This is a genomic window from Amycolatopsis sp. NPDC114503, assembly GCF_055633655.1.
The window spans coordinates 222,123-332,733 of sequence record NZ_JBVKDT010000003.1 but is presented as its reverse complement, the minus strand read 5'-3'; the positions used below and the strand labels follow the sequence as shown (position 1 = coordinate 332,733).

The following is a 110,611-nucleotide window of genomic DNA, read 5'->3' as shown; positions in this document are numbered from 1 at the left end:
GATTCCGGCGCCGAGCCCGCCGAGCACCCACGGGTTGCCCCAGCCGGTCGCCGCGCCGCCGTAGGGCTGGATGCCGTAGGTGATCGAGGCGAGGACGACCGCGGTGCCGAGCGCGAAGGTGACGTTGCCGCCCCAGTCGATCCGCGACCGTTGCGGGCGGCTGATCTCGCGAAGGCTGCGGATCGACCAGACGGTGCCGAAAATGCCGAACGGCACGCTCACCCAGAACACCGCGCGCCAGTCGAGTTCGGCCAGCAGGCCGCCCGCGACGAGGCCGAGGAACTGCCCGGCCAGGGCGGTGATCTGGTTGACGCCCAAGGCCATTCCCCGCTGTTCGCGCGGGAAAGCGTCGGTGAGGATCGCCGCGGAGTTCGCGGTGAGCATCGCGCCGCCGACGGCCTGCACCACCCGCCAGCCGATCAGCCAGAGCGCCCCGCCGCCGGCGTGGAACGGGTCGAACGACAGCGCCACCGAGGCGACGCTGAAGATCACGAACCCGACGTTGTACATCCGGACCCGGCCGAACATGTCGCCGAGCCGCCCGAGCGTCACCACCAGGACCGCGGACACCAGCAGGTAGCCGAGGATCATCCACAGCAGATAGCCGATGTTGGCCGGGGCCAGCGGGTCCAGGCCGATGCCGCGGAAGATCGCGGGCAGCGAGATGATCACGATCGACCCGTCCAGCGCCGACATCAGCACGCCGAGGGTCGTGTTGGAAAGCGCGACCCACTTGTACCGTCCGCCGTGCCGTGTCTGGGTTTCGCTCGTCCGGTCCGCCACGATCGACAGCCTAAACTGATAAACCTAGCCTGTTCAACTGGTGCGAAACGGGTATCCCGGACGAACCATCCTGGTAGTCGCGCTTACCTGGTTGCCGTCCTTCTTTTCGTCGAGGATGGAGGAGAACGAAGGAGAAATCGGTGAAAGCTGCTGTGCTCAAGGAATTCGGGCTCCCGCTGTCGGTCGAGGAGGTCGCGGATCCGGTGCCGGGCACCGGGGAAGCGGTCGTCGACGTCGTCGTGGCTCCGGTGCTGCACTACACCGCCGAGGTGATCAGCGGCGAGCGGCAGTACCTGCTCGACCTGCCCGCGATTCTGGGGACCGGCGCGGTCGGCCGCGTGCGCTCGGTCGGTCCGGACGCGACGAAACTCCGGCCGGGCGACTGGGTTCGCTGCGACCCGACGGTCCGCTCCCGCGACGACGCGGTGACGCCCGACGTCGTCCTGCAGGGCTTGACGGCACGCGGCAACGGAGGATTGGCGTTGCAGCGCCATTTCCGGGACGGCGGATTCGCCGAGCAGATCATGGTCCCGACCGAGAACGCGGCCCCGCTCGGCGACATCGACGAGGCCGACGCCGGTCGATGGGCGGCTCTCGGGATCTGCCTGGTGCCCTACGGCGGTCTCCTCGACGGCGGGTTGCAGCCAGGGGAGACGGTGCTGATCAGCGGCGCGACCGGCACGTACGGCGGCGCGGCGGTCGCAGTGGCGATCGCGATGGGCGCGGGCAAGGTGATCGCACCGGGCCGGAATCGGGCGGCGCTCACGGATTTGGAGGAGCGCTTCGGCTCCCGGGTCCGGACGGTCGTGTTGTGCGGCGACGAAGACGAAGACCGCGCGGCGATGCAGTCAGCCGCGGCGGGACCGGTGGATCTGGTGCTGGACCTGTTGCCGCCGTCCGCTTCGGTCGGCGCGGTGCGCGCGGCCGCGATGACGGTCCGGGAGTTCGGCCGCGTGGTGCTGATGGGCGGGGTCGGGGACGACGTGGCGTTGCCGTACCCGTGGCTGATGCTGAACAGCGTGACGGTGCGCGGGCGGTGGATGTACCCGCGCGACGCGGTGCCGAAGCTGATCGCGCTGGCACGCTGCGGACTGCTGGACTTGACGCAGTTCGAGGTGGACGAGTTCGCGCTGTCCGCCGTGGGGGAGGCAGTGGAGCACGCGGCCGAGGCGGGCGGGCGGTTCCGGCTCACAGTGCTGCGGCCGTGAGCCGGAACTGTCCTTAGTGGACGTGGACCGGTTCCCACGCGGGGAACGGGTCCGCGGTCGCGGCGGTGTCGGACAGGCAGGTCTCGAGTGCGTCGAGCAATGCGGCGTGCTCGAGACCGACGCCGATGAACACCAGCTCCTGCCGTGGCTCGTCGACGACCCCCTGCGGCTCGAACCGTGCGACGCTGCCCGCTTGCGACCACAGGCCGAGCGTGCCCGGCCGGGTGCTGAGGCTGAAGAACCCCTTCGACCGCAGCACCGTGCCGAACTCGCCGGAGTCGAGCCGCGACGCGACGAACTCCCACAGCCGCGCCGGGTCGAACGCGCGCCCGGAGCGGAACACGACACTGGAGATGCCGTACTCCTCGGTCTCCGGCACGTGGTCTCCGTTGAGTTCCGCCACCCAGCCCGGTGCTTGCTGCGCGCGTTCGGCGTCGTAGCGCCCGGTGCCGAAGACCCGCGCCAGCGGCACCCGGCCGAACTCCGCCGCCACGACGTCGGCAGCCGGGTTGAGGCGGCGCAGCGAGGCGAGCAGCCGGTCCTTTTCGGACGTGGTGACCAGGTCGGTTTTGTTCAGCAGCAGGACATCCGCGAACTCGACCTGGTCCATCAGCAGGTCGCTGACCGTCCGTTCGTCGCCGTCGTACTGGTCCAGCCGACGCTCCACCAGGCTGTCGCCTCGGGCCAGTTCGCGGGCGAAGTTCGCCGCGTCCACGACGGTGACCATGGTGTCCAGCCGCGCCGACGACAGCACCGGAGCGCCGTCGTCGGCGGGGAAGGAGAAAGTCGCGGCCACCGGCATCGGCTCGGAGATCCCGCTGGACTCGATGAGCAGATGGTCGAACCGCCCGTCGTCGCACAGCCGGGCGACCTCCTCGAGCAGATCCTCCCGCAGGGTGCAGCAAATGCACCCGTTGGTCATCTCGACCAGCCGTTCGTCGGTCCGCGACACGCTGTCCCGCACGAGCGCGGCGTCGATGTTGACCTCGCTCATGTCGTTCACGATCACCGCGACGCGCAGGCCGTCCCGGTTGGCCAGGATCTCGTTGAGCAGCGTGGTTTTCCCGGCGCCGAGGAATCCGGAAAGGACAGTGACCGGGACGCTCACTTTTCGAGCCGCTGGAGGTGCTTGATCAGCTTGCGCGGCACCAGTTTCCGCTCGCCGTCCACGACGATCGGCACCAGGTCCGGCGCCGCCGCCTTCCACTGCGAGCGCCGGGAACGGGTGTTGCTGCGCGACATTTTCCGCTTCGGGACGGCCATCAGCGCGCACCCCCGCTGCGGCGCTGCCCGTAGCGGCGGCGGAACTTCTCGACCTGGCCCGCCGAATCGAGGATCCGCTGGGTGCCGGTCCAGAACGGATGCGACCACGCGCTGATGTCCACCACCACGAGCGGGTAAGTGTTCCCGTCGGACCAGTCGACGGTGCGGTCCGACGTCGCGGTGGAGCGGGTCAGGAACGCGTCGCCGGTCGACGAGTCCTTGAAGACCACCGGATGGTAGTCGGGGTGGATGCCGGGTTTCACAGGGTTTCGTCCTTCTGGTTGGCGGCGTTCGCGTGCCGGTCGGGTTCTTCGGTTTCTTCGCAGGGGTCCTCGTGCCAATCCCCGAACGGGTCGGGGTACCCGCGCCAGGCCGCTTCGCCCTCGGCCAGTTCGGCGTCGGTGAGCAGGGCTGCCCGCAACGCGCTCTCGATCTCCGCTGGCGCGGCTTGATCGGTGACGATCACCAGCTCCTGCGCGCGGTCGCCGTGCACCGGGTCCCAGCGCAGCGAGGCGAGCGTGCGGCGCTCGGGGGAGACGTCGGCCCAGTCCGGCCCGTCGGGCGAGGCGAGCCACGGCCCGGCGTGCCCGATGCCGAGACCGCCGCCCGCCGATTCGATCCAGAACGCGACGTCCGGCTGGCTCGCCACCCAGGCCCGGCCGCGGGTGCGGACCACGCCGTCGAGCAGGAGGTCGATCGCCTCGTGCAGCCGCTCCGGATGGAACGGGCGCTGCGCGGTGAACTGCAGCACTTCGATGCCGCAGTCCGGGTGCAGCGGAGGCGCGCCGCGCAGCAACGCGCCGTGCAGGTCGGTGACCTCGCCGCGGCGGGCGTCGGCGGGGATCGCGGCGAACAGCCCGGCGGCGTCGGCGCGGGCCAGTTCGACGCGCGGCACGGACGGCGCGACCCGGTCCAGCACCGCCGAGGATTTGGCCGCGGACCAAGCGTCCGTCGCCGCTCCGGCGAGCACCAGGACGTCGGCGGATTCCACTTGGGACAGCGCGACCTGCGCGACCGTCCGCTCGTCTTCCGGGCTGCCTTGCAGACCGCGCTCGGCGAGCAGGTCGTCGCCGGTGACGTCGCCGAGCCACGTCGCGCAGTCGAGCACGGCGAAGACCGCTTCGAGTTCGACGTCGTCGCTCACCGGGCGGTCGCCGACCAGGACGTTGCGGATCGCCCAGCTCACCGGTTCCGGCTCCATCGCCTCGTCCAGCCGCACCACGATGCGGTCGACCTGAGGCATCCGGGCCAGCCGGCGCAGCAGCGGCAGCAGGTCCTCGCGCAGCGTGCAGTTGACGCAGCCGTGCGCGAGTTCGAGCGGCGTCAGCTCGTCGCGGCCGCGCAGCAGGATCCGGCGGCGGACGACGCCGGATCCGATGTCGCGCAGGTCGTGGTGGACGACGGCGGTGCCGGGGCTCGCGCGGTGCAGGAGCGCGGCGAGCGCATCGTTCGGGGCCGGGGCGATCCCGCTGCAGAGCACGAGCGGGACACGCGGACGTGGGGGCACTGGATCTCCAGACGACGGTGCGGGGTACGGTGGCGAGCGTAGTTGAACATGAATGTCACTATCAACTTGGGAGGGTCCGTGTCAGCCGTGTGCCAGGTCACCGGCCGCAAGCCGGGCTACGGCAAGCAGGTCTCGCATTCGCATCGCCGCACCTCGCGGCGCTGGGAGCCGAACCTGCAGACGCGCCGCTACTACGTGCCGAGCCTTGGCCGCGCGGTGCGGCTGAAGGTGTCGGCGAAGGGCATGAAGACGATCGACAAACGCGGCATCGACGCCGTCGTCGCCGATCTCGTGGCGAGGGGAGTGAAGCTCTAGATGGCGAAAAGCACCGACATCCGGCCGATCATCAAACTGCGGTCGACCGCGGGCACCGGCTACACGTACGTGACGAAGAAGAACCGCCGCAACAATCCGGACCGGATGGTGCTGCGCAAATACGACCCGGTGGCGCGCAAGCACGTCGAATTCAAGGAAGAGCGCTGATGGCGAAGAAGTCGAAAATCGCGAAGAACGAGCAGCGGAAGGTGATCGCCGCGCGATATGTCGAGCGGCGGCGCGCGCTCAAGGCGGTGATCGCGTCGCCTTCGGCATCTTCGGAGGAGAAGGCCGACGCAGTCGTCGCGCTGCAACGCATGCCGCGCGACGCCAGCCGCACGCGAATTCGCAACCGCGACACCGCCGACGGCCGTCCGCGCGGATACCTGCGGAAGTTCGGGCTGTCCCGGGTGCGCATGCGGCAGATGGCGCACACCGGGGAACTGCCCGGCGTCTCGAAGTCGAGCTGGTGAGCGCCGTGCCGAAACCGGACCGGACGCCGCGCCGCCGCCCGAACCCCTTCCACGCGGCCGGAATCACCAGGGTGGACTGGAAAGACGTCGACCTGCTGCGGAAGTTCATCTCCGACCGCGGCAAGATCCGGGCCCGCCGGGTCACCGGATTGACGCCGCAGCAACAGAAACAGGTGGCCACCGCGATCAAGAACGCGCGGGAGATGGCACTGCTGCCCTACCCGACGGCGGCGCGGAGCTGAAAAACCGGATGCGGGCAGCTGGCCCGGCGCGCGACCATAACGGCACGAAACGGGCACCGCACGAGGATGTCCCGACACCGGAGAGGTCCGCGCTTTGCACGCCCAGATCGCTGTCACGCCTGCCCAGCTGCCCGACATCCTGCTCACGACCGCCGTCGTCCGGCCGGTCTTCCTCTGGGGCGCGCCCGGAATCGGGAAGTCGTCGCTGGTCCGGGAATTCGCGGCGGCGCTCGGCCTCGAGTGCGTTTCGCTGCTCGGCACCCAGCTCGCGCCCGAGGACCTGATCGGCGTGCCGCAGATCGCCGACGGCCGGAGCCGGTTCTGCCCGCCCGAGCAGATCGCCCGCGACGAGCCGTACTGCCTGTTCCTGGACGAGCTGAACGCAGCGTCGCCGGACGTGCAGAAGGCGTTCTACTCGCTGATCCTCGACCGCCGGATCGGCTCCTACGAGCTGCCGCCCGGTTCGGTGGTGATCGGCGCCGGAAACCGCGCCACCGACCAGGCGCTCGCCCGGCCGATGGCGTCGGCGCTGGTGAACCGGCTGGTCCACCTCCACCTGCGCGCGTCGGCGGGCGACTGGCTCGCCTGGGCGGCGGGCAACGGCATCCACCCGGCGGTGGTCGACTACCTGGCCCAGCGCCCGGACCACCTGTGGAGCCAGCCGCCGAAGACCGAGGAGCCGTTCTCCACGCCGCGGTCCTGGCACATGCTGTCCGACCTGCTGCACTCGGCGGGCGATCTGCTCGACGACGAGACCGTCGCGCTGCTCGCGTACGCCACGCTCACCCCGCAGCACGCCGGCGCGTTCCGGTCCTATCTCAAGGTCGCCCGGCACGCCTTCGACCTGGAAGCCATCCTCAAGGGCGACGCGCGCTGGCCCGCCGAGCCGGGCGAGCGCGACCTGCTCTACTTCCTCGCCGAGACGTTCCGCGTCCGGCTGGCCCGCGACCTGCCCGCGGACAAGCGGCACGCGTCGGCGGCGGTGCGGCAGTTCGCGTTCCGCGCGAAGAGCCTGCTGGTCGAACTGGCGGAGATCTCGCTGGAGATGGCGCAGCTGGTGATCGCGGACGACGAGGCGGGCAACCCGCGCCTGCCGTCGTGGTTCCTGGTCGAAGCCGCGCGAGACCTGCCGCGCCTGGTTGCGGCCCGGGCATGAGCGCAGCTTGCAAGCGAATCATGGTTATTCATGCTGGCGCCTCTTTGTCGGCCGGCGTGCAACTCGTCATTGAGGTGCCAGCATGAGCGCAGCTTGCAAGCGAATCATGGTTGTTCATGCTGGCGCCTCTTTATCGGCCAGCGTGCAACTCGTCATTGAGGTGCCAGCATGAGCGCAGTCCGCTCCGACGCGCGCCTTCGCGAACGCCGGAACAAGGCCATCGACGCGGGCTGGGCGCTGGTCCGCGCGAACACCGTCCTCAACCAGCTCGCCGGCCGCGCGAGCCTGGACCGCACCAGCCTGACCGGCGCCGAGGCCTGGGCGGTCGTCGCCGACAACGGCCTGATCACCGCGAACCGCGCCCGCGACGCCGAGCCCGCCGAATGGGCGTGGGTGTTCGCGCATCTGCTGTTGCACCTCGGTCTCGGCCATCTGGACGAGGAGCAGCTCTCCGAGGCGGACGCGATCACCGCCGACCGGGGCGTGGAGGCGAGCTACAGCGCGGCGTGTTGCGTTGCGGTGCACCGGTTCTCGGAGGCGGTGCGGGTCGGGACGCCGCTGACGCTCGTGCCGGAACTCCCGGGCGCCGACGAGCTTTCCCTTGCCCGCGCTTGGCGCGAGACCGGCGTTCCGGAGGTCTTCCGTTCGCTGGGCACCGGCGGCGACCGGCCGTGCCTGGCGCTCGCCGAGCCGCCGAGCCGGTGGCACGTGCAGTACCACGGGAAATCCGAGCCCTGGACCGAGCGGTTCGCGCGGGGCCTGATCGCCTCGGCCACCGAGGCGATGGAGCAGGCCGCCGACGCGCGCGGCCAGACCCGGCACCGGCGGAGCCTGGGGGAATGGGACCGTGCGCTGGGCTGGTTCGCGTCGTCGTTCCCGCTGCTCGGCGCGGTGGCCGCCGGGTTCACCCTGGTCGTCGACCCCGAGGTCGTGCGCGCCTGGGACATCTCGGTCGCGGCGGTCGACGCCGAGCACGGCGAGATCTACGTCAACCCGCACGCCGCGCTGACCGCGGAGGAATGGCGGTTCGTGCTCGCCCACGAGATGCTGCACGCCGCGCTCCGGCACGACCGCCGCGCGCTCGGCCGCGACCCGTATCTGTGGAACGTCGCGTGCGACTACGTGATCAACGGCTGGCTGGTCGCCCTCGGCGTCGGCGAGCTGCCCAGCGACGGCCTCCACGATCCGCAGCTCGCCGAGCTGTCCGCGGAATCGGTGTACGACACGCTGACGACCGATCTTCGCCGCGCCCGCAAACTGCGCACGTTGGGCGGCCGCGAGGCCGGCGACGTCCTGGGCGACTGGCTGTCCGAGCCGGAGGCCGCCGCCCGCCGCTCCTCGCGCCGGGCGGAACCGAAGCCGCTCCCGTGGCGTGACGGCGACCGGACCGGCGGCGTCGACCTGGACGAGTTCTACCGCCGCGCGCTCAGCCAGGGTCTCGTTTATCACCAAGCGCAAGGCCGCGGCCTGCTGCCGCTCGGGCTGGAACAGGAGATCCGCGCACTGGACCATCCGCCGCTCCCGTGGGACGCGCAGCTCGCCCGGTGGTTCGACGAGCACGTCCAGGTGGAGCAGCCGGTGCGCAGTTACGTGCGGGCGTCGCGCCGTCAGTCGGCGACGCCGGACATCCCGCGCCCGGGCCGGGTCTTCCCGGAGCGGCTCGAACGCCGCGCGACGTTCGGCGTCGTGCTGGACACGTCCGGCTCGATGAACGCGGAACTGCTCGGGAAAGCGCTCGGCGCGATCGCGTCGTACGCCCTGGCCCGCGACGTCCCGGCCGCCCGGGTGGTCTTCTGCGACGCGGCCGCCTACGACGCCGGATACCTCGCGGTGGAAGACATCGCGGGCCGGGTGAAGGTCCGCGGCCGCGGCGGCACGCGGCTGCAGCCCGGCGTCGACCTGCTGCGCCGCGCCCCGGACTTCCCGGCGGACGGCCCGGTCCTGATCATCACCGACGCGCAGTGCGACCACGTGCGACCGTTGCGGGAACACGCGTTTCTGGTGCCTCGCGGTGCCCGGCTGCCGTTCGTGCCGCGCGGTCCGGTTTTCCGGGTGGAGTGAGTCCGGTGCCAGATCGCAGGATTGCCGCCGTAGCAACAGAAACAGGCAACGCGGAGCTATGCCCGCCCGCGCGGCTGGACGGGCGCGAGGCTCGCCCAGCCGCCTCCGGCGCTACCCGAGTTTCCAAGCCACCGCGTGCGTCTTGTACCCGGTGACGTCCGCACTCCCGACCACATACCCGCTGTCGGTGATCCACTCGCCCTTGCTGTAACTGCCGCCCGGCAGAATTCCGAACCGCACGGTGTTCCCGTTGCCGTACCAAACAGTCGCGCGGTTCTGCGAGGCCCCGACCGCGTTCCCGTTCGAGTCGACCCCGGCGACGTCTCCGTCGATCAGATACACGTTCCCGTCCGGATCCCACAGCACCGAATCCCGGTCCGGCGGGTACAGATAGCCGCTGCCGGTCACGTACCCGGTGGGGCTGACCTGATTGAGCCAGACCGGATGCGGGCTCTCCCATTGCAGGCGCCGCAGGACCCCGTCGCGGTCCCAGGTCACCGGAACGGAGTTCCCGTGCTCGACGTCAGTCAGGTGCCCGGCGATCGTCCCGTTCCGGTTCATGACGTTGTTCGCACTGGCCCAAGCGGTCGGGGCCAGGTCGGTGACCGGACCGCCGTTCACCCATCTCACGGAGTGCGCCTTCGCGGGGCTGGAATCCTGACCCGAGACGACGGCGCCGTCGGCCGAGATGCCGGTCGCGACGGCCCACGTGTCGCCGGGCAGCGTGCCGAGGTCGGCGACCCGGCCGTCCGGGTCCCAGCGGAACGGGTGCTGCAGGCCGTCCGGCGTCTGCCATTCCCCGACGACCACGCCGGTGTCGCTGATCTTCTCGCCCATCGCGTTGTGGTAACCGGGCGGAAGCGACATCAAGGTCACCCGGCCCGCGGCGTCCCAGCGCGCGGGGACGGCGACGGTCGGCGTCAGCACATACCCGGCGGCGACGCCGTGGCTGTTGACGGCGCGCGCTTGCCCCTGGCCGGCACCCGGTGTCGGCAGTGCGGTCGGGTGCCCGGCGGTGTCCCAGCGGACCGGATGGTCGAGGCGCGGGTCGCGGCCCGCCGACGACGTGCCGACCGCCGTCCCCGCCTCGTTGACCGCCAGCGCCAGGCTCTGGTCGTCCCCGGGCAGCGGAGCGAGATCCGTCGGCGCGAGCGGATCGGCCTGCGCGGTCCCGGTCGTCGCGCCCGCGAACACGAGCAGAGCTGCGGCGAGCGAGCACGCGCGTCTTCGTCTGGTCGCACTGTTCCTGGTCATCAAGACTCCCCATCTGATCCGGCAGTGTGCGACCAGCAGTCGTTTCCCGATGCGGCAGCGGTACGGCCCGCGCGCGGAATTACTCCCGTGGCGCCGGATTTGCCTGCGGACAGCCGACGTATTTTTGCCGTCGTGTTAACCCTGGCGGCGTAAGCGACGTCCCCGGCGTGGCATGACCCACGCTCGGCGTGCGGGACCGCGCCACGCCCATATGCTTCCGCGCATGGACGACCCGCACTACCTTTCCGGCCTGAACCTGACCGGCCGCCGCGTCGTGGTGTTCGGCGGCGGTTCCGTCGCCCAACGACGGCTGCCCCGGCTGATCAGCGCGGGCGCCCGCGTCGAGCTGGTGTCGCCGCACACGACGCCTTCGGTGCAGGGGATGGCGGACGCGGGGGAGCTGGTCTGGCATCAGCGCCGCTACGCCGAGGGCGACCTGCGGGCCGCCTGGTACGCGCTGGCCTGCACCAACAGCCCGGAGACCAACGCCGAAATCTGTGCCGAGGCGGAGCGGGAGCGCGTCTTCTGCGTCCGCGCCGACGAGGGCGAGTCCGGTTCGGCGGTGACCCCGGCGACCGGGCGGCACGGCGGACTCCTGTTCGGCGTCCTGTCCGGCGGCGAGCCGCTCCGTTCGGCCTCGGTCCGCGATTCGATGCTGGACGGCCTGCACGCGGGCACGATCGAGGACGGCCGCCAGCCGCATCCCGAGGGCGCGCTGCCCGGAGTCGCGCTGGTCGGCGGCGGGCCGGGCGACCCGGACCTGATCACCGTCCGCGCCCGGCGGCTGCTCTCGCGCGCCGACGTCGTGGTGGTCGACCGGCTCGGCCCGCGCGACCTGCTGGACGAGCTCGCGCCGGAGGTCGAGGTCATCGACGCGGCGAAGATCCCGTACGGCCGCGCGGCGAGCCAGGACGTGATCAACCGGACGCTCATCGAGAAAGCCAAGGAAGGCAAGTTCGTCGTCCGGCTCAAGGGCGGCGACCCGTATCTGTTCGGCCGCGGGTTCGAAGAGGTCCAGGCGTGCGCCGAAGCGGGCGTTCCGGTGACCATGGTTCCAGGCATCACCTCGGCGTTCGCGGTGCCCGCGGTGGCGGACGTCCCGGTGACGCACCGCGGCGTCGCGCACGAGGTGGTCGTCGTGTCCGGGCACGTCGCGCCGGGCGACGAGCGGTCGCTCGTGGACTGGTCGCTGCTGGCCCGGATGCGCGGCACGATCGTGCTGATGATGGGCGTCGAACGGCTGCCGAAGTTCGCCGCCGCCCTGCTCGAAGGCGGCCGCCCGGGCGACACGCCGGTCGCGGTGATCGAGGACGGGACGATGCGGACCCAGCGCGTGCTGCGGTCGACGCTCGCCTCGGTGGCCGACGAAGCCGCGGCCGCGGGCGTGCGCCCGCCCGCGGTGATCGTGTTCGGCCCGGTCGCCGGGCTGGACCGGAATCAGGCCGGATAACGCAGACGTCGGGCCGTCCGCGCGCGAAGATGTCCGGCATGACCCTGCCTGCTTTGCCCGAGGAGTCCTTCCAGCGCGTGCTCTGCGTCGTCGCGCACCCCGACGACATGGAGTACGGCACGTCCGCGGCCGTCGCCCGCTGGACCGCGCGCGGCATCGAGGTCGGGTACCTCCTGCTCACCCGCGGCGAGGCAGGCATGCCGAACCCGCCCGAGGAGACGGCCCGCCTGCGCGTCGCCGAGCAGCGCAACGCCTGCGCGGCCGTCGGCGTCGAACGGCTGACTGTCCTCGAACATCCGGACGGCGTGCTCGTCTACGGCCTCGACCTGCGCCGGGACATCGCCCGCGAGATCCGGCGGTTCAAGCCCGACGTCGTGCTCGGCTGCGGATTCGAGGTCGAGACGCCCTACGGCTTCGACCAGGCCGACCACCGCGCCGCCGGGCTCGCGACGCTCGACGCGATCCGCGACGCGGGCAACCGGTGGGTCTTCCCGGAGCAGATCGACGACGAGGGCCTGGCCCCGCATTCGGCCCGCTGGTACCTCGTCCCCGGGCTCGCCGGTTCGGGCGCGACCCACGGCGTCGACGTCACCGGCGAGCCGCTGCGGCGCGGCATCGCGTCGCTGGAGGCGCATGCCGCGTACCTGGCCGCGCTTTCGGACCACCCCGCGCCCGCGGAGTTCCTCCCGCAGTTCGCCGCGATGAGCGGCAAGGTCATGGGCGTCGAGCACGCGGTGCTGTTCCGCGCCCACGACCTGCAGGCGCCGCCGGAGTTCGCCGACGTCAGCGAGGATCAGGCGGGTAGCGGCGGAAGGCGAAGTCCCGGATCGCCGCGCTGAGCCGCGTGGGGACGACTCGGCAGATTCCCGCTCGCCGGTTCCGGCGCGACCGATGGCGTGCACGTCAGAGGCGAGTCGTTTCAGCGCGGTGCCGGGTGCCTGGCCGCGCTCTCGGGCAGCCCGGCACCTGCCGGATTCCTCCCGCAGTTCGCGGCCATGGGCGGCAAGGTCATGGGCGTCGAGCACGTGCTGCAGTTCTGCGCCCACGACCTGCAGGCGCCGCCGGAGTTCGCCGACGTCAGCGAGGATCAGGCGGGGTAGCGGCGGAAGGCGAAGTCCCGGATCGCCGCGCTGAGCCGCTTCGGGTCGAACCGCAGCTCGACCGGGCTGCGGGCCTGCACGAACTCGGCGTTGGGCAGGTCCTCGGCCAGGCTGCCCGCGTCCCCGAACGGGTGGATCGGATCGCCCTCGTGCCCGATCACCAGCGTCGGCGTGGCGATCGTGCCCCGGATCGACTTCGGCGGCGCGATCCGGCCGAACAGCACGCCGTGCAGCAACGCGGCCATCGGCGCGGGTTCCTGGCTCAGCGTGTCCGTGATGACGTCCACCCACTGGTTCCCGTGCGGAACCAGGTGCGCGGCCAGCGACACCCCGCGCACCGTCACGGGCAGGAAGCGCGCGGCGAACAGCAGCGGCGCGAAAGTCAGCAGCCCGGCGACAATCGCGTTGTCCAGCACCGGCATCTCGACCACCAGCCCGCGCGCTCGCGAAGGGGCGGCGACGGCCACCTCCAGCGCCACGTTCGCGCCCAGCGAGGTGCCGCCGACCACCGCGTCCTCGATCTCCAGATGGTCGAGCAGCGCGACGGCCTGCTCGCCGAACGCGGGCATCGAATAGTGCCACGACTGCGTCGGCCGGTCGGAATCGCCGTGGCCGAGCAGGTCGAGGGTCACCACGCGGAATCCCGCGCGGGCGAGCCGCCGGGCCAGCGGCGCGTGCATCCGGCGGGTGAGCATGATCCCGTGCATCAGCACCACGACGCGGTCGCCGCTGCCGTATTCGGTGTAGCACAGGCGCTGGCCCTCGTGCCGGAACGAGCCGGACAGCTCGATCGGCCGGGTCCTGCGGGCCGCCGCGGGTTCCGCCTGCGGGGCGTCGGCGACGGGCACGGGTGCCGGTTCCATACGGGCGCCTCCCTCTCCACCTCGGGTCTCCAGGAAAGCATCCCGCAGCCGCGTTGGCACAGTGTCAACCGGATGGTCTGGGGTCGGGCCGATGAGTCAAGATGACCGCATGACCGAACCAGTAGCCGCCCTGCCCGAACTCGCCTCGCTCCGCGTCGCCCTCGACGGCCCGGTCGCCGAGGTGACCCTGCTCGGCCCGGGCAAGGGCAACGCGATGGGCCCCGACTTCTGGCGCGAGCTTCCGCTGGTGTTCGCCGCCCTCGACGCCGACCCGCGCGTGCGCGCCGTGGTCCTCGCCGGAAGCGGCAAGCACTTCTCCTACGGCCTCGACCTGCCCGCGATGATGGGCAGCTGGGCGCCGCTGCTGGCCGGCGACGCGCTGGCCGGGCCGCGCACCGAGTTCCACCGCGAGGTCCAGCGCCTGCAGCAGGCGGTCAGCTCGATCGCCGAATGCCGCAAGCCGGTGGTCGCGGCCGTGTCCGGCTGGTGCATCGGCGGCGGCGTGGACGTCGTCACCGCCGCCGACATCCGGCTGGCCAGCGAGGACGCGAAGTTCAGCGTCCGCGAGGTGAAGGTCGCGATCGTCGCCGACATCGGCAGCCTGCAGCGGCTCGCGCCCATCATCGGCGAAGGGCACGTCCGCGAGCTGGCGCTGACCGGCAAGGACATCGACGCCGCCCGGGCGGAGAAGATCGGCCTGGTCAACGACGTGTACCCGGACCAGGAGACGCTGCTGGCCAAGGCCCGCGAGCTGGCCGCGGAGATCGCCGCGAACCCGCCGCTCGTCGTCCAGGGCACCAAACAGGTCCTGTCCGCGAACACCGAACGCCAGGTCGCCGAGGGCCTGCGCTACGTCGCCGCGTGGAACTCCGCGTTCCTGCCGAGCAAGGATCTCCAGGAAGCCGTGCAGGCCTTCCTGGAGCGACGAGCGCCGGAGTTCAAGGGCGAGTAAACAGGGCACGGGAAAGCGAGCACGAGGAGTACGACGTGAGCAACGGCGCTGAGGTCACCGGCTACCAGGCATTCCGCGCGGCGCGGGACTATCTGCAGGCCCATCGCGAGGACTACGAGACTGCCTATCGCGAGTTCGCGTGGCCGCAGCTGGACGAGTTCAACTGGGCGCTCGACTGGTTCGACACCGTCGCGGCGGATCCGGCGAACGCGCGGCGGTACGCGCTGTGGATCGTGGAGGAGGACGGCTCCGAGAACCGCTGGACGTTCCCGGAGATGTCGGCCCGGTCCAATCAGGTCGCGAACTGGCTGCGCGGCCTCGGCGTCTCGCGCGGCGACCGGGTGATCGTCATGCTCGGCAACCAGGGCGAGCTGTGGGAGACCATCCTCGCGGCGATCAAGCTCGGCGCCGTCGTGATCCCGGCGTCCACGCTGCTCGGCCCGGCCGACCTCGTGGACCGGGTGGAGCGCGGCAACGCCAAGCACGTGATCGTGCGCGACGTCGACGCGGAGAAGTTCGCCGACGTCGCCGGCGACTACACGCGGATCGCGGTCGGCGAACCGGTTTCCGGTTGGCACGCCTTCGAAACCGCGTACGCCTCGGCCGCCGAATTCACCCCGGACGGGGTCACCCGCGCCGAGGACCCGCTGCTGCTGTACTTCACCTCGGGCACCACCGCGAAGCCGAAACTGGTGCAGCACACGCACGTTTCGTACCCCGTCGGCCATCTGTCCACAATGTACTGGATCGGGCTGGAGCCGGGCGACGTCCACCTCAACATCTCGTCGCCGGGCTGGGCGAAACACGCGTGGAGCAACTTCTTCGCGCCGTGGAACGCCGAAGCGACCGTGTTCCTGTACAACTACGCGCGGTTCGACGCGGTCGCGCTGATGGCGCAGATGGACCGCTGCGGGATCACCAGCTTCTGCGCGCCGCCGACGGTGTGGCGGATGCTGATCCAGGCCGACCTCACCGCGCTGCGGACGCCGCCGAAGAAGGTCGTCGGCGCGGGGGAGCCGCTCAACCCCGAGGTGATCGAGCAGGTCGAGAAGGCGTGGGGTGTCACGATCCGGGACGGCTTCGGGCAGACCGAAACCAGCGTCCAGGTCGCGAACACGCCCGGCCAGGACGTCGTGGCCGGTTCGATGGGCCGCCCGCTGCCCGGGTTCGCGGTCGCGCTGGTCGACCCGGTCACCGGCGAGCGCGCGACCGAGGGCGAGATCTGCCTCGACCTCGCGCACCGGCCGGTCGGCCTGATGGCGGGCTACGCGGACGACGACGAGCGCACGTCCGCCGCGTTCGGAGGCGGCTACTACCACACCGGCGACGTCGGCTCGGTCGACGAACGCGGCTACATCACCTACGTCGGCCGCACCGACGACGTCTTCAAGGCGTCGGACTACCGGATCTCGCCGTTCGAGCTGGAGAGCGTGCTGCTGGAGCACGAAGCGGTCGCCGAGGCGGCCGTGGTGCCCGCGCCGGACCCGATCCGGCTGGCCGTGCCGAAGGCGTACGTCGTGCTCGCCTCCGGGCACGAGCCGGACGCCGGGACCGCGCGGGCGATCCTGGCGTACGCGCGGGAGCACCTCGCGCCGTACAAGCGGATCCGGCGGCTGGAATTCGGGGACCTGCCGAAGACCATCTCGGGCAAGATCCGCCGGGTCGAACTGCGCGGCCGGGAGGGCGGCGAGCGGCCCGAGGGCGAGTTCCGCGAGGACGACTTCCCGGATCTCAAGTCCTGAGCCGCGACGGTCCCGGTCTTATTCGGCCGGGACCACCGCCGCCAGCACGGTCTGCTCGCCCTTGCTGCACGTCGTGCCGCCCTGCGCGGCGGGCGGGCCGGAAACGCACAGCCAGCCGTCGACGGTCGCGTTGACCGGGTTGTTCGAGCCCGCGGCCTGACGGCCGTTGATCGCCTGGTGGAACTTCTTGACCAGCGCCATCGCGTCCGCGCACGGGATGGCCTTGTTGTCGTACACGTACAGCGTCATGCCGCTCGCCGCGGTGACGGTGCCGCACGTGCCCGGATTGACCGGCGGCGCCTGTTTCGACGGCTTCGGCGCGGCCGCGGTGCTGCTGGGCGCGGCAGGCGGGCTGCTCGCGCCCGCGGTTTCCGGCAGCGGCGGGGGAGCGTGCGTGCTCGGCGCCGCCGAGGCGATCGCGGAGGGTGCTGAAGGGGCGGCTGCCGGTGGCGCTTGATCCCCCGAACAGGCGGTGAGCGCGGGCAAAACCACCACAGCCGCGCACAGCGGCCCGTACACGGTTTTCGACGGGAGCACCGCGATCCTTTCGCCGGGGTCGCGCCCATTCTGGCCCCTCGCGCCCCCGCTGAGCGGCACCGACACACCGGAGCGCACTTCGTTGAGTCTACTGTGGACGGTTGGTTTCCGGTTCCGGACCGCGAAATCCGCATCGCCGGCGCATATCGTTCGGAGGAATCCGGCCCGCGGCGGTTAACGCTCGGCGGTCCCGCGCCGACGTACAGGGCAGGCGCCCCGCGCGTTCCAGGTCCCCGAAGCCCCGACGCCAGAGAGCACGAGTCACCGAGAGCATGAGCACCGAAGCCGCCCCCGCAGCCGAGACCGACGCCCCGACCGATCCGCCGACCGAACCTTGCAGCGTGGTGTGGTGCGGCGGCCGCCCCTACGTCCTCGAGGCCGGCGCCGTGCGCCCGCGCTGGGTGGGCACCGACGGCCGCGGCCGTCCGGAAACGCTGAGCACCGCGCAGCTGCGGCGCCGCGGATGGAGCCACCGCCGCGCGGCCAGCCGCCGCCGCTCCCGCTGAGACTTCCGCCGGCTCGCGTCCGGAACCGGGGAGGGGTCCCGGACACCGGACGCGGACCGGCGGATCAGCCGGATTTCCCTGGCACTGCACCGATTCACCCGCCCCGTGATTCACGCGCGGCACTGAGTTGCTGGCGCGTCACGTGCGGCTTCGAGTTGCTGGCGGGCCACGTGCGGCTTCGAGTCGCTGGCGAGCCGCTCGCGGCATCGAGTAGCTGGCGGTGTCGATCTGCTGGTGCCGCCGATTCACCTGCGCTGCTGATCTGCTGGTGCCGCCGATTCACCTGCGCTGCTGATCTGCTGGTGCCGCCGATTCACCTGCGCTGCTGATCCGCTCGTGCCGCCGATTCACCTGCGCTGCTGATCCGCTCGTGCCGCCGATTCACCTGCGCTGCTGATCCGCTCGTGCCGCCGATTCACCTGCGCCGCTGATCGGCTCGTGCTGCCGGTTTACCTGCCGTGCCGCCGCTCACGCCGCCGCGCCGCTCACCCTGGTGAGCCCGCTGGTGCTGCCGAGCCGCTCGGGCGTCAAGTCACTGCCGGTGCCGATTCCCGGGCACGGCGACGGAATCGTTCCAGCTCCGGGCCAGCCGGATCCGTCCGCGCCGGTACGAACACTCCGCCGCGAGCAAGGCGGCCCGTCGGGTTCCCGCCCCCGCAACTGTCCGTGAGGGTTCCCCTGACGGAATCTGAGTCCCTCAGGGTTCCCCTCACGGACCACCGCATCACCCACCGCCCCCGCTGCGGAAAATCTCACCGCGGGTGCACCCCAACACGGCACGAGGGCGCAACGGCCGCCGGAACCCGCGTCCGCGAGCGCCCTGCGCACCGCCCCGGCAACCCGAATCCCCGGACTTCCCCCGCCGGGACAAACGCCGCGATCCGGCCCGCTCTAGGCTGACCGCGTGACCACGGTCCCCGACGAGCCCCAGACCGAGCCCTCCCTGTGGCGGCAGGCGCTCACCATCCCCAACCTGCTGTCGCTGCTGCGGCTGGCGGGCGTCCCCGTGTTCCTCTGGCTGCTGCTCGGCCCGAAGGAGGACGGCTGGGCGCTTGCCCTGCTGATCTTCTCCGCGCTCACCGACTGGCTCGACGGCAAGCTCGCCCGCTGGCTGGACCAGATGTCGCGGCTCGGCCAGCTGCTCGACCCCGCCGCGGACCGGCTCTACATCCTCGCCACGCTCGTCGCCTTCCTGATCCGCGACATCATCCCGTGGTGGGTCGTCGTCCCGCTGGTGCTGCGCGAGCTGGTGCTGGGCGTCTGCGTGATGCTGCTGCGCCGCGGCGGATTCGCGCCGCCCGAGGTCACCTACATCGGCAAGGGCGCGACCTTCGTCCTGATGTACGCCTTCCCGTTCTTGCTGCTCACCCAAGGCGGCTCGGACGTCGCCGCGGTCGCGCGGCCGATCGCGTACGCGTTCATGGTGTGGGGCGGTGTCCTGTATGTCTGGTCCGGGGCGCTTTACGTCGTGCAGGCGGCTCGCGCGCTGCGCACCCGGTGATGGAAGATTGCCGTCAGGAAAGCCAGCACCAGGAAGGGGAGCGGCGTTGACCACTCCGGAAGAACTGCGCTACACCGAGGAACACGAGTGGGTCGCGACCCGCGAGGGTTCGCTCGTGCGGGTGGGGATCACCGAATACGCGCAGGACCAGCTCGGCGACGTCGTGTTCGTCGACCTGCCCGAGGTCGGCAAGCAGGTCGGGGCGGGCGACGCCTTCGGCGGGGTCGAGTCCACGAAGAGCGTCTCGGAGCTGTTCGCGCCGGTCGACGGCGAGATCGTGGCGGTGAACTCCGCGGTCGCCGATTCGCCGGAGCTCGTCAACTCCGACCCCTACGGCGAGGGCTGGCTCGTGGAGATCCGGCTCGACGACCCGGCCGGTCTCGAGGCGCTGCTCGAGGCCGAGGCGTACCAGGCTCTGATCAAGGGCTGAGCCGCTCCGCCCGGCGCCGGAGCCTCAAGGGGAGCCCGAGGGTTCCGGGCCGGTCGGGCACGGTACGTTGACAGCTACACGTTCTTGGTCGACGGCAACACTTCATGCGTAGAGGAGAGCTCAGGTGAGCACGAACGACGGGCCCGGCGTTCCCCCGGAGCAGTCTCCGGAGCGGACCTCTGTCTTCCGGGCCGATTTCCTGGCCGACATGGAAGGCCAGCAGGAGTCCGCACCGGCCGCCGAGGCACCGGTGCAGGGCGTCGACGCCCTGCCGCCGGGTTCCGCCCTCCTGGTCGTGAAGCGCGGGCCCAACGCGGGCTCCCGCTTCCTGCTCGACCGCGACACCACCAGCGCGGGACGGCACCCCGACAGCGACATCTTCCTCGACGACGTCACGGTTTCCCGCCGCCACGCGGAATTCCGGCGCGAGGGCGGGGAGTTCGTCGTGATCGACGTCGGCAGCCTCAACGGCACCTACGTCAACCGCGAGCCGGTCGACCAGGCCGTCCTCGCCGGCGGCGACGAGGTGCAGATCGGCAAGTTCCGCCTGGTCTTCCTGACCGGCCCGGGGCACGGGGGCCAGGGGGCACAGTGACGGCGGCCGGGCAGCCCGGTCGTCAGGAGGCCCGGCGGGACGGGTTGAGCATCGGGGCGGTGCTCGCGCAGCTGCGCGGGGACTTCCCCGATGTCACGATTTCGAAGATCCGTTTCCTCGAGGCGGAAGGCCTGGTCCGCCCGGGCCGCACGCCCTCGGGGTACCGGCAGTTCGCGCCGGCGGACGTGGAACGCCTGCGGTACGTGTTGTCCGCGCAGCGCGACCACTACCTCCCGCTGAAGGTCATCAAGGAGCAGCTCGACGCGGCCGACGCGGGTGCGCAACCGCCCGCGCCGGTCCCGGCGGCCCCCCAGCTGCCGCGGCGGCTCGTGCCGCTCGGCGACGGGAGCGATCCCGCCGGACTGCCCGCGGCGGCGGACTTCGAGACCGGGCCGGAGCTCCGGCTCACCCAGGAAGACCTGCTGGAGCAAGCGGGAATCGACGACGCGACGCTGGCCGAGCTGTGCCAGTACGGCCTGCTGCGCCCCGGCGCGGCGGGTTTTTTCGGCCCGGAATCGGTGCTGATCGCCCGCACCGTCAAGGCGATGACCGAATTCGGCCTCGAACCCCGGCATCTGCGCGCGTTCCGCGCCGCGGCCGACCGCGAAGTCGGCCTGCTGGAGCAGATCGTGACCCCGGCGTACCGGCATCGTGACGCGGACGCGAAAGCCCGCGCGGACGAGGTCGTGCGCGAACTGGCCGCGCTGTCGGTCACGCTGCACACCTTGCTCGTCAAAGCCGGCATCCGCGGCGTCGCCGGCGATTGACGCTCTTATGCCCGGCGCGCAGTTTCCGTCACTTGTCAATGACTGAACCTCAGCGCCGGGATGCCGTACCGTGAGAGACGGTTCGCGAGACCACGAACCGAGAATGTCCGCTGCGAGCGAGCACAGCGCCCGGATGACGGGTAGCGTCGGAGACAACGGTCGTCAGCCGTCGCCAGCGCTGCGGCCCGTGTGCACGAGAGGGAGGCGAAGCCCGATGAGCGAGATGCGCGTCGTCGGAGTGCGGGTCGAACTGCCCGCCAATCAGCCGATCTTGTTGCTGCGGGAGACCGAGGGCGAGCGGTACCTGCCGATCTGGATCGGCTCGGTCGAAGCCACCGCGATCGCCCTGGAACAGCAAGGCGTCCGGCCCGCCCGGCCGCTCACCCACGATCTGCTCAAAGAGGTCATCGGCGCGCTCGGCCGCGAGCTCGAGCAGGTCGTGATCACCGACCTCAAAGAAGGCACGTTCTTCGCCGAACTGGTCTTCGACGGCGACATCCGGGTGTCGGCCCGTCCCAGCGATTCGGTCGCGCTCGCGCTGCGGATCGGCGTCCCGATCCACGCGGTCGACGCGGTGCTCGAAGAAGCCGGCCTGATCATCCCGGACGAGCAGGAGGACGAGGTCGAGAAGTTCCGCGAGTTCCTCGACTCCGTGTCCCCGGAAGACTTCCGCGGCGCCGACACCTGACAGCCCCCGCCCGGCGGTTTCCCGCCGGGCAAGCGCTCATCGTGCGGTGGCGCGGGCGAACAGGTCGCCCAGCTCCCGGCCGTAACGGTCCAGGTCGATCGTCGGGTCGGCGGCGTAGGCGGCCGCGACCCCGTCGACGGCCTGCGCGATCGACAGCGCCACGATCTCCGGCGAGATGTCGCCGAACACCCCCTCCTTGCGGCCCTGGTCCAGTTGCCGCTGCAGCGCTCCGGTGCGCAGCTGCCCGACCATGACGCCGGTCATCGCCCAGCCGTCGCGGTCGTCGGCGTGCGCGGCCATCTCGACCAGCACCCGTTCGCATTGCGGGTAGTCGCGCAGGAACGCGACCGACGTTTCGATGTACGCGCGCAGGTTCCCCGGCCGGTCCGCCGGGTCGACGCCCGCGCTGCGCTCGCGCAGGTATTCCGATTTGGTCTCGGACACCGTGCTCAGCACCGCCTGCATGAGGCCGGCCTTGTTGGTGAAGTGGTACGAGATCAGCCGGGTGCTGCTGAGCCCGGCCCGCTCCTTGATGCGCGCGAAGGTGGTGCGCGCGTACCCGTGGTCGGCGATCGTGGCGATGGTCGCGCCGATGATCTGCGCCCGGGTGGTGGCCTCGGTGACGCTGAGGCCGAGTTCGGCTTGCGTGTCGATGTTTACTTGCATGAGTAACAAGTTACTTGGGTGAGTAAAAAACGTCAATCCGTACGGCGAACGGGCCAAAGCCTCGATACGGCCTTGAGGTCCGCCGCGCGTCGCGTTGACCGGCTCGCGGCGCAGCCTTACCGTCAAAGGCGGTAAATCGCCACGATGTGATTCGCCGACCCGGCGCGCTCGTGGCAGTTTTCCCCGGCCGATCCCGATCCTGGGCTCGACCGGCCTGTCGAACGCCCTGCCGCGAGGCCGGGCGAGGGGAGGCTTGCGGTGGTCGAGGCTGGTCGTCCGGAGATACCCGCCGGACCTGTCGCCGACGGCGAGCAGGGCGAGCTGTTCCCCGACGCCTCGCTGCCCGACGAGCTGGTCGGCTACCGCGGTCCCGCGGCCTGCCAGATCGCCGGGATCACCTACCGCCAGCTGGACTACTGGGCGCGCACGAAGCTGGTCGCGCCCAGCATCCGGACGGCGCACGGTTCGGGGTCGCAGCGGCTGTACTCGTTCAAGGACATCCTGGTCCTCAAGGTCGTGAAACGCCTGCTGGACACCGGGGTCTCGCTGCAGAACATCCGCGTCGCGGTGGACCACCTGCGCGTGCGCGGGGTGCGGGACCTGGCGAAGGTCACGCTGTTCTCCGACGGCACCACGGTGTACGAATGCACCTCGCCGGAGGAGATCGTGGATCTGCTCCAGGGCGGCCAGGGCGTGTTCGGCATCGCGGTCAGCGGGGCGATGCAGGAGATCAGCGGCACGATCCACGAGTTCCCGGCCGAGCGCGCCGACGGCGGGCTCGTCGAGGCCGTCGTGCCGGACGAGCTGACCCAGCGCCGCAACGCCCGCCGCACGGGCTGATCTTCCTCCGCGCTAGACTGGGCGCGCGATCGACGATCCCGCGCGGGAGAGACCGGACCGGCATCCCCGGACCGGCGCCGAAGGAGCAAGTCCTCCCCGGAACCTCTCAGGCACCCTGGACCGCGCGGACGAGACGCCTCTGGAAAGCGCATCGGCAGGAGACCACCAGCCGGTGCCGCCGACGGTGCAAGCCCGCGTATCCACGCGGGTGAAACTCTCAGGCGCCCCTCGGGGTACGGACAGAGTGGGGAGGGCCACGCCTTCGTTTCCGGCGTGGCGCCGGTGAGGTTCAGACCTCCCGGGTGGTCTGAACCTGAACCCTGTGGTCAAGACCACATCCCGGCGATTTCGGCGCGTCAGCCCGGAATCTTGTCCAGGAAGCCGTGCACCTTGGCGATCCGGCCGTCGGCGATCTCCACGACGTCGAACCCGATCGCGATCGGCTCGGGGCTGCCCGGGGCCGACAGATGCCACTGGAACCGCGCGAGATCGTGGTGCGCGTCCGGCTCCGCGGGCAGGCTGAAGACCAATCCGGCGAACTGCGCCTGCGCGCCGCCGATGAACCCGTCGATCTCGTCCTGCCCGGCGACCGCGCCGAGGGGATCGGTGTAGGTCGCGCCCGGGGCGAAGACCTCCGAGACGAGCCGGCGGCGCTGCTGCGGGTCGGTCTCGTTCCAGACGTCGAGGTAGCGGCGGGCGAGATCGGTGGCGGTCGGTGCGGTGGTGGTCATCGCGGATTCTCCTTGCGTTGTCCCGTTTTCGGTAGGGCCAAGCCTGGCCGACGATCGGCGGCTGGTCGATTACGCGGGAGGTAATCGGTTCGCCGTGCTAAACCGGGGCATGGACTACGGCCGTCTGGCGATCGACAGGCAACTCGAGAAATTCCGCGAGATCGTGACGCGCAACGACCTGGTGCCGGAGGTGCTGGCGCGAGCGGCGGAACTGGATCTTCCCGGCTGGTACCTGACCGCGGGCTGCCTGTGCCAGACCGTGTGGAACGTGGTGACCGGACGTCCGCCCGCCGAAGGCATCAAGGATTACGACCTGTTCTATTTCGACGATTCGGATCTCAGCTGGGATGCGGAGAACGTGGTCATCGAGGAGGGCGCCCGGAGGTTCGGGGATCTTCCGGCGACGGTGGAAATCCGCAACGAGGCGCGGGTGCACCTCTGGTACGAGGATCGCTTCGGTGTCCCTTGCGCGCCGTATCCGTCCACCGAGGCGGCCATCGATTCGTTCCCGTCCACGACGTCTTGTCTGGGGATTCGCCTGGACCGAGAAGGGGAGTGGCAGGTCTACGCGCCGCACGGGTTCGCCGACATGTTCAACCTCGTCGTGCGGCCCAATCCCGGTCACGCGCCGCGGAGCAGTTACGAGGCGAAAGCCCGCCGCTGGCAGGAACAATGGCCGGAGCTGACCGTCCTGCCGTGGCCCCGTTGACGACCGACTCGGCTCGGGTGTAGTTTCGATACGAAACGGTAGCGTATCGGAAAGAGGGCCGATGGAAGCCTCAGGCGTGGGCAGGCCGCGCGACGCCCGTAGGGACGTCGCGATTCACGACGCGGCTTTGGCGTTGCTGACCGAGGTCGGCTACGACCAGCTGTCTGTCGAGGCGGTCGCGGCCCGTGCCGGCGTTGCGAAGACGACGATTTACCGGCGATACCGCGACAAAGCGGCGCTCGTCGCGGCGGCGGTGGAGCAACGGCAGGCATCGGCTCCGCCCGTCGCCGGGTCCGGCGGGCTGCGGTCGAACCTGCTGGCCGTCGTGCGGTGGCTGGCGCGGGAGATCGCCGAGCAGGAGATCGGGGTGCTGGGCGCGCTGTTCGCGGGCATGCGCGGCGATCAGCGGCTCGCCGGCGAGATGCGCCGGATTCTGCGCCGGGACGGCAAGGCGATGGCGGAGTCGTTGTGGGGCAAGGACATAGCGCCTGCCGCGGCGGAGCTGTTCACCGAGGTCGCACCGGCGGTGATCGTGCACCGGATCGTCTTCGCCGGGCAGCCGTGCGACGAGCCGTTTCTGCGGCATCTCGTGGACGACATCCTGCTGCCGTTGCTGGGACAGAAGGAGATTCGGGCATGATCGTGATCACGGGGGCAACCGGCGCGCTCAACGGGGCGACGGTGGAGCACCTTCTCGAGCGCATCCCGGCGGAGGAGATCGGCGTCAGCGTGCGGGATGTCGCCAAGGCGCGGCACTTCGCGGACCGGGGCGTGCGGGTGCGGCAAGGTTCCTACGAAGACCCGACGGCGCTGCGGAAGTCCTTTGAGGGAGCCGCAAAGGTGCTGCTGGTTTCCTCGAATGATCCGCACGCGGACGGGGTCAGCTTACATCGTGCGGGCATCGAGGCTGCGGTAGCGGCTGGGGCGCAACGGATTCTGTACACCAGTCATCAGAATTCCCGGATGGACACTCCTTTTCCGCCGGGCCCGGAGCACGCGGCGACCGAGCGGATTCTCGCCGAGTCCGGGGTCGCGTGGACGGCGCTGCGCAACGGGTTCTACGCGCACAGCCTCGGTTGGCTGCTGGGGAACTGGCGGGAGGACGGGGTGATCAAGGCCCCGGCGGACGGACCGGTTTCCTGGACCGATCGGGCCGATGCCGCCGAAGCGGCCGCGGTCATTCTGGCCGGGGACAGGGCGTTCGACGGGCCGGTGACGCTGACCGCGGGGCAGGCGGTGACGTTCGACGAGGTGGCCGAGCTTGCGTCGCGGGTCAGCGGGCATGCGGTCGAACGCGTGGTGGGGGAGGACGAGGAGTGGGTCGCGGGCGAGCCGGAGGAGGTCGCGCGGATGAAGCTCGCGTTCTTCCAGGCGGCCCGTCAAGGCCACTTCGCCGAGACGAGTCCGGTGCTGGCCGAACTTCTCGGACGCGAACCGCGCGGCATCACGCTCTAGCGCCGAAGAACTCCCGGCAGAAGGTCCGGAACGTTTCGGCTCGCCGGGTCAGCCGGGCGCCCTCCGCGCGGGCCAGCACAACCGGCGTCGTCGGGACCCGCTCGCGCAGCGGCCGTACGGCGAAGGGCGTGCCCTCGACGGAAAGTTCCAATGGCGGGCGTTGCACCGACAGCGTGTAACCCAGTCCTCGGGCGACCAACGCCCGTGCGAGTTCGAAGCTCGTCGTACGGTGCGCGACCGGCATCGGCAGGCCGATCGAGGCGAAGACGTCGCGGAAATAGCGTTCCGACGGCGGTACGTCCAGCAGGATGAACGGCTCGTCGGCCAACGCGCGCAACGAAACCGTCTTGCGGCGCGCCAGGGGATGGTCCGCCGGGAGCAAAACGCTCGGCGGCTGGTCGTACAGCTTGTCCACCGCGATCCCCGGCACCAGGTCTTGCCGGTACAGCACGGCCAGGTCGCAGCGGCCCTCCAGCAGGAGGTGCTGCAGGTCCGGCAGCGTGCCTTCGACGAACGTGACGTCGACTTCCGGGTGCTGGGCGCGGAAGGTCGCCAGCGCGGCGGGCACGTGCAGCGGCGCGAGGGGCGTGTAGCAGCCGAAACTCAGGCGTCCGGCGAGGTCTTGTCCGTAGTCGCGGGCGGCGGTGCCGAGTTCGGCGACCGACGTGAGCACCGCGCGGGCCTCGCCGACGACCTGGCGGCCGGCGTCGGTCAGCGCGGTCGTCCGGCCGGGGCCGCGCAGGATGAGCTGCACCCCCAAAGTCCGTTCCAGCGAAGCGATCGCCAGCGACACCGCCGACTGCGACACGTGACAGCTGTCCGCGGCCGAGGTGAGGCCGCCGGTGTCCGCGACCGCGACCAGATACTCGAGCTGGCGCAACGAGGGAGACATGAGTCCAGCTTATGTCCTTCACCAGAAATGTGAACTGGACCGATGACCGCCGACGCGGCAGGGTCGGAGCATGACCCGGCACCAGCACCCGTTCGTCCCGTACGCGCCGCCCCGGCTGTCCCCGGAGGAGAGCCTCGCGCGCGGGCAGGAGCTGTACCGGCTGCTCGACCGGCGCCGGTCGGTCCGCTGGTTCTCCCCGGACCCGGTGCCGCTCGAAGCGATCGAGACCGCGGTGCGGATCGCGAACACCGCGCCGAGCGGGGCGCACCACCAGCCGTGGACGTTCGTCGCGACCGCGGACCCGGACGTGAAACGCGCCGTGCGCGAGGCGGCCGAGGTCGAAGAGCGGAAGTTCTACCGGGAGCGCAACGCGCCGGACTGGCACGCGGCGCTCGCCCGGCTCGAAACCGACGAGCACAAGGAATTCCTCGAGGTCGCGCCGTGGCTGGTGGTCGCGTTCGCGCAGAAGAGCACGCCGCTGCCGGACGGTTCGCTGCGGAAGAACTACTACGTCAACGAAAGCGTCGGCATCGCGTGCGGCATGTTCATCACCGCGCTGCACGCGATGGGACTGGCGACGCTCACCCACACCCCGAACCCGATGGGCTTCCTCAACGAGGTCTTCGAGCGCCCGGTCACCGAACGGCCCTACATCCTCTTCCCGGTCGGCTATCCCGCGCCGGACTGCGAGGTGCCCGACCTCGACCGCAAACCGCTCTCCGAGGCGCTGGTGGTGCACGCGCCGTTACCTCGGGGGTAATGGTCTCCCGGAAGGCGACGCCGTAGCGTCGGACGGGTGACGACTACGGTGAAGGCCCCGGTCGGCGAACTGCTCCGGGAATGGCGCGACCGCCGCCGCATCAGCCAGCTCGACCTCGCGATCTCGGCGGACATCTCGACGCGCCACCTGAGCTTCGTGGAAACCGGCCGGTCCAAGCCGAGCCGGGACATGGTGCTGCGGCTGGGCGAGCACCTCGACATCCCGCTGCGCGAACGGAACCGCCTGCTGCTCGCCGCGGGCTACGCGCCGGCCTACGGGGAGTCCGACATCGGAGCGCCGGAGATGACCGTGATCCGCGAGGCAGTCCGGCGGCTCCTCGCCGGACACGACCCCTACCCGGCGGCGGTGGTCGACCGCGGCTGGAATCTGGTCGACGCGAACCTCAGCCTCGGCGTGCTCACCGAAGGCATCGCGCCGGAATTGCTGACCGGGCCGGTGAACGTCCTGCGCGCCACGCTGCACCCGGACGGGATGGCCCCGCGGGTGCTGAACCTGGGGGAGTGGCGGGCGCATCTGCTGGGCCGGTTGCGGCGTCAGGTCGAGCAGACCGCGGACGCCGGGCTGGCGGAGCTGCTGGAGGAGCTGCGCGGCTATCCGTGCGACGACGAGGTCCCGGAGGTGGAGATTCCCGGGCCGGGCGATATTTTCGTGCCGTTGCGCTACCGGCACGGGGATCTGGAGCTCACGTTCTTCAGCACTGTCGCGACGTTCGGGACTCCGCTGGACGTGACTGTCGCCGAGCTGGTGATCGAGTCGTTCTACCCCGCCGATCCGGCGACAGCGGCTTTCTTGCGCGAGCGCGTGACCGGCTGAACGCCGCTACGATCGGGTCATGCGGGCGTTCGTGGTGACCGGACCGGGGGAGGCCGGGCCGGCGGAGGTGGCGGAGCCGGTCGCCGGCGTGGGCGAGGTCGTCGTCGACGTGGAGCGGGCCGGGGTGTGCGGCACCGACGTCGAGTTCTTCACCGGCGAGATGCAATACCTCTCCGACGGGCACGCCCAGTATCCGATGCGGCTCGGCCACGAATGGTGCGGCACGGTGTCCGAGGTGGGCCCCGGCGTGCACCCCGCGTGGGTCGGCCGCCGCGTCACCGGCGACACGATGCTCGGCTGCGGCGACTGCCGGCGGTGCCGAGGCGGCCATCAGCACGTGTGCGAGAACCGGCAGGAGGTCGGCATCCGCGGCGGCCGGGCCGGAGCACTGGCCGAACGCCTAGCTGTCCCGGTGCGCTCGCTGCACGAGCTGCCGGACGCGCTGGATCCCGTCGCCGGCGCACTGGTCGAACCGGGCGGCAACGCGTGCCGCGCCGCGCGGGCGGCGGCGGGGGAGCGGGTGCTGGTTCTCGGACCTGGGACGATCGGGTTGCTCACCGCACTGTTCCTCCGGGCCGCGGGCAGCGAGGTGCATCTGGTGGGCGCGACGCCGTGGTCGGTGGAATTCGCTCGCGGCTTGGGTTTCTCGGCGGGGACGAGCGTTCCGTCGCCACCGTTCGACGCGGTGGTCGACGCGACCGGTGATCCCGCGGCTCCGGCCCTCGCGGCCGAGGTGGTCGAGCCTTCCGGCCGGATCGTCTGCATCGGACTGTCCGGACGCCCGAGCCTGCTCGACACGCGGACGTTGGCGTTGAAGGACGTCACCGCGATCGGCGTGCTGAGCGGGTCGCCGGGATTGGCACAGGCGATCGACGCCTACGCGTCCGGCGAAGTCGATCCGCGACCGCTGGTGGCGGCGACGGTCGGGCTGGACGAGGTCGCGGCGGTTCTCGGCGGGGAGCGTCCGGCGGGACCGCCGAAGATCCACGTCGACCCGCGCCGGTAACCAGGTTGCTTGGCGGGCGCGGAAACGAGAGGCTCGGGGCATGAGCGCCGACCTGACTTTCCGCCAGCCGACCGAAGACGACCACGCGCGCGTGCTTGCCGCGCTGGGCCCGTGGTGGGGCGGCTTGAAGGGCGAAGCCGGTGCGAGGGAGCGGGCGTTGCTGGTGCCGCGCTTGTACTTCCAGCACTTCACCACGACCAGCCGCCTGGCCGAACGTCCGGACGGGACGCTGGCGGCGTTCCTGATCGGCTTCGTCTCGCAGACCGACCCGGACACCGCTTACATCCACTTCGTCGGCGTCGACCCGGAGCTGCACGGGCAGGGGATCGGACGGTCGTTGTACGAGTGGTTCTTCGGCCAGGTGCGGGAAGCGGGGGTGCGGAAGGTGAAGTGCATCACGAGCCCGCAGAACACCGCTTCGCGTGCTTATCACGCCCGGCTCGGGTTCGAGGTTTCCGAGGTGCTGCCGGACTACGACGGGCCTGGGCTGGACCGGGTCGCGTTCACCCGCGTTCTGACTGCCGGAGACGCGTGAGCGTGGTCAGGCGAATGGACGCGGCGGGTCACTGCCCTTGTTGGGCGCGGCAGCGTGGTCGCCGAGGCCGAGCAGCTTCCTGGGCGGCTGGCCGAGCACGATCCGGCGCGTCACGGTCTGATCCGGTTTGACGTGCAGGAGTTCGCCGTGCCCGAGGTTCTGCGATTCGCTGGGGGCGCGGGCCTACCGGACGGCGGTAGTGTTCCCCGGCGCTGACGGGGGCGGCGGGCATCTTGAAATATCCGTGTTCAGCACGGGGGCTCGTCAGAGATTACTGATGGCGGCTGATGCGGAACGGAGCGGGGAACGTCTGACCGGCTCACCCCGGTCAACGCTCGTGTCGAGTGCCGCCGGATGTGCCGTCGGCCTAATCGTTCTCTCTTCTGAAGAAGGAACTTGCCGCCTGGGCGGCTGCGGCGGCGAAAAATCCTATCGAGACATACTGCATAAATTCTGCTCCCGGCACGGACACGGCTATCCACACTGCGACGGCTGCGAGCTGTGAGCAGTGCGATCGGCCACCATGTGGACTTCTTCGATGTTGGCATTTGATCGCACCTCCGCAAGGCGACGGCAGCGCATTTTCGAATTTGTTGATGGGGTCGTCGCGGGCGTAGCAACGGACGCGAGGAGACTTTCGATCGCGGCCTGGCTGTAAGATTCAGTGAAGATGAACTAGAATCCCGGCAGCAGCGCCAAGAAAAGCGCAGGGGTCGCGAGCAGCCACTAGGTCTCACTCCGTTTTGAGCGGTTCGAGGAAGTCCGCGACGGCGGCCGAGACCTGCTCGGGTGCGACTTCGGCCATGTGGTGACCTGAGTCGATGCCGTGTCCGCGTACGTCCTCGGCCCATTCCCGCCAGATTCGCAGGGGATCGCCGTAGAGGGCTTCCAAATCGTCGCGCAGCGACCACAGGACTAACACCGGCTGCTCGAGCATGCGACCGGCGGCGCGGTCGGCGAGTTCGTCTCGATAGTCGACGGTGAGACCGGCTCGGTAGTCCTCGAGCATGCCGCGGACCACCTCCGGGTTCCGTATCGCCGCGCGCCACTCGGCGTGGTTTTCGCGGCCCATCTTTTCCGGGTCGCCGCGGTACCACGAGTCGGGGTCGGCGTTGATCACGCGTTCCGGGGTTTCGGGCTGGGCGAAGAAAAACCAGTGCCACCACGCGGTCGCGAACTGCGGGGTGATCCGGCCGAGGTGCTCGCTGATCGGGAGGCAGTCGGCCAGCACCGCTCTGCGCACCCGGTCCGGGTGGTCGAGGGCCATGCGGAGGGCGAGGTAGCTGCCCCGGTCGTGTCCGACCACCGAGAACCGTTCGTGGCCGAGCGCGTGCATCACTGCCAGCAGCCGACGTGCGCTTGCCCGTTTGGAATGCGGCTCGTGGTCTTCGGCGGGTTCCGGCTTCCCGGACCGGCCGTATCCGGGGAGATCGGCGCAGACGGCAGTGAATCCGCGCTCGACCAACCTGGGTGCCACCCAATGCCAGGTCGCGGAAGTGCGAGGATGCCCGTGCAGCAGCAGGACCGGCGGGCCGCTGCCCGCGTGTCGTACGAAAACGGGGCAACCGGCACCGTCCACGGTCGTGGTGGTGAAGCCGTCGAACATGCTCGCGCTCCCAGGTTCCCTTGCATGGACATGGTGGCGGGCGGTCAGCGGCGACGGCTCCCAGCGAGAATCGGAACGGCCAGGATGCCCAGCGACAGCACGATGACGATCGCTATGCCCAGGACGTCCCCGTTCGGCAGCAAGGGTCGGAGCACGAAGGTGTAGACGGCCCACCAAACCGCCAAGATGAGCGCCTGTGCCACCAGGCCACGCCATCGGCGTCTCTTGAGGAAAGCCACGGTCACTCCCGTGCCCATCCGGCTGTCGGCGCGGCGGAAACCGTCAGCGGGCTTCGATGACGGTGCGGAACTGCTCGGCGGCCCGCTCGACCTTCTTCTGCGGGTCGGCCAGCAGCAACGCGACCGCTTCTCCCAGTTTGCCCGCCGGGGGCTGGTATTCGAGAGAGATCTCGACGCCGGTGCGTCCGTCGCCCTTGTCGTCGAATCGGACGACGCCGGAGTTGCGCACGTCCGGGTCCGCGTCGTCCGCAGTGGTCCAGGCGATCTTGCGCGGCGGCGCGTCCTCGGCGATCCGGGCCTCCCATTCCACTGTGGACCCCGCCGGTCCGTCGACCTTCCAGCGGGTGCGCGTCGCGTCACTGTCCACCGCCTCGACCGATCGGACGTCGGAGAACACTTCCGGCAGCCGGGTCAGCAGCCGCCACCAGTCGTAGCAGGCCTGGGCGGGAGCGTTGACCTCGACGTAATGCGCTGCAGCAGCCATGGCGCCTTTCCTCGGGTGTCCGCGATGTCTTGCCGAGTTCTCCGGCTACCCGGCTGTCCGGGGGAGCAAACGCCGCGGTCCCGGCGTGCCGCGCTTCTGCGGCAGATCGAGGATGGCTGCGCCGGACCGGCCGGGCGGCTCCGCCGGCTTCGGGTCTTGACCGGCGGAGCCTGGAGCCTGATCTCCTGCGCGCCGGAGACCCAACCCTGGTGATCGGCTACCCGTTCGTCAGGAATTCACGCAACCTGGACGGATTCAGACGTCGAGTTCCTGGTGCCGCTGGGTCACGGTGTGGGCGAGGTCGACGAGCTTGACGTTGAGGTCCTGCGACGTGCGCCGCAGGATGTCGAACGCCGCGTCGGCCGAGATCCCGCGGCGGTTCATCAGGATTCCCTTGGCCTGGCCGATCAGGTCCCTGCTGTCGACGGCGCGCTTGAGATGGATTTCCTTGAGCGCGGCGGCGGTGTGCGCGGCCGATCCGGCGAGGGCGAGCGACGCGTGCGAGGCCAGGACGAGCGCGTTGTCGACGGCGTCGTCGTCGAAGACCCCGGCCTGGCGGCTGTAGAGGTTGATCGCGCCGGGCGGCAGGTCGGATTTGAGATCCGGCAGCAGCGTCGCGGCCAGCAGGGAGCCGAACCCGAACTGCCCGGCGCGCCTGCCGAATTCGGGGAACGCCTCCGAGCGCGGGAGGTTGTTGGCCAGCGCGTGCCCCGGCCGTCCCTGCAGGGCCGCCTCCAGGCACGGCCCTTCGCCGGTCTGGTACTGGATCCGGTCCAGTTCCTCGGCGGCCGGGTCCGTGCAGACCGGGGTGTGGAATCCGCCGTCGGCCGAGCGCAGGGTGATGCTGGCCAGATCGGCCTCCGGGACGATCCGCAGCGCGGCGGACACCACGCGTTCCATCGCTTCGTGCAGGGAGTCCGCGTCGAGCAGGAGGACCGCGAGCGTGCCGAACTGCCGCGCCAGCGGCCCCTCGGCGGTCACGCCGCTCCGGGCCCAGCCGTCGACGGCCGGTTCCGCGCAGAACGCGATCCGGTCGGCCTCCCAGTCTTCGGCGTCCCTCGTGCCGGCGTCCGTCACCGCGGCCTCCTTTTCCCTGCCGCCACCTGGCAGCACCGCCGAACTTTACCGGCCCGCGAAACCGGACCGGCAGGCCGACGCTTCATCGTGTCGGCGGGAGGAGCCGGTCGGGGAGGGATGCCGCGCCCGGGTCGCGACAAAGCGGCGGCCGGAACCGAAGTCCCGGCCGCCGTTCCGTCCGCGAGGTCAGTCTTTCACGCCTTTGACGGCGTCTTTGACCTTTTCCCCCGCCTGCTTGAGGGCGCCCTTCGCCTGCTCTGCTTTCCCCTCGGCCTGCCACTGCTCGTTCCCGGTGGCGTTGCCGAGCGCTTCCTTGGCCTTTCCCTTGATCTCTTCGGCCTTGTTGCGAGCGGTGTCGCTCATCTCGATTACCTCTTTCTCCTCCGACGTTCGGGAAAAGCGATCCGGACGATGAGACGAGCCGGGGGTTACCCGTGCCGACGGCTGCCAAACCAGGCGCCGCGCGTTCGGTGCCGGGCCTTCGTCGCGGCGAGGGCCGATCTCGGTCTCCCTTGTCGCAGTTCTGGTTTGTCGCCTCTGACCGCGGGTATCAACTATTCTCGGGCAAGCAGCTGCGGCACGGGGAGCAGCGTCGGGCTTCGTCTTCGCGAGCGGACGCGAGGCGGGCCGAGGAGGAGGTCGAGCGTGAGTGCCGACGACATTCAGCACAGTCGCTTGCTCCCGGGAGGAGCGCGTCTGCGTTTGGCGCTGGATCAGGATTTCACGAGGTTGCGCCGGATCCGGGACCGGGCCGCGGCGTTCGTGCGCCGTCATCTCCCGCACGCGGAGGCGGACGCCGTGGCCGATGTTCGCCTGGTCCTCGACGAGATGGCCTGCAACGCGCTGCGGCACGCCCGCCCGCCGTGCGAGCTGATCCTGTCGTTGCGCGGAGACCGGATCCTGCTCGAGGTTTCCGACTCTCTCCCGGACCTCGCCCGGAGACGGGAGGGATACCTCGGCGGGGGACGCGGGTTGGCCCTGATCGACGCCATCGCGGATCGCTGGGGCCAGACGCCCCGGCCCGGAGGGAAGACCGTCTGGGCCGAGCTCGCCCTCTGCCCGGAAGCCCTGCCGCGAAGGTGAACTGCCTGGTTTCGGTCTGTGAAGGGAACCCTGAAGGAATCAGAGTCCCTCAGGGTTCCCCTCACAGACGGTCTCAGGTGCGAGCCAGGTACTCCGCTGCGGCCCGCAGGCTCACGTAGGAACCGCTGAACGTGTCGATTCGCGGCCCCGTGCCGGTTTCCGGCCCGGGAACCCCCGTTTCGACCCGGATGTAGTCCACAGTGGACAAACCGGCCAGGAACTCCCGCACCGCCGGATGCCGGTGCGCTTCCCGGGTCACCACCACGACGCTCTCGACCGACGAAGCCTCCGCCAAGACGGTCGAGACGTCGTCGGGGGAGACCGACAGCGTCCGAGTGCCCGGAACCAGTTCCGCCAGATGCGCTCCAAGCCCCCACGGCATCGGCCCGGCGGCGATACCCGGTTCGGTCTGCACGTCCACCACCAGCGACGGGCCCGTCAACTGCGGCGTACCGGTGATCCGCAAAGCGGCCCGCGCGGCGGACAGACCGAGCGAGTAGTCCACCGGCTGCACCGTCGCCGGAGCGGGGGAAGTGCCCAGCGAAGCGGTCCGGGCAGCGGCGTCAGCCAGCCGCTCCAAGGAAAGCCGCCCCTCGGTCACCGCCGCGACGATCGCCTCCGCGGTCCGGTCCAGCGTCTCGGCGTCGAACGGGGCCCCGCCGAGGCAAAGCGCGTCAGCGCCGCCCAGGAGAGCCCGGACCGAAGCCTCGCCGATCCCGTCGTGCCGTCCGTACGCCCCGGAGACGGCCCCCATCTCCAACGCGTCCGTGATGACTGCCCCCGTGAACCCCAGTTCGCCGCGCAGCACGTCGACGAGCGCGGTCCGGTTGAACGTCGCCGGTTCCTCGCCCCATTCCCGGACCACGAGGTGCCCGGACATGACCGTCCGGACGCCCGCCTCGATCGCCGCGGCGAACGGGACCAGTTCGACTTCCCGGAGCTCGGCCGCGGTCCTCGGCAGCACGGGCAGGGAGAGGTGCGAATCCTCGGTCGCCGCGCCGTGCCCGGGGAAGTGCTTCGCGCACGCGGCGACGCCGTACCTCTGCATGCCGGTCACGAACGCCGCGACGTGAGGCGAAGCCGCCACCGGATCCGAGCCGAACGCCCGCACGCCGATGCCCGGGTCCTCCGCGGCGAGCGTGAGATCCGCGCACGGCGCGAGGTTGACCGTGACCCCGCAGGCCGCGAGCCGTTCGCCGAGCGCGGCCGCGACGGACGCGGTCAGCTCCGGATCCCCGGCCGCGCCCAGAGCGAGCGGGCCGGGCACGAACGAACCCTTGCCGACGTCGAGGCGGGTGACGTCGCCGCCTTCCTCGTCGATCCCGACGACCACGTCGTCCCGCTCGGACCGCAGCGCGGACGTGAGCGCGGCGACCTGTTCGTCGTCGACCACGTTGCGGCCGAACAGGATCACGCCGCCGAGGCCCTCGGCGAGCCGGCGGCGCACCCAGTCCGGCGCCGTCGTGCCGGCGAATCCGGGCAGCAGAACGGCTTCGGCCAGCCGCCGGGTTTCGGACAGGTCAGCCACCGTCATCCCTTCACCGCGCCGGCGGTCATGCCGGACACGAGTTTCCGTTGCACGATCAGGAAGAAGATCACCGCGGGGATCGCGTAGATCACCGACGCGGCCATCACGCCGCCCCAGTCGATCGAGAACGCCGTCTTGAACGACGACAGCCACACCGGCAGCGTCTGCTTCGACTGGTCGCGCATGAACACCAGGGCGAACAGGAATTCGTTCCACGCCGTGATGAAGCTGAACACCGACGTGGTCACGAGGCCCGGTCCGAGCAGCGGCAGCGTGACCCGGCGGAACGCGCCGACCCGGCTGCAGCCGTCGATCATCGCGGCCTCTTCGAGGTCGTACGGGATGCCGTTGACGAACCCGTAGAGCATCCACACGGTGAACGGCAGCGACGTCGCGAAGTACATCAGCAGCAGCGACGGCAGCGTGTTCAGCAGCCCGGTGTCGCGCATCAGCAGGTACATCGGGATGAACAGCGCCGACAGCGGGGCCAGCTGCGCGACCAGGATCAGCAGCAGGAACCCCTTGCGGCCGCGGAAACGGAAGCGCGCCAGCGGGATCGCCGCCAGCACGCCCACGATCAGCGCGGCCAGCACCGCGCCGAGCGTCACGATCAGGCTGTTGCTCAGGTACGTGACGAACCCGGGCTTGGTCAGCGCCGACGCGAAGTTCGACAGCGTCGCCGAGGTCGGGATCAGGTCGTACTTCGGCGACAGCACGTCGCCCGGCGTCTTCAGCGACGTGGTGAACATCCAGTACGTCGGGAAGAGGAACAGCAGCGCCACGAGCACGCCGGCGACCGACACCAGCACCCGGGCGGGCAGGGACTTCCTCATGCGATCTCCCCGTCCTTGGTCCGGACCAGCAGCTGCACGTACCGGCCGGTGACCAGCAGGAGCAGCACCAGCATGATGGTGGCGATGGCCGAGGCGGAGCCGAAGTGGCTGCCCGCGATGCCCTTGAGGTACTGCAGGATCGCCAGCGTCGTGCTCGCTCCGTCCGGGCCGCCCTGGCGGATGGCCCACACCTGGGCGAACATGTTGAAGTCCCACAGGATCGACAGGAACGTCACCATGGTCAGGATCGGCCGGACGGCGGGCCAGCTGACCGCGCAGAACGTCTGCCACGGCCCGGCGCCGTCGATGCCCGCCGCCTCGTACTGCTCGCGCGGCACGCCGATCAGACCCGCGTAGATCGTGAACGCGACGAACGGCACGGCCTGCCAGAGCACCAGCAGCCCGATCACGACGAGCGTGCTCGTGCCGGTGGAGAACCACGAGTACCCGATGAACGAATGGAAGCCCAGCCGGTCCAGCGTCTTGTTGAGGATGCCGTACTGCTGGTCGAAGATCCACTGGAACACCGTGGTGGTGGCGATGACCGGCACCGCCCACGCGAGCACCAGCGAAACCTGCACGAAGATCCGCAGCACCGGGTTGAGGTGGCGCATCAGCACCGCGATCAGCAGTGCCACGAGCAGCGTCGCGGCGACCACCGCGCCGGTGAAGACGACCGTGCGGATCGTGACTGCCCAGAACTCGGGGTCGGACAGCACGTCGGTGTAGTTCTTGAAGCCGATCCACACCATCTTGCCGGTCACCAGCTCGCGCAGGTCGAGCTGGCGGAGGCTGATGCCGAGCATCTGAATGGTGGGCCAGCCGAGCAGCACCAGCACGGCGGCGAGCGCGGGCAGGATCAGCAGGTACGGCATGAGCCGCTCGCTGAACCACCCGGTGCCGCGCCGCCGCGCCGCCCCGACGTGCGCCGATGCCGGCGGGGTCGCCCCCGCCGGCATCGGCTTGTCCTTCGTCGCGGTCATCCGCCGATGATCTTGTCGAGGGCTGTGTTCGCGTCGGCCGCGGCCTGGTCCAGGGTCTTCTTCCCGGTCAGGTAAGCGGTCAGCATGTCCTTCAGCGGGTTCTGGCCGGATTCGACCTCGCCCCACTTCGGGCTGGCCGGCATCGCGTGGCCGTTCTTCGACGCCTTCGCCATCACCGAGCCCAGCGGGTCCTTGTCGAGCGCGCTGAGGTCGGTGGAGGTGCCCGGCACGTAGCCGCCGGCGGCGAGCTGCGTCATGTACTTGGTGCTGGTCAGCAGCTTCAGGTAGTCCTTGGCGAGGTCCTGGTGCTTGCTGTTGAGCGGGACGACCAGGTTCGAGCCGCCGAGGAACACCGGCGCGCCCTTGCCCGCGGTCTTCGACGGGATCGGGAACGCGCCGGTCTTGGCGGTGATGCCCGGGTCGGTCTTGGCCGCGGTCGCCACTTCGTTCGGGGTGCCGATGAACATGGCGACCTTGCCCGCGGCGTAGATGCCCGCCTGCTGCGGCGTGGCCTCGTCGTTGTCCTTGGGCGCGGTGGTGCCGGAGGAGTCCACGAGCTTCTTGTAGAAGTCGAGGCCCGCCTTGGCTTCCGGCGTGTTGAGCGCCGACTTGAAGGACTTGCCCTCGCCCTTGGCGATGTCGCCGCCGTTGTCCCAGATGAACGACGACAGCGCGTACCAGTTCTGGCCCGGCATGTAGAGCGGCTGGAACTGCGAGTCGCTGCCGAACTTCGTCTTCAGCTTCGCGATGTCCGCGAGCCATTCGTCGTTCGAGGCCGGCGGCTGGGCGATGCCGGCCTGCTCGAACATGTCCTTGCGGTACATCACGACGCGGTTCGCGGCGTAGAACGGCACGCCGACGGTTTTGCCGTCGTACTCGCCGGACGCCTTGAGCCCGGCGAGCCACTGCCCGCCGTTGAGGTTGTTGACGTCGCCGGAGAGGTCGGCCAGCACGCCCTGCGCGGCGAACGCGGGGGTCTGGGTGTTGCCGACCTCGATGACGTCCGGAGGCGTGTCGCTCGCCAGCGCGGTGGTCAGCTTCTGCTGGATGCCGTTCCACTGCTGGATCTGGTAGTCGACCTTGACGCCGGGGTGGGCGGCCTCGAATTCCTTGTTCAGGGCGGCGGTCAGGCTGTCCGGCGCGGAGCCGGTCATCAGCCAGACCGTCAGCTTGCCACCCTGCGCGCCCCCAGCGCTCGAGGCGTTGTCACTCCCGCCGGAGCCGGCACACCCGGCCGTGGCGAGCGTGATGGCGGCGGCTCCCGCCGCCAGCTTGAGCCAGCGCTTCACGTGTTTCGTCCTTTCGGTGCCCGGTCGTCGGCGACCGGGGCTGAATGACAAATGGTGTAGACCAATGTCCTGCAGGGTGGTCCGGACCACAGCCGGTGTCAAGCCGGTTGCCAAGATGTTGCGAAGACGTCGGGCTGGTTGACGCTGTGTGGCCGGGCGATTACCGGCGTCCGGGCGGAAAGCGCTGGTAGCGGCCGGTTTCCGCAGTGCGGGCAAGGGTTTCCGGCGCGGGGGAGTTGTTCGTGAACGGATCGCCGGGCCGGGCGTGTCGCGCGGGCCGGGCGAGTTTCCGGCGGGGTGGGGAGACCTACCTTCGGCCCTTGTGCGAGGGCCAAGCGACGGACACGGGTGTCGCGTTCGGCCTCTGGGGTTGCTCTTTCCGGCTGCGCCGTGCGGGTTCCGGGGTTGTCCTTCCGGTCGGGTTGTCCGGCGTCGCGGGGTGGTTTTCCGGTCCCGGTGTCCGGCGTCGCGGGTTGTTCTCTCCGGCCGCGCCGTCCGACGTCTCGGGGCCGCTCTTCCGGTCGGCCCGTCCGGCTTCCCGGGGCCGCTCTTTCCTGCCGCGGGGTCCGGCTTCCCGGGCTGCGTTGTCCGGCCTGAGCAGCCCGATTACCCGCTGCGACGAGTGCCGGGCTCGCTGCCGACAGTGACCCGGGGTGGGTGAGTTTCGTCCCGGCCCGGACTGGCCGTACCCCCGGTGACCTCGGAAAACCTCTTGTGTACCACGCGTCACATCACTCCCAGTGGTTTACAGGCGCCCCGCGTGTCACACACACTGGGGCTCGCCCAGGTGATCCGGTTCCGCTCTTGGGGAAGAGAGGCGGACGGCCGGAGCGCTCCCAGGGCGGGAAAAGAAGAGGGAGTAGAGGATGACGGGCTCCGGGCGGATAGCGGCTCGGGCGGGTGCGGTCGTCGCGGCGGCAGCGGTAGCTGCGGTCGGAGCATTGGGGCTGCTGCACGCGCCCCAGGCGGCGGCGGCATCTGCCGAGGTGCCGGGCATGGATGTGTCCGGGCACCAGGGCAATGTGGACTGGAAGGGCGCCTGGAACGCGGGCGCGCGCTTCGCGTATGTCAAGGCGACCGAAGGCACGGGGTACCGAAACCCGTATTTCGCGCAGCAGTACAACGGCTCTTACGACGTCGGGATGATCCGCGGCGCGTACCACTTCGCGCGTCCGGACGTGTCCGACGGCGCGACGCAGGCGGACTACTTCGTCGCGCACGGCGGCGGCTGGTCCGCGGACGGCCGCACCATGCCGCCGATGCTGGACATCGAATACAACCCGTACGGCTCGACCTGCTTCGGCCTGTCGCAGTCGGCGATGGTGTCGTGGGTGCGGTCGTTCTCCGAGCGGCTGCACGCGAAAACGTCGCGCTGGCCGATGCTTTACACCACCACCGACTGGTGGAAGACCTGCACCGGCAACTCGAACGCGTTCGGCGACACGCATCCGCTGTTCATCGCCCGGTACGCGCAGAGCGCGGGTCCGCTGCCCTCGGGCTGGCGGTACTACACGGTCTGGCAGTACTCGGACTCCGGCAACAAGCCCGGCGACCAGGACTCGTTCAACGGTTCGATGGAGCAGTTGATCAAGTTCGCCGGCGGCGAGGCTCCGAAGAGCGAGGCCCCGGCTCCGCCGAAGCCGACCACGTCGACGAAGCCGCCGACGTCGTCCACGCCGACCACGAGCGCGCCGCCGAACTCCTCGGCGACCAAGACTCCGACCAAGACGCCGACTAGCTCGCCCACCACGTCGCCGACGACGACCACGAAGACGAGCCCGACGACGTCCAGCAGCCCGGCGACTTCGACCTCCTCTGCCACCAAACCGCCGTCGTCGACTTCTTCGGCCACGCCGAAGAAGGACATCAGCGGTCTCGTCTGGGCGGGCGGCAAGCAGGCGAATCCGCCGGGGTCGCTGTCGGACGCCAAGCACGCCGATTCGCTCACCGCCAGCGTCCACCAAGTCGCGAAGGTGACGCCGAAGGCTCCGGAAAAGGTCACCGCCAGCCAGCCGACGCAGACCTCCGCGCCGGAAGCTTCCCAGCCGAAGCAGCAGGCGTTGGCGAAAACCGGGGTGAGCACCCCGAGGCTCGCCGTGTTCGGTGCGGCGCTGCTGGTGTTCGGGGCGATCCTGATGACGCTGTCCCGGATGGTGGCCCGGCGCTGATTCCGGCCGGGTTCGCGACTCCGCGCACGGAGCGCGGGCCCGGCCGTTAGGCTCCCTGCCGTGACCACCACTCGACCCGAATTGCGCGGTTTCCCCGGCGCGGTGCTCGTCATCCGCTTCCTGACCGAGCTGGCGCTCCTCGCCGGTCTCGCGGTCGCCGGTGCGCGGCTCGGCGGGAACGTGTTCCTGGACATTCTGGCCGCGGTGCTGTGGCCGGCCCTGGCTGCGGTGATCTGGGGGCTCGTGATCGCGCCTCGAGCCAAGCGGCGCAGCCCCGAGCCGACGCGGTTTTTCCTGGAGTTCGGGTTGTTCGCGGTGGCCGCGCTCGGGCTGATCGCTTCCGGGTTGCTGGTCGCGGGGATCGTGCTGGGCGTCGTCGGGATCGCGGTCGCGGTGGCCGTGCGGGTGTGGGCGAAGGACGGCTGAGCCGGGACCGGTCCCAGTGGTCGCTCTGGACGGCGCTGCCAAGGAAACCGGCTCGGTGAAGATGCCGTGGCGGCAATCGATCACCGTGCTTGCGGACGGGAAACCGCACCAGTGGACGCGGGAGATCACCTATTCCGACGCGAGCGGCCACGTCGAGATGTATTCGGTGCTGGACGGCAAGGAGCCCGTGCACACCGCGAGCGACGGATCCGGGAACGTCACCGGGTCGGCCTCGGCCGGCGGCTCCGTGCAGGGCTGAGCGCTCAGGACGGACCGGCATTGCGAGAATCCTCGACTGGTCGTCTGTCCACTTGAGATAACGCTCGCCGCTCGGGGCGAGCGTCGGTCTCGTCCGCTCGGCTCTCCCCAGATGTGCCGGAAAGCCTGCCGAGGGCGTCGCCGGTCCTGCTTGCGCACGCCGCGCCGGTGGATGAGACTCCGGCTATGCCGAGCCCGTTCAGCGCCGAAACGGCGGAAGCGATCCAGCACGCCCGCCAGCATTCCGTCGGGGATCTCCTGCGGCGCACCGCGTTGCGCCTCCCGGACAAGCTCGCGATCGTCTCCGGCGAACGACGGGCGACCTACCGCGAATTCGACGCGGCGGTCAACCGCTGCGCGCACCGGCTCGCCGAACGCGGCCTCGCGAAGGGGGACCGGCTCGCGCTGCTCAGCCGCAACTGCTGGGAGTACGCGGTGCTGGTCTTCGCCACGGCCAAGCTGGGCGTGGTGCTGGTGCCGGTGAACTTCATGCTCGGCGCGGAGGAGGTCGCGTTCATCCTGGGCCACGCGGGAGTGTCGGGCCTGATCGCCGAGGACGCGCTGCTCGACACTGCGGCCGAGGCGGTGAAGCGCTCAGGTCGCACCGACGTCCTGCGCGGGAGGATCGGTGGCACCGGCGACTGGGAGAGCGTCGCGGACTGGATCGACCAGCCCGGGGACGAAACCGCCCCGGCGGTGCTCGTGGCGGACGACGATCCGCTGCGGCTGATGTACACCTCCGGCACCGAATCGCGGCCGAAGGGCGTGCTGCTGTCGAGCCGGTCGCTCATCGCCCAATACGTGTCGTGCGCGATCGACGGCAGCATGACCGTCGACGACATCGAGGTGCATTCGCTGCCGCTCTACCACTGCGCACAGCTGGACTGCTTCCTCTCGGTCGACGTCTACGTCGGCGCGACGAGCGTGATCCTGCCCGGCCCGGATCCGGCGGCGCTGCTGGCCGCGGTGGAACGCGAACGCGCGACGAAACTGTTCGCGCCGCCGACGGTGTGGATCTCGCTGCTCCGGCATCCGGCGTTCGACACGACGGACCTGTCCAGTCTGCGGAAGGGTTACTACGGCGCGTCGCCGATGCCCGTCGAAGTGCTGCGCGAACTCTCGCGCCGGCTGCCGGACGTGCAGTTGTGGAACTTCTACGGCCAGACCGAAATGGCTCCGCTGGCCACGATTCTGCGTCCGCACGAACAGCTCGCGAAGGCGGGTTCGGCGGGCCGGGCGTCGATCAACGTAGAGACCCGGATCGTCGACGAGGACGGCCGTGAACTTCCGCCCGGCGAGGTCGGCGAAATCGTGCACCGCAGTCCACATGCGACGCTCGGCTACTACGAGGACGAGGAGAAAACCGCGGCGGCCTTCGAGGGCGGCTGGTTCCACTCGGGTGACCTCGGAGTGCTCGACGACGAGGGCTACCTGTCGGTGGTGGACCGGAAGAAGGACATGATCAAGACTGGCGGCGAGAACGTCGCGAGCCGCGAGGTCGAGGAAGCGCTGTACCTGCTCGACGGGATCGCCGAGGTCGCGGTGTTCGGGGTCGCGCACCCGCACTGGATCGAGGCGGTCACCGCGGCGGTCGTGCCGCGCGAGGGCGTCACGCTCACCGAGGCCGAAGTCCTGGCGCATGCCCGCGAGCACCTGGCCGGGTACAAGTGCCCGAAGTACGTGGTGTTCGTGGACGCGCTGCCGAAGAACCCGAGCGGGAAGATCGTGAAGCGAGCGCTGCGGGAAGGGCACGCGGGACTGGCGCAGGGGTGACGGTCCGGGACAGGCAGTCGCGGCGAAAATGAGCTGTGCGCCGGGCGATCGGCGGGAAGACTGGGCCGATGATCCATCTCGCCGAGCCGCCCCGTCTTGTCTGGCCCACGACCGAAGTCCGCACGTCGTACCTCGTCGGCGAGCAGGCGGGCTGCCTGCTCGAAGGCCGTCCGACGGAGTGGCTGGACCCGGCGAGCGCCGACTTCGCCGGGTTCGTCGCCGCCCGGCGCGGGGTGCAGCCGCGGTGGGGAGTGCCTTCCACGATCTTCTGGTATGTCTCCGGCGAGTACTACTTGGGCACGTTGGTCGTCCGGCACGAGCTGACCGCCGAACTCGCCGAGGCGGGCGGCCACATCGGGTATCACGTGGTGCCCCCGTGGCGGCGACAAGGCCATGCCACGCGGATGCTGACAGCCGGGCTTGCGGAGTGCCGCCGTCTCGGGCTCGACCGCGTCCTGCTGACCTGCGATGCGGACAACGAACCTTCGCGCCGGGTGATCCTGTCCAACGGCGGCGTGCCGGACGGCCGGAAGCGCGGCGAAGACCGGTTCTGGATCGACCTTGGCCTGGACGCTGTCGCGTAGCTGAATAACGGAGGTCTCCCGCGCGGGGGCGCGCGCTGCTGTTGCGCGATTGTCGGCTGTGAGGGGAACCCTGGGGGACGCTGATTCCGTCAGGGTTCCCCCTCACGGACGGTCGCAGCGCCGGACGGCGCACTGTCGGCACCGCGCCCGCTGCTGAGAAAACCCCAATGCGGGTGCGTCGCGTGCAACCAACGCCGCATTGGGGCGATGACCCGGCACCCGTGAGTCCCGGTCCGGCCGTATTCAAGCCACTAGCGCAGCCACCCGTTGCGAGGCCGAAGCGCCGCCGTCGCATTCAGCTTCGGCAGGTCTCCGCCCGAGACGCCGTGAGGGTGGCCCTCACGGACCCGAAGCTCAGGCCAGCGTGGCGCCGTAAGCGGCGAGCACGGGCGGCAGCGGCTGGAAGAAGCTGACCTGGTTGTTCCCGCCGGACAGCACTCCGTAGCCGACCCCGGCGTAGAACAACGGGCCGCCGCTGTCGCCGGCCCCGACCGGGATGTCGGTGGCGATCGTGCCGACGACCTGCTTGCCGTCGCCGAAGTTCACCGTCTGGTTGAGGCCGAGGACCTTGCCGCACGTCTTCTTGGTGGTCATGCCGCTCTTGCACACCAGCTGGCCTACCGCGGGGGTGCCGGCGCGCAGGATCCGCTGGGTGCCGCGGTCGTAAAGATCGACCTGGGTGTGCCCGGAGCCGGCGGGGTCCTCGACCCGGCCGTAATCGGTCACCGGGAAGTGGCTGTCCACGTTGCGGCCGATGTCTTTCCAGTCGAGCCCGTGTTCGGTGCAGTGCCCGGCGGTGAGGAGGTACCGGACATTCTTGACCAGGATCGCGAACCCCGCGGAGCAGTAGTAGGGCTCGCGGCCCGGTCCCGGCGAGACGGTGTACATCGCATCGCCGCCGTTCACCGCCGCGGTGACCGCCGAGGGCGTTGCGGAGGCGGCTGGGCTGACCAGCAAGGCGGCCGCGGCCGCGGCAATCAGCACTCCGGCGAGCTTGCGGCGCGAGCAGCGAGACATCGGCAGGTCCTTCCGTCCACATGAGACTGATCCGTGCGGCCAGTCCAGCGCCGAGCGGGCGGCGGCACAAACGGAGTCAGCCTGCTGGTCCGGGACTGCGTCCGAACGGGTGACAACAACACTGGCCGGACGGGCCTCCGCACGGCACACTGGCCCCGGCCGCCGGACCGCCGGTGACCTGCGCGAACAGCACCAACGGCGAGGGGAGGCGCGAGGCCGGCACCGTCTCACGATCCGGGACGGGCACCGCCGTCGTGGTGAATTTCCTTCGGGTTCTTTACTGTCACGTCGTCAAGTAACGCTGATCTGCATAGGGAACCGTTGTCCGACATCCTGTCGCCGGGCGGCGCCCCGGTCCCGGCGGCCGCCCCGGCCTCCCGGAACCTGTGGCGCGCGCTGCGGCACGACCGCTGGGCCCAGGCCAGCGCGGTCGTCATCGTCCTGGTGATCGTCACCGCTCTCGCGGCTCCTCTGCTCGCCCTGATCGAGGGCCAGGACCCGTACACGTACCACACCGAACTGCTCAATCCGGCCGACGGCACCGGCGCGGGATTCCTCGGCGGCATCAGCGGAAGCCACTGGTTCGGCGTCGAACCTCTGACCGGACGGGACCTCTTCGCGGTCGTCGCGTACGGCGCGCGGACGTCGTTCCTGATCGGGCTCGCCGCGACCGCGGTGTCGATGCTGCTGGGCGTGCTGCTCGGGGCGAGCGCAGGCTATGTCGGCGGCTGGTGGGACACCGTGGTGAGCCGCGTGACCGACGTGCTCCTCGGGTTCCCGCAGCTGATCTTCATGATCGCGCTCGGCGCGGTCGCGCCGCAGTCGATCCCGAGGCCGCTGCTGCTGATCGCGGTGATCGGCCTGTTCGGCTGGCCGCGCGTGGCCCGGGTGGTCCGCGCGCAGACGCTGAGCCTGCGCAACCGCGACTTCGTCAAAGCGGCCCGGGCGCTCGGCGCGGGCGGCGCGCACGTGTTCCGCCGCGAGCTGCTGCCGAACCTGTGGGCGCCGATCATCGTGCTGGCGACGGTGAGCATCCCGGCCAACATCGGCCTGGAGGCCGCGCTGTCGTTCCTCGGCGTCGGCATCCCGCCGCCGACGCCGAGCTGGGGCCGTTCCATCAGCGACGCGATCAACTGGGTGCAGACCGATCCGATGTTCCTCATTTTCCCCGGCGCCGCGCTGTTCATCGCGACGCTCGCGTTCAACATGCTCGGCGACGGGTTGCGCGACGCGCTCGACCCGAAGACGGCGGTGCGCCGGTGAACCGCACTCTGCGTTTCGTGGGCATCCGCCTGCTGGGCATGCTCGGCGTGCTGCTCGTGGTCAGCTTCGGCACCTTCGCGGTGTTCTACCTGCTGCCCACCGACCCGGCGTTCATGTCGTGCGGCAAGCCGTGCACGCCGGAGAACCTGGCGCTGGCACGGGAGTTCATGGGCTTCGACAAGCCGTGGATCCAGCAGTACTTCGACTTCCTCGGCGGCATCTTCACCGGCCGCACCTTCGGCACCGGCGTGACGGCGATCGTCTGCTCCGCGCCCTGCTTCGGGTATTCGTTCCAGCAGAGCGAACCCGTGCTGGCGCTGATCGGGGACCGGTTGCCGATCACGGTCTCGCTGGCCGTCGGCGCGTCGGTGATCTGGCTGATCGCGGGTGTCGCGACCGGCGTGTTCTCCGCGCTGCGCCGCGGCAAGTTCGCCGACCGGGCCGCGATGACGGTGACGCTCGCCGGGGTGTCCGCACCCGCGTATCTGGTGGGGCTGCTGGGAATTCTGCTGTTCGGCTTCACGCTCGACGTGGTGCCGGTGAGCGGCTACGTGACGTTCGCGCAAAGCCCGGTCGACTGGGCGTGGCACCTCGTGCTGCCGTGGCTCGTGCTGGCGTTCATCAACGCCGCGGTGTACGCCCGGCTCTCGCGCGGCCAGATGCTCGAAATCATGGGCGAGGACTTCATCCGCACCGCGCGGGCGGTCGGCCTGCCGGAGCGGACCGTCATCGGGAAATACGCGCTGCGCAACGTGTTGCTGCCGGTCGTGACGGTGTTCGCGGTCGACCTCGGCGCATTGCTCGGCGGCGCGGTGATCACCGAGCGGGTGTTCGCGCTGCCCGGTCTCGGCGGGCTGCTCGTCGACGCCGTGCACCAAGTGGACCTGCCGGTGCTGATGGGCGTCAGCCTGTTCGCCGCCTTCTTCGTCGTCCTCGCGAACTTCGCGGTGGACGTGCTCTACGGGGTCCTCGACCCCCGCGCTCGGCTCGGTTCTTGAGAAAGGGAACGGAAAAACCATGGATCGCAGGGACTTCCTGAAGGCGCTGGGCATCACCGCCACGGTCACCGGGGCAGGGGCGTTCCTCGCCGCGTGCAACGCGAACGAGCAGTCCGGCGGCGGGGGCGCGGTCGAGGTGGCGTCGGGCGGGACGCTCTACATCCTCAGCGACACCACGTCGCAGCACCTGGACCCGGCGAAGAGCCAGAACCTGGCGATCACCACGATCAGCCTGATCCACCGGCGGCTCACCGCGTGGAAGACCGCCGCGGACGGCCCGGCCACCGTGGTCCCGGACCTCGCCACCGACACCGGCCGGGCGAGCGCGGACGGCAAGACCTGGACGTACACGCTCAAGGACGGCCTGAAGATGGCCGACGGCACGCCGATCACCAGCGCGGAGATCAAGTACGGCATCGAGCGGTCGTTCGACTCCGCGTTCTCCGGCGGCCTGAGCTACCACAAGAACCTGCTCGCCGGCGGCCCCGACTACAAGGGCCCGTTCAAGGGCGGCGAGCTGGCGTCGATCGAGACGCCGGACCCGAAGACCATCGTGTTCCACCTGGCCCGGCCGTACGGCGACTGGCCGTGGATCGCGAGCATGCCGGCGTTCGCGCCGGTGCCGAAGGGCAAGGGCACCGACGCGACCTACGACACGAAGCCGGTCGCGTCCGGGCCGTACCAGGTGGAGTCGTATCAGAAGGGCGTGCAGGTCAAGTTCGTCCGGAACCCGAACTGGGACGGCAAGACCGACCTCGCGCGCACCGGCCTGCCGGACGCGGTCGTGATCCAGATGGGCCAGGACACCGGCGTCGTCGCGAAGCGGCTGCTGGCCAGCCAGGGCAACGACGCGTTCGCCTTCGGCTCGTCGTTCGTGAACCCGGCGCAGCTGGCGCAGATCCGCACGAATCCGGCGGCGAAAAACCAGCTCGTCACGTCGAAATCCGGCGCGCTGGCGTACCTCGCGCTGAACACCAAACGCGGCCCGCTGGCGAATCCCAAGGTGCGCCAGGCGTTCCAGTACGCCGTGGACAAGACCGCCTACCAGGTCGCCACCGCGGGCAGCGCGGACCTCGCCGGTCCGATCGCCACGACGCTGATCACCGAGGGCATCGCCGGACGCGAGGTGTACGACCTCTACCCGGCTCCGCCGTCCGGCGACGTCGCGAAGGCTAAACAGCTGCTCGCCGAAGCGGGTTTCCCGAACGGCATCGACAACCTGGACTTCGTCGTGTCCACGTCGAACAACCAGGCGGACAAGGCACAGGCGATCCAGGCCGCGCTGCAGCGGGCGGGGATCCGCACGAAGCTGCGTCCGCTGGACGAGGACGCCTGGGAGACGCTGGTCACCGGCAACGACGGCAACTACGACCTGACCCTGGGTTCGTGGCAGCCGGACTTCCCGAGCGCCAACGCCAACATCGAGCCGCTGTTCGGCACGTCGGAGATCGGCAACGGCGGGTACAACGAGTCGCGCTACTCGGCGCCCGAGGTCGACGCGCTGATCGCGCGGGCGCAGGGCACGGTCGACCCGGCCGCGGCCGGGAAGCTGTGGGCCGAGGCGGACAAGCGGATCATGCGGGACTCGCCGGTGATCCCGCTGATCTACACGCGCAACTCGTTCCTGCACGGCGCGAAGGTCGGCAATTTCGCGATCGGCGCGTTCCCGGCGTACCCGAACTACCTCCAGATGGGCCTGGCGAAGTAATCCCGTGTCCGAGCAGCTGCTGTCCCTGCGCGACGTCTCGATCCGGTTCGGCGACACCGCCGCCGTCCGGGAGGTCGCGTTCGAGGTGAACCCCGGCGAGGTCGTCGCCCTCGTCGGGGAATCCGGTTCCGGCAAGTCGGTCACCGCGCTGTCGCTGCTCGGCCTCCTGCCGGACACCGCGACGGTGACCGGTTCCGCGGTGCTCGACGGCCGCGATCTGTACACAGTGGACGGTCCGGCGATGCGCGCGGTGCGCGGCGGCGAGATCGGCATGGTGTTCCAGGAGCCGATGAGCGCGCTGAACCCGGTGTTCCGGATCGGCACGCAGCTCGTGGACGCGGTCCGGGCGCACCGGAAGGTGTCCCGGGCTCTCGCTCGGGAACGGGCCCGGGAGTTGCTGGAACTGGTCGAATTGGACGCTCGGCGGGTGCTGCGCGCCTACCCGCACGAGCTGTCCGGCGGGCAGCTGCAGCGGGTGGTGATCGCGATCGCGTTGATCCACGATCCGAAGCTGCTGATCGCGGACGAGCCGACGACCGCGCTGGACGTCACCGTGCAAGCCGGGATCCTGCAGCTGCTGCGGTCGCTGCGGGACCGGCTCGGCACGGCGATTCTGCTGGTGACGCACGACATGGGCGTGGTCGCGGACGTCGCGGACCGGGTCGTGGTGCTGCGTGACGGGCAGGTGGTCGAGCAGAACACCGCGGCCGGATTGTTCGCGTCGCCGCAGGCCGACTACACGCGGGAACTGCTGGATTCGGTGCTGTCACTGGGTTCCGCGCCCGAAGGTGCGGTGCGGCCGACGTCGGCTCCGCTGGTTTCGGTGACGGATCTGGCGGTGACCTACCGGGTCGGCGGCGGGGCCCCGCCGGTGCGCGCGGTCGACGGCGTGTCCCTGACGATCGGGACCGACGAGGTGCTCGGCCTGGTCGGCGAATCCGGTTCGGGCAAGAGCACGATCTCGTCCGTGCTGACCGGTTTGGTCGCACCCTCGGCGGGAACCGTGCAGGTCGACGGCGTGGACCTCGCGCGGGCGTCGGCGCGGCAACGGCGGGACATCCGGCGGCAGATCGGGATTGTGTTCCAGAACCCGGCCTCCGCGCTCAACCCGCGCGCGACGATCGGCGCGAGCATCGCCGAACCGCTGGTCGTGCACGGCGAACGCGGCGAGCACCGGGAGCGGGTCGCGGACCTGCTCGCCGCCGTGCGCCTGGACCCCGGCTGGAGCGGCCGGTACCCGCACGAGCTGTCCGGCGGGCAGCGGCAACGCGTCGGGATCGCGCGGGCGCTGGCGCTGCGGCCGCGGCTGCTGATCGCGGACGAGCCGACGAGCGCGCTGGACGTCTCGGTGCAGGCGTCGGTGCTGGACCTGCTGGCGGACCTGCAGCGGGAACTGGCGTTCGCGTGCCTGTTCATCAGCCACGACCTGGCGGTGGTGGAGCGCGTCGCGGACCGGGTCGTCGTGCTGCATCACGGCAAGGTGGTCGAGGAGGGCCCGGTGGCGTCGGTGCTGGGCTCGCCGCGGGAGGACTACACCCGCCGGTTGGTCGCGGCGGCGCCGGTGGCGGACCCGCAGCGGCAGCGGGAACGCCGGGAGGCCTGGCGCGCGCTGTCCGGCTGACCGATGAGTTTCCGCCCTTCCGGGAGTCGGTACGGAAAACGGAAGGGGCACGACATGGGAAAGCTGCTGTACTCCGCCGCGATGTCGCTGGACGGGTTCATCGCCGGGCCCGGCGGGGACATGGGCTGGCTCGCGCCGTACACCGGAGACGCCTCGGCGGACGAGCTGGCAGCCGAGGTCGGCGCGCTGCTCGTCGGCCGCCGGACCTTCTCCGGCGACGACCCGTACCGCGGCACCGAGGCCGAAGGCAAGGCGTTCGGCGGCGGGTGGGACGGGCCGCAGGTGGTGCTGACCCGGGGTGTCGCGCCAGCGGTGCCCGGGGTGACGTTTTGCTCCTCGTTGGACGAAGGCGTCGCGGCGGCTCGGGCGGCGGCGGGGGAGAAGACGGTGAATGTGCTGGGTGCTTCGGTCGGGCGGGCCTGCGTGGAGGCGGGTTTGCTGGACGAGGTCGCGGTGATGGTGATGCCGGTGCTGCTCGGCGGCGGCGTCCGGTTGTTCGAGCGGCCGGGGCCGCCGGTGCGGCTGGAATTGTTGGCGCAGCAGGGGACGAGCCTTCGGTATCGCGTGCTGCGCTAGCGGTGCGCTCAGATCCGCCCGGCCGTGGACCAGCACTGCCGGAATTCCGTGCGGCAGGCCGATGTCGCGCAGCAGCTGGTCGTCCTCGAGCCAGGCGTGGTGGCGATAGCAGTGCGCGCAGAGGCGGGCGTTCAGCTCTTCGTCCGTTCCGTCGCTGAACTGGCCGGTCTGTCCGACCCGTTTCGTCCGCAGCTGCGCTGGCCGAACACCACGACGCGGAATTGCGCCGGGCCGAAGCTGCCGCCGTGCGCGGACAGGACCGGTTTGCCCGCACCGCTCGCCTCCCAGCAGATCTGCTGCCCGTCGCCGACATCCGGCCTGCTGGCGGCGTCGGTTTCGACCGGAAACGGCCGCATCGCGGGCCTCCTCCCCGCGGCGGAAACCCGTCGAGAGCACTGGATCACGCCCGAGGCGGGTTTACAGCGCGGGCCGGGGGTCCCTAGGATCTGCGGCGCCGGAAGCGCCGCGGACGCGCGGCCCCGGCGGGGTGGAGGTCTGGATGGGGAACCCGGAGTCCGGCAGCGACCTCGAGTCGGTCGCGAATCTCGTGCGGCTGTCCGAGACGGCGCCGATGCCCCGGATCGACGGCAGCGAACCCCCGCCGCTCGTGCGCCCCCGGGCCGAGAGCGGCGACGAGACGGCCTCGGCGTTCGGCGGGGTCCTCGACCTTTCGACCGGTTCGCCGGCCGAACAGCTCGCCAAACGCGGCCCGCTGCCCGTGGCGGACCCGCCGGCGCAGACCGCGCCGCCGGCCCAGCGACGGCCCGCGCGCTACGGCGTCTTCGCCGGTGCGGCGGTGGTGCTGTGCGCGGGACTCGGCTCGTGGGCGTTGTGGCCGTCGACGTCCGGCGGGGCCGGCCCGCAGCCCGTCCAGCCGCCGCCCGCTCCGGTGCGCACCACGTCGTCGGCTCCGCCCGCGGTGAGCACGCTGAGCGCGTCCCCGGCCCCGGCCAGCGGACAGGTGCGCGACACGATCGTGCGGGCCAGCAGCCGTCCCGAGACGACCGCGCCGCCGCCGCGCGTCCAGCCGACGCAGAACCCGCAGCAGGACGGCGGAAACGCCTCGCACGACTCGATGGAAGACGCGTTCCGCTCGGCGGTCAGCTCGTACATGGAGCACTGGGGCGACGACAGCGACGGTCAGCCGCGCCGCTGGCACGGTTGACCGTCGGAAGTACTACTCTCAGTAGGCCACTGCCGACCGACTGCTCCGCGAGGTGTCCATGACCGGCTCGTCGTCCCCGTTGTCGCCCAGCCAGGTGCCGGTCGGGGTGGACCCGAACCGCCCGAGCATCGCGCGGATCTACGACGGGTTCCTCGGCGGGAGCCACCACTACGAGGTGGACCGCGCGGTGATGGAGAAGATCAGCACCGCGGTCCCCGAGGCCGTGCACATCGCCCGCGGCAACCGCGGTTTCCACAACCGCGTGCTGCGGATGCTGGCGAGCCAGACCGACATCCGGCAGTTCCTCGACTGCGGTTCCGGCCTGCCGACGGCCGAGAACACCCACCAGATCGTGCAGCGCTACCACCGCGACGCGCACGTGGTGTACGTCGACAACGACCCGGTGGTGCTCGCGCACGGCCGCGCGCTGCTGGAGGACAACGACTTCACGCACATGGTCGAGGCCGACATCTTCGAGCCGCAGGCCGTGCTGCAGAACGAAACGGTGCGCGAGTACCTCGACTTCTCGGAGCCGATCGCGCTGCTGCACATCGGCACGATGCACCACTACGAAGGCGACGGCGCGGTCGAGGTGATGCGCGAGTACATCGACGCCCTCGCGCCCGGTTCGTACGTCGCGATGGCGCACTTCTACGACCCCGAGGTGCCGGAGCTGACCGCGGTCGCGAAGCGGATCGAGGAGATCCTCGTGTCCGGACCGCTGGGCGCCGGGCGATTCCGGACCCGCGCGGAGATCGAGGCGATGCTGCCCGGACTGGAGCTTCTTCCGCCGAGCCGTACCGACGGCCCTGGCTTGTCGGTCGCGGACGAGTGGTGGCAGGACGGCCCGAGGCTGAAGCCGCTGAGCGACGCGGCCCGGTGTGTGGCGGGTGTGGTGGGCCGGAAGGTCTGATCAGGACGTCGCGGCCGGTTGCGGGACTTCCGCGACCGGCTCGGGTTGCTTGCGGGCGATGAGATAACCGACGAACCCGAACCCGATCAGCACCGCCAGCGTCCCGGCCGTGAACAGCTCGAAGGTCAGCCGCGACACGCCCCAGGTCGCCTCGAAGTCGTAAGGCACCCCGAGCGCCCGGTCGAGCACCCCGGGCACCACTGTCTGCCAAGCGCCGAGCAGGATCCACGCGTAGATCAGCACCGCACTGACCCACAGCCCGACCCGTCCGCCCGGCACCCGGAACGGACGTTCGACCGACGGGTATTTCCGTCGCAGGACCAGGATCGTCGGGAAGATCAGCAGGTACGACAGCAGCAACGTGCTCACCGCGATGTTCAGCACGACCGCGAACACCGCCGACGCCGAACTGCTCTGCACAATCGTCGCCACCACAGTGAACACAGTCGCGACCACGCCGGAAAGCAGGTTGACCCGCAACGGGGTGTTCAGCTTCGGATGGAACGCACCGAACCACCGCGGAAACGCACCGTCGACTGCGGCCATCGCCTGAATCCGGTCCGAAGCGATCATCCACGAACAGCCCTGGTTCAGCAGGACGAAGACGAACACGACGGCGGCGAGTGTCAGCATCGCGCCCGAAGCGCCGCCGTACACAGAGAACACCTGGCGCACCGCGTCGAGGAATCCCCCGAGACCGTTGATCTTGTCCGCGGGCATCACCAGCACGATGCCGAACACCGGCACCAGATAGCACAACGCCGACACCAGGCCCGAAACGCCGACGGTGACCGGGACATCGCGCCGAGGGTTGTGCATTTCCTCGGCAGCACCGTTGGGCGCCTCGAAACCGACCAGGGCGAACATCAAAACCGGGACCACCGCGAGGAATCCGCCGAGCGTCGGCGAGAAGGCCAGCGAACCGTGGACGCCGTGGCGGGCCGCGTAGATCGCCGCGGTGACTGCGAAGAGCACCACGAGACCGACTTTCAGCAGCGCGCCGGCGGCGATGAACCACTTGCCGTACCGCAGGCTCACCACCGCGCCGAGGATCGCCAGCCAGATGAAGACGAGCTTGAACGCGTAGTCCGCGAATCCGCCCGGCGAAGCGGGGACCAGGTACTGCTGCCAGGTCGCCGCCGCGAGGAAAGTGATCGATCCGCCCAGCCACACCGGGTTGGTGATCCAGTACAGCAGCGTGCCGAGCGCGGCGGGCAGCTTCCCGAAGGCGAGCCGCAGCCAGACGAACGGCCCGCCCTCCGCTGGGAACGCGCTGCCCAGTTCGGCCATGACCAGCCCGTACGGGAACAGGAACAGCACCAGGAGCACCGCGGTCCAGGTGAGCGCCTCCGCCCCCGAAGTCGCGATCTGGCCGATGGTGTCCACCGAGATGATGGCCGCGATCGCGAGGAAGATCGAGTCGATCCGGCGCAGATTCCGCCGCAGGTTTCCGGATTCGCTGTTGACGAAGGTGGGTTCGGACACGCTTCACCGCCTTTGGTGAATCGAGAGGGAGGAGTCAGGCTTTCGTGTTCTCCAGGTCTTCCTTGTGCAGCAACGGAGTTCCGACGGTCTCGCGCATCGAGAAAGCGGCGATGAGACCGACGGCCGCCGCGGCCATCAGGTACGGCCCAGGCACGAGAGTGCTGCCGGTAGCGGAAATCAGGACAGTCATCAGGTACGGCACAGTGCCGGCGAAGAGCGCGGCGGTGATGTTGTACGCAATCGAAAGTCCGCTTTGGCGGGTGCGCGTCGGGAAAATCTCCGCGGACCACACCGCATAGGTGCCGAGGATCGCGGCCAGGACGGCGCCGAGCGCGAGCCCGCCGATCCAGGTGCCGACGAGCCCGGTGCGCATCAGCAGGTACGCGGGGGTGGCGAGGACGAACAGCGCGACGCCCGCGCCGATCAGGACGGGCCGCCGGCCGACGCGGTCGGAAAGGCGGCCGAAGAAGGGCACGAGGAACAGCCCGACGAGCGAGATCACCGTGGACAGCGCCGCCGCGCTGCCGGACGAGTGGCCGAGGTAATCGGTCTCGTAGGTGACCAGGTAGGTGAGCACGGCGTAGAACGGCACGTGCATCATGGTCATCAAGCCGGCGGCCTGGAGCAGCTGCTTCTTGTTGTGGCGGAACAGTTCCCGGACCGGGCTGCGCGGCACGTTGTCGGTCGCTTCGAGCGCGCGGTACTCGGGGGTGTCCTCGATCTTGCCGCGGATGACGAACCCGATGATGCCGAGCGGCGCGGCGATCAGGAACGGGACGCGCCAGCCCCACGACGCCAGCTGCGCGTTCGTCAGACCGAGCGACAGCAGCAGGAAGACGAACGAACCGGCGAGGAATCCCAGCAGCGAGCCGACTTCCAGCCAGCTGACGCCGAATCCGCGACGACGGCGCGGCGCGTACTCGGCCAGGAAGCTCGCCGCGCTGCCGAACTCGCCGCCTGCCGCGAGACCCTGCAACAGGCGCAGCAGCACCAGCAGGATCGGGGCCGCGATGCCGATCGTGGAGTGCCCGGGCAGCAGGCCGATCACCAGCGTGGCGCCGGACATCACGAAAATGACCACCGACAACGTCCGCTTGCGGCCGATCTTGTCGCCCAGCGGCCCGAAGATCAGCGCGCCGATCGGCCGGATCCCGAACGACACCGCGAAGACGCCGAACACCGCGAGCAGCCCGGCGGTCGAGTTGCCCGCCGGAAAGAACACGGACGCGATAGTGCTGGCGAGGTAGGCGTAGGCGGCCCAGTCGAACCAGTGCACGAAGACGCCGACGGCTCCGGCCGCGACGCTGCGGCGCAGCGTGGCGGGATCGGCGCTCTGTTCGGCGAGGTCTGGCGCCGGAGAGGCGTCGGGTGCGGTCATGAGTGGCCTCCTTGGACCGGTGCTTCGGGAGGACGCTAAGAGCGGCCCACGGCATCTAACAAGAAGTAATAAGCAAAGCAATGCATCTGTTCGAGTTATGCAGAGGCGCTGAGCTGTGCCGATACGAGGGTCTGATGGCGGCGAAACCCAGCGTTTACGTGCGGGAGGGTCCGCCGGTGAGGGCCTGCGGGGTGGTCAGCGCGACGACCTGGGCTTCGGTCAGCAGCTGCCGTTCCCGCACCAACTCCAGCGCGGGGCGGCCGGTTTGGTGTGCTTCCAGCGCCAGCGTGCACGCGGTTTCGTAGCCGAGTGCCGGGCTCACCGCGGTGACCAGCCCAGTCGAGGTAGCGACGAGGCCGGCCAGGTGTTCCCTGCGGGCGGTGATGCCGCGTACGCATTGTTCGGCGAGCACGCGGGCACCGGCCGTCAGGTGGTCGAGACCGGCGGTGAGCGCCCGCGCGATGATCGGCTCGAAGGCGTTGAGCTGCAGTTGCCCGCCCTCGGCGGCGAGCGTGACCGTGACGTCGTGGCCGATGATCTCGAAGGCGATCTGGTTGACCGCTTCCGGGATCACCGGGTTGACCTTGCCCGGCATGATCGACGACCCGGCCTGCCGCGCGGGCAGCGCGATCTCGCCGAATCCGGCCTGCGGCCCGGACGAGAGCAACCGGAGATCGTTGCAGATCTTGGACAATTTGACCGCCACGCGTTTCAGCACGCCGGACAGTTGCACGAACACTCCGACGTCCTGGGTCGCCTCGATCAGGTCGGGTGCGGAGACCAGCGTCGCGATGCCGGTCAATTCGCGCAGGTGCGCGACGGCTCTTTCCCGGTACCCAGGGCGTGCGTTGAGGCCGGTGCCGATCGCCGTGCCGCCGAGGTTCAGTTCGTGCAGCAGAAGGCGGGCTTCGGACAGCCGCTGTTCGTCCTCGCCGAGCGTCGCGGCGAACGCGCCGAACTCCTGGCCGAGCGTCATCGGAACGGCGTCCTGCAGCTGGGTGCGGCCCATTTTGAGAACGTCGGCGAACTCGATCGCCTTGTCCGCGAACGCTTCCCGCAGCCCGGCCAGCGCGGCGAGGAGCTCGGCGAGATGCCGGTCCAGCGCGAGTTTGACCGCGGTGGGGTAGACGTCGTTGGTGCTCTGCCCGAGGTTGACGTCGTCGAGCGGGTGCAGGCGCGCGTAGTCGCCGCGGGCGTGGCCGAGCAGCTCCAGAGCGCGGTTGGCGATGACCTCGTTGGCATTCATGTTCGTCGAGGTCCCTGCGCCGCCTTGGATGAGGTCGACGACGAACTGGTCGTGCAGACGGCCGTCCCGGATCTCCGCGCACGCCTGAACGATCGCCGTGGCTCGCTCCGGCGAGAGCGCGCCGACTTCCGCGTTGGCGCGCGCGGCGGCCTCCTTGACGGTGGCGAGTGCGGCGACGAGGTGCGGCCGGTCGGCGAGGGTTTCGCCCGTGATGGGGAAGTTGACCAGCGCACGGGCGGTGTGCGCGCCGTAGTAAGCGTCGGCGGGCACGGTGGTCTCGCCGAGCATGTCGTGCTCGGAGCGGGTGTGGGACATCGGTGTCCTTCCCGGGAGAGGGGGATTTCAGGAGGCTCGGTCGACGCCGGTCCACGCCAGCGCGATCGCGCCGTCGAGCAGGGCCCGTTCCGCGGTCCCGCCCACGCAGTGCGCGGCGAACTCGCGCTGGTGGTTGATCGCGGGCAGCGATCCGATCCCGATGTACGGATGGATCGCGGGTACGACCTGGGAGACGTTGCCCATGTCGGTCGACGCGCGGTTCATCCGCGACGCCGTGCCGTCCGGGGCGAACTCGCGACCGAGTTCCAGGGCGTTGGCGCGATAGGCGGCCAAAGCCCGTTCGTCGGCGCGGAATTCGGCGTACGGCTTGCTTTCCGGTTCCACGCTCAGCTCGCAGCCGGTGGCCAGAGCACCGGCCTCGAAAGCGCGCATCACGCGTGGTTCCAATGTGGACAGCTCAGCCAACGTCTCGGCCCGTACGTACCAGCGGCCGGACGCGTGCTCGGGGATCGCGTTGGGGGCGTCCCCGGCGTGCGTGACGATGCCGTGTACGCGCGCCGATGACGGAAGTTGTTGCCGCAGAAGGCCGATCGCGACCTGGGCGACGGTGAACGCGTCGGCCGCGTTGACCCCGGCCTCGGGGTAAGCGGCGGCGTGCGCGGACTTTCCGGTGTAGGAGATCTTCGAGTGGCTGACCGCGAACGGCCGCGCTTCGGCGACGTCCACCGGTGCCGGGTGCACCATCATCGCGAGGTCCACGCCCGCGAAAGCGCCGCGTTCCAGCAATTCGATCTTCCCGCCGCCGCCCTCCTCCGCCGGAGTGCCGTAGACCTCGACGGTCACGCCGATCTCGTCGGCGACCGCGGCGAGTCCCAAAGCGGCGCCGACGGAGCTGGCCGCGATGAGGTTGTGCCCGCAGGCGTGGCCGAGGCCAGGCAGCGCGTCGTACTCGGCGCACAGCGCGATCCGCCGGGGCCCGGAGCCGAAGCTGGCGTGGAACGCGGTGTCCAAGCCGAGGTACCCCGAGGTGACGGCGAACCCGGCCCGATCGAGCAACTCCGGCACCGCGGCAGCCGCGCGATGCTCCTCCCAGGCGGTTTCCGGATCGGCGTGCAGCCGCTCGGACAGCTGGATCAGCTCGTCGGCGTGCCCGTCGACCACGGCGCGGGCGGCCGCTTTGGGCGCGGCCATCACTCGTCCCCCGGCACGCCGTACGACGGCGCGGCCGCGGGGTTCAGACCGCGGGTGACGTAATCGTCGCGCTGGGGGAGCCAGACGTCGAGGAGTTCGGCGAGCTGCTCGATCGGTTCGTCCGCCCAGTCCACGCGCAGATCCGTAACCGGCCACTCCGCGGCGGACACCACGACGAGCCCGGCGGACCGCACCGGGCCCTCCTCGCCGCCCGCCGCGAGCCCGGCCCGCATCGCCGCGACGAGGCGTTGTTCCAGCTCGCCGGACGCGTCGGCGAAAGCGTCCGCCATGGACTGGGGAATGTGCTCGCCGGCCAGCATGTTGCCCGCCACGACCACGCCGTCCGCCGTCGCCGACGCATGCGTGCCGAGAGTTTTCGAGCCGCTGTAGGCAAAACCAGGCCCGGTCCGGCCGAGCACGGTCAACTGCCGGTACTCGATGTGCTCCGCGGCCGCCGTTACCTCGGCGAGAGCCTTCTCCGGATCTCCGTGCTCCGCGAGCCGGTCCAGCAGCCGCCCGCCGAGGCGAGGGTCGGTGATGTTCTGCGAGGACGCCGCACCGAGGCCCGGGCGCAGGTGCGCGACACGGGCGACGACTGCGGGGCTGGACGAACTGGCCGCGATGCCGAACCGGACGGTGCCGCCGGAAGTGTCGCGGGCGACGATCGAAAAGGTCACTTCTCCTCCTCCGGGATCACCGCGACGGCGTCGATCTCGCACAGCCATTCCGGCCGGGCGAGCGCGGACACGACCACGCCGGTCGAGATCGGGTGCACGCCCTTGGTCCAGCGCCCGACGGTGCGGTAGACCGCCTCGCGGTAGCGCGGGTCGACCAGGTAGATCGTGAGCTTGACGAGGTGCTCCATCCGGCTGCCCGCTTCTTCGAGCAGCATCTTGATGTTCGCCATCGCCTGCTCGGCCTGCACGGCGACGTCGCCGATCCCGACCGATTCGCTCGTGTCGAGGTCCTGCCCGATCTGGCCGCGGACGTAGACCGTCCCGTTGGCGACGACGGCCTGGCAGAGGTCGTTGTCGAGGTTCTGCTCCGGGTAGGTGTCCCGCGTGTTGAACGGGCGGATGCGACGGTGGACAGTCACTGCGTGGCCTTCCCTGCGGCGGTCGTCGGACGCCTCAGCCTGACCGCGGTCGCGAGGTTCTGTCCAGTAGATCTTTCTGGACCAATGCATCAGTTATGTTGATGCACCCTGCATCGGGAAAACAGATCTTGAGTGCCGGAAACATCTGTTGGACACGAGCAGTGCGGGCCGTGAGGATCCGGAGAGACGGCGCTGAACCGCGCTGAAGCCGGAGCGGAGGTCTGGGATGTCGAGCGAACAGGTGGAGGCCCTCGTCGTGGGCGGGGGACAGGCCGGCCTGGCGATGAGCGAGCACCTGAGCGAATGCGGCGTGCCGCACGTGGTCCTGGAACGGAACCGGATCGCCGAACGGTGGCGCTCGGAGCGGTGGGACTCGCTCGTCGCGAACGGCCCCGCGTGGCACGACCGTTTCCCCGGCTTGGAATTCCCGGATGTGGCTCCCGGAGAATTCGCGTCGAAGGACCAGGTCGCGGACTATTTCGAGGCCTACGCGGAAAAAATCGCCGCGCCGGTCCGCACCGGGGTCGAGGTGACGTCCGTGCGGCGGCACGAGGGCAGGCCCGGGTTCCGCGCCGAAACCTCGGACGGAACGATCGACGCCCGGTTCGTCATCGCCGCGACCGGCCCGTTCCAGCGCCCGGTGATTCCGCCGATCGTGCCCGCCGGCGCCGGTCCGGTGCAGCTGCACTCCAGCGGCTACCGGAACCCCGGGCAGCTCCCCGAAGGCGCGGTGCTGGTCGTCGGCGCGGGCTCGTCGGGTGTGCAGATCGCCGAGGAACTGCGCCGGGCCGGGCGTGAGGTGTACCTGTCGGTCGGGCCGCACGACCGTCCGCCGCGCAGCTACCGCGACCGCGACTTCTGCTGGTGGCTGGGCGTTCTGGGCAAGTGGGACGCCGAGACGCCGCCCGCCGGAGCGGAACACGTGACCATCGCGGTCAGCGGCGCGCGCGGCGGGCACACCGTGGACTTCCGGGCGCTGGCCGGGCTCGGCATCACGCTCGTCGGCATGACCGGCGCGTACGCCGACGGCAAGCTCAGCTTCGCCACGGACCTGGCGAAGAACATCGCGGCGGGCGACGAGAATTACCTTGCCCTGCTTGACGAAGCCGACGCCTACGCGGCGCGCAACGGGCTCGACCTGCCGGAGGAACCGTCCGCGCGTGAGCTTGGGCCGGACCCGGCGTGCGTCACCGATCCGTTGCTGGAGCTGGACTTGGCCGCGGCCGGAGTGACTTCGATCGTGTGGGCGACCGGCTTTGCCGTCGACTACAGCTGGCTGCAGGTCGACGCCTTCGACGAGAACGGACGGCCGAAGCACCGGCGCGGGGTGTCTGTCGAGCCAGGGGTGTACTTCATCGGGCTGCCGTGGCTGGCGCGGCGTGGGTCGAGTTTCATCTGGGGCGTGTGGCACGACGCGAAGTTCGTGGCGGACCACGTGGCGATTCAGCGCGGGTATCAGAGCCAGTCCGAGACCGCGGACAGCCAGCGTTCCGGTGCCTGGGAATGAATCCGGTGCCCGACGCCGACCGTCACCGTTTGCGCATCCGGTAAGGCCTGTTCGAGCAAGGCGTACCGGGATTGGTCCAGGTGACTCCGCGGTCCGCCCGCCAGGATCAGCGTCGGGGCGCTGATTGCCGCGAGGCTGGCCCACCACTCGGGTTGAGGAGCTCGAAGGCCGGCGAGCACGTCCCGCACCATCGCCGGGTCGAACTGCTTGTGGCGGAAGAAAGCGAGCGCACGCAAAGCAGTCCTTCGCCGTGACGGCGGCAGGTCGTCGGCGTCGCGCGGGGGCACCGGCACCTCTTCGAGCACCAGTCGCTCGACCCGGTCCGGCGCTTCCGCGGCCACTATGGACGCGACGAACGCGCCGAGCGAATGCCCGGCGAGCGTGAACCGCTCGAGGCCGTCCAGCGAGCGCAAGACGTCGTCCCGGAAGGATGCCAGCGGATACGAGCGGAGCCGTCCGGCGTCGTGGTGCCCGAGCAGGACCGGGGTGTGCGGGCGGAACCCGAGTTCCGCCAGCCCCGGGCGCAGCGGATCCCACGTCGCCGGGCTGCTCGCGGCGGCGTGCAGGCAGACCAGGTCTTTCACGGGCAGGCCACGACCTGGCCCGCCCACGAGAGCCCGCCGCCGAAGGCGAAGAGCAGCACCGGTTCGCCGGCGGGCAGCTCGCCGCGCGAGACCATTGTGGACAGTGCGAGCGGGACGGACGCCGCCGACGTGTTGCCCGAATCGACCACGTCCCGGCCGATCACCACGTCCTCGCGCAGTTCGAGACGGCCGGTCAGCGCCTCGATGATGCGCAGGTTGGCCTGGTGGGTGACCACTCCGGCGAGGTCGGTGGTGGCGATGCCCGCGCGACGGCAGGCCTCCGCCGCGACTGCGGGCAGTTCCTGAGTAGCCCAGCGGAACACCGCCTGGCCGTCCTGGGCGAACGCGGGCTGCCATTCGTCCACGAGCCGGACCAGATGCCTGCGTGCCGGGTCGGAGCCCCAGACGACGGGTCCGACCGACGCGGTGTCCGTCGCGCTGAGGACGGCCGCGCCCGCGCCGTCGCCGAGCAGGACGCAGGTGCTGCGGTCGGTCCAGTCGGTGACGTCCGACATCTTCTCCGCGCCGACGACCAGCGCGTGCCGGGCGGCTCCGGCCTGGACGGCGTGGTCGGCGGTGGCCAGCGCGGTGCAGAAGCCGGCGCAGCCGTTGTTGAGGTCGAAGCAGACCGGGGCCGGGATGCCCAGGCGGCCCGCGACCTGGGCGGCGATCGACGGGCAGCGGTCGATCGCGCTGCACGTGGCGACGGTGACCAGGCCGATGTCGCCCGGTTCGAGACCGGCCGCGGCCAGCGCCTTCGCCGCGGCCTCGGTGGCCAGGTCGGCGACCGAGCCGTCCGCGACGTGCCGGGTGGCGATGCCGGTGCGGCGGCGGATCCACTCGTCGGTCGTGTCGACCATGCCTTCCAGATCGGTGTTGGTCAGCACGCGGGCGGGCCGGTGGTGGCCGAGCGCGGTGATGCGGGAGCCGGGCATCTGTCCCTCCTCAGGGTCTGGTCGCACTATAGCGACCGATCGTTCGTAATCTATAGTGAGCGCATGAGTCCCCGGAAGTCCGCGGCCGAGACCCGCCACACCCGGCAGCGCATCCTCGACGCCGGTTTGGCGATCGCCTCCGCGGAGGGCCTGGAGGGCCTGACGATCGGGCGGCTCGCCGCCGAGATGGGGATGAGCAAGGCGGGTGTGATCGGGCATTTCGGCACCAAGGAAAGCCTGCAGCTGGCCGTGGTCGAGGCCGCCGTCGAGCTGTTCGTCCGCGAGGTGCCGGAACGCGCTCGCGGCGTGGCGCGCGGTCTGCCGTATCTCCGCGCGGCTTGCGAGGCGTGGATTTCCTACCTGGAACGCGAACTGCTGCCCGGCGGCTGCTTCTTCACCGCGGCCGCGGCCGAGTTCGACGGCCGGGAAGGACCGGTGCGCGATGCCGTCGTCAGGATGAGCGAGCTCTGGCAGCGGGAGCTGCGTGTGAACATCTGGCGGGCGGTGAGCCTGGAGGAACTGCCCGCGGACACGGACCTCGATCAGCTGCTCTACGAGATCGTCGCGATCATGTTGGCGCTCAACCATTTCCTGCAGCTGCACGGCGACCGCCAGGCTCCAGTCCGCGCGCGCCGTGCGCTGGAACGGCTGTTCAACGCGGGATCAAGCTCCCGGGGCGGAGTACAGCACTCGGCACAGCTCCCGGAACTCCTGCGCCCGCCGGGTAAGGCGGACCCCGCGCATGGTCGCGAGCACGATCTCCAGTGACGGAACATCGTCAGTCAGCGCAAGCGGCACGACGCTCGCGCCCGCGTAAGTCGTGTCGTCCGGCGGACGCTGGTTGAGCAACGCGAACCCGTGCCCGGAAGCCACCAGCGCCCGCACCGTCTCGTACCCGCTCGTCCGATGCCGAACCCGAGGCGCCACCCCGGCGTCGCTGAGGATCGACTGCAGATACTCCCGGCTGTGCGGCAGATCGAGCAGCACCATCGGCTCTTCGGCCAGCTCCCGCAGCGACACCTTGCGGCTCTTCCGCCGCGCGAGCCGGTGGTCCTCGGAGACGAGAGCGTACGGCGCGGCAGTACCGACCACCTCGCGGTCGATGTCGTCGTCGAGGTCGTACCCGTACAGCATCGCCAGTTCGGTCTCACCTGCCCGCAAGGCGCTCTTGAGCGCCTTGTGCTCGCCCTCGCGCAGGGACACATGCACGCGCGGATGCCGGGCTTCGAACTCGGCCAGCAGGCTCGGCAGGCGGAACGGCGCGAGCGTGGTGAAACAGCCGACAATGAGCGTGCCGACCAGATCGGTGCCGGATTGCCGCGCCGTCTCGACCAGCTCCGCGCCGTGTGCCAGGAAATCCAGCACCCGCTTGTAGAACTCCTCGCCGGCGGTGGTCAGGCTGAGCCCGCGGGCGTGGTGGCGCAGCAGGAACTGCACGCCCATTTCCTTCTCCAGCTGCGCGATCGCCGTCGAAACGGCCGACTGCGACACCATCAGCTCCTTCGACGCGGCAGTCATGCTCAAGTGCCGCGCCGCCGCCTCGAAGTAGCGCAGCTGCACGAGGGTGAAGGAAGGCTCGCTCATGCCGACATCCTGCCTCAGTGACAGCAATCCGGATGCTGCGGTTTCGGCGCGGGCGTGTCCAGTGCGGGATTGGCGTCGAAGAATCCGCTGGGCTTCAGCGTGAATCCAGTGTGGTCGACGGGCATGATCGGCCAGTCCTCGGTGCGCGGGTAATGCGTGAGGCCGAAGGTGTGCCAGACGACGAGGTCGGCGCCGTCGAGGTCGCGGTCGGCCTGGATCCAGGTGTCGATGCCGGTCTTGCCGTCGTTCTGGTTCACGTACTCGCCGGCCGGGAAGCGCTCGTCTTCGGCGTACGCGGTGACCCACAGATGCTTGCGGGTGAAGGCGGCGCGGCGGGCGATGGACGACGCGTCGTCGGCCAGCAACGGCGGCAGGCCCTCCGGATGCAGCGTGTAGGCGACGGGTTTGCCGAGTGCGTTGCGGGACCCGGGATTGCTGATCCGCCAGGTGCGGCCGAGGTTGCCGTCGGCGAGCCGGCCGGCCTCGGATTCCTTGGCCAGCCTGGTGATCTTGCGGGTGAAGGCGTTGCCGTACGGGTTGTCCGTGCCGATCGGGACGCGCTGCACGTCGATCTCGTCGACGGCGTTGGCGAGGCCGTCGACCATCATGTCCAGCCGCGCGGAGAACAGGTGCTGGTGGAACGGCGCGCCGACGCCAGGAGCGATTTCGGCGGCCCACGGGTACTCCGGATCGTCAGCCGGGAAGGCTGAAGCGAAGACGATCCCGGTGGCCTTGCACTCCAGTTCGATGGTGCCGTCGAGGTAGAGGTACCAGTAGAAGCCGTAGTCGTAATTGCCGACGGTCACGAAGAACGAGATGACCAGCCGACGCTGCCGACGGGTCGAAACACTGCCGTTGTAGTGGTCAGTGTGCTTCCACAGCACGCCAGCGTCTTCTTCGTGCAGGCAGATCGCGTTGGCGATGGTGTGCGGCCGGCCGTCGTCGTCGTGCAGGACCGCGTCGAAATAGCGGATCTCGCCGAGGCAGTCGCAGCCCAGCGTCAGCGAGTTGGCTTCCTTGCCCAGCGAGTACTCGCCCGCGTCGAAGTAGTTCTGCCAGAACCGGACCGGGCTCGGATCGCCGTAAGGAACGACCATCTCCGCCACCGAAGCGCGGTAGACCACCGGGCGCAGCCGTTCGCCGTCCTGGAAGCCGATTTGGTGCAGGGTAAGGCCTTCGACCGCGTTGAAGCCGATCCGGAACTGCCACTTCTCCCACGTGACGACATCGCCGTCGACGGCGAAGCTCGGGCCTTCCGGCTGGGTGATCACGATCGGTTTCTGGGTGTCCCGCGCCGGGCCGTCGAGGTGGTAGTCGTAGGCGGTGCGCGGGATGTCGGCCGGGCCGTCGTCGATGAGGTCGTGGACGCGGCCGGCGATCAAGTCGACGTACGCCACCACGCCGTCGATCGGGTGCGCCCAGAGGTTGTCGTCCTTGCCGAGCTGCAGGAAAGCCAGGCAGCGCACGAGCCGCAGCCCGGTTTCGCCGGGGATGTCGAAGCACCCGGCGCTCAGTGCGGAGATCCGGACCGAACGCGGTTCGTCGATGCCGCGGCGGCGCATGGCCGCGTTCCACGCCTCGTCCTCCCAGAGGATCTTCTCGACCAGGTCGAACTCCTCGTGCAGGATCGGCGGCTGCCCCTCGGCCACGACGTCCACCGCCCGATCGGCGACGACCTCGCCGCTGGTCAGCGACACGACCGCCTCGCGCACCGCGCCGGTCCGCCGGTCCAGGAGCAGCGAGCGGACCCGGCGGTCCACCGGGTCGCCCGGCTGCCAGGCCAGCACGGCCGCCTTCGCCGGTTCGAGCAGCGAGACGAGCGCGAACCGGGTGTTCTCGGTCGCGATCCCAGCCTCGGACAGCAGCGCGCGGTTGCGGGCGACCTCGTCTTCGGTCAGGCGCGAGAGGGGGTGGGCCATGCGCGTCTCCTCGTTCTTTGCGGTCTGTCGCAAAGAATGAGCGATGCCGGTCCGGGTGGCAAGGCCCTTACGGGGTGGGTTCTCCGGAACCCGTGCTGGGTTTTTCGATGCACGTCATCAATAATCCTGGACGTGGCACGACCCAAGGACCAAGCGCGGCGGCGCGACGAGCTGGTGGCGGCGGCCGGCCGCGCGATCCGGACGCGCGGGCTGGCCGGTCTCCGCGTGCGCGACGTCGCCGAGGAGGCCGGGCTGTCGGCGGGTTCGGTCAGCTACTACTACCCGGACCTCGACGACCTGCTGTTCGAGCTGCACCGCGACGCGGTCGACCGGTTCTACTGGGCGCGAGCGCGCGCGGCGGAGGCCGAGGACGATCCGGTCCGGCGGCTCGTGCGGCTGGTCGACGCGGGGCTGCCCGCCGACGAGGGGGATCCGCTGAGCCGCGTGCTGTACGAAATGCACGTCCACGCGGCGCGCAACCCGGCGCATGCGGTGTTGATGACTGCGTTGTGGGATCGCGAGGTGTCGCTGTATTCGGCGGCGCTGGCGCACGGACGGGACACAGGCGCGTTCCGGTTGCGGTCTCCCGCGGCGGACATCGCGGCGAACGCGGTGGCGTTGGAGGACGCGTACGGTCTGCACCTCGCCGGGCGGAACACCAGCTTGTCCGCGGCCAGGGTGCGGGAGCTGTTGCTGGGGTATCTGGCCGCGGAAACCGGGCGGGACCTCGGTCAGGCGTAAGCCGTCCAGACCGTTTTGAGGCCGGTGTATTTGTCGAACGAGTGCAGGGAGAGATCGCGGCCGAAGCCGGACTGCTTGAAGCCGCCGAACGGGGTCGCGGTGCTGAGGGCGTCCACTGTGTTCACTGAGACCGTCCCGGCGTGGATTCCGTCGGAGACGCGGTGCGCACGGGCGAGGTCGCGGGTCCAGATCGAGGCGGCGAGGCCGTACGGGGTGTCGTTCGCCAGGCGGATCGCTTCGGCCTCGGACTCGAAAGTCTGCGTCGAGAGGACCGGTCCGAACAGTTCCTCGGTGACGAGGGGATCGTCGGCGGCTAGGTCGGTGACGATGGTCGGGTCCAGGAACGCGCCTCGACGGGAGCCGCCCGCGACGACGGTTCCGCTGCTGGCTTCGACGGCGGCCAGCACCCGGGCTGCTGCGGCCACGTCGATCATCGGACCCAGTTTCGTGGCCGGGTCCAGCGGATCCCCGGGCACCCACCCGGCGACCTTTTCGCGCAGCCGGGCGAGGAATGCGTCGGCCACCGCGGCGTGGACGAGCAGCCGGGTGGTGGCCGAGCAGACTTGGCCGGAGTTCGCGCAGAAACCGAACGCGACCAGGTCCGCGGCGGCGTCGAGATCCGCGTCGGCGAAGACGACGACCGGGCTCTTGCCGCCGCATTCGAGCCAGACCTGCTTGAGGTTCGATTCCCCGGCGTAGCGCAGGAACAACCCGCCTACCGGGGTCGATCCGGTGAAGGCGAGGATGTCGACGTCCGGATGCCGTCCGAGCGCCTGTCCGGCGGTTTCGCCGAAGCCCGGAACCACGTTGAGCACCCCGTCCGGAATTCCGGCTTCCACGGCCAATTCCGCCAGCCGCAGTGCGGAAAGCGGGGACTGTTCGGCGGGTTTGAGGACGACGCTGTTGCCCGCGGCCAGCGCCGGGGCGAGTTTCCACCCGGCGATGTCGAGCGGGAAGTTCCACGGCACGACCGCGCCCACGACTCCGAGCGGCACTCGCCGGATCGCGGCGAAATTGCCCGGAGGAGCGGGTGCGATTTCGTCGTAGTGTTTGTCGAGCGCTTCGGCGTACCAGGCGAAGCACTCGGCAGTCGCGGGCACGTCCTGGCCGAAGGTGTCGGAGATCGGACGGCCTACGTCCAGGGTGTCGCAGAGCGCCAGTTCCCGTCCGTGCGCACTGATGAGATCGGCCAGTTTCAGCAGGCGCTTCTTGCGTTCCGCTACCGCGAGCCGGGACCAGCGGCCGTCCTCGAACGCCCGGCGCGCGGCGGCGACAGCGGCGTCGATCTCGTCTTCGCCGCCTTCGGCCACGTGCGCGACCGGGTGTCCGGTGGCCGGGTTGACGTCGGCGAAAGTCTTGCCGGACTTGGCGTTCAGCCAGTCACCGTCCACAAAGGCCGCTGTGCGGGGCCGCAGCCGCGCGGCCTCGCGCACCCAGTCGCCGTGGTTCATTCCCGGAACCGCCTCTCGTCGCTTCCTTTCACTATCGCCAGGCGCCGTGGTCCGCGAAAGCGGAGCTTTTCGCTGCGCTGCATCTGGCGGATCGATGCAGGGTTACCGCACCAGGTTCCAGAGGGAAGCCCAGTGCTCGGCGGTCAGATCGCGGGGGAGTGCTTGCGGCGACAGTCTTTGCCGGGCAAGCCAGGTCCGTGCCGCGCGGGCGCTGACGCGGCCGGTGCGGGGCAGGATCCCGCCCAGTCCGCGGCCTCGTCCAGCGAAGACCTCGCGGACGAACTCCTGGTAATCGGCCTGCTCGGTGACCAGCGGCTTCGGGCGGCGGGTGATGACGAGGATTCCGCCGTCCACGGCCGGACGCGGCCGGAACGCCTGTGCGGGGACCCGCGCGGGCGCGGCGAACTCGAACCACGGCCACCAGGCGGCGGTCATCTGGGACGCGCCGCCGATTCCGGCGCGCCGGCGCGCGACTTCCCATTGCACCAGCAGCACCGCGAGTTCCCAGTGCGGTTGCCGGAACAACCGGCGCAGGGTCGCGGTGGTGAGGTGGAAGGGCAGATTGCCGACGACGGTATGCGGGACGTCGGGCAGCCTGTGCCGGAGCAGGTCGCCGTGGACGACCTCGACATTGCCGCCGGTCCGCCGCGCCAGGCGGCGGGCGCGGCGGGGGTCGAGTTCGACCGCGGTCAGCGGGCGGCCGGTGCGGCTGAGCGGGAGGGTCAGCGCGCCGTCGCCCGCGGCGAGTTCCACGAGGGGACCGCTCGTGCGGGCGGCGGCGGTGCAGACAGCGGCGATGACGGCGGGGTCGGCCAGGAAGTTCTGGCCGAGCTCGTGCCGTCCGCCGAAGGGTTGGGCAGACATAAAGGTGCGGACTCCGCGCATGAGAAAGCGACCCGGACGCCAGGAAAGGCGGCCCGGACGGACAACGGGAGAGCGCGACGGAGCGGTGAGCTTCCGGCGCTCAGGCGTTGCGCAGGCGAGTCACTGCGTATGCGGCGAAGGTGGCACCCATGGGCGGGAGCCTAGCCGACCGGCGCGTCCGGCCGCATCCGGGTTTTCCGGAAGCACTCCGGAAATACGCCGCAGCCTTTCCTGATCCGGCGGGCGGGCAATTCTTCGCCCATTCCGCCGGACCGCCTGGCGAACGGTCCTCTTGCGACGGAAGTACCCGGTAAAACCGGGCCGCAAACTGACACGAAACGGGGTCGCTCGGCTGAGGGGTACGAGGCTTGCGCGGCTCGGTGACCAGCCGGAGAGTGGGGCCGGAGAAGGAAATCCGATTCGGGGAAATGGAGTGGATCCATGGTACGCGCAATGCAGCCGCAAGATCTCGTCGACAGCACCGTGGTGGACAATTCGGGCAGCAAGATCGGCAAGGTCGGCACGGTCTATCTCGCCGACGACACGCGGCGGCCGGAGTGGGTGACGGTGAAAACCGGGCTGTTCGGCCAGAAGGAGAGCTTCGTGCCGCTGTCGGGTGCGGACATGGAGAACGACGGCCTGCACGTGCAGGTGGCGAAGGACCAGGTGTCCGACGCGCCGCGCATCGACGCCGAAGGCCACCTTTCCGAAAAGGAAAGCGTCGAGCTGTACAAGTACTACGGCTTGCCGGCTCCGCGGGCCGGGAATGGCGAAAACGTGCGGGGCGGCCGGAACACCGGGCGCGACATGGCGGCCGGCGGCGCTGCTGGCGGCATGGCTGGCGGTGCGGCAGGCGGCGTCGCAGGCAGGGGGCGCGACGCGGCGGCAGGCGGCGCTGCGGGCAAGGGCCACCCGACCGGCCAGGAGACAGCCGCGGCTAAGAGCGGACGCCACGACGCGACCGGCACCGGCGACGTCGTGCGCTCGGAGGAGCGGCTGAGGGTCGGCACCGAAGAGGTCGAGACCGGCCACGTGCGGCTGCGCAAGTACGTGGTGACCGAGGAGGAGCAGGTGACCGTGCCGGTCACGCACGAGGAAGTGCGCATCGAGCGCGAGCCGATCACTGACGCCAAGGCCGCGGGCAAGGCCGAGATTGGCGAGGCTGAGCAGGACGTCGTGCTGCACGCCGAGAAGCCGGTGGTGCAGAAGGAAACCGTGCCGGTCGAGCGGGTGCGCCTCGGGACCGAGCAGGTGACCGAGGAACAGACTGTCCAGGGGAAGGTCCGCAAGGAGCGGATCGACATCGACGACGACACCGGGCGGGGCAAGAAGTCCTGACCTGACGGCCGGGAAGGGAACCCTGAGGGAATCAGAGTCCCTCAGGGTTCCCTCCGCTACCTCCGCGAGCGGCTGGCTTTCATGAACTCCCGGTTGAGATTGGCGATGCTCGTCAGCGGAATCCCCTTGGGACACGAGGCGACGCATTCCCCGGTGTTCGTGCAGCCGCCGAAGTCGGCCGCGTCCATGGCGTCCACCATGTCGAGCACCCGCTGGGCGCGCTCCGGCTGACCCTGCGGCAGGGAGTTCAGGTGCGCTACCTTCGCCGAGGTGAACAACATCGCCGACCCGTTCGGGCAGGCCGCCACGCAGGCGCCGCAGCCGATGCAGGTCGCGTTGTCGAAGGCGAGGTCCGCGTCCGGCTTGGGCACCGGCGTCGCGTGCGCCTCGGGAGCGCTGCCGGTCGGGGCGGTCACGTAGCCGCCCGCCTCGATGATCCGGTCGAACGCCGAGCGGTCCACCACCAGGTCCTTGATCACCGGGAAACCCTTGGCGCGCCACGGTTCCACGTCCAGCACGTCGCCGTCGCGGAAGGAACGCAGGTGCAGCTGGCAGGTCGTGGTGCGTTCGGGGCCGTGCGCCCGGCCGTTGATCACCACGCCGCACGAGCCGCAGATGCCCTCGCGGCAGTCGTGGTCGAACGCGATCGGCTGGGCGCCGTCCTCGATGAGGTGCTGGTTGAGGACGTCGAGGAGCTCCAGGAAGGACATGTCCGGACTGGCGTCGTCGACGGGGTATTCGACCAGCCTGCCGTCGTCGTCCGGGCCGGACTGGCGCCAGACCCGCAGGGTGAGTTTCACGTGTAGCTCCGCTGGGTGGGGTGGACGTGCTCGAAGTTCAGGATTTCCTGGTGCAGAACCGGCTTCTCGCCGTACTCCCAGGCCGAGACGTAGGAGAACCGCTCGTCGTCGCGCTGGGCCTCGCCGCCTCCGGTCTGGTGTTCCTCGCGGAAATGGCCGCCGCAGGACTCCTCGCGCACCAGTGCGTCGAGCAGCAGCAGCTCGGCGAGCTCGAGGAAGTCGGCGACGCGACCGGCCTTCTCCAGTTCCTGGTTCAGCTCCTCGCCGGTGCCGGGGACGCGGACGTCCCGCCAGAATTCGGCGCGGAGCCCGGGAATCCGGTCGAGTGCTTTCCTCAGGCCCTCGGCGGAGCGGGACATCCCGCAGTGGTCCCACATCAGGTGGCCCAGTTCGCGGTGGAACGAGTCCACGCTGCGGGTGCCGCGCACCGACAACAGCCGTTCGAGCCGGTCGCGCACGGCGGTTTCCGCTTGTGCGACGGCGGGGTCCGCCGGGTCGAGCGCGGGGAAACCGCCGCGGGCGATGTAGTCGTTGAGGGTCGCCGGGAGCACGAAGTAGCCGTCGGCGAGACCCTGCATCAGCGCGGACGCGCCGAGCCGGTTCGCGCCGTGGTCGGAGAAGTTGGCCTCGCCGATCACGAACAGGCCGGGCACGGTGCTCTGCAGGTCGTAGTCGACCCACAGGCCGCCCATCGTGTAGTGGATCGCCGGGTAGATCCGCATCGGGACCTCGTACGGGTTCTCCGCGGTGATCCGCTCGTACATGTCGAAAAGGTTGCCGTACTTGGCTTCCACCGCCGCGCGGCCCATCCGCCCGATCGCGTCCGCGAAGTCCAGATACACGCCGAGCCCGCCGGGACCGACGCCGAACCCCGCGTCGCAGACGTTCTTCGCGGCCCGCGAAGCGATGTCGCGCGGCACGAGGTTGCCGAAACTCGGGTACATCCGCTCGAGGTAATAGTCCCGTTCGGACTCCGGGATCTCCTGCGGAGGCCGCGGGTCGCGCGGCTGCTTCGGGACCCAGATCCGGCCGTCGTTGCGCAGCGATTCGCTCATCAGCGTCAGCTTCGATTGATGCTCGCCCGAGCGCGGGATGCAGGTCGGGTGGATCTGCGTGAAGCACGGGTTCGCGAAGTACGCGCCGCGCTTGTGCGCCCGCCAGATCGCGGTGGCGTTGGAACCCTTCGCGTTGGTGGACAAGTAAAAGACGTTTCCGTAGCCGCCCGTCGCGAGCACGACGGCGTCGGCGAGATGCGTGGTCACCTCGCCGGTCACCAGGTCCCGCGCGACGATCCCGCGCGCCTTGCCGTCGGCCACGATCAGGTCCAGCATTTCGGTTCGCGGGTGCATTTCCACCCCGCCCGCGTCGATCTGCCGTGAGAGAGCCTGGTACGCGCCGAGCAGCAGCTGCTGTCCGGTCTGGCCGCGCGCGTAGAACGTGCGCTGCACCTGCACGCCGCCGAACGAGCGGGTGTCGAGCAACCCGCCGTACTCCCGGGCGAACGGCACGCCCTGCGCCACCGCCTGGTCGATGATCTGCGTGGACACCTGCGCCAGCCGGTACACATTCGACTCCCGGGACCGGAAGTCGCCGCCCTTCACTGTGTCGTAGAAGAGCCGGTAGACCGAATCGCCGTCGTTGCGGTAGTTCTTCGCGGCGTTGATGCCGCCCTGCGCGGCGACCGAGTGCGCGCGCCGCGGCGAGTCCTGGAAGCAGAACTGGACCACGTGGTAGCCCTGCTCGGCGAGCGTCGCGCCGGCGGACGCCCCGGCGAGCCCGGTGCCGACCACGATCACGCGGTGCCGCCGCCGGTTGGCCGGGTTGACCAGCTTCGCGCCGAAGCGGCGGCTGTCCCAGCGGTCCTCGATCGGGCCTTCCGGCGCCCGGGTGTCGGCGATCGGCTCGCCGAGCGTGTAGTCGCTCATGTCAGGCCACCCATCCCGCCATCACGGCGATCGGCACGATCAGGAAGCCGCCGGTGATCACGACGGCGAGCACGGAGCCCGCGGTTTTCAAGGCCCGGTCGCGGGTTTTGCTGGTGATGCCCAGCGTCTGCGCCGCGCTCCAGAAGCCGTGGTTGATGTGCAGGCCGAGCATCAGCAGCGCGACGATGTAGATCAGGTTGACCCACCAGACCTGGAAGTCCGCGACGATGTTGTGGTACGGCTGGCCGTCGCGGAAGTCCTGGTTGGCGACGCCGACCGTGAGGTCCAGGATGTGCCACACGATGTAGAGCGCGAGCGTCGCGCCGCCCCAGCGCATGGTGTGCGTCGCGAAACTGGCCTTGCGCCGCTGGCCGTGCGCGTACTTCACCGGGCGCGCTTGACGGTCCCGTTTGGACAGTTGCACCGCCGCGACCACGTGCAGCACCAGCGCGATCAGGAGCACAGTCCGCTGGATCGAGAGGTACCAGGCGTTCTGCAGCACCGGCTCGCCGATCGTGCGCAGCCAGGCCGCGTAGTCGTCGAAATGCTGTGGTCCCAGGAAAACCTTGAGGTTCCCTGCCATGTGCACGAACAGGAACGCGACGAACATCAGGCCGGTGACGGCCATGACGGCCTTCTTGCCGATGGTCGAACGCCAGAACGTCACGAGCGCCGGGCGACGGCGGGGCGGAGCGGGTGCGAGTGCCACGGAACCGACGGTAAGTCGGCGCTGACCAGAGGGCAAACACATGCTTTCTCTCGACACGAGAACCTTAGCCTATGATGGCGCTCGTGCAGTTCCACCAGCTGGCGTACTTCCTGGCAGTGGCCGAGACGCGGCATTTCACGCGGGCCGCCGAACGCATGCGTGTGGCGCAGCCCTCACTGTCGCAGCAGATCCGCGCGCTGGAACGGGATGTGGGCGCGGGGCTGTTCCACCGGATCCGCGGCAACGTCACGCTCACCGAGGCGGGGGAGACGCTGCTGCCGATCGCGCGCCGGATCCTCGCCGAGACGGAGACTGCGTACCGGGCGATCCGCGAACTGGACGAACTGGGCCGCGGCCGGGTGCGGCTCGGCGCGACCCCGAGCCTGTGCACCGGCCTGCTGCCCGCAATGCTCGCCGCGTTCCGCCGGGACTATCCGGGGATCGAGCTGGTGCTGCACGAAAGCGGCTCTCGCGACCTGCAGACCGCGCTGTCGGAAGGCGGCCTGGATCTGGCGATGATCGTGGACAGCCGAGTGCACGACGATTCCCGGCTGGAGAGCCGCGCGCTGTTCGTCGAAGACCTCGTGGTGATTTCGCCGAAAGACGCGCCCGCGCCGGTGCGCGGACGGATGCCGATCGGCGCGCTGCGGGACCGTCCGCTGGTGATGTTCCGGCAGGGCTACGACCTGCGCGAGGCGACCGTGGCTGCCTGCCGCGCCGAGGGATTCGACCCGCTCTTCGCGATCGAAGGCGGCGAGATGGACGCGGTGCTGGAGCTGGTCCAGGCCGGGCTCGGCTTGGCCGTCGTGCCGAGCACCGTGGTCGGCGACCGGTTCCGTCGCACGCGGTTCACCGAACCGGGGCTGAGCCGGGTGGTGCGGCTGGCGTACCGGCGGGATGTCGAGCAGCCGCGCGCCGTGCGGGCGCTGCAGGAGGCGGTGGTGCGGTACCTGGGCGGCGGCGTTGCGCAATTGCCGCCCGGCACGCGTCCGCTCGTGGGCGGGTGATCAGCTAGCCAGGGAGTCCAGCGCCAGGGTGCTTTTCGGAGTGCTGCGCGGAATATGGGACACCGTCGATCGGGGCTACGCGGGTCGGGAAGTGCCGGTACAGCGTGCCGACGCGCCCGGTCTGCGATCGCTGGACGGTGCTTGAGGTCAGCGAGAAGCAAAACATCCAGTCGCAACAAACCTGCGATGCGACGAATCCGGTTGCCCAGGATCAGGCGATCGTGGTGGTCTGATGCTGTGATCGAAATCGGGTGGGAGCGGCCGCTGCACCAGCGTGGCGCTGCCTCGGGTCTTGCGGTGACGAGCGGCCATGTCATCGTGCACGAGCGCGGCACCCGGCTGGTGAGCCTTGACCCGGCTGATGGTTCTGTGCGGTGGGACGTTCCGCTCGGCACGTGGCCGCGTGCGGTTGTCGTCGCCGGTGATCGTTGCCTGGTGATCCCGCAGGACAACCCTCGACTGTCCTGTCTGGATCTCGCGACCGGGCGGCAGATCTGGTCCGCTGACGTTCCCGCTGTCCCCGGACATCTGGTCGTCTCCGCGAACGTAGTGCTCGTCGGCGGCTGGCGCGGATACACGCCGCTGCGCGCGTTTGACCTCGCGACGGGGGAGCTCCGCTGGGAAACCGAGCGTCGAGTCAACACCGTGCTGCCCGTGCCCGCCGGCGACGGTTTCCTGATCGGCGAACCGGCCGACACCCGGGTTCGCTTGATCGATCGGCACGACGGCCGGGAACTGTCCGCGTGGCGGCTGCCGCTGCCGCTCGCGGACAACGACGCCGGATCCAGCATCGCAGCGGTCGGGCTCGATCGTTTCCTGCTGCGCTGCGACCGGCGCGTACTGGCTGAGATCGTGCTGTCAGCCGACACCGCCCGCGAGTTCCTCCGGTCCGAGACCGACCTTGCGGCCGCAGCACCGGAATATGCCGGAGGATTGCTGTGGCTGCGCGAACCCCGCGACGGCTACACCGTGGTGGACCCTGATGTGGGACGCCTGCAGTGGCGCGTCGATGTCGGCCAGCAACTCGTCGGCCAGGTCGTCCCGACTGCGGACGGCTTCCTGGTCGCCGGCGCCTCCGGGTCGCTGTTTCACCTGACCCCCGACGGGCGGCTCGCCAAGCGCACCAGCGTGGCACGGCGAATCTGGGCGCTGCGCAGCGCGGGAACTGACCAGGTGTTTGTCGTAACCAAGGGCACCCTGCTCGCCGTCACGATCAGTGCGTGCTTGGAATAGGCGCGCTTCACGCGTAACGGGCGGGTTCTTCTGCTCGCTCTTGCGGGAGGTGCGGTGACTGGGCGTCGATCCAGCGGCAGTCATCTCGCCGGGACGCACCGAGCCGAACCTGGTGCTCCTCGAACAAGCCCTTCAGCGAATGGGGCGAGGTCTTCGCAGACGAAGACCTCGCCACCGCGATTCTCGACCGCCGCCGCGACTCGCTGAACCGCCTTGAGCCGCAACGGGAACCGGCCGCTTTCTGGCTACATCCCCACCGACTGCCGCTCCGGCTCGATCAGGCCGACCACGCGTACCTGCTCCCGCGTGTACGGCTGCCCGATGTACTTCTTGGCCACCTCGTCGACGATTTCCCACGCCGGGTCGCCCTCGATCCATTCGGCCACCCGGCCGCGGATGATGATCGGCTCGAACGGATTGTCCGGCGGGGTAAGGGAAATCGCCACGCGGGGGTCGCGGCGGAGGTTGCGGGCCTTGCGGCTGTCCGGGCCGGTCAGGAAGACGATCCGGTCGCCGTGCGTGCCGATCCAGACCGGGACGACGTGCGGCGATCCGTCCGGGAGCACCGTCGCGAGGTGGGCGATCGGGGTGCCGTCGAGGACGCGGCGGACATCGGGGTTGAGCATGATCGTGGTTCCTTTCAGCGGAGAATTTCGTAGTGAAGGTGGGTGACGCCGGGCGCCGGGACGGCTTCGACCAGCCTGAGCCGGACGTGCTCGGGGAGTTCCCCGAAGAAGCTCCGCCCGCCGCCGAGCAGGATCGGGACCTGGTGCAGGACGAAGTCGTCGACGAGCCCGGCCTTGATCGCCTCGGTGACCAGAACGCCGCCCATGAGCGCGACGTCCTTGTCGCCCGCCGCCGCCCGCGCGCCGGCGATGGCCTCTTCGACGCTGGTCGCCTGGGTCTGCGCCTCGCTCAGTTCCGGCACCGGCTGGTGGCTGACCACGAACAACGGAGCGGTCGGATGCGGACCACTGCCGCCGAAGTGGCTTGAATGGTCGTAGGTCGTGTGCCCGACGACCGACGCTCCCACCCGGTCGGCGAGTTCGTCGAAAACCCGCGCGCTGGGCTCGGAAAGGGTGAACCCGTCGAACACTTTGCTGGGCGTGTCGCCGGCGAAGTACCAGTCGAACAGCGCCCCCGCGTCGCCGAGCCCGCTTCCGACCTCGTCGGCCCCATCCTCGCGGCGGCCGCTGATGTAGCCGTCGACCGAGACGGAGAGGGCGCTGAACACTTTGGTCATGACGATCCTTAATAGTCGCTTACAAGGCCTGGGGAAAGTCGAAAACCCGGTGCGGGTCGAAGCTTTTCTTGAGCGCGGCGAGCCTCGGGTGGTTGCCCGCGTGGTACGCCCGGGCCGGATCCTCGAGCGCGAGGTCGGGAAAGTTCGGATAAACCCGGCCAGACCCGTCCGCGTGCGCCGCACTCCACGCCTCGTCCACCCACGGATCACCCGGTTCGCCGACCTGCTCCAGCAAGAACCGCTCACCCCGATGGGCAAACGCGGTGTCCGCCTCCGCGACCCGGTTGTACGCCCCGCCCATCGCCGTGAACGACAGCCGCCGGTTGCCGGTCAGCCCCTTGAGGAGTTCTCCCGTGGTGCGTTCCGACATCGTCCCCGCGAAGAACTCCGACCGGATCCGGCTCGCTTCAGCCGAGTCGATCGCGCTGAATGTCGGCTTCACCATGCTGTAGGGAACATCCAGTCGGATGTCTATTGCATACAGAACACCGGCCCGCGCGGTGAACTCCCTGAGCCGCTCCTGGGTCGTCTCCGGCGGCAGGGTGGAGACCCCGACGAGCGTCGCGCGTCCAGCTTGGACAGTGAGGTTCACGGTCATTCCGTCGGGTGCGTCGGGCGCCCAGTCCTGCCAGGCCGTGACGAGGCTTTCCGTCGCCGCCCAGCCGCCTTCGATCCGGCAGACGGACGGCTCCGGCACCGTCGCGAACCGCAACTCCGTGACGATGCCGAACTGCCCTCCGCCCGCCCCGCGCAACCCCCAGAACAGCTCGGCTTCCCGGCGCTCGTCGCACTCCACGACGCTCCGGTCGGCGAGCACCACCTGCGCGCCGACGAGCCGATCGCAGGTCAGCCCGTACTGACGGCCGAGGAGCCCGATCCCGCCGCCGAGCGTCAGCCCCGCGATGCCCACGGTGTCGCCGCACCCGGCCGGAATCGTCCGGCCGAATTCGTGCATCGTCGCGTACACCGCGCCGAGGCGAGCACCCGCGCCGATCGTCGCGACGCCGCTGTCGTCGACCGTGATCCGGTCCATTCCGGACAGATCCGCCACGATCCCACCGGGCGGGCACCGGTCGACGAAGCAATGCCCGCCGCCGCGCGGCACGATGCGTTCGCCGGTCTCGGCCGCGAAGGCCATGGCCTGAACGACGTCCGAGACCGAATGGCAGCGGAGTACTGGCCGGGGGAGGGCGTCTCGCGAGGTCTGGTCGATCACGGAGTTGACGTTAGGTGTCGCGGGGCCGCCGCTCTTGAACAAAACGCGCACGCCTGCCGTCGCATCCCGCGCGGGACGGCGTGTGGATCAGCCGCGCAGGGTCTGTGACGGCAGCTGGCCGTAGCGCTCCCGGTAGGCGGGGGACGTGCCCGAATCCCCAACGGAACGCGATGTCGGCGACCGAGACAGTCGGCGCTCCAGCGCATGCTCGACTCCTCGGTGGAAGTGAGCACGGCCGCCCGCCCGGGCCCGGACTACGCCGAGGCAGCCCGCCGTTGACCCGTTTTATCCGCTCCGCGAAGTATTTCCGGTCACCGCACGTCCGAGCACCGTCCTTTCGCTCCGTTTCGCCCGTTTCGCCGGACCTCGGGTCGCTGCCGGAAGCACGACGGAAACACTCCGGTAACACCGCCCGGTTAACTTCCGACGGCCGGGCGATGAGACGAGGAGTGTCCGACCGTGGTCGATACCGGAAGCACAGCGTGGCTGCTGGGCAGCGCGGCGCTGGTCATGCTGATGACGCCGGGTCTCGCGTTGTTCTACGGCGGGATGGTGCGCGCCCGGAGCGTGCTGAACGTGATGGCGATGACCTTCGTCTGCCTCGCCACGGTCGGCCTGATCTGGGTGTTCTACGGGTATTCGCTCGCGTTCGGCCCCGATTGGTTCGGCGGGATGCTCGGCACTTTGCGGCTGGCCGGGCTGCACGGGCTCGCGGAGCAGACGGTCGGGCCCGCCGGGAACCAGGTGCCGCTGTTCGCGTTCGTCGCGTTCCAGATGATGTTCGCGGTCATCACGGTCGCGCTGCTGGCCGGCGCGATCGCCGAACGGGCCCGGTTCTGGACGTGGACGGTGTTTTCCGTCGTGTGGACCACTGTCGTGTACATCCCGGTGGCGCACTGGGTCTTCGCCCCCGACGGGTGGATCGCGGCCAAGCTGCACGTGCTGGACTTCGCGGGCGGCACGGTCGTCGAGGTGAACTCCGGGGCGGCCGCGCTCGCGCTGGCGCTCGTGCTCGGCAGGCGGCACGGCTGGCCGAAACAGGCTGTCCGGCCGCACAATCTGCCGTTCGTGATGTTCGGGGCCGGGTTGCTGTGGTTCGGCTGGTTCGGGTTCAACGCCGGGTCCGCGCTGGCCGCGAAGGGCTCGGCGGCGACGGCGTTCCTGAACACCACCGTCGCGGGCGCGGCCGCGGTGCTGGGCTGGCTGCTCGTCGAGCAGTTCCGCGACGGGAAGCCGACCACCCTCGGCGCCGCGTCCGGCGCGGTGGCCGGGCTGGTCGGGATCACGCCCGGCTGCGCTTACGTCGAACCGCTCGGAGCCGCCGCGATCGGGATCGTCGCGGGCGTCGTATGCTCGTTCGCGGTGAGCCTGAAGTACCGGTTCGGGTTCGACGACTCCCTGGACGTGGTCGCGGTGCACGGCCTCGGCGGCTTCGCCGGCACACTGCTGATCGGCCTCTTCGCGACCGCCGGCGTGGCTCCCGGCGGCGCGAACGGCCTGTTCTACGGCGGCGGCTTCGACCAGCTGTGGCGCCAAACGGTCGGAACGCTGGCGGTACTAGGGTATTCGCTGGCGGTGACCCTCCTGCTCGGCTGGGTCATGCACAAGTTCATGGGATTCCGGATCGACCGCGAAGCCGAGATCGACGGCGTCGACGAGGCAGAGCACGCCGAAGGCGCGTACGAGCTGGCAGTCCAGTCCGGACGCCGGGGCAGCGCGCTCGCCGGCGGACCGGGATCGCACCGGCCCGCGCGCGAGGAGACCCGATGAAGCTGCTGACCGCCGTGGTCAAGCCGTTCGTGCTGGACGACGTCCGGATCGCCCTGCAGGAACTGGGCATCGCCGGGATGACGGTGAGCGAGGTCCGCGGCTACGGCAGGCAGAAGGGGCACACCGAGATCTACCGGGGCGCGGAGTACGAGGTCGATTTCATCACCAAGTACCGGCTGGAGATCCTGCTGGACGACGACCAGGTCGACGCCGCGCTGCGGACCGTGCTGGACACCGCGCACACCGGCAAGATCGGCGACGGCAAGATCTGGGTGACCCCGGTGGAGACGGTCGTCCGCGTCCGCACCGGGGAGCGCGGCCGCGACGCGCTGTAGGCCTCGGCCCTCCGACACCAGCGTTTTCAACGGCCGGGCAAGGACCTGCGCGCTCTCTGGCGCGATCGTCTTCCCGGCGGCCAAAGCGCCGTCCGGTCCGACGTCGGCGACCCCCGCAGCCGAGGACGAGCTCAGCGCCCCAGCCGCGATGCGCGGACAGCAGAAACTCCGACAGCGGTTCGGGCGGAACGGAGAGCTCGCGGTCGCAGGACGGCGAATGCCGGGGACGGTCGGGAGTCGCGCTCGGCGGCTCCGCGTGACAGCGAATGCCTGCCGCTAGCGGGCCGCGGCGGGAAGGGCCAGCAGGTCGCGCTCGGCGGAGCCGCGCAACAGCGAACGCCCGCGGCCCGCGAGAAACGGTGCGTACGATGCGGAATGATCATGCCCGCAAGCACACCGGTCAAGTTCGCCCCCAAGCAGTTGCCTCGGCGTGACCCCGGTCAGCCGGAGACATTCGCGGCTGAGATGAGCCTGGTCGGCGTAACCGGCGTCGACCGCGAGGCTCGCCATCCCGTCCGCGCCCCGCCGCCCGCTCGCGATCGCGCCAGCCTGGGCCAGCGCGAGGAATCCCTGGAACCGCAACGTCCGCTGGAGCACCTTCGGGCTCATCCCGACCGCCTGCAGGCACCGCCGGCGCAGCTGGCTCGCCGAGAGCGCGAGGTGCGCGGCGACCGCGTCGACGCCGACCGGGTCCCACGGCATCAGCACCTGCACCGCTTCCCCGACCAGCGGGTCCAGCCCGCCAGTCCGGCGGAACTCGCGCACGAGGTGCGCCTGCAGCGCGGCCAGCCCGAGTTCCGGCGTCGCGGCGAGCGCGACGGCCTCCACGAGCCGATCGACGGTCCGGCCCCACAACTCGGCCAGCCCGACGTGCTGGTCGGCCAGTTCGTCCAGGCCGGCGGGCAGGGGAGGTGCGGCCCCGGGCCGGAACCGCACCCCGACGATGGTCGTCCGCGCCGGAATGACCTCGATCCGCGGCCCGGTCAACGGCCCGAGCAACTGCGGACGCCCTCCGACCGGGAAGTGGATCTCGACCCCGCCGGTCGGCAGATGCCGCTGCACGTACGGCGCGTCGCCGGCGCGCTGGATCCACACCGTGCGCACGACTCCCGCCAGACCCGGCACCGGCGGACGTTCCACATACGCGGTCATTCCCGTACCGAAGCGTTCAGCCGGGCGCACGTCAAGCACCGGCGGGGCTTGTCGCCCCCTTCTCGTGCCCGCAAATGTTTTTCCCGGTGAGAACGCAGCAGGGGAAGTGTCGCCGAGGTGGCCGTTCTCCCGCAGGCGCCGGGCCACAAGTCCCTGGACCGGAAGACCTTCTCCCGTAGCCGTCAGGCGCCCGGCCCGGGATTCTGCTTTCTAACCTGGGAAACACCCGCGCTGCCGAAGGAGGCACCCGGTCATGCCGACGTTGCTCATCATTGTGCTTGTCCTGGTCGCGGGTCTCTTCGTGGGAGGGCTGCTGGACAGAGCCAGCCAGACCCACGCGCGCTTCAACAGCTACCGGCAGCGCACCACCGCCGGCCTGGTCACCTGGGTGCGCAGCGCGGTCGCCGCTGTTTTCGGCGTCGCCGGACTGGTGCTTTTCCTTTATGTCGTGGTGACTTTCTCCTCGGTGCGGTAACCGCCTGCCCGGCGCTCACGACCCGACGCCCGCACGCCCCGTCGCGTTGCCCGGGTTCGTGCTGGTCGGCGAATCCGGTGCCGGGACGCGACAGTCCCGGCACCGCAACGGCCCCGGCACCGCGGCTGCCCCGGCACTGTCCCGGCACCACGAGTTGCCGCGGCACCGTAACGACACCACGACTTACCCCAGCGCTGTCCCGGCACCACGAGTTGCCGCGGCACCGTAACGACACCACGACTTACCCCAGCGCTGTCCCGGCACCACGACTTGCCGCGGCACCGTAACGGCACCGCGGCCGCCCCGACGCCACGACTTGCCCCGCCACCGCGGCTGTCCCACCGCTGAGCCCGCGAAGAATCCAGTCCACTGTGCACCACAGGCACCATTCAGCCGACCGGCACACCAGAGACTAAATACTGCATACAAAATTCTGCCGAACGAAGACCGTAGACGCGCCTCAGATATACCCGCAGACATCCATCGCCGCGACCACCTTCCGGAACCCCGCGATATTCGCCCCGCTCACGTAGTCCCTGGCGACCCCGTGCTCGTCGGCGGTTTCGAGGCACGTCCGGTGGATGTCGGTCATGATCTCGCGCAGCGTCCGGTCCGTGCGCTCGAACGTCCACCGCTCGCGCGCCGCGTTCTGCTGCATCTCCAGCGCCGACACCGCGACCCCGCCCGCGTTCGCGGCCTTTCCGGGCCCGACCGCGACCCCGGCCTCGCGGAAAACCTGCAGCGAACCCGGCGTACACGGCATGTTCGCGCCCTCGGCGACCGCGCGGACGTTGTTCTTCACCAGCCGCAACGCGGACTGCTCGTCCAGTTCGTTCTGCGTCGCGCACGGAAGCGCGAGGTCGCACGGCACTTCCCACGGCGTGCCGTCCGTGACGTAATTCGCCGACGGCACCCGATCCACGTACTCCGAGAGCCGCCCGCGCCGCGCGATCTTCAAGTCGTGCAGCACTTCCAGGTCGATCCCGCGCGGATCGTGGATGTACCCGCCGGAGTCCGAGCACACGATCGGCCGCGCGCCGAGTTCCTGGAGTTTCGCGATCGCGTGGCAGGCGACGTTGCCCGAACCGGACACCACCGCGGTGCGGCCGGACAACGAGTCGTCGCCGGCGCCGAGCATCGCTTCGAGGAAGTACACCGTCCCGTATCCGGTGGCCTCCGGACGCGCCGGAATGCCGCCCAGCACCGGGTTCTTGCCGGTGATCGTGCCCGCGTCGTAACGGTTGGTGAGCCGCTTGTACTGGCCGAACAGGTAGCCGATCTCGCGCCCGCCGACGCCGATGTCGCCCGCCGGGACGTCGGTCTCCGGGCCGATGTGCCGGACGAGTTCGGTCATGAACGCCTGGCAGAACCGCATGATCTCGCCGTCGCTGCGGCCCGCCGGGTCGAAGTCGGACCCGCCCTTGCCCGCGCCGATGCCGAGGCCGGTGAGCGCGTTCTTGAAGATCTGCTCGAAGGCGAGGAACTTGACCGTCCCGAGCGTGACGTCGCCGCGGAAGCGCAGCCCGCCCTTGTACGGCCCGAGAGCCGAGCTGAACCCGACCCGGAAACCGCGGTTGACGTGCACCGCGCCCGCGTCGTCGGTCCAGACCACCCGGAACATCACCTGCCGCTCCGGCTCGCACAGACGCTCCAGCATCGCCGCGTCCCGCAGGTCCGGATCCCGCCGCAGCGCGGGCCGGATCGCTTCGAGCACTTCGAAGACGGCCTGGTGGAACTCCGGCTCGGCCGGGTTCTTCCGGACGATGTCCTCGTACACTTCGCGCGATGTCTGGTCCAGAGCCATCCGCCGATGATGCCGTCCGAATGCCGGATTTCGCACCCCCGACGGGGTTTGCGAAGTTAGGGGGTGACCAGGCTCACGCATCGAGCACTACGTCGCCAGTGGGTACCGCCTGGCAGGCAAGGCACTGGTCAGCGGGCAGATCGTCCGCGACGGCGACCAGGTGCGCGACGGTTCCGTCGAGCACCGGCACGGCACAGCTTTCGCACTGCCCGAGCCGGCATCCGCTGGGCAGCGCGACCCCGGACGCCTCCGCGAACCGCAGCAGGTCCCCGTCGCCCGCCCGCCAGGTGACCTCGCGGCCGGACCGCGCGAACCGCACGGTGGCCGTGGCGCCGTCCGGGATCCGGACCGGTGCGGGCGTGGCGTGGAACTTCTCGGTGAAGATGTCGAAGCGCGGCACACCTCGCTCCGCCAGGCCCGCGGTCACCTCGTCCAGCATGCTTTCGGGACCGCACAAGTAAAACCGGGCCCGCCGCCGGATCAGGTCAGCGTCGACGCGGTCAGCGGTGATCCGGCCGGTGAAGTCGCAGTGCTCCTCCGGACCAGGACGACTGTAGTGGTCCAAGATCTGGACGCTGGGCAGGCGGCCCGCCAACGTGGCAATGCGCTCGCGAAACGCGTGCCGAGACCGGTCGCGGCTCCCGTGGTGCAGAACGATCTCCGGCGCCGACGCCGGATCGAGGGTCTCCAGATAGCTCAGGAACGGCGTGATCCCGATCCCGGCCGCCAGCAGCACGACGGGTCGCGAATGGACGGTCGGCAGCGCGAATCCGCCGGACGGAGCCGTGACCAGCAACCGAGTTCCCGGCTGGACGCGGTCGTGCACCGCGGGCGAGAACTGCCCGCCCGACACCCGCCGCACCGCGATCGCGTACCCGTTGTCCGGTGCTTGCGCGGCCCCGGTGAGCGAATAACTGCGGGTCAGCCCAGGTGCGTCCGGCCAGGCGACGGTGATGTGCTGCCCGGCGCGGAACCCTGGCACCGGCCGCCCGTCGACCGGAGCGAGGCGCACCGACCGGATGTCCTCGGTCTCGAACTCCGCGCCCTCGACCGCGAACTCACGCTGCCCGGTCCACGGCTGCGATTCGTCCGGCTGGACGTCGCAGAACGTCGAGCGCAACGGAACCGATCCGCTCACCGGGTCATGGGCGTCGTCGCCGACAAGCAGGTTGTAGTTGGTCCCGCCGTCCTCGAGCGGGTCCGAACCGGGCAGCGCGAGGTCGGGAGCCGGCTGCCACCAGCCGTACTCCGCCACGACCACGTCGCGATGCAGCGCGGGATCGATCCGCGCCCGCATCCGGACGGACGCGGAGGCGGTCGTGATGCGAACCCACTGCCCGTCCTCGATCCCGCGCTCCGCCGCGAGTTCCGCGCTCAGATCGACGGCCGGTTCCGGAAAACGCTTGCGCAGCGACGAAATCCCGCGATGCTGGCTGTGGCAGAAGTACCCGTTCTTCGCGCACGTCAGCACCAGCGGGCGCCGAGGATCCGGCGCAGGCGGTTCCGCGTCCGGGACCGCGGGCTGGCCATGCTCGGTGAGCCGCTCGGAATACAGCTCGACCCGCCGAGTCGGCGTCGAAAACCCAGTCACTGCACCATTCTCCGCGCACTGGGCATATTTGCGGTACTCAGTCTGCAATGGCAGATCGACGCCGCCGGGCCGCTCGCGCAGTTGTGCGGCAGTGAGGCCGAGCGGGGCCAGTTGGTGATCCCAGCCGTCCTCGATGCGGCCGTCGAAGAACTCCGCGCCGAGCCCGAGCCGCTCGGCCAGCTCGAACACGACTTCAGTGTCCGAACGGGACTCGCCGATCGGATCAGTCATCCGCGGCCGCAGCTGCACGTGTTCCTGCGCCGCCTGGCTGATTTCGAAACCCGCCTTGACCGCCTCGTGCTCCCACGGCGTCTGAACCGGCAGCAAGAGGTCGGCGAACCGGGCGGTCGGATTCTCGAACACATCAAGATGCACCGCGAACTCCAAGCGCCGCAACGCTTCCGCAGTACGTTTCGGATCCGGTTGAGACAGCAGAAGATTGCCGCCAAACGATACTAAAGCCCGGACTGGGTAAGGCTTCTCGTCGAGAACCGCCCGGCAGAAGTCGCGCGCGGTCACCCATCCCTGCGCAGGAGGTCCGAGCGGGAACTCCTGAAGGCCAAGGGCTTTCGCACGCTGCTCAGGCGCGAGCTGATCCGGCGACGTGACCGGCGCGACCGGCAGCTTCGGCAGGACGACGTTGCCGCCGGGGGAGTCGTAACTGCCGGTGAGCGCGTAGAGAGTGGCGATCGCGCGCTCGGTCTGCGTCGCGTTCGCGTGCTGTCCGACGCCCGACCAAGCCGCGTACGTAACGGATTTCGCCTCGGCAAGATCCGCCGCGAAAGCTTCGATCGCCGCGCCCTCGACAGTCGTCACCGCCTCGGTCCGGTCGAGTGGCCACGCAGCACAGGCCTGCGCGTAATACTCGAACGCGGGAATGCAGTCAACGGAACCAGTCAACGTGCGCACGCGGCGTTTTCCGTGCAGTGCAAACCTTTCCGGCCCGCTTGCAGGATAATCCGTGTCGTACGGCTCAGCTTGGCCAGCCGTTTCGTCCCACACCGCAAATCCGGCTGTCGCAGGATCGATTTCCGCCGCCCGCAGAAACCGTCCATTGTCGACTCGGACCAGCAGCGGAGCGTTGGTCCACGACCGCACGAACGCTTCGTCATGCCCACGACGCTCGAGCAATGCCCGGGCGACCCCGAGCGCGAGCGCGCCGTCGGTACCTGGCCGGACCCGGAGCCAATGCTCGGCCTGCACCGCGCTCGCAGTCCGCCGCGGATCCACAACCGCCAGCTTCGGCGTACGCGCCCCGGCCAGCGCCGCGGATTGCGCAAGCCACGCCTTGGCCGGATTATGCCCCCACAGCACCGCGAATTCCGTCCCCGCGTAATCCGGGGCGGGCAATCCCGAGCCGAACGTGAACGCGTGCGCGAAATCCTTGTGCCAGTTGCAAATCTCGGTCGAGTACAGCGTGTTGGGGCTGCCGAAAAGCCGGATGAACCGCTCGACCCAGTCGATCGAGTCGGACATCGGCGTGCCGCTGGGGGAGGTGACCGAAAACGCCACCGCCTCGGCCCCGCTGGCCGCGCGGAGGTCGCCGAGCCGTCTGGCGATCTCGGAAAGCGCTTCGTCCCAGCTGATCTCGCGCCATTTCGGATCCGGATCGGACTTCGGCGTCGTGCGGCGCAATGGCCGGCGCAGCCGCTCGGGGGAGTAGACCAGTTCAGGCGCCGCCCGGCCCTTCGGGCACAACGCGGCCCCGGTCGGATGCGCGGGATCCGGCCGGACGCCGCGCAGCGTTCCGTTCTCGACCGTGTAGACCGCGCCGCAGCGCGATCGGCACAACGTGCAGTAACCGCGAACCTCAGGCATAAGTTACTCCTTAGTAACCGGCTACCGGTTACTAAGCTACGATGCGGGACGTAAGCGGGCGAAGTCAAGCCCTCGGAGAGCGGAGGAGTGTCCCCGTGACGCAGCTGCAGCGCACGAACCTGCGCGAACAAGTGCTCGAAGTCGTGCGGCAGGCGATGGTGTCCGGCGATCTGCGTCCCGGCGACATCTATTCGGCAGCCGCGCTCGCGACGCGCCTGGGCGTGTCGAGCAGCCCGGTGCGCGAGGCGTTGCTGACGCTGGTCAACCAGGGCCTCCTGGAACCGGTCCGCAACCGCGGCTACCGGGTCGTCGCGATGACCGAACGCGACCTGGACGAAATCTACGAGATGCGGCTGCTGCTGGAAGTCCCGGCAACGCTGTCCGCCGCGGCGGCCGCCGGCCCCGACGACCTCGCGCGACTGGACAGCCTGGCCGCCGAGATCGAGGCCGCGGCCGGCGACGGCGATGTCGCCCGCTTCCTGGAGGCAGACCGCCGTTTCCATCTGGACCTGCTGTCCCTGGCGGGGAACGGGCGGCTGACGGACGCCATCGCCAACCTGCGCGACCAGACGCGGCTGTACGGCTTGGAAAAACTCGCCGAGCACGGCCGGCTGGCGGATTCGGCGCGAGAGCACCGGGAGATGCTGGCGACGGTGGAGGCTCGGGATTGGGGCCGGTTGGAGGAGCAGGTCCGGGCGCATCTGAAGCACATCCGGGCGGATTGGGCTTCGGGCTGAGTCGGGTTTGGTGTGGCGTCGGGGTTCTGTCGGGGCGATCGGGTGCGGTTGGGTTGCGCGAGTGTTGTTCCGCGGGGCTGCTGGGGCGAATCGCTGGGGGCTGGGCTGAGCGGTGCGCAGGAGCAACTTCCAGGCGCGGTCCGGTGTTTGCAGGCGAAGCGGAGTTTGCCGGGTCAGATGCCGCAGCCCGGCCAGTCACAGGTGCCCGGGTGCGCAGCGATGATGGTCCGTAAAGGCAGCCGTGGGCAACCGGCATCTGGCCAGATGCCGCACCGTCGCCATTGCTGAAGGCGGATCGCCCAGCCGGGTCATCGTGGTATTCGGTGTCGGGTCAGGCCAAATGCCTCAACACCGCCGCCACCGCCGGGCGCGGGTCTCCGGCATGCGTAGCTGTGATGTTCCATGCCGGGCCGCCGCGAGCGAACCGGCGGCCGGTCAGGTCGGGGAACTGTGCGGCGACCGACACCGGCAGCACGCAGCCGCCGAGATCGTGCCGCACCAGTTCGGCCGCAGCGGGCGCGTCGGTGACCTCGTGCACGACGGTCCGCCGCACGCGCGCCGACTGGAACGTCCGGTCAGTGGCCTCCCGGATCGCCCAGCCCGGCGCGAAATCCACCACCGCGGTACTGGCCGCTTCGGCTGCCGACACCGGCCGATCCGCGGCTCCGTCGCCCGCCGCGGTGACCAGCACCATCTCCTCCCTCCGGACCTGACGGCTCACCAGCCCCTCGCCCGGGGCGCAGCCGGCGACCGCGACCACTATGTCCACAGTGGAAGTCACGACCGCCTCGCGCAGCTGATGCGGCGGCGCGGTCCGCACCAGCACTCGCACTCCGGGATGGTCCCGGCGCAACGCGCTCAGCGCCCGATGCGGTTCCGGCCACGCCCCGGGCATGACCCCGATCCGGACCTCCCCGGTGACCTGCCAGCGCGCCCGGTCGACCGTCGCCCGAGCCTGGCTCGCTGCCTCCAGCGCGGTTCGCGCTGCGGGGAGAAACGCTTTGCCCGCAGGCGTAAGCGCGACCCGGTGAGTGGTGCGTTCGAACAGCTCGGTACCGAGATCGCGTTCGAGCGCACGGACCACAGTGGACACAGTCGACTGCACCGTGTGCAGCCGCCGCGCGGCCGCCGTGAACCCGCCCTCCTCGGCCACTGCCACGACGGTTTCCAGCTGCCGCAGGTCCATCGGTCCTCCTGGATTCGAACCACTCCGGTCGTAGTACTACGCCTGCGCCGCCGTCGATGTCAGCTCGTTTCGGCAAGCACCTCGCGAACCAGCCGCGCCGTCTCGCTCGGCGTGCGCCCGACCCGGATCCCCGCCGCTTCGAGCGCTGCCTTCTTCGCCCCGGCGGTACCGGACGACCCGGACACGATCGCTCCCGCGTGCCCCATGGTTTTGCCTTCCGGCGCGGTGAATCCAGCGACGTAGCCGACGACCGGCTTCCGCACGTTCTCTCGCACGTAAGCCGCCGCGCGTTCTTCCGCGTCGCCGCCGATTTCGCCGATCAGCACGATCACGTCGGTGTCCGGATCCTTCTCGAACGCCTCGACCGCGTCGATGTGCGTGGTGCCGATGACCGGGTCGCCGCCGATGCCGATGCAGCTGGAAAAGCCGATGTCGCGGAGTTCGTGCATGAGCTGATAGGTGAGCGTCCCGGATTTCGACACGAGCCCGATCCGTCCGGGACCGGTGATGCCGGACGGAATGATCCCCGCGTTCGACAGCCCGGGGGAGATCAGGCCAGGACAGTTCGGCCCGACGATCCGGGTGCGGCTGTCGCGCGCGTGCGCCCAGAACGCGGCGGAATCGTGCACCGGCACGCCCTCGGTGATCACCACCGCGAGACCGATGCCGGCGTCGATCGCCTCAACCACCGCGTCCTTCACGAACGGCGGCGGCACGAACAAGACCACTACGTCCGCACCGGTCTCCGCCATCGCCTCGGCGACGCCGCCGAACACCGGAAGTTCATGCCCGTCAAGGAAAACGGTCTGCCCGGCCTTGCGCGGATTCACTCCGCCCACGACGTTCGTGCCCGCGGCCAGCATCCGCCGGGTGTGCTTGGCACCCTCCGAGCCGGTGATGCCGGAAACGATGACCCGGCTGGTTTCGTCCAGGAAGATCGCCATCGGTCAGCCCTCCGTCACGGTAGCGAGCTTGGCCGCTTCGCGTGCGGCGTCGTCCATCGTGGCGACCACCGTCACCAGCGGATGCGCTGCCTCGGCGAGAATCCGCCTGCCCTCGGTGACGTTGTTCCCGTCGAGCCGGACTACCAACGGTTTCGTCGCGCGCTCGCCCAGCAGCGCCAACGCTTTCACGATGCCGTCCGCCACCGCGTCGCACGCCGTGATCCCGCCGAAGACGTTCACGAACACGCTGCGCACCGCCGGATCCCCGAGAATCACCCCGAGCCCGGCAGACATCACTTCCGCGGACGCCCCACCGCCGATGTCGAGGAAATTCGCCGGTCCGACCGCCCCCGCCTCCCGCGCCGCGGCAGCCACTACATCCAGAGTGGACATCACGAGACCCGCGCCGTTGCCGATCACGCCGATGTCGCCGTCGAGCTTGACGTAATTGAGTCCCTGCTCGGCGGCCTGCTGTTCAAGCGGATCCCCGAGTTCCGAGTCCGCGAACACCTGATGCCCGGGATGCCGGAACGAGGCGTTGGCGTCAAGCGTGACCTTCCCGTCGAGCGCGACGATCTCCCCGCCGCGCGTACGGGCGAGCGGATTCACCTCGACGAGCGTGGCGTCCTCCGACGTGAACACGTCCCACAGCCGAACCAGGACGCTCGCCGCCTCGACCGGAAGCTGCGCCGCCGCGGTGATCCTGCGCGCCTTCACCAGATCAACGCCGACGCGCAGGTCGATCGGCACCTTGACCAGCGCCTCAGGCCGAGTCGCGGCGACTTCCTCGATGTCCATGCCGCCGGCCGCAGACGCCATCGCGAGAAAGGTCCGGTCGGCGCGGTCGAGGAGGTAGGAGACGTAGTACTCGTCGGCGATCTCGCTCGCCTCGGTCACGAGAACGCGATGCACTCGGTGGCCCTTGATGTCCATGCCGAGGATCTCGCGGGCGATCTGCTCGGCGTCGTCGGGCCGGGCCGCGAGTTTCACCCCGCCCGCCTTGCCCCGGCCGCCAGTCTTGACCTGCGCCTTGACGACCACCGGCCCGCCGAGGTCGACGGCCGCCGCCCGCGCTTCCTCGGGCGTGGCGGCGACCTGGCCGCGGGGGACTGGCACGCCGTGCGCGGCGAAGAGGTCGCGCGCTTGGTGCTCCAAGAGGTCCATCGGGATTCCTTCCTTGCGGGGGAGCCGGGGTTGGCGAAGTGGTGGGTTTGCGCGTCGGTCGCGGGTGCTTCTCGGTCGGCCAGTTCAGTGGAGGCGTCTTGGCGAGGCTGGGGGCGGATGCGGGTGGACGGTGGAGCTGGGGTTGTGGCGGGCGGTGAGTTGACGGTCTGGGTTGAGGTCGTCGCGGGTGTGAGTTGACCGCTCGGGTTGAGGTTGTGGCCCGGCCGGTCGCCTGGGCGGGCGTGGCGGCAGTTCCCGGCTGGGCGGGTTGCCCGGGGCGGCCAGGCCGGTCTCGGCCCGGTCGGACCTCCGCGGTCCAGCCGGGTCAGCCAGGTGCGGACTCCGGGCAGGCCTGGCATCTGCCCGGATGAGGCGGATTCCCTTCGACGCGCCCGACCCGCGCCGTTTGGTGCGAACGCGCTCCGGACCCGTCGACGAGCCTGTCGCCACGTTCGGCAGGACAGATCGATCTGACGAGCCGGACTGCCGCCATGCCCAGGAGGACAGACCAGCCTGGCGAGCCGGTCTGCCGCCCACGTTCAGCACGACAGAGCGGCCTGACGAGCCGAACCGCCGCCACATCGAGCGGCACGAACCGATCCGACGAACCGATCCGTCCAACCCGACCTGCCGCCGCCTTCGAATCAACCCGACCAATCAGTCCGCGAACCTCCCGCCGGGACCTGTGGCGAAGCGACCCGCAAGCCAACCGGACAAACCTGCGGATGCCCCTGGACAGCGGGCGGCTCGAAGAGTAAGTCTAATGCCTACCTCATACGGTATGCAATCTACAGTCTTCCGGCGACGAGTCGCTGACCTGCGGCGACAGATCCGGCGGGCCGCGGAGAGGGCACGAGCAGACCGGGACGGGCGCGCGGATCAGAGAGGTCCGGCGCGGGACAGGAGGAGTTGCGCATGTCGCCAACCACGACCGGCCGGCAAGCAGGCCAGCACACCGGCGAGAACCCCAGCAGGCGGAGCCATGAGCCTGGCGAGAACGGCCAGAACGGCAGCGCGAACGCGAGTGAGAACACCGCCGGGCAAACCGAGGTCAACGCCAGCGCGCAGACCAGCGAGAAGGCAGGCGCGCGGACCAGTGAGAAGGCCAGCGAGAAGACCGGCGCGCAGACCAGCGAGAAAGCCGGAGAGAAAGCCAGCCAGCCCAAGGCCACCACCAACGGCGACCGCGAGGCAGCAGCCACGATCTCCGGCGGGCACCTGGTCGCGAAAGCCCTGAAAGCCGAAGGCGTCGACACCATCTTCACCCTCTGCGGCGGCCACATCATCGACATCTACGACGGCTGCGTGGACGAGGGCATCAGCGTCATCGACGTCCGGCACGAGCAGGTTGCGGCGCACGCGGCCGACGGGTACGCGCGGATCACCGGGCGCCCCGGCTGTGCGGTCGTCACGGCGGGCCCGGGGACGACCGACGCGGTCACGGGTGTCGCGAACGCATTGCGCGCGGAGAGCCCGATGCTGCTGATCGGCGGCCAAGGTGCGTTGAGCCAGCACAAAATGGGCTCGCTGCAGGACCTGCCGCACGTGGACATGATGGCCCCGATCACCAAGTTCGCCGCCACTGTCCCGCACACCTCGCGCGCCGCCGACCTGGTGTCGATGGCGTTCCGGGAGGCCTTCGCGGGCGCACCCGGTCCGTCCTTTTTGGAGATTCCGCGCGACGTTCTCGACGCGCGGGTGCCGTTGGAGAACGCTCGCATCCCGGAGTCCGGCCGTTATCGCGCCTCCACCCGGAACGCGGGCGATCCAGCCGACGTCGAAAAGCTCGCTGATCTGTTGGTACACGCCAGGAAACCAGCGATTCTGCTCGGGAGCCAGGTCTGGACGACTCGCGCCACCGAGCCCGCGACGGATCTCGTGCGCACCTTGAACATCCCGGCGTACATGAACGGGGCCGGTCGGGGAACGCTGCCGCCGGGCGATCCGCACCACTTCCAGCTTTCTCGTCGATACGCGTTCGACAACGCCGATGTGATCGTCATCGTCGGCACCCCGTTCGACTTCCGGATGGGTTACGGCAAAAGGCTTTCCCCTGACGCGAAGGTGGTGCAGATCGACCTCGACTACCGTACGGTCGGCAAGAATCGCGACATCGATCTCGGCATTGTCGGAGACGCGGGACAAATCCTCGCCGCGGTCGCGGATGCTGCGTCTGGCCGCGTGGACAACGGGGCGGTCGGGCGCAAGCCGTGGCTGGAAGAGCTGCGCGCGGTCGAGGAGAAAGCCAAGCAGAAGCGGTTGCCGCAGCAGCATTCCGACGCGAATCCGATCCACCCGTACCGGTTGGTGCACGAGATCAACGAATTCCTGACCGAGGACTCGATCTACATCGGCGACGGCGGTGACATCGTCACGTTCTCCGGCCAGGTCGTGCAGCCGAAGGCGCCCGGGCACTGGATGGATCCCGGTCCGCTGGGGACGCTCGGGGTCGGTATTCCGTTCGTGATGGCCGCGAAGCACGCGCGTCCGGATCAGGAAGTCGTGGCGCTTTTCGGAGACGGCGCGTTTTCCCTCACCGGCTGGGATTTCGAGACGCTGGTGCGGTTCGATCTGCCGTTCGTCGGGATCGTCGGGAACAACTCGTCGATGAACCAGATCCGCTACGGCCAGGCGCAGAAATACGGCCTCGCGCGCGAACGCATCGGCAACACCCTCGGCGACGTTCCCTACGACCAGTTCGCCCGGATGCTCGGCGGCTACGGCGAGGAGGTCCGCGACCCGGCGGACATCGCCCCGGCGCTGCGCCGCGCGCGGGAATCCGGCAAGCCGTCGCTGATCAACGTCTGGGTCGACCCGGACGCCTACGCCCCCGGAACCATGAACCAGACGATGTACAAGTAGTCGGGAGGAGCCGAAGATGGGAAAGGCACTGGAGGGCGTCCGCGTCCTCGACATGACTCACGTCCAATCAGGACCGTCGTCGACCCAGATCCTCGCCTGGCTCGGCGCGGACGTGGTGAAGCTCGAAACCCCCGGGCGCGGCGACATCACCCGGGGCCAGCTGCGCGATCTGCCCGGAGTGGACAGCCTGTACTTCACGATGCTGAACGCGAACAAGCGCAGCATCACGCTGAACATGAAAAGCGAGCAAGGAAAGGAAGTCTTCACGAAGCTGGTGTCCTCAGTGGACGTTCTGGTGGAGAACTTCGGGCCCGGCGTGGTGGACCGCTTCGGCTTCTCTTGGGAGAGGCTGCACGAAATCAACGAGCGGCTGATCTATGCGTCGATCAAGGGGTTCGGGCCTGGCAGGTACGCGAATTTCAAGGCCTACGAGGTGATCGCGCAGGCGATGGGCGGCTCGATGAGCACGACCGGCTTCGAGCAGGGGCCGCCGACCGCCACCGGTGCGCAGATCGGCGATTCGGGGACTGGCATCCATCTGGTCGCGGCGATTCTCGCGGCGTTGTACCAGCGCACGAGCACGGGGCGCGGACAGCGGGTGCAGGTGGCGATGCAGGACGCGGTGCTCAACCTGTGCCGGGTCAAGCTGCGCGACCAGCAGCGGCTGGCGCACGGTGCGCTGGGGGAGTACCCCAACGAGCGGTTCGGCGACGAGGTGCCGCGTTCGGGCAACGCGTCCGGCGGCGGCCAGCCGGGCTGGGCGGTGCGCTGCGCGCCGGGCGGGCCCAACGACTACATCTACGTCATCGTCCAGCCGGTCGGCTGGGCTCCGCTGACCGAGCTGATCGGACGGCCGGAGCTCGCCGAGGATCCGGACTGGGCGACGCCCGAGGCACGGCTGTCCAAACTGGACAAGGTGTTCGCGATGGTCGAGGAATGGACCGAGCAGCGCACCAAATGGGAGGTCATGGAGTTGCTCAACGCCCGCAGCATCCCTTGTGGACCGATTCTGTCCACTAAGGAGCTGATCGAGGACGAGACGCTGGCCGAGCTGGGATCGGTGGTCGAGGTGCCGCATCCGGAGCGCGGCGCGTTCAAGACTGTCGGCTGCCCGTTGAAGCTGTCGGATTCGCCGGTGGACGTCGAGCGCTCTCCGTTGCTGGGCGAACACAACGACGAAGTGCTCGGCGAACTCGGCTACAGCACGGCGGATGTCGAGCAACTGCGGACGGCGGGCGTGATCTGAGGATGACCAGCGAAATTGACCGCGCGGCGGTCGAGGAGATCCTGGCCCGAGCAGCCGGAGAAGGCCGTTTAGCGCTGACCGCGCCGGAAGGACGCGCGATCTGCGAGGCGTACGGCATTCCGACGCCACGGGAACGGCTTGCCACGTCCGCGGAGGAAGCGGTGGCCCAGGCGACGGAAATCGGCCTGCCAGCAGTGCTGAAGATCGTGTCGCCGGACATCCTGCACAAAACCGAGGCTGGCGGCGTACTCGTCGGCCTCCGCGACGAGCAGGAAGTCGCGGACGGTTACGCCACCATTCTGGCTAATGCCAAGGCTTACGACGCGTCGGCGCGCATCACCGGCGTCCAGGTGCAGCAGATGCTGACCAGCGGACAGGAGGTGATCATCGGCGCGGTCACCGATCCGAGCTTCGGCAAGATTGTCGCGTTTGGACTCGGCGGAGTCCTGGTCGAGGTGCTGAAGGACGTCACCTTCCGCCTGGCGCCCACCAGTACCGACGAAGCACTGTCCATGGTGGACGGTATTGCCGCCGCTGAAATCCTCAATGGAGTGCGCGGCGGCGAAGCGGTGGACAAGACAGCGCTGGCAGACGTCATGCGACGGCTGTCGCAGCTGGTCACCGACTTCCCGCAGCTGGCCGAGGTCGACCTCAACCCGGTGCTCGCCACCGGCGACGGGGCGACCGCGGTGGACGTGCGGATTATCGTCGATCCGGCGGCGGCCGCGGAACCGGTGCGGTTCGGCCAGGACGAGATCCTGACCGCGATGAACCGGATCATGAAGCCGGCCGCGGTCGCGGTGATCGGCGCGTCCGCCGAGGACGGCAAGATCGGCAATTCGGTGATGAAGAATCTCGTCAACGGCGGCTACGCGGGCGAGATCTATCCGATCAATCCGAAGGCCGCGGAAATCCTCGACCGCAAGGCGTATCCGAGCATCGCGGACGTGCCCGGCGACGTGGATGTCGCGGTCTTCGCCATCCCGGCCAAGTTCGTGCCGGCGGCGCTGGAAGAGGTGGGCGCGAAGGGCGCGGCCGGGGCGATCTTGATCCCGTCGGGCTTCGGCGAGACGGGAAACATCGAGCTGCAGAAAGAAGTTCTGGCCATCGCGCGCAAGCACGGCGTGCGGATTCTCGGTCCGAACATCTACGGCTACTACTACACGCCGGAGAACCTGTCGGCGACGTTCTGCACCCCGTATGACGTCAAAGGCGGCGTCGCGCTGTCGTCGCAGAGCGGCGGGATCGGGATGGCGATCCTGGGCTTCAGCCGGTCGGCGGGGATGGGCGTGTCGGCGATTGTCGGCGTCGGAAACAAGGCAGACATAGACGAAGACGATCTTCTCACGTTCTTCGAGCACGACGACAACACCGAACTCGTCGCCATGCATCTGGAAGATCTCAAGGACGGTCGCGCGTTCGCCGAGACTGCGAAACGGGTTTCGGCAAAGAAGCCGGTGGTAGTGCTGAAAGCTGGGCGCACGTCGGAAGGCGCGAAAGCAGCTGGGTCGCACACGGGTGCGCTTGCCGGAAATGACCGGGTCTACGACGACATCTTGCGCCAGAGCGGTGTCATTCGCGCACCCGGGCTGAATGACCTGCTCGAATACGCGCGAGGCGTGCCGAAACTGCCCACGCCGAAGGGCGAAAACGTCGTGATCATTACCGGCGCGGGCGGTTCCGGGGTGCTGCTTTCAGACGCCTGTGTGGACAACGGGCTCACGCTGATGCGGATCCCGGACGACCTCGATGCCGCGTTCCGCGAATACATCCCGCCGTTCGGCGCGGCGGGCAACCCGGTCGACATCACCGGCGGCGAACCGCCCTCGACCTATCGGAACACCATCGCGCTCGGCCTTTCCGACGATCGTATTCACTCGTTGGTTCTCGGTTACTGGCACACGATCGTCACGCCGCCGATGGTGTTCGCGGAGCTGGTAGCGGACGTCGTGGAGGAGTTCCGGCGGAAAGGAATCCACAAGCCGGTGGTGGCCTCGCTGTCCGGGGACGTCGAGGTCGAGCAGGCCAGCGAGCACCTGTACGCACACGGTGTCGTCGCTTATCCGTACACGACCGAAAAGCCGGTCGCGGTGCTCGGCGCGAAGTACCGCTGGGCGCGTTCGGCGGGACTGCTGCCTTGATCAAGTCCGGAGGGAGGCGTACGTTGCCCGACACCTAACCGCTGGTCAGCGGAGTGCGGCGAGGAAGGGACGCCGGGGCGCGCGGTCGCGTCCCGGCTCGGGGGAAGAACGGAGACAGCCCGGCACGGGAACCGAAGTCAACGGTGACGAAAGAGAATTCTCATGACCGCAGCCCAACCGACATACCAGGAGATCGTCGACGAAAACGGGCGGACGTACCGGATCGGGGAGAGCCCCCGGGACCTGATGGGCCGGTCCCGCAGCTGGATGGTCTGGCTGCCGTGGGTGGCCATGATGGCGGTGAGCGTGTTCGAATACGGCTGGGGAGCCGTCGAGGGAACGCTCGAAGAGAAATACGGCTGGTCGTTGTCGGACGCGTTCTGGCTGGCCAGTATCTGGGCCGTGTTCCAGGCCGGGGTCGCTTTCCCGGCCGGGCGGCTGCGGGAGAAGAACATCGTGTCGGCGAAGACGGCGATGCTGGCCGGGGCGGTGTGTTCCGGGATCGGCTACTTCTCCATCGCGCACAGCGGAAATCTGGCGGTGGCGTTCGTCGGGTATTCGGTGCTGGGCGGAATCGGCGCCGGGCTGGTGTACGCGACGTGCATCAACATGGTCGGAAAATGGTATCCGGAGAAACGCGGCGCCCGCACCGGGTTCGTGAACGGCGGGTTCGCCTACGGTTCGGTGCCGTTCATTTACCTGTTCAGCGCTTTCCTGGGGCATGAGAACGTGACGATCACGCTCGACGCGATCGGCCTGTACATGCTCGTGGCGGTCGGGCTGTGCGGTTTCGTGTTCAAAGACCCGCCGAAGAACTGGTGGCCCGCCGAGGTCGACCCGATCGCCTGGGTGAAGGGCAGCGCGGCGGGAAAGGCGAAGAGCCTGGCGAAGAATCCGCCCGCCGTGCGCCAGTTCACGCCGATGGAGGCGATCCGCACCGGCATGCTTCCGCTGATGTGGGTCACCCTCGTGGTGATCGGCGGGGTTTCGCTGTTCGGGATCAATTTCCAGGTCGATTTCGCCAAGGAAAGCCAGTTCGGCGCGTTCGTAGCGGCCTCCTCGGCGGGAATTCTGGCGATCGTGAACGGGGTCGGCCGCGGAATCGTCGGGTGGGCGTCCGACCGGATCGGGCGCAAAGCGACGTTGTTCTGGGTGCTGGTGATCGCGGCGCTCGCGCAATTCGGCGTGCTGTGGTCGGGAAAGACGCACAGTTTGTTCTGGTTCATGGTGTTCGCGGTGCTGACCGGTTTCGGCAGCGGCGCGTTCTACCCGCTGTTCGCTGCGCTGGTACCGGATTACTTCGGTGAAAACCACAACGCGACCAACTACGGCATCGTCTACAGCGCGAAACTGGTCGGCGGCGTCGGAGGCGGTGGCCTTGCGGCCGGGGTGATCGCCGCGTGGGGCTACACCGGTGCGTATGTGCTGGCCGGGTGTATCGCGTTGCTGTCCGCGGTGATGACGTTGTTCTTGCGCCAACCCGGGCGTTCCGGGCGTGGCACAACGGAAAAGGCGGGCAAGCAGATCGCCCGCACAGCTCCGGCGGCCGGCAGCTGAGTTCCCCGCGGGTCCGGGAGCGACGGGACGGCTGGCATCCGCCCCGTCGCTCCCGGACCGCTTTGCTCTACTCCGACGCACCGGGCCGTTCGTGGAACGCCCGGCGCGTGCGTTCGGTGTGCTGCGCCATGATTTTCTCGGCCTTGTCGACGTTGTGCGCGGCGATCGCCTCGATCAGCGCGGCGTGCTCCTGCCACGCGTCGCGCCCGCGGGGCCGCGCGATCGGCGTGTAGTACCAGCGCACGCGGCGGTCGACCAGGCCGATCAGCTCGGACAGGACCGCGTTGCCGGTCAGTTCGGTGATGTAGGAATGCAGGTCGGCGTTCGCCGCGACGAGCCGTTCGCTGTCGTCCGCGGCGAGGGCTTTCATGCCGACATCCTGCAGTTCCCACAGGCGCTTGATGTCCTCGTCGGTCGCACAAGCGGCGGCCAGCCGCGCGGAATGGGTCTCCAGGACCGCCCGGACGCCGAGCAGCTGGTCGGCTTCTTCGTCGGTGGGCAGGTGCACGAACGCGCCTTGCGCCGGCCGGAGATCGACCCAGCCTTCGCTCTGCAGCCGTTGCAGCGCCTCGCGGACCGGCTGGCGGCTGACGCCCAGGTACTCGGCGAGATCGGCCTCGACGAGATGCTGCCCGGGTTCGAGCGTGCGGTTGATGATCAGCTCGGCGAGCGCGTCGTACACGACCTGCCGCAACGGCGCGGGCCGCTCCACCCGGTTGCCGCTCTTGCCGGCAAGCGACCCCTTCGCCGTCCGGCGGCCGGTAGGCCCGCGTTCGGGCAGGGGAGAAACGGATTCGGTCACGGTGCACCTCGGGTGGGATCTGCGGCGGGATTCGAGGAACTCAGTTTTCAGGATACAGGTTTTGGTATGCAAAATCCCGGGATTCCGGATCGAGTGTGCGATGTTCCGCCGGAAGTGGGCGGGTGGTGAGCTGGACGGCGGTGGGCGGGTGGTCGGCTGGACGGCGGTGGGCGGGTGGACGGCGATGGGCGGGTGGGTCGGCTGGAAGTGGATGGATGGGTGGTGAGGGGCTGCGCGGGCGGGAGGACCGGATGCTGGTGGGGGACGGGCCTGGCGAGAGACGGGCCCAGCGGGGGACGGGTCTCGTGGGGAACGGGTTTCGTGAGGGACGGGCCCGGTAAAGGACGGGCCTGGCAGAGGGCGGGCCTGGCGGGGGACGGCTGGGCCTCGTGGCGGTGAGCGAGTTCGACGCCCGCGGTATCGCTCTCTATGCGGCGGAGAGAGCAGCACCGGTCGCCAGTGACCGGCGGTTGAGCGAAGCCTGCCCCGCTCGGGTGCCGCATGCCCCTGGCGCTGAGGCGAACTCACCGTCAGCCTGCAGGCGACGTGCTCGGCGGCGGAGCGAACCCAGCTCCGTCCGATGTCGCCCGCGTCCGGCAAGAGAGTTGCCGAGCCTCGCGCGCGAGGCCCGTGAACTCGACGCCCAAAGTCGCCGCCAGTGAATTAGGCTAACCTAACTCCATGGGGATCATCCGTGCGGTGCCGGACCTGGAACGCGTCGTGGGCGAACGGCCGCTGCCGGTCATGATGAAGTCGATCGACCGCCTCGACCCGCATTGCCGCACGCTGCTCCGCCACAGTCCCGCCGGCGTGCTCGGTTATGTCGATGCCGGGGGCCGGCAGCGGGCCGAAATGGTCGGAGGGGCTCCCGGGTTCGCGGAGGCGGAGACCGAGTCGCGGCTGAAACTCGAGGTTCCGGATGGGGCCGCACCGGGCGCCGGCGCCGCGCTGCTCGTGCTCATCCCGGGATGGCGCGAGACCTTGCGCATCAACGGAACCATCGCCGAAGACGGTCTCCTCGTCGAGGAAGCGTTCCTGCATTGCGGCAAAGCGGTGATCCGCTCGAACCTGTGGGGTCCAGCCGCGGCGCAGGACGCCGACGTCGTCGAGGAGGGCTCGGGCATCGGGCCCGCGGCGGCTGCTTTCCTTGCTGCCTCGCCTTTCGCGGTGATCACGTCGCGGGACGGCTCCGGACGCGCGGACGCCAGTCCCAAGGGCGATCCTCCCGGCGTGGCCCGGATGATCGGACCGACGACGGTCGTCCTCGCCGATCGGCCGGGCAACCGGCGCACCGACACGTTCCACAATGTCGTCGAGCGCCCCGACGTGGCTGTGGTGGCCGTCGTCCCCGGTGACACCCGCACGGTGGAGATCACCGGAAAGGCGGTCGTCAGCACGGAGTCCGGGCTGCGCGAGTCGATGACCGAGCGCAATCGCACCCCGAAAACTGTGCTGAAGGTGGAAATCGAGACCGTCAGGCTCGCGCGGAACGCCGCGGTGCGCGAAGCCGGGCTGTGGGACGCCGCCCGGCACGTCGATCCTGCCGACCTGCCGCGTTCGTCCACGATCTGGACCGATCACCTCAACCTGAACCAGACCGCGGGCGAGGCCGCGAAGCTGGTGCGCGCGGGGGTGGACGAACGGCAGCTGCGGGCCGGTCTCGAGCAGGATTACCAGCAGAATCTGTGACGGGCCAAGGCTGCCGAGGGTGGTCGCGGGGCCGGTGAAGATTACTCAAATGACCGATGTCCGCCCCGGCGATCTCCCGTAGCGTGAGGCGGGCCCAGTCGTCGACGTTGCGAGGTCCGGATGGCTCAAGAACGCATGACAACCGACACCGACGCGGCCGCCAGCGGCTTGCTGCTGAGCGTGGAACCGCTGACCGCCGCGGTGGACCGCGGCAAGGCCAACGGCGCCGTCGCCGACAACGACGGCAACGACTAGCCGTTGTCCCGCTCCATGACGGAGATTCCCGGACTGGCCGGCCTCGTGGCACCGCTCGAGGCCGGCCAGTTCTTCGCAGAGGTCCTCGGCAAGGCGCCGCGGCGGTTCCCGGGGGAGAAGGGGCGGTTCGCGTCGCTGCTCCCGTGGCCGGAGCTGGACCGGGTGCTGCGCCAGCACCGGCTGGAGTTCCCCCGGCTGCGGCTCGCGCTCGACGGCGACGTCGTCCCCGCCCACACCTACACCGAAATGGTCTCGACCCGGCGCAACGGCCAGGTCCCGCGCGTGCTCTCGGCCCCGTTCGCCGAACACCTGCGCGCCGGCGCGACGTTAGTGCTCGACTCGGTCAACGAGCTGGTCGACGAGGTCGGCGAGCTGGCGGGCAGGCTCGAACACGACTTGCGCGAGCGGATCCAGGTCAACCTGTACGCGGGCTGGGGCACCACGCACGGCTTCGACGTGCACTGGGACGACCATGACGCGTTCATCATCCAGCTTTCCGGCCGCAAGCGGTGGCGGCTGCACGGGGTCAGCCGGCGTTCGCCGCTGCAGCGGGACGTCGAGCTCCCGGAACGTCCGGAGGGCGAGCCGCACGACGACTTCCTGCTGGAGGACGGCGATGTCCTCTACCTGCCGCGCGGGCATTGGCACGACGTGTCCGCCGTCGGCGAGGAGTCGCTGCACCTGACGATCGGGTTCAACGCCGCCACCGGTGTGGACCTCGTGGCGTGGCTGGCCGACCAGGTGCGGTCCGACGAGCTGTTCCGCGAAGACTTGCCCCGATTCGCGGGTCCGGACGCGCGGGCCGAGCGGGCCGAAGCGCTGCGAAGCCGGTTGGCGGAGCTGGCCGCGGGCGACGTGGTCGACCGGTTCCTCGCCGACCGGGACGCCCAGGCTCCGGCTCAGACCCGCGTCGGCCTGCCGTGGGCGGCGACGGCGGAACTGCTGCCGCCGGACGACGACTTCGAGGTCCGGCTGCTCGTCCCGCGTGCCGCGCTGGCGGACGGCGACGGCACGGTGGCCCTGGTCGGAGCAGGAAAGCGGCTGGTCTTCGCGGAGGCCGCACGGCCGGTGCTCGCCGCGTTGCTCGGGTGTGGGCCGCAGCCGTTCAAGGTGCTTGTCGATGCTGCGCCGGGGGTACCCCCGGCGACCGTGCGGGCGTTGTTGAGGGAGCTGGTGGTGCAGGGGCTGGTGGCTCGGGCTTGATTGAGCCGGGGCTTCTCCGGATGTGCCCGGGGGATGGTGGGTGTGCTCGCGGCCCGCAGCGATGGTGCGGCCTGGCAATCCAGACTTGAGCTACCGCCCACTAGGCCCGAACGTTGCCCGATCGTGTGATGTCGTGCGACGGGGACGGTCGGGTCGGAAGGACGCGGCGCGGGGTCAGCTATACTTAGGCATGCCTAAGCCCGACGTGCGGCACTCGGGTCCGGGAATCTGCTTCCCGGGCCGGAATGCTGCGCCCGGATGCGCCGCGCTGACGCGCGAATTCGGTGGCGAGCCCGCCGGGACCGCTGCGCGCATGACGTCTTGGCTGCTGGTCGAGCAGCCGGGTTCGTGGGGTCCGGACGCGCTCGAAGACGTGCTGGCCGCCGTGTTCCCTGCCGAACGTCTCGATGCCGCGCGCGCCGCCGGTCTGCGTCCGCTGCTGATCCGGAAGCCGGGGCGGCACGTGCGGGAACCAGGTGCGCCGCGCGCGGTTTACCTCGCCAGCGGACTGCCCGGGAACCGGTGGACGGAACGGCTCGACGTCGCGGACTTGGACGAACTCGCGCACCTCGACCTCGAAGCGGTCGCCGCCGGACGGCGCGGGCACGGCGAACCGGTGTCCGGTCCGCTCTTTCTCGTGTGCACGCACGGCAGCAAGGACATGTGCTGCGCGGTTTTCGGCCGCCCGCTGGTGGCCAGCTTGGCGCAGAACCATCCGGGGCGGGTGTGGGAGGTCAGCCACGTCGGCGGGGACCGCTGGGCCGGCAACCTCCTGACCGTGCCCGACGGCTACCTCCACGGCAGCCTCGCGGTTCCCGAAGCCGAACTGGTGGCGAAGGAAGCGCTCGGCGGCAACGTCCGGTTCGAGAACCTGCGCGGTCGCACCTCCGCGGAGAGCGCGTGGTCGCAGTTCGCCGAGATCGAGGTCCGCGGCCGCACCGGTTTGCGCGGACTCGACGCGGTGCTGGCCGTGGCGGAGGAATCCCGGGGCGAGGGCCGGAGCGTGCTGGTCGACGCGGGCGGACGGCGGTACGAGGTGGTGGTGCGCCGGGCGGCGCCGACGGTCCCCGGACACAGCCGGTGCACTGCGCGGCTGGTGCTGTCCGGGTTTGTGACGGAGTCGGTGCGCGAGGTCTGACCTTGCTTCTGCTCAGGCCAGGTGGTGGTTGGGCTGTTCGGTGGGCAGGTTCTGGCTCGGGAGTTGCCGTCACGGCATGAGCAGGCCGACCGTCTGCGCGACGACTTTTGCGCAGCTACGTCGTTTCGGGAACCTCGGGCCGCAAGGGCGGGCGCGCCGCACCATCTCGCCGGACTTGGCTGTGGGAGGCATTCCTGTCGGGTGGATAACCGTGCATCACCGCAGTTGTCGCCCCAATCGCCACCCTCGCCATCAGCACGCTCCGCCTACAAGACCCCAGCCGTCACCGCAGCCGCCGCGCCGGTAGCGCCCCCGGTTCGTCATCGCCGCTTTCGATGACCAAAGCCTGGCTCCGCATCCACCGTACGGGATACTGTATGCAATCTAACGTCGGCAGGATCCGGACCGGGAGGCAACCATGCGGGTGGCGGTTCTGGGCGCGGGAGCGATCGGCGCGTATGTCGGCGCGGCCCTCCATCGCGGCGGCACCGAAGTCCACCTCGTCGCGCGCGGGGCGCACCTCGCCGCGATGGCGGCGGACGGCGTGCGCGTCCTGAGCCCGCGCGGCGACTTCACGGCGCATCCGCAGGTCACGTCGGACCCGTGTGACATCGGGCCGGTCGACTACGTTTTCCTTGGCCTCAAAGCACATTCGTACCCGGACTGCGGCGACTTGCTAGAGCCTCTGCTGAAGGAGGACACCGCGCTCGTCGCGGCGCAGAACGGCATTCCGTGGTGGTACTTCCACGGAATGACCGGCCATCCGCTGGCCGGACGTCGCGTCGAGGCGGTCGATCCCGGCGGGGCGACCAGTCGCGTGCTCGCCGTCGAGCGGGCGATCGGCTGTGTCGTCTACTGCTCGACGGTGATCGAGGAGCCGGGCGTCGTCCGGCATCTTGAGGGCACGCGGTTTTCCCTCGGCGAGCCGTCCGGCGAAACCTCTGTCCGATGCCGGAATCTGGCCGACGCCATGGTCGCGGGCGGGCTCAAGGCCCCGGTCGAGCCGCGGCTGCGCGACGACATCTGGGTCAAGCTGATGGGCAACGTCGCGTTCAATCCGCTGTCCGCGCTCACCCGGGCGACCATGGCGCAGATGTGCGAGCACGACGAAACCCGTGCGCTCGTCGCGGCGATGATGACCGAAACCCTCGCGATCGCCCGGGCCGCGGGGGCGGATCCGCAGGTCTCGGTGGAGAAGCGGATCGACGGCGCGTGGCGCGTCGGGCACCACAAGACGTCCATGCTCCAGGACCTGGAAGCGGGCAAACCGCTGGAGATCGACGCGATCATCGGCGCGGTCGTGGAACTCGCGGACCTCACCGGCGTCCAGGCTCCCGCCTTGCGGCACGTTCACGCCGCGATCGAGCTGCTCAACCGCACGAGCACGGCGATTCCCTTCGGCTGAAACGAAAAACCCGAGAATGTCTACTGTGGACCGATATCTGACCACTGTGGACAGTCAGCCCTGAATCCGCACTCCGCGGCGCGTGCGCGACCAGTGTCCGCACAAGGCGTACCCGCCTCAACGTCTCCGAGTCGAACAGTGCCGCTGTGGATCTTGCCGTCCCCGTGCGCCGGCGAAACCTGTCCGCTACCCGTTGACCGAAGCCTCCGCGTCCAGCTATTCTCGAACTACGGAAGAAAACTTCCACAAAGCGAAATTAGCTGATCGAGATGTGAGGAGCCGAGGTACTCATGACCGGTCCCGCCGGGGAGCGGCACTCGCTGCCCTACACCGCCAACCTGTCGATCCTGTTCACCGAACTCCCGCTGCTCGAGCGCGCGCAGGCCGCTCGGGCAGCGGGCTTCACCAACGTGGAGTACTGGTGGCCGTTCGACAGCGCCGACCCGTCCGGAACCGACGTCGACCGGTTCGCGCGGTCGGTCGAGCAGGCGGGCGTCCAGCTGACCGGGCTGAACTTCTACGCGGGCGACATGGCCGCGGGCGAGCGCGGGCTCGTGTCGTGGGTCGGCCGCGAGGCGGAGTTCGCGACGAGCCTGACGGTCGCGCTCGGGCTCGCCGAACGGCTCGGCTGCCGCAGCTTCAACGCGCTGTACGGCAACCGGATCGACGGGGTCGCACCGTCCGAACAGGACGATCTGGCCCGCACGCACCTCGCGACCGCGGCGAAGGCGGCCGAGGGCATCGGCGCGCAGCTGGTGCTCGAACCGCTGTCCGGCACCCCGGCGTATCCGCTGAAGACCGCGGCCGACGCGGTCGCGGTGCTCGACGAGCTGGGCCTGGACAACGTCCGGCTGCTCGCGGACCTCTACCACCTCGCGGTCAACGGCGACGACCTCGACACCGTGATCGCCCGCCATACCCCGCGCACCGGGCACGTGCAGATCGCCGACGCGCCGGGCCGGCACCAGCCGGGCACGGGGGAGCTGGATCTCGAAGCATATCTGGAAAAGCTGCAGGCGGCGGGCTACGCCGGACCGGTGGGCATCGAATACAAACCGGACGGCTCCACTGTGGACTCGCTGACCTGGCTGCCGTACGAGCGAAGGGGAAACTGATGAGCAGGATCGGGTTCATCGGACTGGGCGTGATGGGCACGCCGATGGCCGCGCACCTGGCCGCCGCCGGACACGAGGTGAGCGGGTTCGACCTCAACGCCGACGCGCTGGCCAAGCTGGAAGCCGCTGGCGGACGCGCGGCGAAGGACGTCGCCGACGCGGTGTCCGGGGCCGAGGTCGTGATCACCATGCTGCCGAACCACCCGCAGGTCGAGCAGGTCGTGCTCGCCCCTGGCGGCGTGCTCGACACGATCGCGCCCGGCACGCTGCTGGCCGACATGAGCACCATCCGGCCGGAGACGTCGATCGAGGTCGCGAAAGCCGGTGCGGCCAAAGGGATCCGCGTGCTGGACGCGCCGGTGTCCGGCGGCCAGGCCGGAGCCGAGCAGGCCGCACTGTCCATTATGGTCGGTGGGGACGAGGCCGATTTCGCCGCGGCGAAGCCGGTTTTCGACGCGCTCGGCAAGACCGTGGTGCACGTCGGCCCGCACGGCGCGGGCCAAGTCGTGAAGGCGGCCAACCAGCTGGTGGTGGGCGGGATCTACGGGCTGGTCGCGGAGGCGATCGTGCTGCTCGAAGCGTCCGGAGTGGACGCGGGCACCGGGCTCGACGTGCTGGCGGGCGGTCTCGCCGGAAGCCGGATCCTGGAATTGAAGCGGAAGTCGATGGTCGCGCGGCAGTTCGAGCCGGGCTTCCGGATCGACTTGCACCACAAGGACATGGGCATCGCGCTCGCCGCGGCGCGGCAGTCCGACGTGGCGCTCCCGCTGACCGGCCTGGTCGCGCAGCTGGTCGCGGCCGGGCGGGCGATGGGCTACGGCTCGCTGGATCACTCGGCGCTGCTGAAGGTCGTCGAAGAACTGTCCGGCCGCTCGTCCGAGGAGGTTTGACCATGGCCCGAGTCCCCGCTATGCAGGCAGTCGTCGACGTGCTGGTCGACGAAGGGATCGACGTCGCCTTCGGCTGCCCGGGCGCGGCGATCCTGCCCCTCTACGACGCGATGCAAGGCCGCGGCATCGACCATCTGGTGGTCCGCCACGAAGAAGGCGCGACGCACATGGCCGACGGCTGGGCGCGCACGACCGGCAACGTCGGCGTCGCGATCGGCACGTCCGGTCCGGCCGGCACCAACATGATCACCGGCCTCTACACCGCGCACGCGGACTCCGTCCCGATCCTGTGCATCACCGGGCAGGCCGCGACGACGAAGCTGCACCAGGAAGCGTTCCAGGCGGTCGACATCGTCGAGATCGCGCGGCCGGTCACGAAGTGGGCGGTCCAGGTGAAGGAAGCCGCGCAACTGCCGTGGATCTTCCGCGAGGCGTTCCGGATCGCGAGGTCCGGACGTCCCGGCCCGGTGCTCATCGACCTCCCGATCGACGTGCAGAAGCAGATGATCGAATGGGATTCGTCGATCGATTCGGCGCTGCCGGTCAGCACGGTCAAGCCGTCGCCTGCGCGCGTCGAGCGGGCGCTGGACATGCTGCTCGCCGCCGAACGCCCGCTGATCCTGGCCGGCGGCGGCGTCGTGCTCGGCGAGGCGAGCGACCCGCTGCGGCGGCTCGCGGAACGGCTCGGCGTCCCGGTCGGCGTGACGCTGATGGGCAAGGGCAGTTTCCCCGAGGACCACGAGCTGTTCGCCGGCATGGCGGGCATCCAGACGTCGCAGCGCTGGGCCAACGCGGCGTTCCTGGAGTCCGACCTGGTCCTGGCGCTGGGCGCGCGATTCGGCGACCGGCACACCGGCGAGCTGTCGGTGTACCGCGGCGACCGGAAGTTCATCCACGTCGACATCGAGCCGACTCAGCTGGGCAAGGTGTTCGGCCCGGACCTCGGCGTCGTCTCGCACACTCGCGAGTTCCTGGAAGCGGTGCTGGCGGCGCTCGACGCGCGCACCGCTCCGGCGCGGGACCGGGCGTGGGTCAAGCGGCTTGGCGACCTCAAAGCCGAACTCCCGCGCAAGGAGGACTTCGACTGCACGCCGATCAAGGCGCCGCGGGTGTTCAAGGAGCTCAACGAGTTCTACGGACCGGAGACCTATTTCGTCACCGCGATCGGGCTGTATCAGATCTGGTCCGGGCAGTTCCAGCGCGCGCACCTGCCGCGGCACTATCAGGTGTGCGGCCAGGCGGGCCCGCTCGGCTGGGAGATCCCGGCCGCGATCGGAGTCAAGAAGGCCAGGCCGGACGCGGAGGTCGTCGGCGTGGTCGGCGACTACTCGTTCCAGTTCCTGGTGGAGGAGCTGGCGGTCGCCGCGCAGTACGACGTCGGGTTCGTGCTGGTCATGCTCAACAACGAGTACCTGGGCCTGATCCGCCAGTCCGAGCTGCCCTACGAGATGAACTACCAGGTCGACATCCACTACGACGTCCACGGCACGGACAACGTGAAGATCATGGAGGCCTACGGCTGCTCCGGCACGCGCGTCGAGGACCCGGGCGAGATCCGGTCGTCGCTCGAATGGGCGCGGAAGGAAGCCGAGCGCACCCGGCGGCCGGTGCTGGTCGAAATCATGATCGAGCGCGAGGGCAACGCCGCGATGGGCGCCGCACTGGACGCGGTGCGCGAGTTCGAAGCGGCTGACTGACAGGAACCGGGCCGGGGCGTGGGTGCTCCGGCCCGGTTTCTGTTGTTACTGCGCCGGAACCAGGTCTGCCAGGGACGCGAGCGTTTCCGCGTCGCGGGTGTCTGGCGTTGCGTGGAAGACCACCAGCTGCAGGCTTGCCGGTCCGGGGATGTCGAGTTTGTCGCTGTGCAGATCGAGGTCTCCGACGGCCGGGTGGCGGAAGCGGACGAGGTGGCCGGTGCGCGGTTTGACGTCGTGCCGGTCCCAGAGATCGCGGAAATCTTCGCTGCTGGCGTTGAGGTCGGCGATCAGCTCTTTCGCGGCGGGATCGGCGACGCCGGGGCCGAGAGCGGCGCGCAGGCCCGCGACGCCGTCGGCTGCCGTCTGGGCCCAGTCGCGGCGGAGGGCTCGCTCGGCCGGGTCGAGGAAGACCGCGCGGAGCAGGTTGCGGCCGACCGCGTAGTTCGGCGAAACCGCTGCGGCGACGGGGTTCGCGGCGAGAACGTTTGTGAGGC

Annotated in this window: 110 protein-coding genes, 1 pseudogene and 1 riboswitch (2 of these 112 only partly in view); of the genes and pseudogenes, 63 read left to right on the top strand and 48 right to left on the bottom strand. The window is 69.8% G+C overall.

The window, feature by feature from the left end; translation table 11 throughout:
* A protein-coding gene (locus ACZ7OI_RS14270; RefSeq protein WP_470264614.1) for an MFS transporter crosses the window boundary here: on the bottom strand, nt 1-783 show its start. The gene continues 924 nt to the left of window position 1, outside the view; the window shows 783 of its 1,707 coding nt (coding positions 1-783); its start codon is at nt 781-783; its stop codon lies beyond the left edge, outside the window.
* A gap of 140 nt (nt 784-923) precedes the next feature.
* Here ACZ7OI_RS14270 and ACZ7OI_RS14265 point away from each other — a divergent pair, with 140 nt between their 5' ends.
* Nucleotides 924-1,991, top strand: a complete 1,068-nt coding sequence (locus tag ACZ7OI_RS14265) for a zinc-binding dehydrogenase (RefSeq protein ID WP_470264613.1) — start codon at nt 924-926, stop codon at nt 1,989-1,991.
* 13 nt (nt 1,992-2,004) lie between these two features.
* Here ACZ7OI_RS14265 and ACZ7OI_RS14260 read toward each other — a convergent pair whose 3' ends face one another.
* From ACZ7OI_RS14260 to mrf, 4 genes are read right to left on the bottom strand one after another with little or no spacing between them, the layout of a single operon-like run.
* Nucleotides 2,005-3,099 (bottom strand): GTP-binding protein, encoded by a 1,095-nt coding sequence (locus ACZ7OI_RS14260; protein ID WP_470264612.1) that lies wholly within the window; start codon nt 3,097-3,099, stop codon nt 2,005-2,007.
* Nucleotides 3,096-3,254: a 50S ribosomal protein L32 gene (rpmF, locus tag ACZ7OI_RS14255; RefSeq protein WP_470264611.1), complete on the bottom strand. Its 159-nt coding sequence runs from the start codon at nt 3,252-3,254 to the stop codon at nt 3,096-3,098. The genes ACZ7OI_RS14260 and rpmF overlap by 4 nt, the downstream gene beginning before the upstream one ends.
* Nucleotides 3,254-3,517 (bottom strand): type B 50S ribosomal protein L31, encoded by a 264-nt coding sequence (locus ACZ7OI_RS14250; protein ID WP_470264610.1) that lies wholly within the window; start codon nt 3,515-3,517, stop codon nt 3,254-3,256. Before ACZ7OI_RS14250 ends, rpmF begins: the two co-directional genes overlap by 1 nt.
* Nucleotides 3,514-4,761 carry a ribosome hibernation factor-recruiting GTPase MRF gene (gene mrf, locus ACZ7OI_RS14245; protein ID WP_470264609.1) on the bottom strand — a complete coding sequence of 416 codons (1,248 nt, stop codon included), beginning with the start codon at nt 4,759-4,761 and terminating at the stop codon, nt 3,514-3,516. The genes ACZ7OI_RS14250 and mrf overlap by 4 nt, the downstream gene beginning before the upstream one ends.
* 78 nt (nt 4,762-4,839) lie before the next feature.
* Between mrf and rpmB the strand changes: the two genes are divergently transcribed.
* The 6 genes from rpmB (at nt 4,840) to ACZ7OI_RS14215 (ending at nt 9,008) form a co-directional block, all read left to right on the top strand.
* On the top strand, nt 4,840-5,076 hold the full coding sequence (gene rpmB / locus ACZ7OI_RS14240; RefSeq protein ID WP_470264608.1) for a 50S ribosomal protein L28: 237 nt from the start codon (nt 4,840-4,842) through the stop codon (nt 5,074-5,076).
* Nucleotides 5,077-5,244 carry a 50S ribosomal protein L33 gene (gene rpmG, locus ACZ7OI_RS14235; RefSeq protein ID WP_116205050.1) on the top strand — a complete coding sequence of 56 codons (168 nt, stop codon included), beginning with the start codon at nt 5,077-5,079 and terminating at the stop codon, nt 5,242-5,244.
* The gene (gene rpsN, locus ACZ7OI_RS14230) at nt 5,244-5,549 is read left to right on the top strand and encodes a 30S ribosomal protein S14 (RefSeq protein WP_470264607.1); all 306 of its coding nucleotides are present in this window, start codon (nt 5,244-5,246) and stop codon (nt 5,547-5,549) included. Before rpmG ends, rpsN begins: the two co-directional genes overlap by 1 nt.
* The gene (rpsR, locus tag ACZ7OI_RS14225) at nt 5,546-5,791 is read left to right on the top strand and encodes a 30S ribosomal protein S18 (protein WP_354734862.1); all 246 of its coding nucleotides are present in this window, start codon (nt 5,546-5,548) and stop codon (nt 5,789-5,791) included. The genes rpsN and rpsR overlap by 4 nt, the downstream gene beginning before the upstream one ends.
* Nucleotides 5,792-5,885: 94 nt before the next feature.
* Entirely contained in the window at nt 5,886-6,947 is a 1,062-nt protein-coding gene (locus ACZ7OI_RS14220; protein WP_470264606.1) for an AAA family ATPase, read from the top strand.
* 168 nt (nt 6,948-7,115) lie between these two features.
* The gene (locus ACZ7OI_RS14215) at nt 7,116-9,008 is read left to right on the top strand and encodes a vWA domain-containing protein (protein ID WP_470264605.1); all 1,893 of its coding nucleotides are present in this window, start codon (nt 7,116-7,118) and stop codon (nt 9,006-9,008) included.
* Between the two features lie 111 nt (nt 9,009-9,119).
* On the opposite strand, the gene ACZ7OI_RS14210 is transcribed toward ACZ7OI_RS14215, so the two are convergent.
* Nucleotides 9,120-10,262 carry an HAF repeat-containing protein gene (locus ACZ7OI_RS14210; RefSeq protein WP_470264604.1) on the bottom strand — a complete coding sequence of 381 codons (1,143 nt, stop codon included), beginning with the start codon at nt 10,260-10,262 and terminating at the stop codon, nt 9,120-9,122.
* A gap of 223 nt (nt 10,263-10,485) precedes the next feature.
* Here ACZ7OI_RS14210 and cobA point away from each other — a divergent pair, with 223 nt between their 5' ends.
* The 3 genes from cobA to ACZ7OI_RS14195 are packed head-to-tail and all read left to right on the top strand — an operon-like array spanning nt 10,486 to nt 12,812.
* Entirely contained in the window at nt 10,486-11,712 is a 1,227-nt protein-coding gene (gene cobA / locus ACZ7OI_RS14205; protein ID WP_470264603.1) for a uroporphyrinogen-III C-methyltransferase, read from the top strand.
* 29 nt (nt 11,713-11,741) lie between these two features.
* Nucleotides 11,742-12,551, top strand: coding sequence for a PIG-L deacetylase family protein (locus ACZ7OI_RS14200; protein WP_470264602.1), 810 nt, complete (start codon nt 11,742-11,744; stop codon nt 12,549-12,551).
* A gap of 57 nt (nt 12,552-12,608) precedes the next feature.
* Nucleotides 12,609-12,812 carry a hypothetical protein gene (locus ACZ7OI_RS14195; protein WP_470264601.1) on the top strand — a complete coding sequence of 68 codons (204 nt, stop codon included), beginning with the start codon at nt 12,609-12,611 and terminating at the stop codon, nt 12,810-12,812.
* Here ACZ7OI_RS14195 and ACZ7OI_RS14190 read toward each other — a convergent pair.
* Nucleotides 12,800-13,675, bottom strand: coding sequence for an alpha/beta fold hydrolase (locus ACZ7OI_RS14190; RefSeq protein ID WP_470264600.1), 876 nt, complete (start codon nt 13,673-13,675; stop codon nt 12,800-12,802). The genes ACZ7OI_RS14195 and ACZ7OI_RS14190 overlap by 13 nt on opposite strands.
* A 109-nt stretch (nt 13,676-13,784) precedes the next feature.
* Here ACZ7OI_RS14190 and ACZ7OI_RS14185 point away from each other — a divergent pair, with 109 nt between their 5' ends.
* Entirely contained in the window at nt 13,785-14,627 is an 843-nt protein-coding gene (locus ACZ7OI_RS14185) for a crotonase/enoyl-CoA hydratase family protein (protein WP_470264599.1), read from the top strand.
* Nucleotides 14,628-14,662: 35 nt separating this feature from the next.
* The gene (locus ACZ7OI_RS14180) at nt 14,663-16,369 is read left to right on the top strand and encodes an AMP-binding protein (protein ID WP_470264598.1); all 1,707 of its coding nucleotides are present in this window, start codon (nt 14,663-14,665) and stop codon (nt 16,367-16,369) included.
* Between the two features lie 18 nt (nt 16,370-16,387).
* On the opposite strand, the gene ACZ7OI_RS14175 is transcribed toward ACZ7OI_RS14180, so the two are convergent.
* Nucleotides 16,388-16,618 (bottom strand): hypothetical protein, encoded by a 231-nt coding sequence (locus ACZ7OI_RS14175; RefSeq protein WP_037714276.1) that lies wholly within the window; start codon nt 16,616-16,618, stop codon nt 16,388-16,390.
* Between ACZ7OI_RS14175 and ACZ7OI_RS14170 the strand changes: the two genes are divergently transcribed.
* The 7 genes from ACZ7OI_RS14170 to ACZ7OI_RS14140 all read left to right on the top strand — a co-directional run bounded on the left by ACZ7OI_RS14170 (nt 16,617) and on the right by ACZ7OI_RS14140 (nt 21,393).
* Entirely contained in the window at nt 16,617-16,826 is a 210-nt protein-coding gene (locus ACZ7OI_RS14170; protein WP_470264597.1) for a hypothetical protein, read from the top strand. The genes ACZ7OI_RS14175 and ACZ7OI_RS14170 overlap by 2 nt on opposite strands.
* Nucleotides 16,827-17,178: 352 nt before the next feature.
* Nucleotides 17,179-17,412 carry a hypothetical protein gene (locus ACZ7OI_RS14165; RefSeq protein ID WP_370936816.1) on the top strand — a complete coding sequence of 78 codons (234 nt, stop codon included), beginning with the start codon at nt 17,179-17,181 and terminating at the stop codon, nt 17,410-17,412.
* A gap of 904 nt (nt 17,413-18,316) precedes the next feature.
* Nucleotides 18,317-18,913, top strand: a complete 597-nt coding sequence (locus ACZ7OI_RS14160; protein ID WP_344275877.1) for a cardiolipin synthase ClsA — start codon at nt 18,317-18,319, stop codon at nt 18,911-18,913.
* A gap of 46 nt (nt 18,914-18,959) precedes the next feature.
* Complete coding sequence (gene gcvH, locus ACZ7OI_RS14155; RefSeq protein WP_470264596.1) at nt 18,960-19,343, top strand: glycine cleavage system protein GcvH; 384 nt, start codon at nt 18,960-18,962, stop codon at nt 19,341-19,343.
* A 124-nt stretch (nt 19,344-19,467) separates the two neighbouring features.
* Nucleotides 19,468-19,938 (top strand): glycogen accumulation regulator GarA, encoded by a 471-nt coding sequence (gene garA, locus ACZ7OI_RS14150; RefSeq protein ID WP_009078859.1) that lies wholly within the window; start codon nt 19,468-19,470, stop codon nt 19,936-19,938.
* Nucleotides 19,935-20,705: a transcriptional regulator FtsR gene (gene ftsR / locus ACZ7OI_RS14145; RefSeq protein WP_344275870.1), complete on the top strand. Its 771-nt coding sequence runs from the start codon at nt 19,935-19,937 to the stop codon at nt 20,703-20,705. Before garA ends, ftsR begins: the two co-directional genes overlap by 4 nt.
* Nucleotides 20,706-20,919: 214 nt before the next feature.
* Nucleotides 20,920-21,393 carry a bifunctional nuclease family protein gene (locus ACZ7OI_RS14140; RefSeq protein ID WP_009078856.1) on the top strand — a complete coding sequence of 158 codons (474 nt, stop codon included), beginning with the start codon at nt 20,920-20,922 and terminating at the stop codon, nt 21,391-21,393.
* A 36-nt stretch (nt 21,394-21,429) separates the two neighbouring features.
* On the opposite strand, the gene ACZ7OI_RS14135 is transcribed toward ACZ7OI_RS14140, so the two are convergent.
* The gene (locus tag ACZ7OI_RS14135; protein WP_470264595.1) at nt 21,430-22,059 is read right to left on the bottom strand and encodes a TetR/AcrR family transcriptional regulator; all 630 of its coding nucleotides are present in this window, start codon (nt 22,057-22,059) and stop codon (nt 21,430-21,432) included.
* Nucleotides 22,060-22,317: 258 nt separating this feature from the next.
* Between ACZ7OI_RS14135 and ACZ7OI_RS14130 the strand changes: the two genes are divergently transcribed.
* Entirely contained in the window at nt 22,318-22,899 is a 582-nt protein-coding gene (locus ACZ7OI_RS14130; protein ID WP_009078853.1) for a MerR family transcriptional regulator, read from the top strand.
* 33 nt (nt 22,900-22,932) lie between these two features.
* Nucleotides 22,933-23,032: riboswitch (glycine riboswitch) on the top strand.
* 223 nt (nt 23,033-23,255) lie between these two features.
* On the opposite strand, the gene ACZ7OI_RS14125 is transcribed toward ACZ7OI_RS14130, so the two are convergent.
* Entirely contained in the window at nt 23,256-23,630 is a 375-nt protein-coding gene (locus ACZ7OI_RS14125) for a nuclear transport factor 2 family protein (protein ID WP_470264594.1), read from the bottom strand.
* Between the two features lie 109 nt (nt 23,631-23,739).
* On the opposite strand from ACZ7OI_RS14125, the gene ACZ7OI_RS14120 reads away from it, so the two are divergent.
* The 3 genes from ACZ7OI_RS14120 (at nt 23,740) to ACZ7OI_RS14110 (ending at nt 25,794) form a co-directional block, all read left to right on the top strand.
* Complete coding sequence (locus ACZ7OI_RS14120; protein WP_470264593.1) at nt 23,740-24,339, top strand: nucleotidyltransferase family protein; 600 nt, start codon at nt 23,740-23,742, stop codon at nt 24,337-24,339.
* A 61-nt stretch (nt 24,340-24,400) separates the two neighbouring features.
* Nucleotides 24,401-24,979, top strand: coding sequence for a TetR/AcrR family transcriptional regulator (locus ACZ7OI_RS14115; protein ID WP_470264592.1), 579 nt, complete (start codon nt 24,401-24,403; stop codon nt 24,977-24,979).
* A complete protein-coding gene (locus ACZ7OI_RS14110; RefSeq protein WP_470264591.1) occupies nt 24,976-25,794 on the top strand; it encodes an NmrA family NAD(P)-binding protein in 819 nt (272 codons plus the stop codon). Before ACZ7OI_RS14115 ends, ACZ7OI_RS14110 begins: the two co-directional genes overlap by 4 nt.
* Here ACZ7OI_RS14110 and ACZ7OI_RS14105 read toward each other — a convergent pair.
* Entirely contained in the window at nt 25,784-26,686 is a 903-nt protein-coding gene (locus ACZ7OI_RS14105) for a LysR family transcriptional regulator (RefSeq protein ID WP_470264590.1), read from the bottom strand. The two genes, ACZ7OI_RS14110 and ACZ7OI_RS14105, sit on opposite strands and share 11 nt — an antisense overlap.
* Before the next feature lie 70 nt (nt 26,687-26,756).
* Between ACZ7OI_RS14105 and ACZ7OI_RS14100 the strand changes: the two genes are divergently transcribed.
* From ACZ7OI_RS14100 to ACZ7OI_RS14085, 4 genes are read left to right on the top strand one after another with little or no spacing between them, the layout of a single operon-like run.
* The gene (locus tag ACZ7OI_RS14100) at nt 26,757-27,446 is read left to right on the top strand and encodes a nitroreductase family protein (RefSeq protein ID WP_470264589.1); all 690 of its coding nucleotides are present in this window, start codon (nt 26,757-26,759) and stop codon (nt 27,444-27,446) included.
* A gap of 36 nt (nt 27,447-27,482) precedes the next feature.
* Nucleotides 27,483-28,280, top strand: coding sequence for a helix-turn-helix domain-containing protein (locus ACZ7OI_RS14095; RefSeq protein WP_470264588.1), 798 nt, complete (start codon nt 27,483-27,485; stop codon nt 28,278-28,280).
* A 19-nt stretch (nt 28,281-28,299) separates the two neighbouring features.
* A complete protein-coding gene (locus ACZ7OI_RS14090; protein WP_470264587.1) occupies nt 28,300-29,286 on the top strand; it encodes a zinc-dependent alcohol dehydrogenase in 987 nt (328 codons plus the stop codon).
* Nucleotides 29,287-29,326: 40 nt separating this feature from the next.
* Nucleotides 29,327-29,821 (top strand): GNAT family N-acetyltransferase, encoded by a 495-nt coding sequence (locus ACZ7OI_RS14085; RefSeq protein ID WP_470264586.1) that lies wholly within the window; start codon nt 29,327-29,329, stop codon nt 29,819-29,821.
* A gap of 733 nt (nt 29,822-30,554) precedes the next feature.
* Here the strand turns inward: ACZ7OI_RS14085 and ACZ7OI_RS14080 are convergent.
* The 5 genes from ACZ7OI_RS14080 to ACZ7OI_RS14060 all read right to left on the bottom strand — a co-directional run bounded on the left by ACZ7OI_RS14080 (nt 30,555) and on the right by ACZ7OI_RS14060 (nt 33,590).
* Nucleotides 30,555-31,427 carry an alpha/beta fold hydrolase gene (locus ACZ7OI_RS14080; protein ID WP_470264584.1) on the bottom strand — a complete coding sequence of 291 codons (873 nt, stop codon included), beginning with the start codon at nt 31,425-31,427 and terminating at the stop codon, nt 30,555-30,557.
* A 44-nt stretch (nt 31,428-31,471) separates the two neighbouring features.
* The gene (locus tag ACZ7OI_RS14075) at nt 31,472-31,666 is read right to left on the bottom strand and encodes a hypothetical protein (protein WP_470264583.1); all 195 of its coding nucleotides are present in this window, start codon (nt 31,664-31,666) and stop codon (nt 31,472-31,474) included.
* Between the two features lie 43 nt (nt 31,667-31,709).
* Entirely contained in the window at nt 31,710-32,150 is a 441-nt protein-coding gene (locus ACZ7OI_RS14070) for an SRPBCC family protein (protein WP_470264582.1), read from the bottom strand.
* Nucleotides 32,151-32,405: 255 nt separating this feature from the next.
* Nucleotides 32,406-33,227, bottom strand: a complete 822-nt coding sequence (locus ACZ7OI_RS14065) for a GAF and ANTAR domain-containing protein (protein WP_470264581.1) — start codon at nt 33,225-33,227, stop codon at nt 32,406-32,408.
* A gap of 186 nt (nt 33,228-33,413) precedes the next feature.
* Nucleotides 33,414-33,590, bottom strand: coding sequence for a CsbD family protein (locus tag ACZ7OI_RS14060; RefSeq protein ID WP_470264580.1), 177 nt, complete (start codon nt 33,588-33,590; stop codon nt 33,414-33,416).
* A 339-nt stretch (nt 33,591-33,929) separates the two neighbouring features.
* Here ACZ7OI_RS14060 and ACZ7OI_RS14055 point away from each other — a divergent pair, with 339 nt between their 5' ends.
* Entirely contained in the window at nt 33,930-34,310 is a 381-nt protein-coding gene (locus tag ACZ7OI_RS14055) for an ATP-binding protein (RefSeq protein ID WP_470264579.1), read from the top strand.
* A gap of 73 nt (nt 34,311-34,383) precedes the next feature.
* On the opposite strand, the gene ACZ7OI_RS14050 is transcribed toward ACZ7OI_RS14055, so the two are convergent.
* Genes ACZ7OI_RS14050 through ACZ7OI_RS14035 form a run of 4 tightly spaced genes read right to left on the bottom strand, consistent with a single transcriptional unit; the run spans nt 34,384 to nt 38,943 of the window.
* Nucleotides 34,384-35,844 carry a glycoside hydrolase family 3 protein gene (locus ACZ7OI_RS14050; protein WP_470264578.1) on the bottom strand — a complete coding sequence of 487 codons (1,461 nt, stop codon included), beginning with the start codon at nt 35,842-35,844 and terminating at the stop codon, nt 34,384-34,386.
* On the bottom strand, nt 35,841-36,671 hold the full coding sequence (locus ACZ7OI_RS14045; RefSeq protein ID WP_470264577.1) for a carbohydrate ABC transporter permease: 831 nt from the start codon (nt 36,669-36,671) through the stop codon (nt 35,841-35,843). The genes ACZ7OI_RS14050 and ACZ7OI_RS14045 overlap by 4 nt, the downstream gene beginning before the upstream one ends.
* Complete coding sequence (locus ACZ7OI_RS14040; RefSeq protein WP_470264576.1) at nt 36,668-37,654, bottom strand: carbohydrate ABC transporter permease; 987 nt, start codon at nt 37,652-37,654, stop codon at nt 36,668-36,670. The genes ACZ7OI_RS14045 and ACZ7OI_RS14040 overlap by 4 nt, the downstream gene beginning before the upstream one ends.
* Complete coding sequence (locus ACZ7OI_RS14035; RefSeq protein ID WP_470264575.1) at nt 37,651-38,943, bottom strand: sugar ABC transporter substrate-binding protein; 1,293 nt, start codon at nt 38,941-38,943, stop codon at nt 37,651-37,653. Before ACZ7OI_RS14035 ends, ACZ7OI_RS14040 begins: the two co-directional genes overlap by 4 nt.
* A gap of 866 nt (nt 38,944-39,809) precedes the next feature.
* Here ACZ7OI_RS14035 and ACZ7OI_RS14030 point away from each other — a divergent pair.
* From ACZ7OI_RS14030 to ACZ7OI_RS14010, 5 genes are all read left to right on the top strand, one after another.
* Nucleotides 39,810-41,111: a lysozyme gene (locus ACZ7OI_RS14030; protein ID WP_470264574.1), complete on the top strand. Its 1,302-nt coding sequence runs from the start codon at nt 39,810-39,812 to the stop codon at nt 41,109-41,111.
* Between the two features lie 60 nt (nt 41,112-41,171).
* A complete protein-coding gene (locus tag ACZ7OI_RS14025) occupies nt 41,172-41,537 on the top strand; it encodes a YrdB family protein (protein ID WP_354734820.1) in 366 nt (121 codons plus the stop codon).
* Between the two features lie 16 nt (nt 41,538-41,553).
* Entirely contained in the window at nt 41,554-41,796 is a 243-nt protein-coding gene (locus ACZ7OI_RS14020) for a hypothetical protein (RefSeq protein WP_470264573.1), read from the top strand.
* Between the two features lie 185 nt (nt 41,797-41,981).
* Nucleotides 41,982-43,568, top strand: a complete 1,587-nt coding sequence (locus tag ACZ7OI_RS14015; RefSeq protein WP_470264572.1) for an acyl-CoA synthetase — start codon at nt 41,982-41,984, stop codon at nt 43,566-43,568.
* A gap of 68 nt (nt 43,569-43,636) precedes the next feature.
* A complete protein-coding gene (locus ACZ7OI_RS14010) occupies nt 43,637-44,152 on the top strand; it encodes a GNAT family N-acetyltransferase (RefSeq protein ID WP_470264571.1) in 516 nt (171 codons plus the stop codon).
* A gap of 354 nt (nt 44,153-44,506) precedes the next feature.
* Here ACZ7OI_RS14010 and ACZ7OI_RS14005 read toward each other — a convergent pair whose 3' ends face one another.
* The gene (locus ACZ7OI_RS14005) at nt 44,507-45,169 is read right to left on the bottom strand and encodes a S1 family peptidase (protein ID WP_470264570.1); all 663 of its coding nucleotides are present in this window, start codon (nt 45,167-45,169) and stop codon (nt 44,507-44,509) included.
* A gap of 321 nt (nt 45,170-45,490) precedes the next feature.
* Here ACZ7OI_RS14005 and ACZ7OI_RS14000 point away from each other — a divergent pair, with 321 nt between their 5' ends.
* The 5 genes from ACZ7OI_RS14000 to ACZ7OI_RS13980 are packed head-to-tail and all read left to right on the top strand — an operon-like array spanning nt 45,491 to nt 51,335.
* Nucleotides 45,491-46,432, top strand: coding sequence for an ABC transporter permease (locus tag ACZ7OI_RS14000; RefSeq protein WP_470264569.1), 942 nt, complete (start codon nt 45,491-45,493; stop codon nt 46,430-46,432).
* Nucleotides 46,429-47,430, top strand: a complete 1,002-nt coding sequence (locus tag ACZ7OI_RS13995) for an ABC transporter permease (protein WP_470229297.1) — start codon at nt 46,429-46,431, stop codon at nt 47,428-47,430. Before ACZ7OI_RS14000 ends, ACZ7OI_RS13995 begins: the two co-directional genes overlap by 4 nt.
* Nucleotides 47,431-47,449: 19 nt before the next feature.
* Nucleotides 47,450-49,138: an ABC transporter substrate-binding protein gene (locus ACZ7OI_RS13990; RefSeq protein WP_470264568.1), complete on the top strand. Its 1,689-nt coding sequence runs from the start codon at nt 47,450-47,452 to the stop codon at nt 49,136-49,138.
* Nucleotides 49,139-49,142: 4 nt separating this feature from the next.
* Nucleotides 49,143-50,759 carry a dipeptide ABC transporter ATP-binding protein gene (locus tag ACZ7OI_RS13985; protein WP_470264567.1) on the top strand — a complete coding sequence of 539 codons (1,617 nt, stop codon included), beginning with the start codon at nt 49,143-49,145 and terminating at the stop codon, nt 50,757-50,759.
* A 54-nt stretch (nt 50,760-50,813) separates the two neighbouring features.
* Nucleotides 50,814-51,335: a dihydrofolate reductase family protein gene (locus ACZ7OI_RS13980; protein WP_470264566.1), complete on the top strand. Its 522-nt coding sequence runs from the start codon at nt 50,814-50,816 to the stop codon at nt 51,333-51,335.
* A gap of 131 nt (nt 51,336-51,466) precedes the next feature.
* On the opposite strand, the gene ACZ7OI_RS13975 is transcribed toward ACZ7OI_RS13980, so the two are convergent.
* Entirely contained in the window at nt 51,467-51,691 is a 225-nt protein-coding gene (locus ACZ7OI_RS13975) for a hypothetical protein (RefSeq protein WP_470264565.1), read from the bottom strand.
* A 143-nt stretch (nt 51,692-51,834) separates the two neighbouring features.
* Between ACZ7OI_RS13975 and ACZ7OI_RS13970 the strand changes: the two genes are divergently transcribed.
* Nucleotides 51,835-52,500, top strand: a complete 666-nt coding sequence (locus tag ACZ7OI_RS13970) for a hypothetical protein (protein WP_470264564.1) — start codon at nt 51,835-51,837, stop codon at nt 52,498-52,500.
* 58 nt (nt 52,501-52,558) lie between these two features.
* Nucleotides 52,559-53,413: an SAM-dependent methyltransferase gene (locus tag ACZ7OI_RS13965; protein WP_470264563.1), complete on the top strand. Its 855-nt coding sequence runs from the start codon at nt 52,559-52,561 to the stop codon at nt 53,411-53,413.
* On the opposite strand, the gene ACZ7OI_RS13960 is transcribed toward ACZ7OI_RS13965, so the two are convergent.
* The 6 genes from ACZ7OI_RS13960 to ACZ7OI_RS13935 all read right to left on the bottom strand — a co-directional run bounded on the left by ACZ7OI_RS13960 (nt 53,414) and on the right by ACZ7OI_RS13935 (nt 60,085).
* Nucleotides 53,414-54,898 carry an APC family permease gene (locus ACZ7OI_RS13960; protein WP_470264562.1) on the bottom strand — a complete coding sequence of 495 codons (1,485 nt, stop codon included), beginning with the start codon at nt 54,896-54,898 and terminating at the stop codon, nt 53,414-53,416.
* A 34-nt stretch (nt 54,899-54,932) separates the two neighbouring features.
* Nucleotides 54,933-56,276, bottom strand: coding sequence for an MFS transporter (locus tag ACZ7OI_RS13955; RefSeq protein ID WP_470264561.1), 1,344 nt, complete (start codon nt 56,274-56,276; stop codon nt 54,933-54,935).
* Between the two features lie 154 nt (nt 56,277-56,430).
* The gene (locus ACZ7OI_RS13950) at nt 56,431-57,837 is read right to left on the bottom strand and encodes an aspartate ammonia-lyase (RefSeq protein ID WP_470264560.1); all 1,407 of its coding nucleotides are present in this window, start codon (nt 57,835-57,837) and stop codon (nt 56,431-56,433) included.
* Between the two features lie 27 nt (nt 57,838-57,864).
* Nucleotides 57,865-58,989: a M20 family metallopeptidase gene (locus ACZ7OI_RS13945; protein ID WP_470264559.1), complete on the bottom strand. Its 1,125-nt coding sequence runs from the start codon at nt 58,987-58,989 to the stop codon at nt 57,865-57,867.
* Entirely contained in the window at nt 58,989-59,666 is a 678-nt protein-coding gene (locus tag ACZ7OI_RS13940) for a DUF1028 domain-containing protein (RefSeq protein WP_470264558.1), read from the bottom strand. The genes ACZ7OI_RS13945 and ACZ7OI_RS13940 overlap by 1 nt, the downstream gene beginning before the upstream one ends.
* Nucleotides 59,663-60,085, bottom strand: a complete 423-nt coding sequence (locus tag ACZ7OI_RS13935) for a RidA family protein (RefSeq protein ID WP_470264557.1) — start codon at nt 60,083-60,085, stop codon at nt 59,663-59,665. Before ACZ7OI_RS13935 ends, ACZ7OI_RS13940 begins: the two co-directional genes overlap by 4 nt.
* Before the next feature lie 226 nt (nt 60,086-60,311).
* Here ACZ7OI_RS13935 and ACZ7OI_RS13930 point away from each other — a divergent pair, with 226 nt between their 5' ends.
* Entirely contained in the window at nt 60,312-61,592 is a 1,281-nt protein-coding gene (locus tag ACZ7OI_RS13930) for a flavin-containing monooxygenase (RefSeq protein ID WP_470264556.1), read from the top strand.
* On the opposite strand, the gene ACZ7OI_RS13925 is transcribed toward ACZ7OI_RS13930, so the two are convergent.
* Both ACZ7OI_RS13925 and ACZ7OI_RS13920 read right to left on the bottom strand, forming a co-directional pair.
* Complete coding sequence (locus tag ACZ7OI_RS13925; RefSeq protein ID WP_470264555.1) at nt 61,541-62,176, bottom strand: alpha/beta fold hydrolase; 636 nt, start codon at nt 62,174-62,176, stop codon at nt 61,541-61,543. The genes ACZ7OI_RS13930 and ACZ7OI_RS13925 overlap by 52 nt on opposite strands.
* On the bottom strand, nt 62,173-63,111 hold the full coding sequence (locus ACZ7OI_RS13920) for a beta-ketoacyl-ACP synthase III (protein ID WP_470264554.1): 939 nt from the start codon (nt 63,109-63,111) through the stop codon (nt 62,173-62,175). The genes ACZ7OI_RS13925 and ACZ7OI_RS13920 overlap by 4 nt, the downstream gene beginning before the upstream one ends.
* Nucleotides 63,112-63,174: 63 nt before the next feature.
* Between ACZ7OI_RS13920 and ACZ7OI_RS13915 the strand changes: the two genes are divergently transcribed.
* Nucleotides 63,175-63,879 (top strand): TetR/AcrR family transcriptional regulator, encoded by a 705-nt coding sequence (locus ACZ7OI_RS13915; protein ID WP_470264553.1) that lies wholly within the window; start codon nt 63,175-63,177, stop codon nt 63,877-63,879.
* On the opposite strand, the gene ACZ7OI_RS13910 is transcribed toward ACZ7OI_RS13915, so the two are convergent.
* Both ACZ7OI_RS13910 and ACZ7OI_RS13905 read right to left on the bottom strand, forming a co-directional pair.
* Nucleotides 63,775-64,695 (bottom strand): LysR substrate-binding domain-containing protein, encoded by a 921-nt coding sequence (locus ACZ7OI_RS13910; protein WP_470264552.1) that lies wholly within the window; start codon nt 64,693-64,695, stop codon nt 63,775-63,777. The two genes, ACZ7OI_RS13915 and ACZ7OI_RS13910, sit on opposite strands and share 105 nt — an antisense overlap.
* Nucleotides 64,696-64,709: 14 nt before the next feature.
* The gene (locus ACZ7OI_RS13905) at nt 64,710-66,647 is read right to left on the bottom strand and encodes a primary-amine oxidase (protein ID WP_470264551.1); all 1,938 of its coding nucleotides are present in this window, start codon (nt 66,645-66,647) and stop codon (nt 64,710-64,712) included.
* 99 nt (nt 66,648-66,746) lie between these two features.
* Between ACZ7OI_RS13905 and ACZ7OI_RS13900 the strand changes: the two genes are divergently transcribed.
* The gene (locus ACZ7OI_RS13900) at nt 66,747-67,355 is read left to right on the top strand and encodes a TetR/AcrR family transcriptional regulator (protein ID WP_470264550.1); all 609 of its coding nucleotides are present in this window, start codon (nt 66,747-66,749) and stop codon (nt 67,353-67,355) included.
* On the opposite strand, the gene ACZ7OI_RS13895 is transcribed toward ACZ7OI_RS13900, so the two are convergent.
* Together ACZ7OI_RS13895 and erm are read right to left on the bottom strand one after the other, a co-directional pair.
* Nucleotides 67,346-68,806, bottom strand: coding sequence for an aldehyde dehydrogenase family protein (locus ACZ7OI_RS13895; protein WP_470264549.1), 1,461 nt, complete (start codon nt 68,804-68,806; stop codon nt 67,346-67,348). The genes ACZ7OI_RS13900 and ACZ7OI_RS13895 overlap by 10 nt on opposite strands.
* Before the next feature lie 102 nt (nt 68,807-68,908).
* The gene (gene erm, locus ACZ7OI_RS13890) at nt 68,909-69,670 is read right to left on the bottom strand and encodes a 23S ribosomal RNA methyltransferase Erm (RefSeq protein ID WP_470264548.1); all 762 of its coding nucleotides are present in this window, start codon (nt 69,668-69,670) and stop codon (nt 68,909-68,911) included.
* A 441-nt stretch (nt 69,671-70,111) separates the two neighbouring features.
* On the opposite strand from erm, the gene ACZ7OI_RS13885 reads away from it, so the two are divergent.
* Nucleotides 70,112-71,008, top strand: a complete 897-nt coding sequence (locus ACZ7OI_RS13885; protein ID WP_470264547.1) for a DUF2382 domain-containing protein — start codon at nt 70,112-70,114, stop codon at nt 71,006-71,008.
* A 56-nt stretch (nt 71,009-71,064) separates the two neighbouring features.
* Here ACZ7OI_RS13885 and ACZ7OI_RS13880 read toward each other — a convergent pair whose 3' ends face one another.
* From ACZ7OI_RS13880 to ACZ7OI_RS13870, 3 genes are read right to left on the bottom strand one after another with little or no spacing between them, the layout of a single operon-like run.
* Complete coding sequence (locus ACZ7OI_RS13880) at nt 71,065-71,808, bottom strand: succinate dehydrogenase/fumarate reductase iron-sulfur subunit (RefSeq protein ID WP_470264546.1); 744 nt, start codon at nt 71,806-71,808, stop codon at nt 71,065-71,067.
* Complete coding sequence (locus ACZ7OI_RS13875) at nt 71,805-73,733, bottom strand: fumarate reductase/succinate dehydrogenase flavoprotein subunit (protein WP_470264545.1); 1,929 nt, start codon at nt 73,731-73,733, stop codon at nt 71,805-71,807. Before ACZ7OI_RS13875 ends, ACZ7OI_RS13880 begins: the two co-directional genes overlap by 4 nt.
* Before the next feature lies 1 nt (nt 73,734).
* A complete protein-coding gene (locus tag ACZ7OI_RS13870) occupies nt 73,735-74,442 on the bottom strand; it encodes a succinate dehydrogenase cytochrome b subunit (protein ID WP_470264544.1) in 708 nt (235 codons plus the stop codon).
* 83 nt (nt 74,443-74,525) lie between these two features.
* Here ACZ7OI_RS13870 and ACZ7OI_RS13865 point away from each other — a divergent pair, with 83 nt between their 5' ends.
* From ACZ7OI_RS13865 to ACZ7OI_RS13850, 4 genes and pseudogenes are all read left to right on the top strand, one after another.
* A complete protein-coding gene (locus tag ACZ7OI_RS13865) occupies nt 74,526-75,449 on the top strand; it encodes a LysR family transcriptional regulator (RefSeq protein WP_470264543.1) in 924 nt (307 codons plus the stop codon).
* A gap of 104 nt (nt 75,450-75,553) precedes the next feature.
* A complete protein-coding gene (locus tag ACZ7OI_RS13860) occupies nt 75,554-75,682 on the top strand; it encodes a hypothetical protein (protein ID WP_470265181.1) in 129 nt (42 codons plus the stop codon).
* Nucleotides 75,636-76,682 (top strand): outer membrane protein assembly factor BamB family protein, encoded by a 1,047-nt coding sequence (locus tag ACZ7OI_RS13855; RefSeq protein ID WP_470264542.1) that lies wholly within the window; start codon nt 75,636-75,638, stop codon nt 76,680-76,682. Before ACZ7OI_RS13860 ends, ACZ7OI_RS13855 begins: the two co-directional genes overlap by 47 nt.
* A gap of 68 nt (nt 76,683-76,750) precedes the next feature.
* Nucleotides 76,751-76,861 (top strand): annotated as a pseudogene (locus ACZ7OI_RS13850) (hypothetical protein); the annotation flags it as partial.
* A 66-nt stretch (nt 76,862-76,927) separates the two neighbouring features.
* Here ACZ7OI_RS13850 and ACZ7OI_RS13845 read toward each other — a convergent pair.
* The 3 genes from ACZ7OI_RS13845 to ACZ7OI_RS13835 are packed head-to-tail and all read right to left on the bottom strand — an operon-like array spanning nt 76,928 to nt 79,141.
* Nucleotides 76,928-77,308, bottom strand: a complete 381-nt coding sequence (locus ACZ7OI_RS13845) for a PPOX class F420-dependent oxidoreductase (RefSeq protein WP_470229323.1) — start codon at nt 77,306-77,308, stop codon at nt 76,928-76,930.
* A 14-nt stretch (nt 77,309-77,322) separates the two neighbouring features.
* On the bottom strand, nt 77,323-77,925 hold the full coding sequence (locus ACZ7OI_RS13840; protein ID WP_470264541.1) for a dihydrofolate reductase family protein: 603 nt from the start codon (nt 77,923-77,925) through the stop codon (nt 77,323-77,325).
* Between the two features lie 19 nt (nt 77,926-77,944).
* The gene (locus ACZ7OI_RS13835; RefSeq protein WP_470264540.1) at nt 77,945-79,141 is read right to left on the bottom strand and encodes an FAD-binding oxidoreductase; all 1,197 of its coding nucleotides are present in this window, start codon (nt 79,139-79,141) and stop codon (nt 77,945-77,947) included.
* 459 nt (nt 79,142-79,600) lie between these two features.
* On the opposite strand from ACZ7OI_RS13835, the gene ACZ7OI_RS13830 reads away from it, so the two are divergent.
* Complete coding sequence (locus ACZ7OI_RS13830; protein ID WP_470264539.1) at nt 79,601-80,911, top strand: ammonium transporter; 1,311 nt, start codon at nt 79,601-79,603, stop codon at nt 80,909-80,911.
* Nucleotides 80,908-81,246 (top strand): P-II family nitrogen regulator, encoded by a 339-nt coding sequence (locus ACZ7OI_RS13825; RefSeq protein WP_037805822.1) that lies wholly within the window; start codon nt 80,908-80,910, stop codon nt 81,244-81,246. Before ACZ7OI_RS13830 ends, ACZ7OI_RS13825 begins: the two co-directional genes overlap by 4 nt.
* A gap of 276 nt (nt 81,247-81,522) precedes the next feature.
* On the opposite strand, the gene ACZ7OI_RS13820 is transcribed toward ACZ7OI_RS13825, so the two are convergent.
* Nucleotides 81,523-82,398, bottom strand: a complete 876-nt coding sequence (locus ACZ7OI_RS13820) for a DUF6597 domain-containing transcriptional factor (protein WP_470264538.1) — start codon at nt 82,396-82,398, stop codon at nt 81,523-81,525.
* A gap of 253 nt (nt 82,399-82,651) precedes the next feature.
* On the opposite strand from ACZ7OI_RS13820, the gene ACZ7OI_RS13815 reads away from it, so the two are divergent.
* On the top strand, nt 82,652-82,873 hold the full coding sequence (locus ACZ7OI_RS13815) for a hypothetical protein (RefSeq protein WP_470264537.1): 222 nt from the start codon (nt 82,652-82,654) through the stop codon (nt 82,871-82,873).
* Nucleotides 82,874-83,333: 460 nt separating this feature from the next.
* On the opposite strand, the gene gdhA is transcribed toward ACZ7OI_RS13815, so the two are convergent.
* Together gdhA and ACZ7OI_RS13805 are read right to left on the bottom strand one after the other, a co-directional pair.
* A complete protein-coding gene (gene gdhA, locus ACZ7OI_RS13810) occupies nt 83,334-84,677 on the bottom strand; it encodes an NADP-specific glutamate dehydrogenase (RefSeq protein ID WP_470264536.1) in 1,344 nt (447 codons plus the stop codon).
* Between the two features lie 73 nt (nt 84,678-84,750).
* Nucleotides 84,751-88,086 (bottom strand): molybdopterin-dependent oxidoreductase, encoded by a 3,336-nt coding sequence (locus tag ACZ7OI_RS13805; RefSeq protein WP_470264535.1) that lies wholly within the window; start codon nt 88,084-88,086, stop codon nt 84,751-84,753.
* Between the two features lie 95 nt (nt 88,087-88,181).
* Here ACZ7OI_RS13805 and ACZ7OI_RS13800 point away from each other — a divergent pair, with 95 nt between their 5' ends.
* Nucleotides 88,182-88,823 carry a GntR family transcriptional regulator gene (locus ACZ7OI_RS13800; protein WP_470264534.1) on the top strand — a complete coding sequence of 214 codons (642 nt, stop codon included), beginning with the start codon at nt 88,182-88,184 and terminating at the stop codon, nt 88,821-88,823.
* Nucleotides 88,824-89,154: 331 nt separating this feature from the next.
* On the opposite strand, the gene ACZ7OI_RS13795 is transcribed toward ACZ7OI_RS13800, so the two are convergent.
* From ACZ7OI_RS13795 to sucC, 3 genes are read right to left on the bottom strand one after another with little or no spacing between them, the layout of a single operon-like run.
* Nucleotides 89,155-90,009, bottom strand: coding sequence for a LysR family transcriptional regulator (locus ACZ7OI_RS13795; protein WP_470264533.1), 855 nt, complete (start codon nt 90,007-90,009; stop codon nt 89,155-89,157).
* A gap of 59 nt (nt 90,010-90,068) precedes the next feature.
* The gene (gene sucD, locus ACZ7OI_RS13790) at nt 90,069-90,953 is read right to left on the bottom strand and encodes a succinate--CoA ligase subunit alpha (RefSeq protein ID WP_470264532.1); all 885 of its coding nucleotides are present in this window, start codon (nt 90,951-90,953) and stop codon (nt 90,069-90,071) included.
* A 3-nt stretch (nt 90,954-90,956) separates the two neighbouring features.
* Nucleotides 90,957-92,117, bottom strand: a complete 1,161-nt coding sequence (gene sucC, locus ACZ7OI_RS13785) for an ADP-forming succinate--CoA ligase subunit beta (protein ID WP_470264531.1) — start codon at nt 92,115-92,117, stop codon at nt 90,957-90,959.
* A gap of 915 nt (nt 92,118-93,032) precedes the next feature.
* On the opposite strand from sucC, the gene ACZ7OI_RS13780 reads away from it, so the two are divergent.
* The 4 genes from ACZ7OI_RS13780 to ACZ7OI_RS13765 all read left to right on the top strand — a co-directional run bounded on the left by ACZ7OI_RS13780 (nt 93,033) and on the right by ACZ7OI_RS13765 (nt 99,923).
* Nucleotides 93,033-94,979, top strand: a complete 1,947-nt coding sequence (locus ACZ7OI_RS13780; protein ID WP_470264530.1) for a thiamine pyrophosphate-binding protein — start codon at nt 93,033-93,035, stop codon at nt 94,977-94,979.
* A 16-nt stretch (nt 94,980-94,995) separates the two neighbouring features.
* Nucleotides 94,996-96,225, top strand: coding sequence for a formyl-CoA transferase (gene frc / locus ACZ7OI_RS13775; protein WP_470264529.1), 1,230 nt, complete (start codon nt 94,996-94,998; stop codon nt 96,223-96,225).
* Between the two features lie 2 nt (nt 96,226-96,227).
* Nucleotides 96,228-98,366 (top strand): acetate--CoA ligase family protein, encoded by a 2,139-nt coding sequence (locus ACZ7OI_RS13770; RefSeq protein ID WP_470264528.1) that lies wholly within the window; start codon nt 96,228-96,230, stop codon nt 98,364-98,366.
* Nucleotides 98,367-98,528: 162 nt separating this feature from the next.
* Nucleotides 98,529-99,923 (top strand): OFA family MFS transporter, encoded by a 1,395-nt coding sequence (locus ACZ7OI_RS13765; RefSeq protein WP_470264527.1) that lies wholly within the window; start codon nt 98,529-98,531, stop codon nt 99,921-99,923.
* Between the two features lie 67 nt (nt 99,924-99,990).
* Here the strand turns inward: ACZ7OI_RS13765 and ACZ7OI_RS13760 are convergent, their stop codons facing one another.
* A complete protein-coding gene (locus ACZ7OI_RS13760) occupies nt 99,991-100,725 on the bottom strand; it encodes a GntR family transcriptional regulator (RefSeq protein WP_354734774.1) in 735 nt (244 codons plus the stop codon).
* A 681-nt stretch (nt 100,726-101,406) separates the two neighbouring features.
* Here ACZ7OI_RS13760 and ACZ7OI_RS13755 point away from each other — a divergent pair.
* The 7 genes from ACZ7OI_RS13755 to gcl all read left to right on the top strand — a co-directional run bounded on the left by ACZ7OI_RS13755 (nt 101,407) and on the right by gcl (nt 110,117).
* On the top strand, nt 101,407-102,414 hold the full coding sequence (locus tag ACZ7OI_RS13755) for a pyridoxamine 5'-phosphate oxidase family protein (RefSeq protein WP_470264526.1): 1,008 nt from the start codon (nt 101,407-101,409) through the stop codon (nt 102,412-102,414).
* Between the two features lie 270 nt (nt 102,415-102,684).
* The gene (locus tag ACZ7OI_RS13750) at nt 102,685-103,872 is read left to right on the top strand and encodes a cupin domain-containing protein (RefSeq protein ID WP_470264525.1); all 1,188 of its coding nucleotides are present in this window, start codon (nt 102,685-102,687) and stop codon (nt 103,870-103,872) included.
* Nucleotides 103,873-104,062: 190 nt separating this feature from the next.
* On the top strand, nt 104,063-105,010 hold the full coding sequence (locus ACZ7OI_RS13745) for a sucrase ferredoxin (protein WP_470264524.1): 948 nt from the start codon (nt 104,063-104,065) through the stop codon (nt 105,008-105,010).
* A 418-nt stretch (nt 105,011-105,428) separates the two neighbouring features.
* Nucleotides 105,429-106,415, top strand: a complete 987-nt coding sequence (locus ACZ7OI_RS13740; protein ID WP_470264523.1) for a 2-dehydropantoate 2-reductase — start codon at nt 105,429-105,431, stop codon at nt 106,413-106,415.
* Between the two features lie 290 nt (nt 106,416-106,705).
* Nucleotides 106,706-107,530 (top strand): hydroxypyruvate isomerase family protein, encoded by an 825-nt coding sequence (locus tag ACZ7OI_RS13735; protein WP_470264522.1) that lies wholly within the window; start codon nt 106,706-106,708, stop codon nt 107,528-107,530.
* On the top strand, nt 107,530-108,420 hold the full coding sequence (locus ACZ7OI_RS13730; RefSeq protein ID WP_470264521.1) for a 2-hydroxy-3-oxopropionate reductase: 891 nt from the start codon (nt 107,530-107,532) through the stop codon (nt 108,418-108,420). Before ACZ7OI_RS13735 ends, ACZ7OI_RS13730 begins: the two co-directional genes overlap by 1 nt.
* Nucleotides 108,421-108,422: 2 nt before the next feature.
* On the top strand, nt 108,423-110,117 hold the full coding sequence (gcl, locus tag ACZ7OI_RS13725) for a glyoxylate carboligase (RefSeq protein WP_470264520.1): 1,695 nt from the start codon (nt 108,423-108,425) through the stop codon (nt 110,115-110,117).
* Between the two features lie 45 nt (nt 110,118-110,162).
* Here the strand turns inward: gcl and ACZ7OI_RS13720 are convergent, their stop codons facing one another.
* Nucleotides 110,163-110,611, bottom strand: the 3' portion of a protein-coding gene (locus ACZ7OI_RS13720; protein WP_470264519.1) for a helix-turn-helix transcriptional regulator. 358 nt of this gene lie beyond the right edge of the window; the window shows 449 of its 807 coding nt (coding positions 359-807); the start codon falls outside the window, past its right edge; its stop codon occupies nt 110,163-110,165.

Bases quoted from the DNA above. Each gene is read 5' to 3' on its own strand.
- rpmF (WP_470264611.1), bottom strand. From the start codon at position 3,254: ATGGCCGTCCCGAAGCGGAAAATGTCGCGCAGCAACACCCGTTCCCGG.
- rpmG (WP_116205050.1), top strand. From the start codon at position 5,077: ATGGCGAAAAGCACCGACATCCGGCCGATCATCAAACTGCGGTCGACC.
- rpsN (WP_470264607.1), top strand. From the start codon at position 5,244: ATGGCGAAGAAGTCGAAAATCGCGAAGAACGAGCAGCGGAAGGTGATC.
- ACZ7OI_RS14215 (WP_470264605.1), top strand. From the start codon at position 7,116: ATGAGCGCAGTCCGCTCCGACGCGCGCCTTCGCGAACGCCGGAACAAG.
- ACZ7OI_RS14210 (WP_470264604.1), bottom strand. From the start codon at position 10,262: ATGACCAGGAACAGTGCGACCAGACGAAGACGCGCGTGCTCGCTCGCC.
- cobA (WP_470264603.1), top strand. From the start codon at position 10,486: ATGGACGACCCGCACTACCTTTCCGGCCTGAACCTGACCGGCCGCCGC.
- ACZ7OI_RS14200 (WP_470264602.1), top strand. From the start codon at position 11,742: ATGTCCGGCATGACCCTGCCTGCTTTGCCCGAGGAGTCCTTCCAGCGC.
- ACZ7OI_RS14190 (WP_470264600.1), bottom strand. From the start codon at position 13,675: ATGGAACCGGCACCCGTGCCCGTCGCCGACGCCCCGCAGGCGGAACCC.
- ACZ7OI_RS14185 (WP_470264599.1), top strand. From the start codon at position 13,785: ATGACCGAACCAGTAGCCGCCCTGCCCGAACTCGCCTCGCTCCGCGTC.
- ACZ7OI_RS14170 (WP_470264597.1), top strand. From the start codon at position 16,617: ATGCCGCTCGCCGCGGTGACGGTGCCGCACGTGCCCGGATTGACCGGC.
- ACZ7OI_RS14175 (WP_037714276.1), bottom strand. From the start codon at position 16,618: ATGACGCTGTACGTGTACGACAACAAGGCCATCCCGTGCGCGGACGCG.
- ACZ7OI_RS14165 (WP_370936816.1), top strand. From the start codon at position 17,179: ATGAGCACCGAAGCCGCCCCCGCAGCCGAGACCGACGCCCCGACCGAT.
- ACZ7OI_RS14140 (WP_009078856.1), top strand. From the start codon at position 20,920: ATGAGCGAGATGCGCGTCGTCGGAGTGCGGGTCGAACTGCCCGCCAAT.
- ACZ7OI_RS14135 (WP_470264595.1), bottom strand. From the start codon at position 22,059: ATGCAAGTAAACATCGACACGCAAGCCGAACTCGGCCTCAGCGTCACC.
- ACZ7OI_RS14125 (WP_470264594.1), bottom strand. From the start codon at position 23,630: ATGACCACCACCGCACCGACCGCCACCGATCTCGCCCGCCGCTACCTC.
- ACZ7OI_RS14120 (WP_470264593.1), top strand. From the start codon at position 23,740: ATGGACTACGGCCGTCTGGCGATCGACAGGCAACTCGAGAAATTCCGC.
- ACZ7OI_RS14115 (WP_470264592.1), top strand. From the start codon at position 24,401: ATGGAAGCCTCAGGCGTGGGCAGGCCGCGCGACGCCCGTAGGGACGTC.
- ACZ7OI_RS14110 (WP_470264591.1), top strand. From the start codon at position 24,976: ATGATCGTGATCACGGGGGCAACCGGCGCGCTCAACGGGGCGACGGTG.
- ACZ7OI_RS14105 (WP_470264590.1), bottom strand. From the start codon at position 26,686: ATGTCTCCCTCGTTGCGCCAGCTCGAGTATCTGGTCGCGGTCGCGGAC.
- ACZ7OI_RS14100 (WP_470264589.1), top strand. From the start codon at position 26,757: ATGACCCGGCACCAGCACCCGTTCGTCCCGTACGCGCCGCCCCGGCTG.
- ACZ7OI_RS14090 (WP_470264587.1), top strand. From the start codon at position 28,300: ATGCGGGCGTTCGTGGTGACCGGACCGGGGGAGGCCGGGCCGGCGGAG.
- ACZ7OI_RS14085 (WP_470264586.1), top strand. From the start codon at position 29,327: ATGAGCGCCGACCTGACTTTCCGCCAGCCGACCGAAGACGACCACGCG.
- ACZ7OI_RS14080 (WP_470264584.1), bottom strand. From the start codon at position 31,427: ATGTTCGACGGCTTCACCACCACGACCGTGGACGGTGCCGGTTGCCCC.
- ACZ7OI_RS14070 (WP_470264582.1), bottom strand. From the start codon at position 32,150: ATGGCTGCTGCAGCGCATTACGTCGAGGTCAACGCTCCCGCCCAGGCC.
- ACZ7OI_RS14060 (WP_470264580.1), bottom strand. From the start codon at position 33,590: ATGAGCGACACCGCTCGCAACAAGGCCGAAGAGATCAAGGGAAAGGCC.
- ACZ7OI_RS14050 (WP_470264578.1), bottom strand. From the start codon at position 35,844: ATGACGGTGGCTGACCTGTCCGAAACCCGGCGGCTGGCCGAAGCCGTT.
- ACZ7OI_RS14045 (WP_470264577.1), bottom strand. From the start codon at position 36,671: ATGAGGAAGTCCCTGCCCGCCCGGGTGCTGGTGTCGGTCGCCGGCGTG.
- ACZ7OI_RS14040 (WP_470264576.1), bottom strand. From the start codon at position 37,654: ATGACCGCGACGAAGGACAAGCCGATGCCGGCGGGGGCGACCCCGCCG.
- ACZ7OI_RS14030 (WP_470264574.1), top strand. From the start codon at position 39,810: ATGACGGGCTCCGGGCGGATAGCGGCTCGGGCGGGTGCGGTCGTCGCG.
- ACZ7OI_RS14015 (WP_470264572.1), top strand. From the start codon at position 41,982: ATGCCGAGCCCGTTCAGCGCCGAAACGGCGGAAGCGATCCAGCACGCC.
- ACZ7OI_RS14010 (WP_470264571.1), top strand. From the start codon at position 43,637: ATGATCCATCTCGCCGAGCCGCCCCGTCTTGTCTGGCCCACGACCGAA.
- ACZ7OI_RS14005 (WP_470264570.1), bottom strand. From the start codon at position 45,169: ATGTCTCGCTGCTCGCGCCGCAAGCTCGCCGGAGTGCTGATTGCCGCG.
- ACZ7OI_RS13990 (WP_470264568.1), top strand. From the start codon at position 47,450: ATGGATCGCAGGGACTTCCTGAAGGCGCTGGGCATCACCGCCACGGTC.
- ACZ7OI_RS13980 (WP_470264566.1), top strand. From the start codon at position 50,814: ATGGGAAAGCTGCTGTACTCCGCCGCGATGTCGCTGGACGGGTTCATC.
- ACZ7OI_RS13975 (WP_470264565.1), bottom strand. From the start codon at position 51,691: ATGCGGCCGTTTCCGGTCGAAACCGACGCCGCCAGCAGGCCGGATGTC.
- ACZ7OI_RS13970 (WP_470264564.1), top strand. From the start codon at position 51,835: ATGGGGAACCCGGAGTCCGGCAGCGACCTCGAGTCGGTCGCGAATCTC.
- ACZ7OI_RS13965 (WP_470264563.1), top strand. From the start codon at position 52,559: ATGACCGGCTCGTCGTCCCCGTTGTCGCCCAGCCAGGTGCCGGTCGGG.
- ACZ7OI_RS13955 (WP_470264561.1), bottom strand. From the start codon at position 56,276: ATGACCGCACCCGACGCCTCTCCGGCGCCAGACCTCGCCGAACAGAGC.
- ACZ7OI_RS13950 (WP_470264560.1), bottom strand. From the start codon at position 57,837: ATGTCCCACACCCGCTCCGAGCACGACATGCTCGGCGAGACCACCGTG.
- ACZ7OI_RS13945 (WP_470264559.1), bottom strand. From the start codon at position 58,989: ATGGCCGCGCCCAAAGCGGCCGCCCGCGCCGTGGTCGACGGGCACGCC.
- ACZ7OI_RS13930 (WP_470264556.1), top strand. From the start codon at position 60,312: ATGTCGAGCGAACAGGTGGAGGCCCTCGTCGTGGGCGGGGGACAGGCC.
- ACZ7OI_RS13920 (WP_470264554.1), bottom strand. From the start codon at position 63,111: ATGCCCGGCTCCCGCATCACCGCGCTCGGCCACCACCGGCCCGCCCGC.
- ACZ7OI_RS13915 (WP_470264553.1), top strand. From the start codon at position 63,175: ATGAGTCCCCGGAAGTCCGCGGCCGAGACCCGCCACACCCGGCAGCGC.
- ACZ7OI_RS13910 (WP_470264552.1), bottom strand. From the start codon at position 64,695: ATGAGCGAGCCTTCCTTCACCCTCGTGCAGCTGCGCTACTTCGAGGCG.
- ACZ7OI_RS13895 (WP_470264549.1), bottom strand. From the start codon at position 68,806: ATGAACCACGGCGACTGGGTGCGCGAGGCCGCGCGGCTGCGGCCCCGC.
- erm (WP_470264548.1), bottom strand. From the start codon at position 69,670: ATGTCTGCCCAACCCTTCGGCGGACGGCACGAGCTCGGCCAGAACTTC.
- ACZ7OI_RS13885 (WP_470264547.1), top strand. From the start codon at position 70,112: ATGGTACGCGCAATGCAGCCGCAAGATCTCGTCGACAGCACCGTGGTG.
- ACZ7OI_RS13875 (WP_470264545.1), bottom strand. From the start codon at position 73,733: ATGAGCGACTACACGCTCGGCGAGCCGATCGCCGACACCCGGGCGCCG.
- ACZ7OI_RS13855 (WP_470264542.1), top strand. From the start codon at position 75,636: ATGCGACGAATCCGGTTGCCCAGGATCAGGCGATCGTGGTGGTCTGAT.
- ACZ7OI_RS13845 (WP_470229323.1), bottom strand. From the start codon at position 77,308: ATGCTCAACCCCGATGTCCGCCGCGTCCTCGACGGCACCCCGATCGCC.
- ACZ7OI_RS13840 (WP_470264541.1), bottom strand. From the start codon at position 77,925: ATGACCAAAGTGTTCAGCGCCCTCTCCGTCTCGGTCGACGGCTACATC.
- ACZ7OI_RS13825 (WP_037805822.1), top strand. From the start codon at position 80,908: ATGAAGCTGCTGACCGCCGTGGTCAAGCCGTTCGTGCTGGACGACGTC.
- ACZ7OI_RS13820 (WP_470264538.1), bottom strand. From the start codon at position 82,398: ATGACCGCGTATGTGGAACGTCCGCCGGTGCCGGGTCTGGCGGGAGTC.
- ACZ7OI_RS13815 (WP_470264537.1), top strand. From the start codon at position 82,652: ATGCCGACGTTGCTCATCATTGTGCTTGTCCTGGTCGCGGGTCTCTTC.
- gdhA (WP_470264536.1), bottom strand. From the start codon at position 84,677: ATGGCTCTGGACCAGACATCGCGCGAAGTGTACGAGGACATCGTCCGG.
- ACZ7OI_RS13805 (WP_470264535.1), bottom strand. From the start codon at position 88,086: ATGCCTGAGGTTCGCGGTTACTGCACGTTGTGCCGATCGCGCTGCGGC.
- ACZ7OI_RS13795 (WP_470264533.1), bottom strand. From the start codon at position 90,009: ATGGACCTGCGGCAGCTGGAAACCGTCGTGGCAGTGGCCGAGGAGGGC.
- sucD (WP_470264532.1), bottom strand. From the start codon at position 90,953: ATGGCGATCTTCCTGGACGAAACCAGCCGGGTCATCGTTTCCGGCATC.
- sucC (WP_470264531.1), bottom strand. From the start codon at position 92,117: ATGGACCTCTTGGAGCACCAAGCGCGCGACCTCTTCGCCGCGCACGGC.
- ACZ7OI_RS13780 (WP_470264530.1), top strand. From the start codon at position 93,033: ATGTCGCCAACCACGACCGGCCGGCAAGCAGGCCAGCACACCGGCGAG.
- frc (WP_470264529.1), top strand. From the start codon at position 94,996: ATGGGAAAGGCACTGGAGGGCGTCCGCGTCCTCGACATGACTCACGTC.
- ACZ7OI_RS13770 (WP_470264528.1), top strand. From the start codon at position 96,228: ATGACCAGCGAAATTGACCGCGCGGCGGTCGAGGAGATCCTGGCCCGA.
- ACZ7OI_RS13765 (WP_470264527.1), top strand. From the start codon at position 98,529: ATGACCGCAGCCCAACCGACATACCAGGAGATCGTCGACGAAAACGGG.
- ACZ7OI_RS13755 (WP_470264526.1), top strand. From the start codon at position 101,407: ATGGGGATCATCCGTGCGGTGCCGGACCTGGAACGCGTCGTGGGCGAA.
- ACZ7OI_RS13750 (WP_470264525.1), top strand. From the start codon at position 102,685: ATGACGGAGATTCCCGGACTGGCCGGCCTCGTGGCACCGCTCGAGGCC.
- ACZ7OI_RS13745 (WP_470264524.1), top strand. From the start codon at position 104,063: ATGCCTAAGCCCGACGTGCGGCACTCGGGTCCGGGAATCTGCTTCCCG.
- ACZ7OI_RS13740 (WP_470264523.1), top strand. From the start codon at position 105,429: ATGCGGGTGGCGGTTCTGGGCGCGGGAGCGATCGGCGCGTATGTCGGC.
- ACZ7OI_RS13735 (WP_470264522.1), top strand. From the start codon at position 106,706: ATGACCGGTCCCGCCGGGGAGCGGCACTCGCTGCCCTACACCGCCAAC.
- ACZ7OI_RS13730 (WP_470264521.1), top strand. From the start codon at position 107,530: ATGAGCAGGATCGGGTTCATCGGACTGGGCGTGATGGGCACGCCGATG.
- gcl (WP_470264520.1), top strand. From the start codon at position 108,423: ATGGCCCGAGTCCCCGCTATGCAGGCAGTCGTCGACGTGCTGGTCGAC.